Here is a 115343-nt window from a genome sequence, read left to right as displayed (position 1 = left end):
CATTCATTATTAAAAATAAAGTTGATTTTCCTGAGCCATTTTCCCCAAGAAATAATGTTTTTTTACCTTTTTCTATTTTTAAAGTCACATCTTTTAGAGCCTCTGTTTCTTCGTCGTATGAAAAAGTTATATTTTCAAGTCTAAGCATTGTATTTTACCACCAAATATAAATTTATTATAACTATTATTATTACGAATATTATTTCAAACCCAATTTTTTTATATTTTCTATGAGAAAAAATGAACTCCTTTCCCATTCTTGATTCCACAGCCTTTATAGAATTCAGATTATAGTAGTATGTTTTTTTTAGTATAGCAACTACTAACATCGGAAATGACTTCATCCCATTTTTAAAACTGCTATATCCTAGCCTTACTTCCTGTGCATTATGTAATTTTTCCTTATTTTCAAATAATAAAAATATATATCTATAAATTAATAAAAACATTTCCCTAAATATTTTAGGAAACTTCAGCTTTGCAAATATATAGTCCAAATCTATAATTGGAGTAGAACAAATAAGGAAATAAACTACAGCTATTGAGGAAAATGAACGTAGTAAAAATGTCCATATATCCGCTTTTATAAACAGTAAGGAAATTACAGTCGTTAAAATAAATAAAGCCGGAATAAAGTTCAGCTTTAACAAGTCACCTATTTTCACTTTTACGACAAACAAAAGAAGTAAATTAAACAGTATAAAATTAAAAACAAATACTATTTTACTTCCAGTATAAAGTAAAAATACTAATGTCGTCATTGACAATATAAACTTTACTCCGGGGTTTATATTTTTTATGGGATTTGTGTAAGATACCTTATCTATTAGCATTTTTTCTTTCACCTTTGAAATAGCCTAATACATACCCTACAATTCCTGCACCTAATGCCGCCTGTAATGCAAACAGCAGACTTTCAGTTTCATCTCCTGGTAATTCTATTAAATTTTTAGCCCATGGCTCATAATCAGGTTTTATAGTTTTTATTACTTCTTCTCCCTTGTCATCAGATCCTCCAAATTCAGATTTTACGAGAAGCAAAGGAATAACACCTATTAAAATTATTGCAATTATTAAAATAATATTCTTTTTAAATACACTTTTGTTTTTATTTTCCGACATTAAGCTTCCACCTCTTTTACGCTATATTTTTCAAGTATATTCATCACCACGTTTGTAAGTAGCCCTTCGATAACTGCAAGAGGAACCTGAGTTACTGCAAATACCGCTCCAAATTTGATAAATGAAGCAACTACTCCACCTTGTGGAGATGGATATGCAAGTGCAAGCTGAATTGATGTTACCACATAAGTCGCAAGATCTCCTAACGCTGCTGCCAAAAATACCGCTAACGCCTTATTCTTTTTCTCAAATCCTTTATACACTAAATATGATACAATTGGTCCTGCAATTGCCATTGAAACAGCGTTTGCTCCCAAAGTTGTAAATCCTCCGTGTGCAAGCAATCCTGCTTGAAATATTAATACGATTGTTCCAAGAATGGAAGTTACAAAAGGTCCGTATAATATAGCAGATAGCCCTACTCCTGTAGGATGTGACGAACTTCCTGTAACTGATGGAATTTTTAGTGCAGACAATACAAATATAAATGCACCTGCTAATGCAAGCGTCATTTTTTCCCGCACGCTCCCTTTAGAAACAGATTGAAGCTTCTTTATTCCTATTATCCAAAACGGAATACACACTGCAAACCATACTATAACCCAATTTAAAGGTAAAAAACCTTCCATAATGTGCATTGAGTAACCATTTACACCTATTAACAGCATGCTGGTTAAAACCAAAAACAATAATGTTCTCTTTTTCATTTTCTCTCCTCCTCCAAATTTAATTTAACCTTCGGCAAGTTCCAAAAAAAAATCAGCCAAAGCTGAAGCCAATACACGTCAAAACTTCCACAACAATAACTATATCATCATCGCATAGTATATTTATGGAACAAATCACCGTTGATTTATTTTTACATTGATGTATATTAAATCTTCCCTTCCCAGAAAATTTTATATAAAAAATTATTAGGCAAGTCTCCTGACTAACTTCATCCTACTCATACCCTTCCCAAAATATCCAAAATATTTCAGTGGTTTTGTGTACTTTCGTCAGCTTCACAGTAGTGGGGGCTGTATCGGATTCTAACCGATTTCCTTATTAAGTTTGTAAAACACCTATAATTCTTTACTATTAGTATACTCTCTTTTTTATATTTGTCAACCCTGTATAAAAAATTTTATTTTAATAATTTTTCCTGTATATTAAGTATCTAAATATTCGTGTTTCAATATTATCTATTGATATATCTCGTTTATATTCCAAACATTGAAATTTATCAAACTTTATATTTTTAGAAATTAATAAATCTATTATTTTTCTATTGAACCGTATAATTTTATTCCTTTGGATTTGTATTTCATACTTCTACTTTTTCTGAAAAATTTTTTGTTACTATGTATTCACTTCCATTGGAAAATTACCCTCTCTTTTTTATTAATTCTTGCTTTCAGTCGTCTTCACAGTTTTTTCAATTTGCTCCTTCGCTTTCAAAAGCCTTACTGTATTTTCTTTGCTATAAAAATAACTATTACTATCTGACTTAATTTTAATTGGTTCTCCACGTACAGGAAAAATTGCGCTCAATAACGACTTTGTATATGGATGTTTTGCTTTTTCAGAAATTTGTCCGCCTTCTATTACTTCCACCACATCTCCATGATACATTACTACGATTTCGTGTGCAAAAGATTCTATTAATGCTATGTCGTGACATATAAAAATCATTGTTATGTTTTTTTCTTTTTGTAGCCTTACAAGAAGTTCCACTATGTTTTTTTGAATGGAAACATCAAGTGCGGAAGTTGCCTCGTCGCATATAAGTATCTCTGGCTCAAGCGAAATTGCTCTTGCGATTCCAAGCCTTTGTCTTTGCCCACCGCTCATATTTTGTGGATACTTTGTTACAAATTCTTCGTGCAAGTCAACCATTTTAAGAAGTTCTATAGCTTTTTGCTTTCTTTCTGATCTTTTTAATCTCCCGTAGTTCATTAATGGCTCTGTGAGGATTTGCATAACATTCATTTTTGGATTAAAAGCTGACCATGGATCTTGAAAGACTATCTGAATATTTTGTCGATTTTCCCAAACTTCCTGTTTTGTAAACTTGCTTATATCCCTTCCGTGATACAAAATCTCTCCAGAGGTTGGCTTTTCCAAGTCCATAAGCATATTTACAAGTGTTGTTTTTCCTGATCCTGATTCCCCAACAATTCCCAAAGTTTTTCCTTTATGAATTTTTAAATTCACTTTATTACAAGCCACTACTTTTTTATCATTTGATTTTTCATAAATTTTTGTAAGATTTTTTGTTTCAAGAATTACATCATTAATATTAGACAAGCCTTTCACCTCCAATTTCAGGCACAGCTTCAAGCAATTTTTTAGTATATTCACTTTTTGGATTTTCTATAACTTCGTTTTTATTACCTGCATCAACAATTTTTCCATTCTGCATAACAATTATTTTATCTGAAATATATGCCGCAACTCCCAGATTGTGAGTTACCATTATGATAGAAGTGTCAAATTTTTTTCTAAGATCCATTATTTCTTTAACTATTTGAGCCTGCGTTATTACATCTAGCGCACTTGTAGGCTCATCTCCCAAAATAATTTTTGGATGGAAAGTTAGTGCCATTGCTATTCCTACACGCTGTTTCATTCCACCTGACAGTTGGTGCGGATAGCTTTTCATAATGATTTCAGGATCTGGCAAGTTTACTTTGGAAAACATATCTTTTGCTTTTTCTTCAGCTTCTTTTGCTGACATTTTGGAATGTGTCTGAATGTATTCGACAAACTGTTTTCCTATTTTTCTTATTGGATTAAGAGTTCCTCCTGAATCCTGTGAAATCATAGTTATTTCAGTTCCTCGCAGTTCCCTCCATTGATTAAGGCTTTTACTGAGCATTGATTCCCCATTATAAATTATATCGCCTGAAATTATTTTCCCTCCATTTGGCAACAGTCCTAAGATAGAAGAAAGAACGGTAGATTTTCCACTACCGCTTTCCCCCACAATTGTTATTATTTCACCTTTTTTCAATGAAAGAGAAAAATTTTCAACTACTGGAGGCTTATCTCCATACTGAATTGTCAAATCTTTTATCTCCAACATAAATTCTCCTTAATTAGCTTTTGCTACATCTTTTGTTATCCAGTAGTAATCCATTGGATACATTTTAAGCCCTGTTACCACTTTGTTGCTGTAAAGGAATGTAGTTTCATATCCAAAGAATAATGTAGCCGCATCGTTCATTATTAGCTGCTGTATTTTTACAACAAGATCTTTTCTCTTAGCTTTGTCAAATTCTTTTGATAATTCATCAAGCATTTTATCAACTTCAGGGTTTGAATAACCTGTTTTGTTTGTTTCTGCTTTGCTGTACCAGTTTTCATGCAAGTATTTTTCAGGATCTCCAGTGTTTGCAGCAAGTACGTTCCAAATTAGCATATCAAAGTTTGAATCGTCTCTCATGCTCAAAACTGTTTCATAGCTTACTGGTTTTAACGTAACTTTTATACCAATTTCCTTCATATCAGTTTGTAATGCTTGAGCATAAATTTGTAATTCTTCTCTACTTGTATAAATTACAAAGTTCAAGTCAATTTTTGATCCATCAGGACGTTCTACAAACCCATCTCCATCCACATCTTTATATCCTGCATCTGCTAATATTTTCTTAGCACTTTCACGGTTATAGGCATTTTCATCTTTTAATTCATTAAATCCGTAGTCCAATGTTGGAGGTATTGGTGCTTTTCCTGGAGTTGCTCCGCCTTGTAATAAGTTTTGTGTATAGTTTTCTCTATTTGCACCTCTTATTATTGCTTCTCTTAATACTTTGTCCTTCAATCCTTTTGTTTGATTCATAAACGCATAAGTTGATCTTAATGATTTCAGTTCGTTTATTACAATATTTTTATCTCCTTCAAAATCAGCCTTATTAGTAACTTTCAAGTTGTATGCTACATCAATTTCTCCTGATTTTAACGATAATGCTCTTGTATTTTGATCATTTATATCTTTAAATGTTACTTTTGCCAATTTTGCTTTTCCATTCCAGTAATTTTCATTTCTTACAACAACTGTCTGTTCACCAGGCTTAAATTCTTGAACAACAAACGGTCCTGTTGATATTGGTCCTTTTTGAGCAAATTCATCTGTATTAACTGATGTGTCAACTATTAAGAACAACGGATCTGCCAATGATTCAGGCAATATTGCTACAGGCTCTTTTGTTTTTATTTTCAATTCTTGTCCACTAGCTTCTATTGAAGCATATTTAAAGAATGATTCTGCTCTTTTATTTTTAGCAAATACTCTTTCTATTGATTTTTTTACTGCCTCTGCTGTCAATGGATGTCCATTTGAGAAAGTTACTCCATCTCTTATCTTGAAAGTCCATTCTAATTTATCATTACTTAATTTCCAGTTTTCAGCAAGCAATGGTTTCAAGTTACCTTTTTCATCAAAAATTGTCAAGTTCTCTCCAACACCATAACGAGTTACAACCCAGCTAAAATACTGATCTGTAGGCTCAAGCGTATCTGCAAACGAAGTTACTCCAACTACAAGTTCATCTGGATTAGTTTTACTTTTTCCAGAACCACCTTTTCCACCACATGCTACAAGCAGCATCAACACTGCCAAAATTAAAATTAAAAATTTACTTTTACGATTTTTCAACATTCTTTTCTCCCTATTATATTTTATTTTTTGTTATTTTTTTATTTTTTTAAATTATTCACTTTTTACATCAACCAAATCTCTTACTGAATCTCCCAGCATATTGAATATAATTACAACAATTACTATTGCTAGCCCTGGATACATCATCATCCAAGGAGCTCTGCTAAGTGTTGTTCTACCTTCGTTAAGCATTGCTCCCCACTCTGGTGTTGGAGGCTGTGCTCCAAATCCTAAAAATGAAAGTGCTGCTATTTCCAGCATTAATGTTCCCATATCTGAAACTGCTGTTACTATCATCGTTGTAATCATATTTGGAATTATATATTTAAATATTATTGAGTAATCCCTGCTTCCTGTTATTTTTGCTGCTTCTACATACAGTTCCTGCTTTATCTTAAGAACCATGCTCCTTGCAAGCCTTGCGTATTTTGTCCAAGTAACTGCCGCTATTGCTATAATTGAATTTTTTACGCTCGGATTTAAAAGTCCTGCTATCGCTATAGCAAGAATTAATCCTGGAAATGCAATCATCATATCTCCAAGTCTCATTATCACCGTATCAACAATTCCTCCAAAATATCCTGCAAGTACTCCCAGTATCGTTCCTACAACAAAAATTATGAACATCAAAGTCAAAGTCATGAATATCGAGTATCTTGAACCATATATAACTCTTGAGAACAAATCTCTCCCAAGCTGATCCGTTCCAAAAATATACTGTTTTGATGGACGTTGCAAACTTGGCGCTAATTGTTTAAAAGGATCGTTTGGCACTATAAATGGTGCAAAAATTGCAATTAGTACCACAATAATCGCAAGTGCCAGAAATATTTTCAGTTGTGTATTTTTTCCCATAAATTTCAATTTGTTCAAGTTTAAATTACCTCCTCAACTCTTGCATCCAGATATTTATACGAAATATCAACTGCGATATTTACTATCAGGTACAAGAACGCGATTATTAGCACATAAGACTGAATTAGCGGATAATCCTGAGCTGATATTGCTTTTACTGCCATTCTTCCCATTCCCGGCCAGTTATAAACTATCTCTACAACTGCAGTTCCTCCCAGAAGACTTCCTAATGAAAGTCCTAGAAGCGTTATTATAGGCAGCATCGCATTAGGCAGTACATGTTTCCACAAAATATCACGTTCTTTTATTCCCCTCATTCTAGCTCCTGTCACATAACTTTTTCCAAGTTCTTCGAGGAATATGTGTCTTATTTGACGTATATACTTAGCAGACATTGCTATCGCTATTGTTAATGCAGGTAAGATCATTGAGCCAAAATCAGCATTTCCGCCTGAAACTGATACAAGTCCCAGCTGTACTCCAAATATGCTCAAAAATACTAGTCCTAACCAAAAACTTGGCACAGACATTCCCATGAATGTCAACATTCTTATTAAATAATCCTGCCATTTATTTTCTTTTACAGCCGCAAGTATTCCAGTCGGTATTGAAATTACACACATTAAAAACAGTGCCATAAATGAAAGGGACAATGTTGGAATAAATGCCTGTGCTATCTTTTGAATTACTGGAATTCTTAACGAATAGGACTTCCCAAAATTACCTTGCAGAACTCCAAACAGCCATTTCCAGTATTGGATATAAAAAGGCTTATCAAGTCCAAGTTCAGCTCTTGTCTGTGCTAAAAGCTCCGGTGTAGGAAGATGTCCGCATTCTGTAAGCATAACTTGGGCAGGATCTCCTGGCGAAATATACATTAGACAGAATGTAAAAAAACTTATTCCAAAAAGTACAACTAATATCTGTATAACGTATTTTATTATTTTTTTATTCTTTGCCATTATTTTATAAAATTTCCTCCTTTACAAAATTTATATTTTGTACAAATTAAAAAATCCAACTCAGAAAGTTGAATCAAATTTTATATATTAAAACAGATGAAAAGTATCTATGTAAATTTCCAGCAGTCTTTATATATTAAATTTTTCCCTTCCCGAAAAATATAACTTTATTATATAGGCAAGTCTCCTGACTAACTTCATCCTACTCGTACCCTTCCCAAAATATAATGATATTTCAGTGGTTTTTCAATACTTTCGTCAGTATCACAGTAGAGGTGGCTGTACCAGATTCCAACTGATTTCCTTATTAAGTTTATGCAACACCTATAAAACTATAAATTTAAAATTATTCTTTTGTTATCTTAATAAACTTCTTCTAATTTATCCATAAACATTTTACGTATAAACTCGTATTCGCCCATTCCTTTTAATAAAGGCGTTACTTCATATCCTTCATTTTGAAGAATTGTTTTCCACGAATCTTCCTCATCAGAAGCCATATCATTTTTAGCGTGATCTCCAGCTACTATCATAAATGGCTTTAACAATATTTTTTTAAATCCTCTTCCTTTTAATTTTTGAATAACATCTTCAATTGTCACTTGCCCTTCAACAGTAGCTATGAAAATATTATCTTTCCCAGCTTTTACATATTCCTCTTGAAGTCTTTGATATGTGTTGTCTGCAGCACTTTCAGATCCGTGTCCCATAAACACAATGGCATCATTTCCTTCAGTACTGTTAAACTCTTCGTCGTTTACAACTTTTTCAAAATCTTCATCATTTACTAAAAGTGGCTTTGAGATTTTTCCATATTTATCATTAAGTTTTGCATACTCTATTCCATCCAGAATATGCAGTGACATTGTTACAATCTCATCATAACCTTTATTTTTCAAAGCTTCCAGTCCTTCATTCTGATCAAATATGTGAATTCCTTCCTTTCTTTCCACTATTCGTCTTATAACTCCCGATGTATAGGCTCTTTCCACTCTTTCACTTCCATATTTGGCTTTTACCTTATTTTCAATCGAATCAAGGCATTTTTCTCTCGTATCCTTGTGCGATGTTCCAAAACTCGTTACTAAAACTGCTTTTCCCATAGACACTTCCTTTCATTCTTAAAGTTATAGATTTTTTACCTTCAATTTTCCATTTTATCTAAAACTAAATTTTTACCTCCTTTCTACAATATTATAACAATCCTACTAACCTACCAATTGCTTCAATCTCTCAATTATTTTGAACCCCATTAAGATTGACTAAATCCTAAAACTAATATAGTTGTATTAGTTTAAGTTTAGCAATCAAACTATTTCATCTTCATACCTACATTATAATAATTATTTGCTTTTTTTGCAACTGTTTTTTTACAGTCTTTTAATATTTTTAGATTTAGATATATAAATATAAATTTTTTAAATATCCCCTATTTATCAACAATATTCCTTTTTAATCTTTGTTTTTCATATTTTTATAATAAATTTATAATTAATAATTTTAAAATAACAATTATAAACACTATCTTGTAAATAATCTAATAACAAAGTATAATGTAAATATTATTGTATTTCTTAATCTGAAGGGAGAAAAATGGAGAAAAAATATGTGATTTTTTTGAATGGGGAATATAAATATTCACAGGAATTTATGGATAAACTGGTTTCGGAAAATGCAGTTTGCTTTTGTGCGGATGGTGGAGCAAATTTTGCTTTTAAATATGGGAAAATACCAGAAATGATTATTGGGGATCTGGATTCGATTGAGAAAAAAGTTTTGGAATATTATAAAAGTAAAAATATTTTGATAAAAAAATTCCCAAAAGACAAGGATTTTACAGATTTTGAGCTGATTTTGAAAGAAATTAATAAAATTTCGGAAAATAAGAATTTTGTTGAGAAAATATTTGTTGTTGGTGGGCTTGGGAAAAGAATTGACATGACTTTGAGCAACCTATTCATAATGGAAAAATATAAAAATCTCGTTTTTTTGCAGGAAAATGAAGAAATTTTTTATACAGAAAAATCTTTTATCCTAAAAAATAAAAAAGAATATGAATTTTCAATCATTCCAATTAGTGAAAAAGTTGAAAAATTAACCTTAAAGGGCTTTAAATTTGAAACAGATAAAATTGATGTGAAAAGGGAAAGTTCCAGACTTGTGAGCAATGTTATTCTTGAAAATGAGGCTAGTGTGGAATTTGAAAACGGGAAACTGATAATTATTTTGAAAAATAATAATAAAAATATTTTATACTAACCCCCTCATTTAAAAAATTAAATCTAATTTTTAAGTATCCATATAAGGGATTTTATTTAGAGTTATGAAAAACTACTTATTGTTAATAAATGTTTTTTCATAATTCTATGTTTTTTCTTTTTATAAAGCAAGGGAAATCAATCGCCATTTCCCCTCATTTCGCAATAATAGTTATTTTAACATCTTTAACCGACTGCTACTTAAAGATAATGGCGAAAGTGCTACGCACTAACCCTGGCTTGTCTAAGTATTTTTTTGAAATATTCCCAAATTTTATTTGGGAAAGTAGTCAAAACATTTATTATTTGGATAAACCTGAATTACTACGAAAACGAAACTCGCTGAAGCTCACTTTCGCAAACGAAGATTAGAACAACTTTACAAAATTTATTTGCTATGAAGGTTCTAGCGAAAGAAACACATAAATGTGTTTAGTCGTTTTCATTCCAAAAAATCACGACATTCTATATTAAATTATAAAAATTATTGTATTTAAATTTTAGGTTTTAACATTTTGAGAATATTAAATAAGCAAAATTTCGTTAAAGGAAAAATAACTAAATACGAATGTATTTCTTTCGCCATAATTTTTATAATGATAGTAACTTATTTATGTTAAAGTAACTCTTGTTTGCGAAAGTGAGCGTAGTTTTTACGAAGCGAGTTTTATTTTTTCTTTATAAGAAAGTTTTGCGTAAAGCGGGGTAGTTCGTAGAACGTTTCGCCATTATCTTTAAGTAGCAGTCGGTTAAAGATGTTAAAATAACTGCTATTACAAAAAAGGGCATGGCGTCTGATGCCCTTACGTTAAAAAAACATATAAATGAAATAAGAAAAAGCATTTATTAATCATAATATTTATAAATAAAATTACAAAAGTCTTTAAGATGGATACTTAATGATTAACTTTAATTAAAGGACATTCTATAAGTACATAGATTATAAATAGTACAATTTTGTAAAAAAGGTTTTAATTCCGTTAATTTTCTGATTTTTATTATTTAAATGGCAAGAGGATATAATAATAGATTTGTTTAGCAACTTATTTTTAAAACTAAAAGTTTATTAAAAAAACAGATTATCAAATAATAATAAAAAATAAAAAAGGATGTGTATAAATAATGAAAAAATTTAGGATTGAAAAGGAACATCAGAGGATGAAAATCTCCCAGTATTTGCGGGAAGTGCAGAATTATTCGGGGAGAAGTTTGAGAAATGTAGAAGTTTTTTTGAATGGAAAGCAGGTAAGATTAACTAAGAAATTGCCGTCACACGGAAATTTGAGAGTTGTTGAGAAGAAAAAAGGGACCGATATTAAGCCAATTAAACTGCCACTTGATATTATTTTTGAAGATGAAGATATTTTGGTTGTGAATAAAGAGCCATTTTTACTGACACATCCGACACAGAAAAAAGCTGATTTTACACTTGCAAACGGAATTGTAAATCATTTTTTAGAAAAATATGGTGAAGTTCGAGTGCCACGATTTTACAACAGGCTCGATATGAATACATCTGGGCTGATTATTATTGCGAAAAATAGCTTTGCACAGGCATTTTTACAAAATTTTTCGATTTTTGAGAAAAAATATCTGGCGATTGTGAATGGAATTATTGATGATAAGGAAATTGCTAGAATCAACGAAGAACTTGCAAAAGATGGGGAAAAACATAAGATTCAGGATTTGGAAAAGGAAAATTTGAAACCTGAAATTGAAAAAGTTAATTTTGGAGAAATGAAAAAATATGATGAAATGGAGAAAATAGAAAACAATTTAACTCTTGAAAATAAAGATAATAAAATTGGAGAAAATACAGGTTTTAACAGTAAAAAAGAAAATAATAATTTAAATCTGAAAAGTAAAAGTAATTTTGAAAATATAAATTTTAAAATAAATGAAAATATGGATTTTAACAGCAAAAATACAAAAGATAATTTAAATTTGAAAAATAAAAATGATTTTAATAATGAAATTTTGGAAAAAAATGGAATAAATAAAATAGTTATTGAAAGACGGATTTTTCGAGATGGGGATAATTTGGAAAGAATAATTGATGAACGGGGGCAATACGCAAAAACAGCTGTAAAAGTCTTAAAAACTTACCCTGAAAAAAATGTAACATTAGTAGAATGTGAACTTTTTACAGGACGGACTCATCAAATTCGAGTTCACCTGAAATCCATCGGACACACAATCGTAGGAGACGAACTTTACGGAAATGGCTTAAACAAAGAACTTGGAATAAATAGACAATTTTTGCACGCTTATAAGGTAAAATTTACACATCCTGCAAGCAAAAAGGAAGTTGAACTGGAAATACCAATGTTTATGGATATGAAGGAATTTTTGGAAAAATAGAAAAATTATATTTTTTCCAAAAAACTATTTTTAAAATAAGAATAAAAAACTTATGATTTAAAAAGCAAAAAGAAAGGATAAAAAATGAAAAAATTTAATTTTTCGGTTGATTTGATAAATGATAATATTTTGAAGTCGCTTCTAATTTTTTCGATACCCATACTTGTGTCGAATATTTTTCAGCAGCTTTACAATATGGCGGATATTGCTATTGTGGGGCATACTTTGGGAGATAACTCGCTTGCGGCTATTGGGGCTTCGGCGGCTATTTTTGAACTGATTTTTGGATTTGCGTTAGGAATTGGAAATGGGCTTAGTATGGTTACGGCTAGAAATTATGGGGCAAATAACAAGAATCTTTTGAAAAAGTCTGTGGCTGGCTCGATTGTTATTGGAATTTGGATTACTGTGGGAGTAATGATTTTATCACGATTTATTCTTATGCCACTGCTAAAAATCTTGCATACACCTGAAAATATTATAAATGAAGCATTTGAATATATAAACATAATAACAATGTTTATTGGCGTAACTTTTTCCTATAACTTGTCATCAGGACTTTTACGTGCAATTGGAAACAGCTTTATGTCGCTCGTATTTTTGGTAATTGCCTCAATTTTAAACATTTTCCTTGATATTTATTTCATAACTTCCCTTAAAATGGGAATTGGCGGAGCTGCAATTGCAACAGTTATTGCACAGGCAATTTCGGTTATCTTGAGTATTATCTACATTTATGTAAAAGAGCCGATTTTAATTCCTAGAAAAAAACATTTCAGATTTGATAAAAAATTGTACAAAGAATTGCTTGGACAAGGTCTTTCTATGGGATTTATGATTGCGATTGTACTTATGGGAACGTTGATTTTACAGTATGCGATAAATGGATTTGGATACTTGATTATCGCTGGGCATACTTCAGCACGAAAACTCATGGGATTTTGTAACATTCCGCTAACTACAATAGCACTCGCACTTGCAACTTTCGTTTCCCAAAATAAAGGTGCAAACAAAGTAGATAGAATCCGAAAAGGCGTATTTTACGCAAATATGATGGATATAATTTTCGCAATCGGAATCACAATTTTTGTATATTTATTTTCCAAAAATATGATTCACCTGATGTCAGGCTCCGAATCTGAAATCGTCCTGCACAACGGCTCAACCTACCAAAAATAGCCTCCCCATTTTTCACAATACTGGGAATTCTTTTTAACTTGCGATACGCTTTACAGGCTCTCGGAGAGAAATTAATCCCTCTTGTTTCCAGCGTAATAGAATTTTTTGGAAAAATAATCTTCGTAATTTTTGTTGTGCCGAAATTGGGCTATTTTGGTGTAATGATTTGCGAGCCACTGATTTGGATTGTAATGGTGGGGCAACTGGGAATTGCGTTTTATGGGAATGGATATATTAAAAATAGTAAAAAAGGGAAGGAGTAAGTAATGAAAGAAAATTTAATAAAAATTTTACTAACGGTCTTATTTACAGTAATTTATTTTTTTCTTCAACAAAAATTATCAATAATATTTTTATTACTTTGGGTTGAAATTTTAGTATCTTTTGGTAAAAGTATTGTAGTGGCATTAATTTCAATGTTAATAATTATTATGTTTTTTTTCTATTTTGGATATCTGAGTAGAAATTTTTTGGTAAAATTAAATAAAATTTTATTAGGTGTATTAATGTCCATAATTTTAATTTATTTCTTATATAATATTTTTTATCAAGAAAATCAGTTTATTCCAGGAATAGAAGCGTTTAACATAACTTATATAATCTTACATATTTCATATACAATTGGACTATTTTGGGATAAAAAAATTATAATAAAATTAAAAAAATCTAAATAATAGGGAATCTAAAATTAAAGCTGAAATCAAAAAAAGAAAGATTTTAGAAGTGCAAATTCAAAAGATAATGGAGTTTTTTGAAACTAATGATGAACTTACACGTTCGGAATTAGAAAAACTTTTGAATATAAAAGAAAGCCGTGCGAGAGATTTGTTAAGATATTTGGTGAAAAATAATATGTTATAAAAAAGAGGAACAACTAGAAATATCAGATATATAAAAACCGTCGGAAAAAAATCAAGCAACGAAAATTACTAAGAAATCGTTGCTTAAAAATTATTAATTATCTTTTATATTTTGATAATTTAATTTGTTATAAGATTGCAAAGTTTTTTGTTATCTGAAATACGATATAAATCCATTTTAGGTCTATTTTTTTTATCAAACGAATAAGACAATTTGTAATTGGAAAAAACTTGTGTTTTATCATTCAAGTTTGTAAAATAAATGGAATTTTCGTCTTCTTTTACTTCATAATCTAATTGTGAAAGTTCAAGGACAACTTTTCCTGTTTTTAGTGCTGCACGATTGTCTAATATACTAATTGAAATAGAAGGTTTACCATCTTCATTTAAAAATTTTACATAAGTAAGTCCTTTAAAGGTTTTATCGATGGAATGAGTACATCTCCAAAGTTCTTTAGATATTATGTCAATATCAGAATTAGAAAAACTTAAACTAAAAGTCAGTAAAAACAATGCAAATATAATTTTTTTCATAAAATCACTCCTAAATAACAATTTTTGTATATTTTATAATATTTTTTTAGGAAAATCAATAATAAAAACTAATATTTAAAATTTTACATTATTTTTAGAACCAAATGCATTTTGAAAAAATCCATCAGATAAGTCAAATTCAAAAGTTTCACGGCTGATGTAACCGATAGTTTTGTCGCTTTCGTAAAGTTGAATGAGAAAATCTGCCATTTCTTCGGATGTATGATAGTTTGGATAAGATTTATCATAATCAAAATCAGTCTTATCAGTTGCGATATTTCCAAAGTTAGTTTTGGTTGCAGCGGGTGCTAGGACTTTTGCTTTTAATTGTGCGTTGTTTTGCTTTAATTCTAGTGCGAGTCCTTCTGTGAAGGCGTTTACGTAGAATTTTGTGGCACAGTAGACAATTGCGTTTGGGACGATTGTGTAGCCTCCTGCTGAGGAAATATTGATTAATTGGGAGTCTTTTTCGTTGTGGTAATCTTGGACGTATAAGGAAGATAGCAAAGTTAATGCTTCTACATTGAGATGAAGCATATCTGAAATTTTATTTAAAGGCTGCTCTTTTACATCGCCATACATCCCAAAACCTGCATTGTTTATCAATGTTTCAATGTGATAATTGTTTAATTTTGAATATAGTTCAGGGATTTTACTGACATCTGTTAAGTCAAAATCTATTACAAGAATATCCAAATTAGGATTTTTCTTCAAAATTTCGCTTTTTAAGTCTTCTAGTAAATTCTTTCTTCGTGCAATCAGAATAAGATTTTTATTTCTTTCTGCAAATTTTAGAGCTACAGCTCTACCTATTCCCGAACTTGCTCCTGTTATAACAGTATATTTTGTTTTCATAGTTATTACCTCCATAAATTTGATAAATAAAGGATAGCAGTTAGAGTATAGTATAAGTCAAGAGTTTTTTGAAAGGAGAAAATAAAATGAAAAAGAATGAACAAAAAATAATGCAAATAAAGGAATTTTCAGAAAAAACAGGCTTAACTCCATACACAATAAGGTTTTATGAAAAAAAGGAGCTGTTTCGTGTAAAAAGAGATGAGAAAAATAGAAGAATATACGATGAAACTGACATTGAATGGATAAAAATGTTAAAAAGATTAAAAGACATGGGAATGAAATTGAGTGAAATTAAGAAATATTCAGATTTACGATATGAGGGGAACGGAACGATAAAAGAAAGAATGAAAATTTTGACAAATCATAAAAAATATGTAAATATAGAAATTGAAAAGTGGCAAAAATATTTACAAAATCTTGATGATAAACTTGAGATTTATGAGAGTTTTTTAAAAAGTAATAAAGATTAGAAGGAGAAAAAAGGATGGAAAAAAATGAAAATAAATTTATGTCAAAAGCAAAAAGTTTTTTAGTATTAGTTTTATTTACAATAATTTATATTTTTCTTCAAAAAATTATATCAGCAGCTTTTTTTCTATTTTTAATGGCTTTTATGATTTCTTATGGAAATACAATTGAAATATTGATGATTCCCTTGATAATAGCGCTTGCATTTGTGTATTATTTTGGATATTTGAGTAAAGATTTTTTTCAAAAAATAAATAAATTATTTATAAGTGGTGTGATGATTATAATTTTACTTTACTTTATATATAAAATTTTTAATAATAATGAATTTGAGGCGGGACAGACAACAGTATATATTTTTTGTACAGTCTCACATATCTCATATACAATTGGAGCATTTCATAGCGATAAAGTCAAGAAAGTATTAGACAGAATAAAATTTAAAAGAAAAAAATAAAAGAAGGAGAAGAAAAATGAAAAAAAATACAGACAAACTTATGACGAAACAGAATAATCCTTTAGGATTAATTTTATTTACAATAATTTATTTTTTAGTTCAGTCAGCAATATATCCAGTGTTGGCATATTTGTTTTGGTTTATTTTTACATTATTTTCTACTGGGGTTTTGTTGGAAGCTCCAGAGCAGATTTTGAAGATTTTTATAATTGTGTTTTCGTTGTTTTGCTTGATAATAATATTGGGAATTATGTACTTCTTAGGATATTTGTGCAAAAGATTTCTAAAAAAAATGAATAAAAAAGCATTAATTTTGGTAATGATTGTAATATTTATTTATTTTGTGTTTAGGGCTATTTTTGAAGATGAACATAGTTCGATAATGTCTAGTTTGACAAATGGGAGAAAATATATATTTTGTATATTATCGCATGTTTCATTTATAATTGGAGCATTTCATAGTGATAAAGTCAAAAAAGTATTAGACAGAATAAAATTCAAAAGAAAATAAATTTTTTACAAATCCAATTTGCTTATGGCATTTTTATCTGTTATAATTATTTTAATGGGAATAAATAAATTTTTTAGATAAATTTAAAATAGGAGCAGTATTTATGGAAAGAAAACACAAAAATATAATGTTGCTGGGGACAGGTTCTAATGTGGGAAAAAGCATAATCAATGCAGGATTTTGCAGAATATTTTATCAAGACGGATATAGCGTTGTGCCGTTTAAGTCGCAGAATATGGCTTTAAATTCGTTTATTACGAAGGATGGAAAAGAGATGGGGAGAGCTCAGGTGGTGCAGGCTGAAGCGGCTAATATCGAGCCTCAGGCATTTATGAATCCGATTTTGCTAAAGCCTACAACAGACAGAAAATCGCAGGTTATTGTGAATGGAAAAGTTTACAAAAATATGGATGCGAGGGAATATTTTGCCTATAAGCATAATTTAAAAAAGGATATAATGGCAGCGTACAATCACATAAGGGATAACTTTGATATTTGTGTGCTGGAAGGTGCAGGAAGCCCTGCGGAAATTAACTTGAAGGAAGACGACATTGTAAATACAGGGATGGCGGAAATGGCTGATTCGCCTGTTATTTTGGTTGCTGATATTGACAGAGGCGGTGTTTTTGCGGCAATTTACGGGACAATTATGCTGCTTGAAGAAAGCGAGAAAAAACGTATAAAAGGTGTAATTATAAACAAATTTAGAGGGGACAAAAGCCTTTTGACTCCTGGAATTGAAATGATTGAAGAATTGACAAATGTGCCTGTTTTGGGAGTAGTGCCGTTTGTACCGCTTGGAATCGAGGAAGAGGACAGTTTAGGGATTGATAAGTATAATGTGAAAAAAGAAGGGAAAATTCGGATTTCAGTTATTAAACTAAAACATATATCGAATTTTACAGATATTGACGCACTTAGCCATTATAACGATGTTTCCTTGAAATACGTTACAAAAAGCTCTGAACTTGGAGATGAGGATATTATTATTATTCCTGGCTCTAAAAATACTGTGGAAGACATGAAGGACTTGATTGATAAAAATATAAGCAGGGAAATTATTAGGCTTGCAAAAAGAGGAACGATAGTATTTGGAATTTGTGGCGGTTTTCAAATAATGGGACAAAAAATAATGGATCCTCAAAATATTGAGTCTAATCTAAAAGAAATTTCAGGCTTAGATTTATTAGACATAGAAACAGTTATGGAAACGGCAAAAACAACAACACAGTATGAAAATAAAATAAAAAATGCAGACGGAATACTCGCTGGAATGGACGGCATTGAAATAAAAGGCTATGAAATACATCAAGGCTACAGCTATCCTGTAAACGAGAAAAAAACTGAAATAAAGTGTATCTTTGACGATAAAAAGTTAAAAGGTGCTGTAAAAGGTAATGTTGTGGGAACTTACATTCACGGAATATTTGACAATTCTGAATTTACAAATCATTTTCTGAACGAAGTAAGAAAACTTAAAGGACTAGACAAAGTCGATGAAGACTTCAGTTTCAAAGAATATAAAAACAGGGAATACGATAAATTGGCACAAATTTTGCGAGAAAATGTGAATATTGAGAAAGTTTATGAAATAATGGGGATAGGACAAGAAACCAAATAGATTAAAATGAAAACGTAATTTAACATTTATAGGAAAAGTTTGTAATGAATTCATTATCAAAATAGGGTTTAGTATAAATTCTCTTAATAAAAAAACTGCACCTCTTATATTATATACAATTTTTGGGGTGCAGTCTAGTCAATCTATGAATTAAATAATATCTTTTTTTATCTTAATTACGATAATATCCTTCTCCATCATATCCCATTACATCTGGCGATGAACAACTGATTAAAGTCAATCCTAGTAAGCCTATAATTAATATTTTAAATATTTTGTTCATAAAAATCTCTCCTAACTATTATTTATTTGAGGTAATTGTTTAATAATCTTCATACGTACAGATTCTTCCAGTTCCAAGCATACCTGTATTTGATCCGCTACAACCTGTAAATCTTTTGTTTTCATAAGGTGTTTTACGGCACTCTTTCTTACGTCCATTTCTATCTAAAAGACAATGAGGTCTCTCAATTGTGGTTTCTCCTGTTCTGGTATCGTAATATCTACCTGTCAGAGTGTCGTCTTTTTTTACTTCTGCCCATAATTTTGGATCAAACAATTCGCAGCTTGTAACTGTTAATGCCAGTAAAATTAAAGCTAAAATTTTAAATACTACTTTCATAGACATTCAACTCCTTTAATTTATTTTATTTTCTTATTCTTATTATACTCTATGTTCTAAATATTGTGATTTAATTCTCATTTGTTTTATCTTTTTTTTTTTTTTTTGAGTATAGTTTAATCATAAATTGATTGGATAGAGTTAGAGTCTATAATTGAACACTTTATATTTGTACTATTGCTTTTTAAATGGCAAATATTTTATAATGGGATTTAATATTAGTTTTTACAATTTTTGCTATGTGTGTTCTTTTTTGTAAGATTATTTATTGAAATACATTTTTATTTTGGAATAGAGGTTAAAGTTATAGCACGCAATACTTATAATTAATTCACACTTTTATTTGGCTAACACGAACTCCTTACTTACAGCCATCAAGCAGTTGAAGTTAAATTTGGTAAAATATCGCAATCAATATTGCAATTTATGGAAATAAAAAAATATTTTAATTGTTTTGAACTGCTGAGTTTTTATACTTTGTTGGATAAGCTTGTAATAAATTCCTTATTTAAATGAAGTTTAGAAAAATTGTCTTAATAAAAAAACTGCACCTCTTATATTATGCATAATTTTTGGGGTGCAGTCTAGTTAATCTATGAATTAAATAATATCTTTTTTAATCTGAATAACGATAATATTCACAATCATTCTTTTTGTTACTATTACATTCTTCTGTATATCCAACCGTAGTAGGAAAAAGGAAACAACTAGATAAACTTGCTCCGATTAATCCTATAATTAACATTTTAAATATTCTGTTCATAGAAACAACTCCTAACTTATATTTTTAATAATTTCTTAGTAATCTGCATATTTACAAACTTTTCCTTCTGAACTATACTTTGAGGAACAATTAATAAGCCTTCTATTTTCATAAGGATATGATCTGCATTCCTTCATACGTCCATGTTCATCTACAAGACAATATGGTCTTGAGTTTTCTGACCTATTACCATTATATTCACGACCCAACATATCGTTTTCTCTATGAACTTCGTTCCATAATTTTGGATCAAACAATTCACAACTTGTAACTGTTAATGCTAGTAAAATTAAAGCTAAAATTTTAAATACTACTTTCATAGACATTCAACTCCTTTAATTTATTTTCTTTATTCTTATTATACTCTATGTTCTAAATATTGTGATTTAATTCTCATTTGTTTTATCTTTTTTTTTTTTTTTTGAGTGTAGTTTAATTATAAATTGAGCGAATAGAGTTAGAGTCTATAATTGAACACTTTATATCTTGCTTATTTAAAAAGTAAAATGACAATAACTTTTTATATTATTCAAATTTACTTTATACATTATAATCTATAAAATAAAAAAATAATAATAGTAAAAAATATTTAAAAATAAACAAAAAAATTATAAATATTCAAATATATGTTTGATTTTAAAAGATTTTTAATGTAAAATAAGATGAGAGATTGTATAAAAACAATTTTCATAAAATGGAGGAAAAAATGGATTTTCATGGTGGTAATATTTATAAAATATTCAGGGAAAAAAATATAACAGAAATACTGGATTACAGTTCAAATATCAATCCTTACGGAGTGCCAGAGAGTTTAAAGCAGAAGATTATCGAAAATATTGGGATTCTTGAGAGGTATCCTGATCCTGACTATGTGGAATTGCGTGAAAAATTGGCTCATCTGAATAAAGTTGAACTGGAAAATATTGTGCTGGGGAATGGTGCAACAGAAGCTATATTTTTGTTCATAAAAGTAATAAAGCCCGAAAAAGTGCTGATTGTATCGCCTACTTTTGGGGAATATGAAAGGGCAGTAAGAGCGTGTAAAAATTCTGAAAGTCAGAAAATTGAAATTGAATATTTTGAATTAGAAGAAAAAGATGAGTTTAGGCTTAACATTGGGAAATTAAAAAAAGAACTTGAGAAAAAATATGATTTGGTAATAATTTGCAATCCGAATAATCCGACTGGAAAATTTTTGAAAATGGCTGAAACAGAGGAAATTTTGAGAGAATGCAATAGATATGAGACAAAGTTATTTATTGATGAGGCATTTATCGAATTTTTAGAGGATGGACTAAAGGAAAGCATTGTAAATAGTGGGGAAAATAAGAAAAATTTGTTTGTAACTCGTGCATTTACAAAATTTTTTGCTATTCCAGGATTACGATTGGGATATGGAATTTATTTTGACAAAAATTTGGAAAAGAAAATCGCTGAAAAAAAAGAGCCGTGGAGCGTGAACAATATCGCTGAAATGGCTGGAATAACAGTGCTTAATGATATAGAATATATAGAAAAAACATTAAACTGGATAACAGAAGAAAAAAGATACATGTATGAAAGACTGAATGAAATTTCAGGAATAAAGCCTTATAAGACTGAAGTAAACTTTATTTGCGTAAAAATAAAAGATGAGCTGATTTCTAAAGGACTGAATGTGAAAAAATTGCGGGAAAAGATGATGGAAGAAGGAATTTTGATAAGAGATGCGTCCAATTTTAAATTTTTGGATGAAAGATTTTTTAGGCTGGCAATTAAGGACAGAAAGAGTAATGATAGAGTTATTGAGACTTTGAGAGAAATTTTAGAATAAAAAACTCGAACTTATTGGATTTGATAATAATTCATATATGAGAAATTCTGGCAATCAAGAGGAATTTAGCATTATTTTTTCTACTAATAAAGTAAAAATCACTACCGGTGGAAATATGTTTGATGAAAAGGCAAATAAGCCTAAGGAAGAATGGAAAACTGTTAATATTAAGAAAAAATATGTGTTAGACGAAATGACAGACGATATAGTCGATGAGATTGCGAAATATGTTTATTAGTATTTTAAATGGGGATTCTTATGATTTATAAGATATTCCCTATTATTTTATAGTAAAACTGCTTTAAAACTAAACTCAAAAATTATGACTATTTTACTCAAACCCTAAATTTATATAATTTTTAGTAGTTTAATTTTAAATAGGTTTGAATATATTTGTTATAAATTTACGATTAGAATGTTTGAGTATCTTATTATTAAATTGAATTGACAAAAAATGGAAAAATTAATAAAATGTAGGTATATAATAATTTATGGAGCATAAGGAGTGAAAAATTTCTGTGAATAATTTATTTAATCAGAAAATACTGGCTAAAAAGGCTAAAGAAGAAGTCGATTTAAGTAAACATAATTTTTCTGAAAGAAGAAAAGCGCTAAATAAATGGATAAAAAATCTTGAAAATGGTGTTCTGGATAAATCGAAAGAAGAAGAGTTTCAAGGAGAATTTTTATACGATATTTTTACAACTGTGTTGAGAGCTGTGAATAAATCGGATGGAAAAAATGAATGGAATTTGGAAAGAGAAACTAAAACAAAGTTAGATGGACAGAAGGCTGATGGAGTTTTGGGATTTTTTGATGCAGATGGAAAAAAAGATGTCAGGGCTGTAATTGAACTGAAAGGTGCGAAAGTTTCGCTAGATGTAAGGCAGAAAAGAACCGGTGATACAAGAACGCCTGTAGAACAGGCTTTTAATTATGCTCCAAAATACGGAAAAAACTGTCAATGGGTTATAGTTTCAAACTATAAGGAAATACGGCTTTACAGGTCAAATGATATGACAGAATATCAAGTATTTTTTCTTGAAAAATTAAAAGATGATTTGGAATTTAAGAAATTTATTTACATTCTTTCATTTTATGCTTTGGTAGGAACTGAAAAGAAAAAGGCAAAAACAATAGAACTTTCTGAAGAATATCAAAAAAATCAAGCTGAGATTGAGAAGAAATTTTATAACGAGTATAAAAATATTAGATTACATATTTTTGAAAATATGCGAAAAAATAATCCTACAGTAAATGAAAATACGATAATTGAAAAAGTTCAAAAATTATTAGATAGATTTCTGTTTATCTGCTTTTGTGAAGATAAAGGCTTGCTTCCGAATGAGATTTTTTACAAGACTTTAGAAAAAGGTAAAAACTTTGGAGATGTTTTTGAAGTTTTTAAAATGCTTTGCAATTGGATAAATTTAGGAAATTCGAGGGAAAATATTTCTCATTTTAACGGAGGCTTATTTAAAAATGACGATGTTTTAGAGAGCCTTTATGTGGATAATGAAGTTTTTGAAGAAATGAAAAAAATATCTGAATATGATTTTGACTCTGAACTGAACGAAAATATCTTGGGGCATATTTTTGAGCAATCTATAAGCGATATAGAGGATTTAAAAAAAGAATTAAATGGGGAAGAATTTGACAAGAAAAAAGGGAAACGTAAAAAAGACGGTATTTTTTACACACCAAAATATATAACAAAATACATTGTAGAAAATTCGATAAAAAACTGGCTTGATGACAAACGAAAAGAGCTGGGCGAGGATAAACTTCCTGAACTTTCCGAAGCAGATTTTGAAATAAAATATAGCAGTAAAAAAAGTAATGAAAGAATTTACAGCAAAAATTATAAAAAGCATATAGAATTTTGGACAAAATACAGAGAAGCTGTAAAAAATATAAAAATTGTAGATCCAGCTTGCGGAAGCGGAGCATTTTTAATCACAGCCTTTGAATATTTATTAAATTACAACAATTATTTAAACGATAAAATTTTTGATTTGACAGGAACAAAAGATCTATTTTCCGATACGACAAAGGAAATCTTGCAAAATAATATTTTTGGAGTAGATTTGAACAAGGAAAGTGTAGAAATCACGAAATTATCATTGTGGCTAAAAACTGCTGATAAAAATAAAACATTGGCTACACTTGAAAATAATATAAAATGTGGAAATTCATTAATTGATGATGTTGAAATTGTTGGAGAATTAGCATTTAATTGGGAAAAAGAGTTTCCGCAAGTATTTGAAAATGGTGGATTTGATGTTGTGGTGGGGAATCCACCGTATGTACTGTGTCAACCTTCAAATACAGAAGAAAAAATATTAAAATTTTATAATAGCTTTGAAGTTGCAAATTATAAAATTGATTTATATCATTTATTTTTTGAAAAAGGGATAAAAATATTAAATCCAAAAGGTTATCTAGGATTTATAACACCTAATACATATTTAACTAATAAATATACAGTTAATTTAAGAAAATTAATTTTAGAAAAAACTTCAATAAATACTATAATAAAATATAATGAAATTGTTTTTGCAGAAGCAGGTGTTGATGTTGTAACTATTTTATTAAGTAATTTTAAGATAAAAAATAATAAAATTAATATATTAAGTTCTAAAAATAAGACTTTAACAGTTATAGATAAAAAAGAGCAAGAAATTTGGGAAAATGATGAGTTGAAGGTATTCAATTTAAATAAAGAATTAAGTATTAAACTTGAAAATACAATATTACTAGACAAAATTTATTCAGTAACTTTTGGACTTCAAACAAAAGATAAATCAAAATATGTGTCTGAAATAAAAAGTCCAGAATGGGAAGAATGTTATACTGGAAAAAATATTAGTAGATATTTTTTAAGCAAAGCTAACTTATATTTTTATAATAATCCAATTGAAGTAAAAGCTGGTGGTTCCTGGAACATGAAATTACATAAAAGTAAAAAAATAGTTGTAAGACAAGTAGGAAATCCAGAGCCTGTTTTTGCATATGATGATAAAAAGATTCCATCATTAAATACAATGTACAATATTGTAAATATAGATAAAAATTTCGATGATTTTTATATTTTATCTATTTTAAACTCTAAATTAATGAAAAAATATTGGCTATCTAAATATAATGATAATAAAGATTTATTTCCTAAAATAAAAGGCTATCAATTAAAAGAACTTCCAATAAAAAAAATTTCACTTGAAGCACAACAGCCTTTTATAGAAAAAGTTGATAAAATGTTATTTTTAAACAAAAATCTTCAAGAATTATCTCAAAAATTCCAAAGATTATTAACTAGAAAATTTGAATTAGAAAAACTTACAACAAAATTACAAGATTGGTATTTACTTAAATTTTCTGAATTTGTAAAAGAATTGAAAAAATTGAAAATAAAATTATCTTTAAAAGAAGAGATAGAATGGGAAGAAATATTTTTAGAGAAGAAAGAAGAAGCTGAAAAAGTAAAAAACGAAATTGAAATGACAGATAAAGAGATTGATGGGATGGTTTATGAGCTGTATGGGTTGAGTGAGGAGGAGGTTAGGGTTGTTGAAGCAAATTAATTGGTTAAAAGAGGTAAAAAATGGTTAATAATATAAATATAGATGAAATAAAAAAGGTTTTGGATTATTTACGAATTAAAGATAACGAGTGCACCTGGATAGAAGTGAAAGAAGAACAGATTAATGAAGATAAATTAGGAGAAACAATATCTGCTATAGCAAACAGCTGTTTATTGGAAGGAAAAGAATGTGGATATATATTAATCGGAGTAAAAGATAAAGTTTGGGAAGTAGTTGGGACAAGTAAGAAATTTTCAAATTTTCACGTAAAAGGTGGACAAGATGTTGAACTATACTTAAAAACAATGCTAACTCCAGAAATAAATTTTTATTTTTTTGATGAAATAAGTATTGAAAACAAAAATATCAGTGTCGTAAAAATCGAAAGTGCTAGCCATACGCCAATAGCGTATAAGAAAGAAATATATATTAGAATTGGTTCAAACAACAAAAAATTAAAAGAATTTTCGGAAACTGCTAAAAAATTATGGATTAAAGTAAGTGGATTTAATTATGAAGACACTATTATCAAAAAAGACATTGTAGCAGAAGAAATATTAAAATTTTTAGATTACAGGGAATATTATAGATTGCTAAAGAAAGAGATTCCTTTAGAAAAAGAAGCTATTATAAATGAATTTGTTAAGGAAAAATATATTATAAAAGATAATCAAAAATACAATATAACTGCTCTAGGCGGATTATTATTAGCAAATAATTTAAATGAATTTGATTTAACCAGAAAGGGAATAAGAGTAATTTTCTACAAAGGTGTAACAAAAACTGAAATTTTAGAGCAGAGATGGGGAAACAAAGGATATGCTAACGGTTTCACTAATTTAATGAGATATATAAAAACTAAAATACTTAAAGAAGAAAAAATAAATAATTTAGGATTTAGAGACTCCTATTATCAATATTCTAATTTAGTAATAAGAGAACTAATTGCTAATGCAATAATACATCAAGATTTAAGTATATTAGGAAATCAAATAAAAATAGAATTTTATGAAAATAGAATAGAAATATCTAATCCAGGAACACCAATAATAGATATTTGGAGATTTTATGACACTAATAGGACAAGAAATTTGAAATTAGCTAGTAATATGAATAAATTTGGAATATGCGAAGAATTAGGAAGTGGAGTTGATAAAATTGTTGAAATTTCTGAAATTGAAAAAAGATTTACTCCTCAATACATAATTTATGATGGGCAATACACCACTGTAAAATTATTTAAAAACAGGGAATTTGAAAATATGAGTGAAGATGAAAAATTGAATATTCTATATTATCATTGCTGTTATAACTATACTTTAGAAAAATACATGACGAATTCTAGTCTTAGAGAGAGATTTATGCTTAATAATACAAATGCTGATAGTAAAAAAATAACAAGATTAATAAAAAAAGCATTAGAAACTAATTTAATTAAACAAGGAGCAAATAAAACATATATTCCATTTTGGGGTTTTTGTTAAAAGTTCAGTCGCAGAAAGTCGTTTGCTAGAAAAAAAACTTTAAAAATGCAGTATTCATGCGTAAAAAATTCAGTCGCAGAAAGTCGTTTTTCTTATAAAAGCATTAGAAGTAAAATAATTTTGAGAAGAAATTAAGTAAAAATATCTAAATTAATAAATATAAAATAAAAAAACGGAGAGAGAAAAAAATGAATGAAAATTTAGTAAAAAATTTTTATATTCTAAGTTTTAGTTATAAAAATTTGAGTTTGGAAGAAAGGGAAAAGTTTGTAAAAGAGGGGTATAGACATGTTTTGAGGGAGTATTTGGAAAAAAGGATTATAAGGGGGTATGTGGCTGTTGAAACTTGCCTTAGGATAGAGCTTTATTTAGATGTTAGCAAGGAATTTGAAATTGAGAGGTTAAAGAGAGATTTTAGGATTGAGAAGATGAAGGACTATAAAGGGGCTGAAGCCGTGAATTATTTGTTGCGGGTGATTTGTGGGCTGGATTCGATAATAAAGGGAGAAGATCAGATTCTTGTACAGCTTAAAAAGGCATATTTTGATGCTCTTGACAAAAATGTTACATCTTCATTTTTGAATATAATGTTTAATCAGGCGATAGAAACTGGGAAAAGATTTAGGGCGGAAAGCAAGATAAATGAAAAAAATATTTCACTTGATTCGATAGCTGTAAAATTTATAAGAACAAAATTTGAGAGCCTTGAAAATAAAAAAATATTTGTAATTGGAGTGGGAGATTTGAGCCAGTCGATTCTTGCACTTCTTCACAAAATGAACAATTGCCATTTGACAATGACAAATAGAAGTTTACGACGATCAATTGAATTGCAGAAAGTGTATCCAGACGTTCAGACAGCAGAATTTAACGAGAAATATAATGTTATAAAAAATATGGACATTGTAATAAGTGCCACTTCTGCACCACATTTGATTCTTGAAACAGCGAAAATTCAAAATATTTTGAATGATGGAAAAAAACGTTTTTTCCTTGATTTAGCCGTTCCGAGAGATATTGAAACAAGTATTGGGGAGTTTGAAAATGCTTCGCTTTATCATTTGGAGGATATTTGGGATGAATATAATAAAAATGTGGAAAAACGGGATGAAATTGTAGAAAAATATTCTTACATTATTGAGGAGCAGTTAAAAAAAATAGCGCAAAAACTTGAAAAAAGAAGAAAATATACAAATCAGAAAAATATTGAGATAGGTGAAAATAGATGAAATCGAATAAAATAATTATTGGAACGAGAGGAAGCATCTTGGCACTTGCACAAGCAGAAAAAGTGAAGGAAATGCTTATTAAAAAATATGATGAATTAAGAGAAAATGAGAGTTTTTGCGAAATTGAAGGGTTTGAGAAAAAAAGTCCACTGGAAATAGAACTGAAAGTTATAGTTACAAAGGGAGATAAAGATTTAAGGGACTTTACAAAAATAAAAGGAACTACGCAAAAGGACTTGTTTGTGAAGGAAATTGAAAAGGAAATGCTGGAAAATAAAATAGATTTGGCGGTACATTCGTTAAAGGATATGCCACAGAACACTCCAGAAGGGCTTTTGAATGCGTGTTTTCCAATGAGGGAAGACAACCGTGATGTGCTTGTTTCAAAAAATGGAAAAAAATTAAAAGAACTTGATGAAAATTCTGTAATTGGGACAGGGAGCATAAGACGGGAAAAGGAGCTTCTAAATTTGCGAAATGATGTAAAGATAAAAGCAATTCGAGGTAATATTCACACAAGGCTGAAAAAACTTGATGATGGGGAATATGATGCGATTGTGCTGGCTGCGGCTGGATTAAAAAGAGTTGGGCTGGAAAACAGAATTACTGAATATTTTGATAAAGATTCATTTATGCCAGCACCAGGACAAGGGATTTTGTGTATTCAATGCAGGGAAAATGATAATAAAATACTAAATCTTCTGAAAATTATAAATGATGATGAAGTTACGATAATGTGTAAAGCTGAAAGAGAATTTTCAAAAATTTTTGATGGAGGATGCCATACTCCGATAGGCTGTTCATCAGTTATTGAAGGAAATACATTAAAATTAAAGGGAATGTTTAATGATAACGGAATCAGAATATTTAAAGAAGTTGAAGGAAATAGGGAAAATCCAAAGGAAACTGCACAAAAATTGGCTGAAGAAATAAAGGAAGAGGAGATGAAAAATGAGAAAAGGTAAAGTTTATATCGCAGGAGCAGGCTGTGGAGATGAGGGGCTTATAACTTTAAAATTGAAAAACGTGATAGAAAAAGCTGATTGCATTGTTTATGACAGGCTTGTAAATGAAAATATCTTACAGTATGCAAAGTCTGATGTAGAATTAATTTATATGGGAAAAGAAAATACTGCTGGGGGAAAATTGCAGGCAGAAATAGATAATAAATTAGTGGAAAAAGGTAAAGAAGGACTTGAGGTTCTAAGACTAAAAGGAGGAGATCCTTTTGTATTTGGACGAGGGGGAGAAGAAATAGAGGCTTTGGTTGCTGAAAATATAGATTTTGAAGTAATTCCAGGGATAACTTCTTCAATTGCTGTGCCAGCTTATGCTGGAATTCCTGTAACTCACAGAGGAATTAATACTTCCTTTCATGTATTTACTGGACATACGCAATTTAATGGAATAGAGCTTGATTTTCCAGTTATTGCAAAATTGAAAGGAACTTTGGTCTTTTTAATGGGATTAAGCAATCTTGAAAAAATAGCAGAAAACTTAATAAATAACGGAAAAAATCCAAAAACACCTGTTGCAATAATAAAAGAGGGAACAACGACAAGACAGAAAACTTACACAGGAACATTGGAAACAATAGTAAATACAGTAAAAGAGCATAATGTAAAATCGCCTGCCATTATTTTGATTGGAGAAGTAGTAAATTTACGGGAAAAAATGAAATGGTTTGAGAATAAGCCGTTATTTGGAAAAAACATTCTTGTTACAAGAAATAGGGAAAAACAAGGAAATATATCAAATAAAATAAATGAACTTGGCGGACAGGCTTTGAGCCTTCCATTTATTAATATAGAATATGTCGATTTTGAAATGCCTGATTTGAAGGAATACAGTACCCTTTTATTTAACAGCATAAATTCTGTTATTGGATTTATGAGAAAAGTAAAGGATATTCGTTCTTTGGGAAATGTTAAAATAGGCGTAGTGGGAGAAAAAACTGCTGAAGAAATTGAAAAATATAAAATAATTCCAGATTTTTATCCAGAAGAATACACGGTAGAAAGACTGGCTAGAGAAAGTGTGAATTTTACTAAGGAAGGAGAAAAAATACTGTTTATAGTATCTGATATTTCTCCAGTAGATGAAAAAAAATATTCAGATTTATACAACCGAAATTATGAAAAACTTGTAGTTTATAAAACTCAGAAAGTTGAAGTGGAAAAGGAAAAAGCAGAAAAATACATAAAAGAAAGTGACATTTTAATGTTTTTAAGCTCTTCAACCTTTAAAGCCTTTGCTGATAGCATAAACTTGAGTGAAAATGAGGAAATAAAAGAAATTCTGAAAAATAAAATTATAGCCTCAATCGGTCCTGTTACTACAAAAACTATTGAAAAATATGGATTAAAAGTAGGAATAGAGCCTAAAAAATACACTGAAGACGGATTATTTGATGAAATTTTGAAACAAACAACAAAAGGATAAGGAACACCTTTTTATACTAGACAAAAGAAATATAAAGATGAAATTTGTCAGGCAATGAAAGAGCTGTGAAATGTTATAAGTATCCTAGTGGAAATGTCTATTGTGAGGATAAGTACGAAAATTGAGTTCATTAATTTGTAAATTTAGTGAAATGAATTGCTGTGTTTGGAAGTGGAATTTTTGAGATTCTGCTTCTTTTTTTTAAATTTTATTCAATGCCTATTTTCATTTTGGGAAATTTAAACTTTTTAATATATTTAAAGTGTGATATAATAAAAACATAAATTTTATGGTAAAAATAAAGAAAAGTGAAGCAAACAGGAGGAAAAATGTTAGACAAATTGGCACACTTGAAAGAAGAAGTGTTAGCAAAACTTAAAGAGGTGGAAAATCTTGAGAAGCTGAATGACCTGAGAGTTAAGATATTGGGGAAAAAAGGGGAATTTACAGCTATTATGAAGGGAATGGCTGATATTGCGGCTGAAAAGCGGGCTGAATTTGGAAAAGTTACGAATGAAATAAAAAATGTACTGCAAAATAGATTTGAAGAAGTAAATACTGACTTAAAGGAAATTGCAAAACAGCAAAGACTGAAAAATGAAACTATAGATGTGACTTTGCCAGGAAGAAAGGCTAACGTGGGTTCGCTTCATCCGCTTACAAAGACAGTTATGGAAATAAAGGACATTGTTTCTACAATGGGATTTGACATTGTGGATGGACCAGAAGTGGAATATGTGAAATACAATTTTGATGCATTAAACATTCCAAAAACACATCCTTCACGTGAAATTTCAGATACATTTTACATCGAAGAAGAAAATGTTGTGCTAAGAACACAAACTTCTGGTATGCAAATTAGATATATGGAAGATAGAAAACCACCATTTAGAATGATTTCGATTGGAAAAGTTTATCGTCCAGACTATGATGTGTCACATACTCCAATGTTTCATCAGATGGAAGGGCTTATGGTTGGAGAAGATGTTTCTTTTGCTAATTTTAAGGCGATTTTGGAAAATATCGTGAAAAAAATATTTGGAGAAGACAGAAAAGTAAGATTCCGTCCGCATTTTTTCCCGTTCACAGAACCATCGGCTGAAATGGATGTAGAATGTGGAGTTTGTAAAGGAGCTGGATGTAGAGTTTGTAAAGGGACTGGATGGCTTGAAATTTTGGGAAGCGGAATGGTAAATCCAAAAGTTCTGGAAGGTGTTGGAATTGATCCGAAAAAATATCAAGGTTTTGCATTCGGGCTAGGGCTTGAGAGAATTACAATGCTTAAATATGGAATTGATGATTTGAGGGCATTTTTTGAAAATGATGAGAGGTTTTTGAATCAATTTTAATTAGTATTGGGGGAGAAAAAATGATATATAAGGTTGATGTTAATTCAAATTTGATAAATGAATTTAAAAAAGAAGTCAAAAAAATTGGAAAAAATGAAAATGAAGTATTGTCTGCTTTGTTACAGGAATATCTGGAAGATTTGAAAGATTCCGAAGATTTGGATAAGGCAATTGAGGAAAGTGATGGAGAATTTTATTCTAGTGATGAATTTTGGGATTTAGTAGGTGTATAATGGCTTATATTGTAAAATATGATAAAAAAGCATTAAAGAGTATATTAAAATTAGACAAAAAATCCCAAAAACAAATAAAAACTTATATCAAGGAAATAATTGAAAAACTTGAAAATCCACGTAGTCAGGGAAAAGCACTACAAGGTAAATATAAGGGAAAATGGCGATATAGAGTTGGAAATTACAGAATCTTAGCTACAATTATTGATGAAAAAATAACAATTTATATTTTTGATATTGGGCATAGGAAAGAGATTTATAAATAAATTTAAAAAGCGGAGAAAAATATGAAAATACGCAGATTTGAAGAAAAAGACGCTAAAAAAGTATCTGAATTGATTGTGGAAACATTGCGAAAAACAAATATAAAAGATTATTCTGCTGATTTAATAGAAAATTATGTAAATAATTTCCAGCCTAAAAATGTTCTTAAAAGAGCTTCGTGGACACATTTTTATGTTGCTGAAGAAAAGGATAATATTATTGGATGTGGAGCAATTGCACCATATTGGGATAAAATTGATGAAAGTTCTTTATTTACTATTTTTATCTCGCCTGAATATCAAGGAAAAGGAATAGGACGAAAAATTATTGAAACATTGGAAAAAGATGAATATTTTTTAAGAGCCAAAAGAATCGAGATACCTGCATCTATTACAGCTGTACAATTTTACAAAAAAATGGGATATAGTTGCAAAAATGGAGTAAACAGAGCAGATGATGAAGGAATTGTAAGAATGGAAAAATTTAGATAATAAGTTACTAATTTAATTGGAAGGTTAAAAATGGAAAATGAATTAGAAATAAAAATTGATGATGAATTTGCAAAAAAAGTTTATGATGAAATTTGGGCTGAATATAAAAAAACTGCACAAACAAAGGCTTTTGCAAAAATTACATTGACGGAAGATGAACTAAAATAACAGATAGCAAAGTTATGGGATTGCCTTATATTCCTAAAGGAGCAGAAATCCCCCAAACAGCTAATGGCGATAAAATGATGATGATTGCACAGATTAACTGTGACGATTTACAAGGGCTTGCAGATTTTCCAGAAAAAGGGATTTTACAATTTTTCGTTCTAAATGATGAGGATGGATTGTTAGGGCTTGATTTTGATAATCAGACTGTTCAAGATAGTTTTCGTGTGATTTATCATGAAAAAATCGAAGAGTTTTATGATGAAAATGAGTTAAAAAGTATTTATAATCCCTATAATTTTGAAGAAAGCTACATTACAAATGATAACGAAAGTTATAAAATGAACTTTGAATTGACAAGTGAAAAAGAAAGATTTGAAGATATGTTTTATCATGTATTCACAAAAATCTGCAAGGAAAAAGGATTAAAACAAACACAAGAAGACTGGCTTTATAGAAAATTATTGAACTTTATGCAATATTCAGAAAATTATTATTCACAATGCGATGGATTTGCCTTTTTTACTCAAGATGATCCTAGAGAATATAACGAAGAGTATAAAAAATTTGATACAGTATTATTTCAACTTAATAGCGAATTTGACGAAAATACTCGAAATTGGAAAGTTTGTATCGGAGATGCTGGCGTAATAAACTTTTTTATAAATCGTGAAAATTTGAAAAATAAAGATTTTTCAGAAATTCTTTATAACTGGGATTGCAGTTAAAAACAAAAATAGGATAATTTGAAAGATGAAGGAAAAAATATTAGGCAAAACAGTTGGAAAAGCTGGAATTTCACAAGTTCTAATTATAAAAACTACATTTATTATGGCAATTTGTATTATTTTGGGATTTTTCCTTATAATTTCGTCGCTTGTAAACTGGGGAAAAAATTATTTTGAGTATTTGTTCTGGATTGGAATATTCATTATATCACTTGCACCAATTCAGTTTTTATGGCTGAAAATGGAAGAAAGTTCGGTTGGAAAATATATTTTTTATGAAACTGGCTTTGAAGATGTCTTGAAAAAGAAAAAAATATTTTTTGAAGATGTGAAAAATTATTTTTATTTAAATTTAAAAAATGGTTCTGATAATGTTGAATTTCTCGTTATTGAAACGGAAAATAAAGAAAATTTAGAAAAAATTACAATAAATTTGAAATTAAACAGGATGGCTTCAAAATTGTTTGTAAAAAATTATGTTGAATTTGTTTTGAAAAATGAATTTGATAAAAAAGTTAAAAATCAAGATGATTTTGAATTTAAGTTTGGAATTATTGAAGAAATTGATTCTGCGAAAGATAAGATTTTTAGCTTGAATATGGATAAAAATTTGGAAAAAGTCAAAATTTCTGAATATATTTTTTTAGATAAAAATGGAATTAGAGTGGAAAATCAAAAAGGCAAGATTTTGGAAAATTATTTTTGGAAAGAGATTGTAAAAATTTCGGTTTTAGAAAAAGAGAAAAATGAAGAGATACAAATTGAAAGTGAAAATGGAGAAGTAATTTTTTCAAAAAATATGAAGTATATAGAAAAACCCGAATTATTTATAAAAATAATAAAAAATATTTTTATTTAATTTTATAGTATGAATATTGATTAATATATATCTTTTTATAAATTCTATGTTTTTTCTTTTTTTAAACGCAAGGGAAATCAATCGCCATTTCCCTTTATTTCGCAATAATAGTTATTTTAACATATTTAAATAATAGCATATTAAAGAGAATGTCGAAAGTGCTACGCACTATCCCTGGCTCGTCTAAGAATTTTTTGAAAACAAAATTGAAACTCGCTTTTTAATAAAAGTTATTACCACCTCTTTAAACTAATTAAAATTTGAAGAGTTTGAAAAAGCTCAGACAGTCAATTTTATTTCCAAAAAATCACGACATTTTAATCTAATTAAAAAAATAACAACATATAACAAGCAAAATTTCGTTAGAAAAAAATAGCTGTTTGAGCTTTTGGAATAAATTTTAAATTATACAAAGTTATTCATATCAGAGTAATATAAATTCAAAAGCGAGTTCTATTTTTTTCTATAAGAAAGTTTTGCGTCAAGCGGGAGTGCAGAGGTATGGCGTCTGATACCTCTGCGTTAAAAAAACTAATATAAATAATAGAAAACAATTATTAATAAAATTAATCTAAAATAAAAATTGAAAAAACATAATTACAACTAAAAAATTTTAAATAAGGAGAAAAAAAGAATGCTGATTTCATTGAACTGGTTAAAGCAGTATATAGATTTAGATGGAATAGAAATAAATGAAATGGAGAATGCCCTTACTATGATTGGGCAGGAAGTGGAAAAAATCGAGGTGCTGGGGGAAAACTTGGAAAATGTTGTAACGGCACATATTGTTGAAAAGGAGATGCATCCTGATTCAGATCATTTGACGATTTGTAAAGTGGATAATGGGAAAGAAATTTTGCAGGTTGTATGTGGTGCGTCTAATCATAAGGCTGGGGATAAGGTTGTTTTAGCACAGGTTGGAGCAAAACTGGCTGAAGACTTTGTTATTAAAAAAGGGAAGATAAGAGGTGTAGAATCAAATGGAATGCTTTGTTCAGAAGAAGAGCTGAATATTGGCAAGGCTTCTGACGGGATTATGATTTTACCTCAAGATACACCTGCTGGAATACCAATGAAGGAATATTTGGGAATTAATGATACTGTGTTTGAGCTGGAAATTACGCCAAATCGTCCTGATTGTCTGTCGCATATCGGGATTGCAAGAGAACTAGGGGCTTATTACGGGAAGGAGGTTAAATATCCTAGTTTTGTGATAAATACTGAAAGTAGCGAAAAAACTTCTGACAATATTTCAGTTGAAATTGCAGACAGCAATTTGGCAAAAAGATATGTGGCTAGAATTATTAAAAATGTGACGGTTAAGGAAAGTCCAAAATGGCTTAAGGAAAGAGTGGAATCTATTGGAATTAGAAGTATTAACAATATTGTAGATGCTTCAAATTTTGTTATGATGGAACTTAATCAGCCTAATCATGCTTTTGACCTTGATAAAATTGAAGGTGGAAAGATTGTTGTGAGAGCAGGGCTTGAAAATGAAAAACTGGTTACGCTTGATGAACAGGAAAGAGAATTAAATAGTGATGATATCGTAATTTCGGATGGGGTGAAAGCTGTGGCACTTGGTGGTGTAATGGGCGGAGAAAATTCACAAATTACTGAAAATACAAAAAATATCCTTCTGGAAGTAGCAAACTTTAACTCGCAAAATATCAGAAAAACTTCAAGAAGATTGACTTTATCAAGTGATTCTTCATATAGATTTGAAAGAAGAGTGGATGAGGAAAATGCGATTAATGTGATAAATAGGCTTGCAAATTTGATTCAGGAAGTAGCAGGTGGAGAAATATTGGCTGGAGCTGTTGACAATTATCCTATCCCTTATGAGAAAAAATCTGCTGAACTTAATTTCGAAAGACTAAATCGTTTTGTTGGGAAAGTAATTCCTCGTGAAACTGTTATTGGAATTTTAACTAGACTTGAAATCGAAGTTGTGGATAATGGGGAAACTTTGAGATTAACTGCACCAAGTTACCGTGACGATTTGGAAAATGAGCAGGACTACTTTGAAGAAATCATCAGAATGTATGGTTTTGACAATATCGAAAACATTTTACCAAAACTGGATATTAGCGAACAGCCAGTTATTGACACAACAAAACTTTCTACACAGGTGAAACTTATTGCAGCAAATGCAGGACTTAAAGAAGTTATCAACTACAGCTTTGTTCCAAAAGATGCAATGGAAAAAATAAAATACACAGTTGCACAGGAAAAACTGATTGACGTGCTAAAACCAATTACAGAGGATTTTGTAACATTGCGTCTGACATTGCTTTACAGCCTTATCAAAAACGCAAAGGACAACATTAACAGAAATGTTTCAAATATCAGATTCTTTGAAGTAAGCAGAACTTTTGAAAAAGCCGAAGAATTGACAAAAGAAGAAGTTAAATTGGGAATGATTCTGGCTGGAGAAAACGACAAGACATTGTGGAATTCAAAACCTGTTCCTTACGATTTTTACGATTTGAAGGGAATTGTAGAAGAAATCTTTACACAGCTTAAATTCAATAACTATATGATAAAACGTTCTGAACAAAGCCAGTTCCACCCTGGACGTTCAGTTGACGTGTTTGTGGGACGTGAATTAATTGGAAGTTTTGGAGAAATTCATCCAGATGTGCTGGAAAACTTTGACTTAGGGAAAACATCAGTTCTAGTTGGAGAATTTAACATTGACTTGATTCAGAAATATATCGGTAAAAAGATAAATTATCAAGGAATTGTAAAATATCCGGCAGTTCCAAGAGATTTTGCGTTCGTTATGAAGGAAGAAATCCTAGTTGGAGATGTATTAAAAACAATTCAGAAAGTTGACAAGAAAATTGAAAAAGTGGAACTTTTTGACATTTATCAAGGTGCAGGAGTGGTTCCAGGAATGAAGAGTGTGGCAATCAGCGTGGTGTTAAGAGATAAGAGCAAAACACTGGAAGAGAAGGAAATTGTGGATATTTCCAACAAAATTGTGGTTAAAGTTGAGAAGGATTATGGGGCGGTTTTAAGACAATAAAAATTATCATGAATTTATGAGGTGATTGCTATGAAAAATAAAAAATTAAAAATAATAGTTTTATTAATTGTATGTGTTATTTTTACAGCATGTGGTAAATCACAAAATTCTAATAAAAATATTTATGACTATAAAACAAAATACGTGGGCGACAATTCTAAAGTAATAAATATTTTATCAAATTTAAAATATCCCAAAGAAGCAAGTTATAATTCGGTACAAATTCTTTCAGAAAAAGAGCCTTATGGAATACTTGTGAAATTAAATATAAATTCTGGAAAAATTCCTGAAAAAAATGAGTTTCTTAAAAATTCGGCTGTGTTATTTGCTTTGATTGAAAATTTATCATTTGTGAAATATGAAGATGTTTCAAATAATAAAATTATAGCCGAATTTACTAGAGATGAAATTGATAATTACTTGAAGGCTGAAGTGAATAAAAATACTAAAGAAATTGGAAGTAATAAAAAAGAATTTGTAAAATATTTGAACAAATAAAACTTATAAAGTTTAGTAAATAGGGGGGAAATTGAGGTGTTAAAAATAGTAACATTGCCATTTGATGATAAAGTGAAGGAATTTGAACAGGAAAAACTGGAAAAAGTGTTAAAAGATGTTCAAATCGTGAAATATCAAGCTGAATTGGTAAAAATTGAGGGGAAATATTACTGGACAGTTTTTGTTGAATGTGAAAAAGCAGATAAATTTAATAAAAATTCTGGAAAAGATAATTTTACACAAGATGTAAAAGAATTTAAAGATGCTAACAAAAATTATATGGAATATTTGACAGAAGATGAAATGGAACTGTACAAGATATTAAAGGAATGGCGGGCAGGAGAAGCACAACTTTTGGGCTATCCACCGTATATTATCGCTTCAAACCAGCTTTTGGCAAATATTGCAAAAACCAATCCTAAAAATATGGAAGAACTTTCGCAGTTAAAGGGAATGGGGAAACGAAAAATCAGGGATTATGGAGAAGAAATTTTGCTGATTTTGGAAAATTTTTATGATATGCTTAAACCACTTTGATGATATTTAATAAAATCTTTTTAATAACAAGGGGGGTTACCCCCTTGCTAAAAACTTTTAATTTAAAATTTATAATGAATCTGCTATTTAAACAGAAATAATATTAAACACTGTGCTAATTACAAGTTCCATTATGTAAACATGCGACATATCTCTCTTCTTTACTTTCAATGTTTAAGTTTTTATCTAAAATTACTAAAGTTTTATATTTTGTGTCCCATCCGAAATATACAAGACCTTCTGCAAAATCAGAACCAAGATTTGTATAGTCAATAACTAAAGCACCATTTTTGTAAGGCTTAATTTGTAATAATGGAGTATCTATATCCATTGCTGGATTCAGATCCTCTACATACCATTCATTTTTCTTTTTAACAATTTCCCAAAATCTACTATCCCAAGTACCTTTCAACTTTTCTAAATTTGAATTGCCATCACTATGGAACTTTTCTCCAAATACAAAAATGTTCAACAATAACATAATCATAATAACTAGTTTTTTCATTATTTTCTCCTTCTTCTAACTATAATTTAAATTAATTATAACAGTTTTTTTATATTATTTGAATATAAAAATTTAAGAAATTCAAATAAATTCTATTTTATACTCGAACCCGTTTAAAATTAAACTATAAAAAATTATATAAACTCAAGGTTTGAGTAAATAGTCATAGTTTTTGAGTTCTGTTTTAAAGCGGTTTTACTATAGACTTAATTTTACATATTTTTTCTTGCTTTCAAAAGTTCATTTTTCAAAGCTTCCAATTTTTCTGATAATTTCACTCTCCCAGATTTTAACTTCTCACCATATACTTTTTTTACAAACCTCAAATTACTGTCGTAATACTCTTTTGCCTTTTTCAAGTCTAGCAATTCATAATTTTCTAAAAGTTTTTCACCCTCTGAAATATAATCAATTGTTAATTTTTTAATATTACCTGTATTTTCAAGCTTTTCGTCTTCTAGTGCTACAACATCGTAAAAATCATTATTTTCATAAACCCTATATAAATCCTTATTTCCTGGCAATGATGTTTTGCTACTTTCATCAGAAATTTTCATTACAGCGTTTTCATTTATTTTAGCCATTTTATAAACGGTACTTATTTCCTTTTTGGGTAATGCTATGGCATCTCCTACTCCAAATGTATCGACTTTTGCCTTATTTTTTATTAATGTTTCTATTTTTTCCTCATCAAGTCCGCTGGTTAATATGATTTTTGCCTTATAAAACCCATTTTTATCCAATATTTTCCTGCATTTTTGGGACAAATCTTCCAAATTGCCTGAATCTATCCTAATCCCATAACTTCCTTCATACTCATCATCTATTTTATTCGCCTTAAATGCTTTAACTGCACTATCTATACCGCTATTAAGCGTATCATAAGTATCTATTAGCATTATTAGAGCCTGCTTTTTATCTCTATAAGTCTTTATAAACATATCAAACGCCTTATATTCGGCATCTTTTTCCATGCCAAAACTTTGAATAAACCCATGCGTCATAGTTCCTACACTTTTCAAATTATAAAGATATTCCCCCATTAAATTGGAATGGGCTACACAGCCACCTAAATAAGCGGCTTTCGTTATTGACATTACTGCTTCAAAGCCTGCTGTTCTCCTGCTTCCAAAAAATAAGACATCCTTATCCTTTGCTGCCTGTACAATTTTAGAAGTGACAGTTGCTGCAAGTGTCTGATAATGCAAAATATTTAAAATAGGAGTTTCAAGAATTTTTCCTTGTATAAGTGGGGCTGTAATTGTAAGAACTGGTTCATTTGAAAAAACGATTTCTCCATCTCTTAATCCCTTTATTGAGCCTGTAAATTTCATATTGGCAATATATTCAATCAAATCTAAATTATCCAAAACTTTTGACAAATATTTTTTCTTTTCCTCATAAGAAGTATTAGAAAGGGCATCTACGAGTTCCAGCACATCCGCTATCCCATATATAATCGCATAATCATTTTCCTTTTCTGTACGTAAAAATACATCAAAAGTCGCTATTTGATTTTCCATATTATTTTTTAAATACACTTCGCTTTCTGCATACTGGTATCTATCTGAATTTAAAAATTTAAAAAATTTCTCCATAATGAACCTCTTCTTTTCTATAATTTCTAATTTATTTTACAATAAAATCGCTTTAAAATCAAATTTATAATTATTCAAATCCTCATATTTATTTAATTTTATTAGTTAAAATTTAAACATATTTGAGTATATTATTCAATTCAATAAACACAAATACATTATCTCATATTTTTAATTTATTTAAAAGAATTTATTATATAAATTTTTAAAAATAAAAAATAAATATGTTGAAAAAATATATGAAATATGTTAAAATTATAATAAACTTATAATTATTATTTTTACAATGAAACATTAAACTTAATTTATTATGACTGATTTTAAAAATCGAAAGGTAGGAAAGTAAGTGAAATTCTTACACTGTCCCGCAACCGTGAAAAACCTCTATTTTTGATGTTCCAAGTCGGATAACTATCCATAATAATTATTCATTAATTAACTACGGCAGATGGTTAGATGAATTTTAAAACCCTGAAATTTTTTAAGTTAATCGTATTCTTTCAAAATTGAACTAAAAACTTTAAACATAATTAGAAGACTAACAAAGTAGTCTTGACTTTTAATTTCAGTTTAAAATACATTACTGTAATTAGAATTTTAACCGTTTGCTTTATAAACGGTTTTTTTTATGAGAAAAAGTTTAATTTGTTATTTTAAACATTTTGTAAAATAATAAAATTCAAATAAAATTAAGGAGAGAAAAGATGAGAAATTCATTCAAAACGATTATCATCATGTTGATGATGGGACTTATTTTTGCTTGCCAGCCAAAGCAAAAAGATGCAGACAAAGGAAAAACAGAAAAATCTGGTAAAATTACATTGGCATTTAATCAGGATCCTACTGGGAACTTAAATCCTCACGAATACTTACCAAGCCAGTTTATTACACAGGATATGGTTTACGACGGACTTGTATCTTATGGGGAAAATGGAGAAATTAAGCCAATGTTGGCAGAATCTTGGGATATTTCCAAAGATGGAAAAACTTATACTTTTAAATTAAGAAAAAATGTAAAATTTTCAGATGGTTCAGATTTTAATGCAAAAAATGTTGTAAAAAACTTTGATACTGTCTTTTCTAAAGAAAATAAATCAAATCACTCATGGTTTGCATTTACTAATCATTTGAAATCATACAGAGCAGTTGACGACTATACATTTGAAATAGTTTTAGATACAGCTTATACTGCAACATTATATGACTTGGCAATGATCCGTCCTATACGTTTTCTTGGAGATGCTGGATTTCCTGACAATGGAGATACTTCAAAAGGAATCAAAAAACCTATAGGAACAGGAGCTTGGGTATTAAAAGAACACAAAAACAATGAATATTCAGTTTTTGTAAGAAATGAACATTACTGGGGAGAAAAACCTGCCGCTTCAGAAGTTGTAATAAAAGCTATTCCTGATAGTGAAACACTTGCACTTCAATTTGAATCAGGTGATATTGACTTGATCTATGGAAATGGTTTAATCAGCCTAGATAGATTTGAAACATACAGACAAGATAAAAAATACACTACTGCCACTTCTAAACCAATGTCTACAAGAATGATTCTTTTAAATACTACTAGTCCTATTTTAAAAGATCTTAAAGTAAGACACGCTTTAAGTCATGCTGTAGACAAACAAAGTATTGCAAAAAATATATTTGGTGGTATCGAAAAACCTGCTGATACGATTTTTGCTCCAAATGTACCTCATACAAATATAGAACTTGCAAAATATAATTTTGACTTGGCAAAAGCAGAGGCATTGCTTGATGAAGCAGGATGGAAAAAAGGTGCTGACGGCATGAGAGAAAAAGATGGTAAAAAAATGATTCTATCTTTCCCTTACATCAGTTCTAAAGTTACAGATAAAAATGTAGGGGAATACATTCAAGGAGAATGGAAAAAAATTGGTATACAAGTTGACTTAAAGGCAATGGAAGAAAAAGCATACTGGGAAAATGCAACTGCAAAAAATTATGACTTAATGTCTGACTATTCATGGGGTGCCCCTTGGGATCCGCACGCTTATCTGACTGCAATGGCTGATGATTCAGTTAACGGAACAAACCCTGCCTACGCTGCACAACTAGGTTTACCTATGAAAGCTGAGCTAGACAAAACTATCAGAGCTTTATTAATTGAACCTGATGAAACTAAATTAAACGAAATGTACAAATATGTATTAACTACTTTACAAGAGCAAGCTGTATATATTCCAATCAGTTATCAAGCTTTAGTAAGCGTTTATAGAACTGGAGAGCTAGAAGGCGTGAAATTTATGCCAGAAGAAAATAGAATTCCTGTATGGACAACTGTAAAAGTAAAATAAATTACAAATATTGAAATAATAAAACCTCTTTAAAGCTGAACTCAGAAATTACAACTGCTTTAGCCATGCTAAACTACATTTTAAAAATAGAATAATTGGTTTGTTTGATAATAAGGGGTCTTGACCCCTTACTAAAAAGAATTTATAACAAAACCATTATTTTAACAAGAAATGGTTCGATTTTAAAGAGGTTGACTATATATTCAATTTTAAGGGATGATTTTGTGATAAAAAAATTAATATCATTATTTTCGATTTTTCTGGCAATATCAGTTATCACATTTTTTCTTGTAAAACTGTCGCCAGGAGATCCTGCCCAAAATTATTTAAGGGCATCTCATGTAAGCATAACTGCTGAAACATTAACAGCAGCCAGAAAAAATCTGGGACTAGACAAACCTTTGCACATTCAGTATTTTAACTGGCTCACAGACATATTAAAAGGTGATTTTGGAACATCGTATACAAAAAAAGCTCCTGTTACAGAACTTGTAAATGAAGCTATTGTTCCAACTTTTCAGCTTGGAATTTTTTCATTTATAATTTTAATTATATTGTCTCCTTTATTAGGAGTCTTAAGTGCAATTAAGAGAAATACAATTTTTGACTATACAGTTCAAGCTTTATCATACGTAGGAGTATCTCTTCCCACTTTTTGGCTAGGCTATATACTAATTATTTTCTTTTCAGTTTCATTAAAAATCCTGCCTGTTTCAGGAAGAGGAGACTGGAAAAATTTTATATTGCCTTGCATGACGCTTGTACTGCCTTTAATAGCACAGACAACTTTTTTTATAAGAAAAAATATACTTGAAGAAATGGAAAAAGCTCACGTTGAGAATGCGATTATTCGAGGTGTTTCCAAAAAAAGAATAATTCTCAACCACTTACTAAGAAATACATCTATTCCAATTATTACAGTTCTAAGTTCAAATATTATGTATTTACTGACAGGAAGTGTGTTAATTGAAGAAATTTTCGCTTGGCCAGGTATTGGAAAACTGTTTACAACGGCTGTAAAAACGGGAGATTTTCCACTAATTCAGATACTGCTCTTATTTTTTGGAGTAATGTCTGTTATTGTAAATGAATTTACTCAAGTACTTGTAAAATATATGGATCCAAGATTAAGAATAAAAGAAAAATCCAAAGCTGGAGGTGTATTATAATTATGAAAAAAAGAAAATTATTTTATTTTTCAGTATCATTACTTGCTGTATTGATCTTCATTGCTATTTTTGCACCTTTACTTGCTCCTTATGATCCACAGTTTACTGATATTTCACAAAAACTTCAACTTCCAAGCAAAATTCATAAGCTGGGAACAGATCATATGGGAAGGGATGTTCTTTCAAGACTAATATATGGAACAAGGCTGTCACTTATGATTTCAGCACTAATTACAGTTGTTACATTATGCATAAGCTTTCCTGTAGGAATTTTGGCAGGCTGGTTTGGAGGGAAGCTGGATAAAATATTTTTATGGATTGTAAATGTCTTTATGGCTTTCCCGAGTTTTCTTTTATCAATGGCATTTGTCGGTATTTTAGGACAAGGAATAGGGAATATTGTAATTGCTGTAAGTGCTATTGAATGGATTTACTATGCAAGAATTTTAAGAAATACAGTCTCTAGCGTCAAACAGCAGGAGTATGTTCAGACAGCACAGGCAATCGGAGCTTCGCCCTTTTTCATAATAAGAAAGCATATTCTTCCTTTTGTTTTCAAGCCTGTCTTAATTGCAGCCCTAATGAATATTGGAAATATAATTTTAATGATTTCAGGATTTTCCTTTTTAGGAATAGGAGTACAGCCAAACATATCCGAATGGGGAATGATGCTAAACGACGCAAAACCTTATTTCAGACGAATTCCAGGGCTGGTGCTGTATCCAGGACTTGCTATCTTCATAACAGTTTTAACATTTAACCTGTTAGGTGAAACTTTTGATAATAAAGGAATTAAAAAATTATGGAAAAATTAAATATAAATGGACTAAAAGTCAGTATTAATAACAAAACGATACTAAACGACATTTCATTCACATTACCAAAAGGGGAAACTCTCATTATTATTGGTGAAAGTGGTTCAGGAAAAACAATGCTTTCAAGATTATTAATAGGAATAAAGCCTGATAATGCAAGTATAAATGGAAATATATTTTTTGATGAAAAAGATTTATTAAAAATATCAGAAAAGGAATGGAATGAATACAGAGGTAAAAAAATTTCATACATTTCCCAAAATCCTATGGCTGTATTTAATCCTTTTCAAAATGTGGAATCTCATGCTGTAGAACTGTTTCAAAGCAGGCTTGGTTTATCAAAAAAAGAATGTATAGACAAAATGATTGAAGAAATGAAAAAATTAAATCTTCCAAATCCAGAAGCACTAATGAAAAAATATCCATTCCAATTAAGTGGGGGAATGTTACAAAGAATAATGTTTTCAATGATGATTCAACTGGAACCTGAGCTCCTGATAGCTGACGAGCCTACTTCAGCCCTTGATTACTATAATACTGAAAAAGTTACTGAATTACTTAAAAATCTGCAATCCCAAAACACTTCACTTATAGTAATTACTCACGATTATAATCTTGCAAAAGAACTTGACGGAAAAATAATTATTATGAAAGACGGAAACTTAATTGAAAAAGGTAATACTTTTGATATGTTAAAAAATCCTCAAAGTGACTACGGCAAATCATTAATATTAAGAAAACGCTACACAAGATACAAAAAAGAAGGAATTTAATATGAAAAAATTAGTAATTGAAAATGTAAGCAAACACTATGATAAAAAAGCCATTTTGTCCAAAATAAATTTATCTGTTTCACAAAATGAATGTCTTGGTATTATGGGAGAAAGCGGATCAGGAAAAAGTACATTAGCAAAACTGCTTGTAGGATTGGAATCTTTTGATGAAGGAAATATCATATTTAATGAAATATCATACAAAAATATCAATAAAAAGCAACTATCCTTAATTCATCGTAAAATTCAGTTAGTTTTTCAAAATGCTTTTGGTGCAGTAAATCCAAAATATACAGTCGAAGAAGTCTTGACTGAACCTCTAAAAATACACTATAAAAAAGAAATTTCATACGAGGAAATGAAAAAACGTGCAGAAAATTTTTTAGAAAAAGTAGGACTTCACCCTGAATTTATGTCACAAAAGGCTATTCAACTAAGCGGAGGACAGCTACAAAGGGTATGTATTGCAAGAGCATTAATACTGGAACCTGAAATAATCATATTTGATGAATCTGTCAGCGGTCTTGATCCTATCATTCAGGAACAAATACTCGAACTTCTTGGCTCACTAAAGGAAACTATGAATTTAACATACATTTTTGTTTCCCATGATTTTGAAGCCTGCTATTATATATGCGACAAAATAGCTATAATAGAAAATGGAGAAATAGCCGATATTATTGAAAATCTTGATTCTCCTATCATAGTAAAAAATGAACGAATAAAACGTATTTTGGGAAAGGCAGTGGATTTTATTGAAACTATTCAATAAACTTATCCTTATTTTCCATTCAAATAACACAAAAGGCTGTTATCACTTTTATATGTTTAGTGATTAAAACAGCCTCTATTTTTTTATGCTCATTCTATTTTTTTATAGTTTCTTCCCAATTTGCAGGATAAATTACATATAAAAATCTCGCAAAGTTAGGAGCACTAAATTTTATTTTTGAACCTTTAGGAATTAAAATAGCATCTCCTCTATTTCCTGTAACTTTATTTCCATCAACTATGATTTCTAATGTTCCATCTATTACATAATCTATCTCATCATAGTTCAGTTCCCAATCAAATGCAGATTCTTCCATTTCCATAACTCCGCAGCTTAATCTTCCACTTTCCTCAATTGAAAATACGTCTGTTAGGAATACTTTGTCATTTGGATTTCCTGTATCAAATTTTTCTGGTTTTACAGTAGGAATTTTAACAACCCCAACTCCACTTTTATCGATATGTTTTTCAAATCCTCCAACTTTTCTCTTTAGTTCTTCTTGTACTACTTTTCTAAGTATTTTTTCCAATGTTTCTCTGTCTAAATTTTTTAAATCCATTGTTCTTCCTCCAAATTATTATATTAATTTTCAGGAACGAATAATCCTGTTTGTTCGCTTCTTATTTGAATTAATGCTCTTGGATCTTTTGCTAAGTCGTCAAGTTTTCCTTTTCTTTTCATAAGAAGTAAAATTTTTGTACCTTTATATTCAGAAAGCATATTAGCATCTCCTATACTGTCACCTGCAACTAAAATAGGATCTTTTCCACCATGTTTTGATTTTATGTATTTATTTATTACTTCAACTTTTCCTTTAGTTTGTGTTTGTGGATAACCATGTTTGTACTCAGCTCTATATTTATTTCCATTCATCTCAAGACGCATTCCGTAAACACTGTCAGCACTCAAATTATACCCATAAGATTTATCATTTGCGAAAACTTTTACTATATCTTCAAGAGACGCTGAAACTATATACACTTTTATACCATTTTTCTCAAATTCATGAAATAAGTTAGCTGTTTCAGGCTGAGTTCTTAATCCACTCTTATATTCATATCTAACTTTTCCAGCTTCACCTGTCAACTTATCACTTGATTCAAGAACATATTTTCCAAGTTTATTTCCTATTCCAAAATCATTAGCTTCTTTTGCCAATTTTTGCACTTCTTCTACAGTCATATTGTCAAACAAGTAAAGAACCCATGGATAAGCAATATCATGAGAAAAACTTCCACCTATTGCTTCATAAAGAAATGCCAATTTCCCTCTAAAGTCTTTAAATTCTTCTGTCGCTTTTATTTTTTCCAAAGACATTTTTTTATCTTTTATATAATTATTATAAAGGAAAGTATATCTTTTATCTAAATCATTTGCTATTTTTGTAATATTAATAGCTTGCCCATTCACATTTGAATATTCCTTGTCAAAATTATCTAATGGAATATCTTTTCTAATTGCCTTTGAAAAGGCAGCAGGTGTCATTTCAAATTTCAAATTATCTATTTGGTATCTAAACAGATTTTCTTGAGTATCTTGATAAATTGATGTATAATCCCAGTCAAAAACTACATAATTTCCTTGATTTTTATTTTCATCAATAAGTTTTGATAAGGCTGCCCTATTTTTGGGAACCCATCTTAATTCATCTAAATTGGCAGCTGATAACGCCAATGCCATAACTAAAAATGCCAATAATCCAATTAATTTTTTCACATTAAATTTCATCTTTCATCTCCTTGGGTATATTTTTTATTTTTTATTTTGAAGATTCTTTTTTACAGAATAATATTTTTGCAACTAATATTGCTGTTACTCCTGCCACTAATTTTCCAACTATCATTGGGAAAATCATTTGAGTGTATTTTCCACCGTCAAATCCAGCTGTAAATCCTAAGTGATCTCCGAAAACGAACGCAGCACTTACTGCAAAGGCAATATTCATAACTTTTCCATTTGCGTCCATATCTTTTAAAATTCCAAACATAGGAATATTGTTAGCTAAAGTTGCAACTAATCCAGCAGCCCCAGCTTCGTTCATTCCAAGCCCTTTTCCTAATAATTCAAGTGGTTTTCCAAATACTTTTGTAATAAAATGCACTAATGGGTATGCTCCAGCAAGCACTATTGCAATTGCTCCAACTGTTCCTAATCCATCTGTTATCGGAGCCATTCCAGGAATTACTACAAAACCTGTCAATGCTTCAATAATTGAAGCTACTAACCCTATTGTAATTATAATTACTACTGCTTGTCCAAAAACTGCAAACCCTTTTGTCATTTTTTCAGGTATAAAAATTAATCCTAAAATAATTAACGTCGCAACAATTATTATTGGTATCAAATTCACTAAAATTAGCCCTATTGGGAACCCAGCCGCTATTCCACCTGCAAGTACTCCTAATGGTATTGTAGTGATTCCAGCCAAAATTCCTTTTGCTAAGAACGGTTTATCATCTTTTTCAATTATTCCCAATGCTACAGGTATCGTAAACACAATAGTTGGTCCCATCATTGCACCTAAGATAAATGCTGCTAATCTCCCAGCTTCAGGATTTTTAGCCATTCCTAATGCAAGTGGAGCTCCTCCCATATCATTTGCAAGAAGTGTTGTTGCAAACATAGCTGGGTCTGCTCCTAATGCTGAATAAATTGGTCCCACTATTGGTGTCAACAGATTTCCTAAAACTGGTGCTAAAGAAATAATCCCAACCATGGCAACCGCAAGTGAACCCATAGCCATTATTCCTTCTTCAAATTTTTCACCATACCCCAGTTTATTTCCAAATATTTTATCTATTCCACCTATTGCCATAAAAATAGTCATAATAATAATTATTATTTTATCTATTCCCATTTTATATTCCTCCCAAATTTCACTCAAATCTTCTATTTTAAGTGAAAATACTCAAAATTATATTATATTTTTGTTACTTCTTATAAAATATTTTTTATTTGATTTTAAAAACTACAAATAAAATTTATATTTTTCTATAAGGTTTTTCTCAAATATTTTAGAAAAATATAGAATTGCCTAATCAAAATAATTATTTATTTAATGGAAATAATGTTAAAAATTTACAAGGCAATTCTATTTTATAATAATGATTTACTCATTAATAATTTAATGGATTATCTGCCACAGATTTTACTGCTTCAGCGAAAGCATCGCACGCAGCTTTACATGCTGACTGACTTCCTGTTAAAAGTGCTCCACCAAAGTTTGTTTCTGAAGGCGGTCCAAAGAATGCAACTAAACTTACATCTGCTGCTTTTAATGCAACATCTAAAGCGTACATTGCTTCAAGTGGAGGTGCTATTAGGTATGCTAATGATTCCCCTTCTGCAATTCCTGCTGTTTTTGATAAATAACTTCCTGTTCTTGATACACAATGTGCATAATATGCAATGCTATCATCATCATTTGCACTTATGAATGCTCCTTCGTTTTCAATAAAGTCAACTGCTGCAGCTAGTCCACTTTTTACTTCTGCAGGAGTAGGCCCTGACAATATTCCTATTACTTCTCCTGCAAGTTTTGTATTCGCATTTGCAGCTCCACCATAGAATGATTTTCCGTAAACTACATCAACTACAGCTTTTTTTGTAGCTTCATCAAGTGCAGTATATGTAACATCATCACAATCTGCTGTTATAATTCCTATACTTCTATGTCCTTCAGGTAATTCCAGCTCTTTAGCCATATCATTATCTACATTTGGAATTAATCTTACAGCTAGTACATTTGCTTTTAATCTATCGCCTTTCATTGTTCCTCCTAAAGTTTTTAATTTTTATTTTTTATTAAGTTAATTTATAATTTTAAATCTTGTCCACTTGCTTTTGCATCAATTACTTTCTTAATTAATGTAGCAACGTGAGCTCCTGCTTCTGAAGAAGGAGTTCCATCCTTATGAATATTTGACACAACTGTTCTTTTTGCTTCAGAAATTCCAGGACGAGCCTTGTAAGTAATATAGGCACTCATACTTTCTGCAGTTGTAAGTCCTGGACGTTCTCCTATTAATATACAAACTACATCAGCATTTAAAATTTCTCCAACGTGATCTCCTGCTCCAACTCTTCCATATTTGATAAAAAATGGTGTTCCTGTCTCAATTCCATATCCTTTAAGTCCATTTAACAATGCAGGTATTATATTTTTTGCATTTGCTTCAACTGCAGTTGAACTTAATCCATCTGACAATAATATTTGAACTGTTGGATTTTTTTTACATTTTTCTTCTATTGTCTTTATTCCTTCTTCAGAAATTCTTCTTCCTAAATCAGGACGTGTGATATATTGGTCTCTGCTTTCACATTCAGTAGTAACTTCAAACAATCCAAGTTCATCAAGAAATTCTGTAGGCACATCATTGAACACGGCATCTTGCGCTGCAGCGTGGTCTGCTCTTAATCTTAACAAAACTTCTGTTCTCATTCTTGTTCCAGCTCTTCCAATTCCAAGTCTTGCAGATGTTTTTTGTTTTAACTTCATATATTCTTCTCTGTCTTCAGGATTATCCACAAGCATTTGATCTTTTATGTTTATTTGTCCAATATCTCTTACTTCTCCGTTTACAATATGAGGATTTTCACGTGGCTCATCTCCACTTTCAATATAAACTGAGCTTGTACTGACAACTGGCGCTTTTTCTTCCACAGCTGTTACTGGTTCATTTACTTTTATTTCACCTATTATTTTTTCGATTACATCTTTTAGTTCTCTTTCTGATAACATTGATTTTTCCTCCCTATTTTAAGAAAATTGAAGCATCTCCGGCTCTATCTGTAAGTTTTCCATCTTTCATTATTCCCATTTTTTCTAACCATTGTTCAAAAGGTTTTATAGGTCTTCTGTTACATAAATCTCTTAATGTAGCATCATCGTGATAAGAAGATGTTTGATAGTTAAGCATGATGTCGTCTCCCGCAGGAATAGCCATAAAGTAGTTACATCCAGCAACTGTTAATAATACTTTCAAGTTTTCGATATCGTTTTGATCCGCTTTCATGTGGTTAGTGTAGCAAGCGTCAACTCCCATTGAGATTCCAGTAAGTTTACCCATGAAATGATCTTCAAGTCCAGCTCTTATTACTTGTTTACTGTTATACAAATATTCTGGTCCAATAAATCCAACAACCGTATTTACAATAAATGGATCAAATTTTTTCGCAAATCCGTAACATCTTGCTTCCATTGTAACCTGATCGCAACCATGGTGAGCATCTGATGACAATTCTGAACCTTGCCCTGTTTCAAAGTACATTACGTTAGGTCCTGTAGCTGTTCCGTGTTTTAATGCCAAATCTCTTGCTTCCTGAATCATTGTTCCATTTATTCCAAATGCTTCATTTCCTTTTTCAGATCCTGCAATACTTTGGAAAACTAAGTCTGTAGGGGCTCCTCTTCTAATTGCTTCCATTTGTGTAGTTACGTGAGCTAATACACATATTTGTGTAGGAATTTGCCATTTAGTCTTTATTTCGTGGAATCTGTGCAACACTCTCATAACACTGTCAACACTGTCATCAACTGGGTTTAATCCTAAAAGAGCATCTCCTTGCCCAAAGCTAAGCCCTTCATAAGTTGAAAGCATAATTCCATCTGGATCATCTGTTGTATGGTTAGGCTGCAATCTTGTTGCAAGTATTCCTTCTCCACCTATTTCAGTATTACAGAATTTTTTAATTCTTATTTTGCTTGCTCCTTGAATAAGGTCCATATTACTCATAAGTTTAGCAACTGCTGCTACCATTTCACTTGTAAGACCTTTACTGATTCTCTTTATGTCGTCACCGCTTGTATGAGAGTCCAAAATCCATTCTCTTAATTCACTTACAGTCCAGTTTTTTATTTCTCCATAAATTTTTTCATTTACAGCATCCTGTATGATTCTTGTAACTTCATCTTCTTCATAAGGTACTGCAGGATTGTTTCTTAAATCTGCCAATGTCAATTCAGCCAATACAGCTTTAGCAGCCACTCTTTCTTCTGCTGTGCTTGCACTTACTCCTGCAAGTTCGTCTCCTGATCTAAATTCGCTCGCTTTGTTCTGTACATCTTTTACAGATTTAAATTCATAAGTATGTCCAAATAATTTAGTTTTTAATACCATTGTTACATGCCACCTCTCTAAATTTTTTATTTAATAACTGAATACCAATGTTTTTATTACAACAGGTAATACATTTCCATTTCCTAGTGGCGCTCCTATATCAATATAATCTCCATCTCTCACTTTTACACTGTCTATGCAAATTATATCGTAATCATCAAGCTCCAATTTCATACATTGTCCCAATACTTTTGCCATATCATTTTCAACTATAACGATTACAGGGTGAGTCTTGTCATGTTTCCTTTTTATAACATCTGAAATCACTGAAGATAGCTCCATTATGTCAGTATATGCCATATTGTGTTTACCTTTAAAGGCAAGTGCCACATTTTCAATTTCACTTTCAGAGTTAAACCAGTTTAGTTTACTTTCAATAATATTTCCTAGCTCAGTAATTGGCAGCTGCTCGTCTGCCTCAGACATTTTCAGTACAGGAATATTTTTTATTGGAAAAATTCCTTCAGTATAAGTTATTGTACTTCCACTTATTTCTGTCGTATGGCTTCCTGCACCAACTACTGTCGCTCCAATTGTTTCACTTAATTTTAGAGGCTCTATATTTAACTCTTTTAGAACTTTTACCAGTTCTTCTCCAAGCACTACCCCTATATCGTTATATTTGTACAAGTCTTTTTCAGTTTTTCCATAAACGAAATCTGCAACTCCTCCAGTAAATGAATAATGTTCAATGCTGCCATTACGTTTTCTGAAATCTTTATATGTTACTATTTTATGGTACAAATCTGTTTTTGGCAAAAGTTCAATACTTTCAAGAATAAGCTGTGCCATTCTTCTCGTTATTTTTCTCAAATCCTGTTCGTTTATTTTTCTGCCTAATTCCAATTTTACATTTACATCAGCAGCAATATCATACATTTTTTTGAAAATATAACGTGTATTTCCATTTTCATCAAATTTTACAAGTCGTCCTCCAATGTCAAGACAAGTAGTATCTTCCACTTCTCCTCTGTTGAAAACTACAATGTTTGTAGTTCCTCCCCCAATATCAAAGTTTACGATACTTGTATTTTTCTCATCAGAATATCCGTAAGCTCCCGAACCTTTTCCAGCAATAATGCTTTCCAAATCAGGTCCTGCTGTCGCAACAACGAAATCTCCTGCCATTCCACTAAGAATTTGCAGTACTTCCTTGGCATTTTCCTTTCTTGCCGTATCTCCTGTTATTATTACAGCCCCTGTCGAAACATCTTTGTATTGAATATTGGCTTTTTTGTATTCAGATTCTATTATTTCCTTAACCTTTTTTGCATCTATTTTTGTTTCAGTTTCCAGCGGAGTAATATAAATGTCACTTCTATATATAACTTCTTTTCCTATTATTTTAAGCTGAGGCGCTGTAAATGCAGTTCCTCTGTTTTCTATATAAATTTTTGAGAAAATAAGCTGAGTAGTAGAAGTTCCAATGTCTATTCCTACACTTAATATTTCTTCTATCATTATACAAGACTCCTTTGTCTTCATTTATTTAATATAAAGATAAATCAATTTTCAAACCCAAAACTGATTTCAGTTCCCTTACTACCAGTCTTTATATCCAGATTCCCATAAAGTTTTTCCTTTACAAGACTTTTCACTATCTGCAATCCGATACTCCCTTTTTCAAAGTCCTTTTCGTCCATTCCAATCCCATCATCACTTATGAAAATACGGGATTTCATCTCTCCACTTTTTACTCTAATTGTTATATGTCCTCTGCTACGCCCCTTAAAAGCGTGCTTTATACAATTTTCCACAAGTTCATTTACTATAAGTGCAATTGTTGTTGCCTTGTCCGAATTGATTTCAAAATTATCTCCGATTACATCTATTTTTAGTTTTAAATGTCCTTCCAAATTTTCTCTTACCGAATTTTTCAGAATTTTATTTATAACTTCCTTTATTTCCAATTCATCTAGTCCATTCTGAGCAAGTAATTCATGAGTAACTGATATGCTTAATATTCTGTTTATACTATCACTAAATGCCGCTTTTACAGCTTTATCGTCTGTTTTTCTTGCCTGTATCCGAAGCAAACTTGCAATGGTTTGTAAATTATTTTTTACTCTGTGATGAATTTCTTTAATTGCAACTGATTTTAAAATCAGTTCCTTTTCCTTGATTTTAATTTCTGTAATATCTTTTATAAATAAAACTACATTTTTAACATCTTTCGTTTCCTTTACCAGGATATATTCCAAACTCAAAACCATATTTGATATGTTTACATCTGATTTTTCACTTACTTTTCCACTTAGCACATCCTCAAATTCAACATCATCAATTACTATATTATCAAATTTTTCTCCAAGGAAAAAATCCTTATAGCCAATCTTCCTGTATACATATTTAGCTCTGGAATTAGCGTATATGCACAGACCTTCTTCATTAAAAATTATAATTCCATCATTGATGTAGTCGATTATTTTACGTTCCCGCAACATTCCAACAGAGCTCATAAGAATATCATCAGTCGCATTATTAAGAAAACTCAGTTCCTTGTTAATATTTTCCTCATTCATGCCCTCTTCGACTATAAGAACAGCTATTATTTCTCCAGATTCCTCATCACTTCTTATAGGCACTACATTCTGTGTTACGCTTTTATTTTCCTGTGTCAATGCCTTATAATCACGTGATGGATGTCCAGTTTCCAGCGTTCTTAACACCGCAGGCTCATTTTTTCTATAGGCAAATTTCCCTACAACGCTCTGAGTGTAGCTCGAACCTCGCCTTGGATTTGCCTCGGCAACTACAATCGCTGTATCCCTATTTTCGGTCATACAATCAATAAATACGTCTGCTTTTAATAACTTGCTCATAACTGGAAGCCCTTCACATATTTTCTCCAGCTTTTCAATATCTTTATTTGAAAGCTCCGTATATTGTTTACATATCGTTCTAAGCATCTTCATCTCCAGATAAAATTATAATATCGGCTATTTTTCCCATATCGCACCTTTTGTTCATACTAAGTGTTCTTATGTACTCGTATGCTTCATTCTCAGTAAAATTCCTTGTTTTCATCAAAATACTTTTGGCTATATCAATTTTTTTTCTATCCTCCAGCTTTTGACTTGTTTTCAAATATTTTTTCTCCAGTTTTTCAAATTCTTCCTGTTTGTTAAATATAATCTCCAGGTTAGGAATAAAGGATTTTTCGTCAATGGGTTTCACTATATATCCTATTATTCCTATATTTTTTGCTTCCTCTATAAATTCTTTATTGGAATATGCTGTAAGTAAAACAATACCTCTAGACAATTTTTGATCCGTTATTACTTTCGCTGCCTTCAATCCGTCCAGTATTGGCATTTTGACATCCATTATTACAAAATCAGGATTATATTTTTTGCTCTGTTCTATTGCATCAAATCCATCACCTGCCTCCGCAACTACATCATAATTGGCTTCTCTAAGTATTTCACAAATATCCATCCTTGTTATCGGCTCATCATCTACAACTATTATTTTTCTCATTTTTTTTCCTTTTCCTCGAATTTAATATAAATCTTTCAATAACTGCTTCATTTCAACTCTGTTAAATCGTCTAGGATTTTCCCCTGTACACAAATCATTTTCTATCTGATCAATGATATTCTCCATTTCAGAAAAATATTGTTCCTCTGGGATTCCTAGTTCTCTTAAATTATTTGGTATTCCCATTTTAGCCGCCCTCATTTTGATGGCTTTTGCTAGCATTTCCACACCTTCTGCATCTTCTTTAGGTGTAAATCCCAACGCTTCAGCAATTTCACGGTAATATCTTGCCGCATTCTTATTTTGTGCATTAAACTTTATAACTTTTGGCATTATTACTGCATTAAGCCGTCCATGCGGCTTATGAAATCTTGCCCCTAGCGAATGTGCTATGCTGTGGTTTATTCCTAATCCTGCATTGCTGAATGCTACTCCTGCCATGCACGAAGCAATCTGTAAATCAATTCTTTCCCTTTCAAGCCCAGGATTTTCAAAATTGCTTACCAAATCAGCAAAAACAGTTTTTATTGCTCCTAGTGCAAGTGTATTTGTAAACAGATTTCTAGATCTTGAAACATATGCTTCTATGGCGTGTGTCAAAACATCCATTCCAGTGTCTGCAATTATTGATGGTGGAAGAGTTTTTATAAATTCTGGATTTAAGATCGCTATATCTGGCAGCATTTCGCTGTCACTTAGTGGTATTTTTTTATCTTTTGTTGTAACAACTGCATAAGATGTTACTTCTGACCCTGTTCCGCTCGTTGTAGGGATTGCAATAAATTTTGGCTTTTTATTTTGTCCAATTGCCTTTTTTATCTGATTTGTAAAATAAATCATTGATTTGCAGGCATCTATTGGGGAACCTCCTCCAAGTGCTATTATGCAGTCAGGATTATACGCACTTAATTCCAGCATTCCGTTTATAATTTCCTCATCAGTGGGATCAGGCTTTACATCCGAATATATTTTAGTTTCTATTTCCCGTGATTTTAAAATATTAACAACTTTATTTGTAACTTTTAGTTTTACCATATTTTCATCTGTAACTAAAAATACTTTTTCCATTTCCAGCGTTCTTAATATATCCAAAGAATTAGCACCATAATGAATATCCGGTTTTATTTGAAATAACCCCATTGAATCCACTTCCTTTCTTATCGTAATTCTTTTAATTTGGATAATATTTTTTGGACTGTTTCAAAATCTGTTATTTTATAATCTTTTACAAGTATTTCAATAACTTTTCTTTCTAAATCCTCACAGTCTTTTTTTATTTCATTTTTTACTTTGTTTTCTGATTCACAGTTTGATTCACAGAAAGATTTTTCATATCTTATTTCGACTCCCTGTTCCCTAATTATGTCCTTTGCCCCGGGAGTAATAATCATATCAGCCTGAACCACTAATTCCTTGTTTTGAACAAATTCAGAAAGATTTTTTACCGTAATCAATCTTTTTTTCATTTTTTTACTCCTTTTCCGACTCCAAACTGTCTATTATTCCTACAATAGTTGCATCCACAGGAGTTTCAGCGTCAAATATATGTCTTGCAGAACTTCCTGTAACAATTATTACCTTGTCACCTTGTCCAGATCCGATGTAATCTGCCGCTACCATTTTTCTGCTTCCATGCCCTTCACCAGTTCCTTCTACTTCAACTACCATAAGTTTTAATCCTTTTAGTTTTTCATCCTTCCTTGTTGCCCAGACATTATCCACAACTTTTCCAATTAACATATTATTGTCCTCTTTCATAGTATAATTCAATACTATTTTCTTTTATATAATCCATTGCAAGGGAAGTTACTTTAGATTTTGCATCAACTTCAAGCATCTGATTTTTTAATCCTAGCTTTCTAAGTCTACTTTCTGTTATCAATCCCTTCAAATAAACCTTTTCTTTTGCACAAAAAATATTTTTAACTTCTGTTCTTTTCACAACCTTTATTCCAAATTCCTTTACTTTCTCAAGATATTCGTCGTAAAGATTAATTAACGCAACAGGCTTAGTATATTTTTTATATTCCAAACCTTCTTCTACAAGAATAACTTGTGAATCATTAAAAAGAAACTCTGTCATAATACTTTTTCTACCTTGTGAAAGATCTATTAAATCATTTATTCCAAGAGTCGATACTACAAGTACTTTTTTATTTTCATTTTGTCTAACGTCTTCCCATGTGCTGTCTAGCTTTACATTATCCATAAATAATGTTTCATTTTTAAGTTCATCCTTCAAAACCTCATCATTTCCCAAAAAAGCTGTTACTACAGATTTTTTAGAAATTACCTTATTATTTTCAGATGACTTTTCATTTTCCCTTTTGGCAATTTCCTTTAACACTTCCCTTGCAAGCACTTCTATCAAATTTTGAGTATCCATTTTATCTCCTCACAATATTTTTTAGAGCTACTTTTCAATACTTCCAGTCACTCCTGAAATATATCCACAAGAATTGGCTTCATCAAAGTCTATATGCATGCTCAGTCTAAAGCTGTCCCTTACTCTTATCAAAACATCATCAAATATTAACGGTCTGTCGCTGTGAATTTTTACTTTTACAGTTTCACCGTCTTTTACAGAAAATCTTTCTGCATCTTCTCTTGTCATATGAATATGTCTTTTGGCAACAATAACACCTTTATCCAGATGCACATATTTATCTCCTACACCTAGTAATATTCCGGGTGTTCCTTCGATTTTTCCACTTTCTCTTATTACTCCCTTGACTCCAATTTCACGGCAGTCAGTAAGTGATAATTCCACTTGAGAAAAATTTCTGCATGGTCCTAATATTGCAACATTGGAAAATTCGCCTTTTGGTCCGATTACCCTAACTCTTTCCTTAGCTGCAAATTGTCCTGGCTGTGACAAATCCTTTACAGGAGTCAATTCATAACCTTCTCCAAAAAGTGCTTCTACGTGTTCCTTTGTAAGATGTACATGTCGTCCCGAAGCCTCAACCATAAAGGTATCATCTTTTTCTGTACCCATTATTTCCTGTAATTTTTCTCTTATTATTCTCTCCAATTCATTTCTATCCATAATATCTCCCAATTCGGAGCTTATGATTTATAATCTCCGTTATTCGCTTTTAACATCATCAAGTACAATATACTGCTCAGACGGTTTAGTGCCTTTAGCATGTCTACTCTTTCCGTCTTCCCTTCCTTATAAAAAGCATCTACTGCAGCAACTTCACACTCTCTTGACAAAGCTCTAAGACAATTTATATCAATGACTGCTTCATCAAAGTCAGCATTTATTTCAAAGAGATGTCCTGTTTTGTAATATTTAATTGTATTATGAGTTATATCTTTTAATGTATCAATGTCATATCCAAGAACATCTCTTTCCTGAAACGGTGTATCGGTCATCTCACTTATAAACAAGTCTCTTACAAATCTGTATGCCTGTGCAAAGTCACTTTCTAATTTTTTATTCTTTTCATATTTTTTCCAGTATCTTATTACCTCAGCCTGCAAAATATCAAACTTACCTCGCAAAACAATTCTCTTATGATTTTTTACAACAAGTTCATTTCCAAACAGTTGAGTCATAAATTCAGGCTTTTTATCATAAGTTGCTCCTGTAATATAGTCTTTATACTGTCTTTTGGGAGAGGCTTTTTCTTCGGAAGTATTTGCTTGAGAGTCTTTAACTCTGTTTGCATTGGCTGATTCGTTATTCACAACTTGATCCTGTGATTTTTTTATTCTAAAATCAATTTTTTTTACATTTAAAAACTCTCTTGCTGACGGTGTAAGGATGTCTTTTTCAGTTATTCGTACTTTTTCAAGCTGCCCTTCCTTATCTAATTTTCTAAGCATTCCTTCTGTTATAACAGGCATTTTTTATCACACCCTATCTATTTTTTATAATTCCGTCCAATACTTTTCTTATGATATCTTCAATTTCATTTTCGTTCACTCGTGAATTATCAACTGAACATGTATTTACACATGAACCTTCTTCTTTCAATTCTTCCAGTTCCTTTGTACCATAAGCTACTCTTCTAATATTTATAAGGTTTAATGGTCCTATATTGTCAGAAGTTGCACTTCCTCCAACTGTTCCACATCCTAATGTGAATGCAGGTATAAGGTTAGTTGTTGCTCCAACTCCTCCAAGTGCCGCAGGTGTATTTACAAGTAATCTTGAAACTGGTTTTTTCAATGAAAATTCTCTTACGATATTTTCATTATTTGTGTGCATTGACATTGTATGTCCAATTCCTTCATTTTCAAGAATTTCTATACATTTTTCACATGCTTTTTCCCAAGTTTCTTCTGTATAAAATCCTAATACAGGACATAATTTTTCTCTTGAATATGGATTTAAATGAGAAACTTCTGTTTCTTCAGAAACAAGTACTTTTGTAGTTGTAGGAACTGTTATTCCTGCCATTGCAGCTATATATAAAGCTGTTTTCCCAACTATTTTTGGATTCATTGTGTTGTTTGCACGCATAAGGATGCTTCCAACTTTATTTCTTTCATCTTTGTTAAGGAAGTATGCTCCTTGTCTTTTTAGTTCATCTACTACTTGATTTTTAATTACTTCTTCTGTAACTATTGATTGTTCTGAAGCACAAATTACTCCATTATCAAAAGTTTTACTGTCGATAATTCTTTTAACGGCTTTTCTTATATCAGCACTTCTTTCAATAAACGCAGGTCCATTTCCAGGTCCTACTCCTATTGCAGGTGTTCCTGAACTGTAAGCAGCTTTTACCATCGCTTCTCCACCTGTTGCAAGAATTAATGAAGTCTTTTTATGTTTCATAAGTTCTTGCGTAGCTTGTAACGTAGGGGTTTTTATAACTCCAATCAAGCCTTTTGGAGCTCCTTTTCTTTCCGCAGCTCTTATTAAGTATTCCGCAGTCTTAATTATACAGTCCTTTGCATTTGGGTGAGGGCTTACAATTACTGCGTTTCCTGCCTTTAATGCTATCATTATTTTATAAATTGTTGACGAAGTAGGATTTGTTGATGGAATCAAGGCTGCAATTATACCCATTGGAACTCCTATTTCAGTTATCCCTTTTTCCTTGTCATCAAGAATTATTCCTTTTGTCTTCTGATCTTTTATAGTTTCATATACTCCTACTGAAGCAAGTCTATTTTTTAAAACTTTATCTTCCCAACGTCCAAATCCTGTTTCTTCATTAGCAAGTTTTGCTAGCTCAACTTCATGTTTTTGGGCTTCTTCACAGATTTCCCTTACTATTTCATCAATTTGAGCTTGCGAAAACTGACTATATTCTTCAAACGCTTTACTTGCGCTATTTAATAAATCTCTTACTTCTTGTATTGATTGTAAATCTTTGTCCATAGTTTGTCCTTTCTATAAATAATCACTGTTGTCTGATTACTTTAAGTTCTCTTATTCACCCTCAACTATTCTTGCTTTTGGCAATATAGCCTCAATTTCAGTATGAGGACGTGGAATTACATGAATTGAAATTAATTCTCCAACTCTTTCTGCTGCTGCAGCTCCTGCATCTGTCGCAGCCTTAACAGCTCCTACATCTCCTCTTACCAATACTGTTACTAATCCTCCACCTACGTGTTCTTTTCCAATCAATGTAACATTTGCAGCTTTTACCATTGCATCTGCAGCTTCTACTGCCGCTACCAATCCTTTAGTTTCAATCATTCCTAATGCATTTAATGTTGCCATCTCTATTCCTCCTGATTATTTTTTATCAAAATTTCTATCAATTTTTTCTTTGGCATTGTCTTTATCTGATTCCAAGTATAGCCAAGTTTAAGACTATTTACTTTTGTCTTTAAATCTGCCACCTTCATGTCCTGATAATGTTTTTTTGCCTTTTTTATTTCTTCTTTTGTTTCTTCATCTTTTTTTTTTAAAGTTTCTATTACTGAAACTTCTTCATTTTCCTGAATAATATCGTTTTGTTGTTCTGCTTCTTCATTTTCTGTTATTTCCTGAATTACTTCTTCTGGTTTTTCTTCTGTTTCAATTTTTTCTGTAATATCTTCAGATTGCTCTTCAGTCACTTGATTTTCATTTTGAATATCTGAATTTTCATCTACTGCCTGCTCAACCACTTCTTCTGGAACTGTTTCAACTTCGATTTTTTCATTTTCATTGTCTAATTCTTCAATAATTTTTTGATTATCTTGCACAGTGTCAGTTTTTTCATCAGATTTTTTTCCAATATCACTTATCAGAATTTTCTTTGTTTCAGAAGCCACTCTTGCAATAACGTTACTGCTCAGGAAATTTCCAAGCCTTTTGGCACTTTCACTTGCGGCATCCACAGCGGCATTTACAGCAGCTACATCTCCCATGACCTCAATAGTTACAATTCCACCTTTTACATAATAGCAGTTTGTAAGTGTTACATTTGCTGCCTTCAAGGCGGCATCTGCAGCTTCTATTGCCGTTACAAGCCCCCGCGTTTCCACATATCCGTATGAATCCATCTATCTATCACCTTCTTGTCTACTCGGAAGCATCTTCCAAATATTTTACAAGCTCCTCAATTCCTTCGTTTTCATAAGAACTTACAACAAAAACTTGTTCAGCTCCTGCATTTTCCAATATTTCACAAGCCTTTTTCACATCTCCGCCCAAATCAGATTTAGTTACAATTCCAATTACAGGCTTTGTAAAAGCTGTCGAAAATCCTGGCGGAAACACATTATGCTCTTCGTTACACGCTTGTACCATCCCGATAACATCACAATCATACGAGCTTACAATCAGCGCTTTGTAAAGCATTCTATTTTCCATATATTCGCCTGGAGTGTCAAGTATGTCGTTAGAATACGTTAACATCTGTGTTTTTTCATATTTTATATCCAGTCCATGTATTCTCTGAGTTAATGTTGTTTTACCGCACATGGATTTCCCTATTAAAAGTATTCTTTTCAATTTTATGACCTCGTTATTTGAGTTATGCTAAATTTTAATATATTTGCAAAGTAGGAAACTACCTCATTTACAGCAGCATCTACGCTACCTACATCTCCGCTTATTACAACGGATCCTGTAAATCTGTCAACAAATCCTATTTCAACTCCAGCACTTTTCGTAGCTAGATCTGCGGCAATTATTGCTGCTTCTCCTGGAGTTATTGTCAAAATTCCGATAGCATTTACCTTGTTTTCATGAAGTCCTATTTTTTTTGATAAATCTCTTTGGGGATTTGCAATTATATGAGCCAATGTTAGTTGCCTACCAGGCACATATTCCTGTATCATTCTCTGTTTTTTTTCTTCTTCCATTTAACAAATCCTTTCTAAAACTTATTTTATCTAGGCAAAATAGTTTCTACTTCCGCATGTGGACGTGGAATTACATGAATTGAAATCAATTCTCCAACTCTTTCTGCAGCAGCAGCTCCTGCATCTGTCGCAGCCTTAACAGCTCCCACATCTCCTCTTACAAGAACTGTTACTAATCCTCCACCTACATGTTCTTTACCAATTAATGTTACGTTTGCCGCTTTTACCATTGCATCCGCAGCTTCTATCGCAGCCACTAATCCTTTTGTTTCTATCATTCCTAGTGCGTTTAATGTTGCCATAGTTATTACCTCCTAAATTTTTTTATAAATAGTTTTATTTTTTTATAAAATTATTTATACTATTCTCTTCCTTTTGGCAAAATAGTTTCCACTTCGATATGTGGACGTGGAATTACATGAATTGAAATCAATTCTCCAACTCTCTCTGCAGCAGCAGCTCCTGCATCTGTCGCAGCCTTAACAGCTCCTACATCTCCTCTTACAAGAACTGTCACTAATCCTCCACCTACATGCTCTTTACCGATCAATGTAACATTTGCTGCTTTTACCATTGCATCTGCAGCTTCTATTGCAGCTACTAATCCTTTTGTTTCTATCATTCCTAATGCATTTAATGTTGCCATATCTTTCCTCCTAAAATTATTTTTTATTTGACAAATAATTTAATTTTGATTTCACCTCCTTACTCTAAAATTATATAATAAATTATTAAATTAGCAAAAATAAAAAAGGAACTAAAAAATCAAATAATTTTTCAAGCTCCTTTGCTCCAAAATATTATTGTACTCCATATTTTAATTTATAATTGCAATTTTGTTATTGTTACTATTTTGTTTATATTACTTCGTTGTAATATAAGCTCTATATTGAGTATACTATGATTTTTCATTTTGTCAATACTTTATAACAAAAAAAAATTTAAAATTATATTTAAGTTTATATAATTAGATTTAAAAACGGCGTATAATGCAAGGTAAAAGCATTGTAAAAAAGTTACAAAAAAAGACATAACGTTGATTTTTAATCAATAATTATGTCTTTTTTGCATTCCATTTAAAGCCAATAACAACTCGTATTATTTTAATGTTTTTTGCTCAAACTTTTTACCACCATAATAAACCATATATTTTTTATCTTGTAATGCTCCTGGATTTACAAATATTATTCCACCTTTTTCTGCCATAAATTCTTTATGTGTATGTCCAAAAACGCAAATCTCAGCTTTTTCTAAATGAGCTTTTTTTTCTAATTCTTCAAGTGTCGTTTTTACACTGTATAGATGTCCGTGTGTTAATAGCACCTTTTTTCCCATCAAATCAAATATTTTAGTTTCTCTAGACTCATAATCATCCATATCAGTATTACCTTTTACAATGGCAAAAAGTACATCTCTGTAGACCAACGACATATCAATTGCATCTGTACTGTGATCTCCTCCAAAAATTACAATTTCTGGTTGCTCCAGATCGATTACTTGTTGAAAATAATCAAGCCTTCCGTGACTATCGGAACAAATCAATACTTTCATTAAATCTCCTCTCTCCATATTCCTTTTTTGTTTATTTCTCCATTGAAAAAAACTTTTACATACTTAATTTTAAAATCAAACTTCGATAAACATACTCTAAAACGATAATATAAATATTTTAACATTACATTTTTGTCCTAAAATTTATTCATCTTTAGTCCAATTTGAAGGAGTTTTTAGTATACAAATTTAGCAAAATATCCTAAACTCCAAATATTTTTAGTAATTAATTTATTATTTATTATAACACACTTTTTAATTTATTCCTAATTTTCTATATTATATATAAGAAACAACATTTACGTTAATGCCAGTTCTATTATAATCCAAAAGATTTTATAAAGTATATTATTTTTATTATAATTTTCTTTATTTTTAAGAATTTCTAAAAAATCTGAATTATAATTACTACATAAAAATACTATTTTACCTTTTATTTAGGCGTGTTCTGCTTGTGAAATATAGCACTATTAATTATATTAATTTTATAACTATTTTAAATTACAACTTATTTTGTTCTAAAAATGAAATGATTATAGAAAATTTTTTGTTTAAAAAAAATAATATACTCAAATATTTTTTTATATGATTTTTTATCCCAAAATTTTTAACCAATATAGCTTTTTATATATTGTAACTATATTTTTATAATTAAAAAATAAGTTATGATGTTTTTGGTATAGTTTTTTTAAAAAAAATTGCAAAAACAAATACTTTACAAAGAAAATCGCAAAAATATATTAGTATAACTAATATATATTTACTCAAACAGAAATTATATTTAAAATTTATAAAAACTGTTTGAGTGATATAATCATAACTTTGAGTTTGGGTCTAAAATGGTTTTACTATACTATAAAAATCGGCTTTTGAAGATTTTCTAGTATTCTAACTCCTAGCTTACCAGTAATTCTTTCCACCATTACTGTGTATCTCAAATCCCCCATTAAGACTAGGTCATAATTTTGAGCTTCATTCATAATTGTCTTGAATGTATCTCCTTTTTTGTGAATAAGGTTGTAATTGTCCCCAAAACGTTCAGCTAGGCTATTTTCATCTTCTTCCTCCACATTTACACGTAATACATCCACTTTTTGTTCTCCAAATATATGGAAGAAAGTAAATAATGTTTTATTTGCATTATAAGCTCCATCATCAAGCAGCATTAAATTGTCCAATTTGAAATCTTCCACATTTGGTAAAATAATTAGTGGTTTGAAAATACTTCTTAAAATTTCCTTTAGCACTGAAGTTACTTTTTCATTTTTTACAAGAACGAGCAAATCATATTTTTTTAACTCTTCCAGTACAATTTCAGATGTCTCACCATCTTTTGTATAAAAATTTGAAATATCAGAAGTCATTTTTTCTTTTAATTTTTTTACAGTTTTTTCCTCAAGTTCCCTGTATTCCTTAAAAGCGTAATTTGCTCCAATATTTAGTCCCATTCCTTCTATGCTAACAGGAAATACCTCATATTTCAGGACATCCTTAATGTAAATAACATCAACATCAGCGTTATATTTTTGCTTGAAAACTTTTGCAAAATTAATCAATGGCTGTATTTCGTTTTCCGCCGTAACTAAAAATAATGCTTTTTTTTGTAACATTTTAACCACTTCCTTCTATATGATAATTTTTTGTTTATCCTATTTATTGTTTATCTTCACTCAATTCAGGCTCTTCTGTAATTTTTACCACTGAAGCAATTTTTTCATTATTTCTAACTTTCATTATTCGTACACCAGATGCCGAACGCCCTATTACTGACACATTATTAACGCTCGTTCTAATTAATGTTCCTTCTGACGTAATAAGCATAATTTCATCATTTTCTGTGACAATTTTTACATCTACGATTTTCCCAGTTTTATCATTAAGTTTTGCATTGATAATTCCTTTTCCTCCTCTAGATGTAAGTCTGTATTCTGATAACTTGGTACGTTTTCCATATCCTTCCTCAGTAATTGTAAGAATTCTAATTTCATCATTATTCATTTCTGAATTAATAATTGCGGCTCCTACAATTTTGTCCTTATCTCTAAGAGTTATGCCTTTTACTCCAGCCGCTCCAGTTCCCATGCTTCTTACATCTTTTTCAGAGAATCTAATCGCAATACCGTTTCTTGTAGCGGCAAATACTTCATCCTCGCCAGTTCCGCTTGTAAGCCCAATATACATAACTTCATCATCATCATTTAACTTAATTGCACGTTTTCCAGCTTTTTTAATGTTGTCAAACAATGTAAGTTCAGATTTTTTAACAACTCCGTTTCGTGTTACAAAGAATAAGTTTTTATTTTTTTCAAATTCCCGAACTCTTATTATTGTGCTGACTTTTTCATCAGTATCTAGATTTATAATGTTTCCAATCAGTTTTCCACGTGCCTGTTTTCCAGTTTCAGGAATTTCGTACACTTTTATGCTGAATACTTTTCCTTTCGTTGTGAAAATAAGCAATGTATCAAGAGTTTTTGCTATGTACATATCTTTTACAACATCATCTTCTATTGTATTTGTAGCATTTACTCCGATTCCGCCACGTTTTTGTGAACGGTAAGTGTCGATTGCTACACGTTTTACATAACCTTTTTCTGTAAGTGTTACAACAACTTCTTCGTCCTTAATTAAGTCTTCTATGCTAATTTCGGCTCTTGCATTTCTGATTTCAGTTCTACGTTCATCACCAAAATCTTCTTTTAATTTAAGTGCCTCCTCTTTAATTATACCATATATTTTTGAATCATCAGATAAAATTCCAGTTAATTCTTCAATTAATAGCATAAGTTCGTTATATTCCTGATTAATTTTATCTCTTTCAAGTCCAGTAAGCCTTTGCAATCTCATATCCAGAATAGCTTTTGCCTGAATTTCTGAGAATCCAAATTTTGCAATTAATTCAGTCCGTGCAACATTTGCATCCTTTGAAGCACGTATAATTCTAATTACTTCCTCAATGTTATCAAGCGCAATTTTGAATCCTTCTAAAATATGAGCTCTATTTTTAGCCTTTTTCAACTCAAATTCAGTTCTTCTTGTAATTACTTCAAACCTATGTTCCAGATATTTCTGAAGAACCTGCTTTAAATTCAACACTCTTGGTGCATTATCCACAAGTGCAAGCATAATTACACCAAATGTATTTTGTAAATCAGTAAATTTATAAAGGCTGTTCAGAATTAATTCACTTTCCTCACCTTTTTTCAGTTCGATTACAATTCTGATACCATCCCTGTCAGTTTCATCCCGCAAGTCAGATATTCCAGTAATTTTCTTCTGTCTTACCAAATCAGCAATTTTTTCAATAAGTCTGGCTTTATTTACCTGATATGGCAATTCTGTAACAATAATCGACTCTTTTCCAGTTTTTGAAGTTTCAACTTCCACACGCCCTGCAACTCTTAGCTTTCCACGTCCAGTTCTATACGCATCATAAATTCCCTGTTTTCCGTTAATTATACCTCCAGTTGGAAAATCTGGACCTTTTATATACGTAATCAGTTCATCAATTGAAATTTCAGGATTATCAATCAATGCAATAATTCCATCAACTACTTCTCCTAAATTATGTGGAGGAATATTTGTAGCCATTCCAACTGCAATTCCATTTGCCCCATTTAGCAGCAAATTAGGAAGTTTAGCAGGCAGTACAACTGGCTCATCCAAACTTTCATCAAAGTTCTTTCTGTAATCAATCGTATCTTTTCCAATATCCGCAAGCAGCTCTTCAGTAATTTTAGCCATTCTAGCTTCTGTATACCGCATTGCCGCCGCTTCATCACCATCAATCGAACCGAAGTTCCCATGTCCGTCGATAAGTTCATATCTCATATTAAAGTCCTGTGCCATTCTAACCATTGCACCATAAACTGAAGAATCTCCGTGTGGATGGTATTTCCCCAGTACATCCCCGACAATCCTTGCTGATTTTTTAAACGGAGTCTTATGGCTCATTCCCATTTCACTCATGGAAAACAAAATTCTTCTATGCACAGGCTTTAATCCATCACGCACATCAGGCAACGCACGGCTAACAATTACACTCATTGAATAATCCAAATAAGCCGCCTTTATCTCATCTTCAATATAAACATTAGATTCATTTGATAAATCCGTAGCCTTAGGCAATCCTTCCACAATGATTTCCCTATCATCGTTCTCATCCATTTCCGTTATCTCTTCTTCTCTTTCATCGTCATCTCTAAAATCGTCTGACATCCTGCACCTCTTTTCTTCTCTTTCTTTACAACAAGTGAACTATTTTGAAATGTTCTATTAAGCTATTTCCTAAATTTTTATTACAAGTTATCTTAATTAGTAATTGTTTTTCCTTTTTTATATTAACTCTTTTAACATACCTATTTATAATTAAACTAAAAATGTCGTGATTTTTTTGGAATGAAATTGACTGTTTGAGCTTTTTCATTTTCTTTAAATTGTGATTAATTTAAAGAGTTGATAATAACTTTTGTTAAAAAGCGAGTTTCAATTTTATTTCAAAAAAATGCTTAGACAAGCTGGGATTGCAAAGGGGATGGTGATTGTTCCCCTTTGCTTTTAAAAAAAGAAAAAACATAAATATCATAGAAAAATATCTATTAATAAAAATAACTTTTCACAATTTTAATCAAAAATTATATATCCAAATTCCTTACGTAATTTGCATTATCCTCGATAAACTTTCTTCTCGGCTCAACTTTATCCCCCATCAGAATATTAAACATCTTATCGGCATAGGAAGCGTCTTCCATTGATACTTTTAACAATGTTCTTACTTCTGGATCAAGAGTTGTTTCCCAAAGTTGTTCTGGGTTCATTTCTCCTAGCCCTTTGTAACGCTGGATTGTATATTTTCGTCCTTCTCCTTCTAGCACTCTTGTCACTTGTTTCATCTGATCGTCTGAATAGGCGTATCTGATTGCTTTTCCAGCCTGAATTTTATATAAAGGCGGCTGTGCGATATAGATGTAGCCTTCGTTAATTAATTCTCTCAGATGTCTATAGAAGAATGTCAGCATTAATGTTCTGATGTGAGCTCCATCAACATCGGCATCTGTCATAATTACGATTTTATGGTATCTTAATTTTTTCAAATCCATTTCTTCGCCAAATCCAGCTCCAAAGGCTGTAATCATTGCTCTAATTTCTGCATTTTCAAGAGCCTTGTGCACTCCTGATTTTTCTACATTCAAGATTTTTCCACGAAGAGGCAATATTGCCTGAAATCTTCTATCTCTTCCTTGTTTTGCAGAACCTCCTGCTGAGTTTCCTTCGACTATGAAAATTTCTGATTCAGCTGGATCTTTTGAAGAGCAGTCTGCCAACTTTCCAGGCAATGATCCTACTTCCAATGTATTTTTTCTAAGTACAAGTTCTCTCGCTTTTTTCGCGGCTTCTCTTGCCCTTTTTGACATTGCCATTTTCTCAATAACTCTTTCAGCATCTTTGGGATGATCTTCTAAATAAAATTTCAGGTTGTTTCCAACAATATTTGAGACAATTCCTGTAACTTCACTATTTCCAAGTTTTGTTTTTGTCTGCCCTTCAAATTGAGGCTCAGGTATCTTTACACTTATTACACAGACAAGCCCTTCTCTTACATCCGTTCCTTGAAACGTACCATTTTTATCTTTGATTAAGTTCATCTGTTTTGCAATATCATTAATTGTTCTTGTAAGTGCAGTTCTAAATCCGCTAACATGAGTTCCACCTTCGTGAGTATTTATATTATTTACAAATGAATAAACTGTTTCTCTTTGTGAAGTTGTGTAATTCATCGCAATTTCCACTTCCACAAATTTTGCACCTCGCTGTTTTATCACCGTATTTCCGTTTTCGTCCTCAGCTTCCACTTCCTTAGCTTCCTCAATTTGCATCGTATCAGCCATATAAATTACATCATCAATTATTTTTTCCTCATCTATAATTTCATTTAAAAAATCCTTTATTCCACCCTCAAATAAAAATTCCTCAGCTTTTACATTTTCAGCATTTCTTTCATCAGCCAGTTCAATTTTTAAGCCTTTATTCAAGTATGCCAATTCTTTTAGACGTGATTCCAATACAGAATAATCGTAAACTGTTGTTTCAAATATTTCGTCATCAGCTTTAAATCTTACTACAGTTCCATGTGCACCATCGTCTGCCACGCCAATTTCCTCCACAGGCGAAGTTGGCACACCACGTTCATAAGTTTGCCTAAAAATTTTCCCATCACGTGTTACAGTTGCCTCAAGCCATTCTGACAAAGCATTTACAACAGATACCCCAACTCCGTGAAGTCCACCCGACACCTTATAATTGTCATTGTCAAATTTTCCTCCAGCGTGAAGTACAGTAAGTACAACTTCTAAAGTTGATTTTCCAGTTTTGTGCATTCCCACGGGGATTCCACGTCCGTTGTCAGATACTTCGATAATATTCCCTTCAAGTATCTTTACAGTAATTTTATCGCAAATTCCAGCAAGTGCCTCATCCACACTGTTATCTACAATTTCCCATACTAGATGGTGAAGCCCACGTGCTGAAGTTGATCCAATATACATTCCTGGACGTTTTCTAACTGCTTCCAGCCCTTCCAGAACCGTAATCGCCTCTGCTCCATAATTATTATCCATTATTTATTTCCTCCATTTTATCCAAAACTTTTCATATTTTTTATAAAATATGATAAAATCTATTTTCCAACACAAAAATTCCCAAATACATGATCTAAAATATCCTCAGACGATATTTCCCCAGTAATTTCCGAAAGCGAGTCTAACGCTTCTTTCAAATCCACAGAAATCAAGTCCATCGGAAGTCCCATATCTATTGTTTCAAAAATATTTCTTATTGCGTCTTTTGTTTTTTCAAGTGCTGTTTTATGCCGAATATTTGTAATTATTAGTTTTTCTGATGAGTTTTCCACATCTTCTTCCATAATGTATGAATAGATTTTTTCCTGCATATCTTCAATTCCAATATTGTCTTTTGCAGAAATTTCAACAATATTTTCCAAGTTATGCCCTTCAAGATTAATTTTTTTATTTAAATCAATCTTATTCAATAATACTATAACTTTCTTTTTATTTTCTTTTATCTGATTTATAACTTCTATATCCTCATTTTCCAGTTCTTTTGAGGCATCCAGTACAAGAAGCACCAAATCAGCCTTTTCAATAAACTGTTTAGACTTTTCCACACCAATATTTTCCACAATGTCATCAGTTTTTCTAATTCCTGCTGTATCCACCAGAACCAATGGAATTCCTTTTATATTGATTATTTCCTCAATAACATCTCTTGTAGTTCCAGCAATATGCGTTACAATAGCACGTTCTTCACGAAGCAAAGCATTTAGCAATGTAGATTTTCCGACATTTGGTTTTCCCACAATAACTGTCTTTATTCCCTCTTTTATTTTTTTTCCTGTGTCATACGAGTCAATTAACTGATTTGCTTCTTCATATACTTTTTCCAGATTATCTCTAAGTTCTACCGGTAACGGATCGTCAATTCCTTCTTCAGGATAATCCAGCACCACATTTACATGTGCTGTAATATCTAGCAATGCCTTTTTAAATTCATTTACTTTGTCACGCAAGTCCCCTCTTAACTGATCAAGCGACAGTGATACGCTCTTTTCTGTTTTTCCCTGAATAATATCCATAACCGCCTCAGCCTGCGATAAGTCTATACGTCCATTCATAAATGCTCGCTTCGTAAATTCTCCACTTTCAGCATGTCTTGCTCCATTTCTTAGCACAAGTTCAAGCACTTTTTCTGAAACAAGCGTTCCGCCGTGGCAATTTATTTCCACAATATCTTCACAAGTATAGCTTTTTGGAGCTTTTAGCCTTACAGCCATTACTTCATCTACTATTTTTTCTCCATCCTTGATAAATCCGTAATTTAATTTATAAAAACCCAAATCAGCATTTGGGTTTTTTTTAATAAATATTTTGTCCAGTATTTCAAATGATTTATCGCCGGATATTCTTATTATGGCAATCCCGCCTTCACCTTTTGGAGTGGAAATCGCCGCAATTGTATCAAACAACATTTTATCCCTCTATTTTCTAAAATCATTTTATTTTATATTTCACTAAACTGTTTAAAAAAAATCTTTTTTCAAACAATCTAACTCAATTTTTAAAATTTTTCATCTAATTTTTTAATAACTAAATATCTTTTTGGCTCTTCCCCAACACTTTCAGTTTGTAATCCCTTCATAAAGGAAACTTCCTCATGAATGATTTTACGTTCACGTGCTGACATTGGATTTAATTTTATGGCGTTTCCTGTTGAAAGAACTGCTTTTCCTTTTTTTCTTGCCAAATCTCTTAATGATTTTTCACGTTTTTCCTTATAGTTATTAGAATCCACAACTATTTTTATATTTTTAAACTGTCTTGTTGTGCTTAACAAGTATTCAAAGCTGTTTAATGTGTTTCCTTTTTCCCCAATTAAAAATCTCATATCTTTTCCATCAAGAATAACTAAGTATTTATTATTGTTTTCTTTTTTTATATTTACGATTCTTACATCTATTTTTGCATTTACAATAAATTCTTTGAAAAATCCTCTTATTTTATCTATATTTGTATCATCCTGACTATTTTGACTAGCTTTTTCTTCATTTTCAGAATTTTCTTTTCTGTAATTTTTTCTATTGCTATTTTTTCTAGAATCAATATTACTTTGATTTTTTGTATCTTTTTTTACAAATTTCTCTTCATTTTGTATTCTTGATTTTTCTGATTTCACATCACTTGATTTCAAATCAGATTTTTTAACAATTTCAATTTCATATTCACCTTTTATATTGATAAACAATATTTTTTTAGGATGTTTCAAAACTTTTACCTGATAAGTTTCATCTTCTTTTAAAGTCAATGAACGGCTTACCATATTTTTAAGTTCTTCCTCATTTTGTGCCTTTAATACTATCTTTTCCATCATCACTTCTTCCTTTCAAAATGAAATACTGCTGAACCAGTGACAAAGCTCCTGAAACTAAGTAATACAATGTTACCCCAGATGGCATATTGTAAAATATGAATAACATCATAATTGGCATCATGTATAACATCGTCTGCATCTGCTGATTACTTTCTTGTCCACTAGTTGCACTTGCCATGATTTTTTGCTGAATATATGTAACTCCCACATTTAAAATAGGTAGTAAATTAAATGCGAAATTTCCCATCATAAATAATCTGTCAGGCTGTTTTAGTGTAAACCATAAAAATTTAGCATCTGCTGGAATTGCATTTCCACTAAAAGCCCAATATAGTGCCACAAATATTGGCATTTGAATTAATAGTGGCAAACATCCTCCTAATGGATTTACCCCATTTTCTCTGTACAGTTCAGCCGTTTTTTGTTGATATTCTTGTGGACTATCTTTGTATTTTTCTTTTATTTTATCAAGTTCTGGTTGTAAATCTCTCATTTTTTTCATTGACTTTTCTTGCTTTAATGTCAATGGAAACACAATTATTCTCATTAAAATTGTAACAATAATTATTGCTACACCATAATTTCCTACAACACCATATATTGCGTTTAGTACATGTACGACAAAATCAACAAGTGCCTGTATTTTAAACATATATTATTTCCTCCACTTTTTTATTTTAACGGATCATATCCTCCCTTATGAAAAGGATGACATTTTAATATTCTTTTGATTCCCAGATAACTCCCTTTTACTGCTCCATATTTTATTATTGCCTGTTTTGAGTATTCTGAGCATGTTGGGTAAAATCTGCATCGTCTTCCTAAATATGGAGAAATACCCTTTTGATAAATTTTTATTAAAAATAATAATATTTTTTTCATTATTTTATTACCTTGTTTATATCTTTTTCAATATCTTTATATTTTAATTTTTTTATTTTTTCTTTTAAGACAGATTTGCCTACAAATATATAATCTGTATTTTTTTTAAATTTATCTTTATGTATTTTTACAAATTCTTTAAATATTCTTTTGATTCTATTTCGTTGAACTGCATTTCCAGTTTTTTTACTTGCTACAAAACCAAATCGTTGTTCGTTATTTATATTTTCCTTTATAAAAATAATAGCATACTTTGTATGCATTTTTTGTGATTTGTTATATATTAATGAAAAATCCTTTGATTTTTTTATTTTATTAATAGACATATTTCTCTTCTTTTAGTTAAAATGAGTGAGAGCTTAATATATTAACCTTCTTTAAAATTAGACAAAAAAATCAACTAAACATGTATTTATGGATAGTTTTAACTTTTGTGTCCAGTTTTAAAGAGGTTTTAGGTATAAGAAAGCTCTCTTAATATTTAGATTAATGCTTTTAAAAACCCAGTGTTGAATTTAACACCGGGTTATGCTGATAATTTAGCTCTTCCTTTAGCTCTTCTTCTTTTCAAAACATTTCTTCCGCTTTTATTTTGCATTCTTTTTCTAAATCCATGATCTTTTTTTCTTTTTCTTTTATTTGGTTGATATGTTCTTTTTGTCATTCTTTTTCCTTTCTATCTTAGTTTTAAAAAATTATTGTCTTTTATAGACATTATATACAATATTCAAAAAAAAGTCAAGTTCAATGCTCTATTCAAAAAGTAAATTTTATTTAATTTATTTGTTATAAAATTTTATACAGAATTTTTTATCCACAACTCTATAATATATAATAGTATATATATAATTAAATATATTATTATTATACATTGTGGAAATGTGGGAACATTTATAAATAAAGGGATTGACAGATAAAAGTCTGTGGAAAACTTTTGCCAAATTTGTGGAAAAATATTATCAACAAAATTGTAAACATAATTACCAACAGAGTTTGTGGATAAATTAAAAGTATGTGGATAATGTGTGGAAAGATGCTGAAAATGGATGTAATTAATTTTTGTGGATAAAAATTTAAAAAGTAAAATTTTTTGATAAACAGCAGAAAAATATTATATTTTTTATGTGGAAAAACCTGTGGAAAACTTTTGTTTAAAATCTTGATTATTTATTTTATTTATGTTATAGTAAAATCAAATAAAAGTACAAATTTAAAGGGAAAATCAATAAACGAGTTTACTAGGCAAAATGCGAGAAAATTAAAAATTTTTATTCATAATTAAAATTAACTAAAAAGGAGAGAAAAGTAAATGGATATTGAGAAATTGTGGAAAAAAATAAAGAAAATAATGAAAAAAAGGGTAAATGAAGCAGAATTTGAGGCATTTTTTAATAATGTGGAAGTAGGAAAGCTGGAAGATGGAAAACTTACACTTGTATGCAATTCAAAGCTGATACAGCAGAATATGGAAAAGCATAAAAGCCAGATGGAAGATATTGTGGAAATTGTAACAGATGAGGAAGTTACTATAAACTTTGAAGTAAAACAGCAGGATGTAATGACATATAAGCCTGAAACACATAGTTTTTCTAAAGATACAAAGGAAAAAATCCAAGTTTTCCACACAGGTTTAAACCCTAAACATAGACTAGACAACTTTGTTGTAGGGGAAAACAGTAAACTCGCGTATAACGCCTGTCTTGCAGTTGTCAACAATCCAACGCCAGTTTATAACCCGCTTTTTATCTATGGAAGTTCAGGACTTGGTAAAACCCATTTAATGCAGGCTGTGGGAAACGCAATATTGGAAAATAACCCAAGCAAGCGTGTATATTATTCTACTTCAGAAGAATTTTCAAATGAATTTTTTAAAGTTTTGAACAGTGGACGGATTCAGCATTTCCGTGATACATTCCGTGCTTTGGACGTACTTCTTTTAGACGATATACAGTTTTTTGAGAAGGTATTTGGACGTGGAGAAGGAACTGTGGAGGAAGAGTTTTTCCACACATTTAACAAGTTGCAAGAACTAGGCAAACAGATAATAATGATAAGTGACAAATCGCCAAAGGAAATAAAAAATCTGTCAAAACGTCTGGAATCAAGATTCTTGTCAGGTTTAACGGTGGAAATTCAAAGCCCGGGCTACGAAACCCGTATGATGATTTTGAAAAATATGGCAAAGACACAAGGAATTGAAATAGACGACAGCATTCTTGAATACATATCAGATTCTCTTGATACAAATGTAAGGGAATTGGAAGGAACATTAACAAACTTAAACGCACGTGCAAAACTTTTAAACGAACAGATAACAATGCAGCTGGTACAAGAAATGCTTATGCACAACGTAAAACGTGAACAGTCTAAAGTAACAGCCAAAAAAGTAATAGAAATGATTTCTGCACAATATGGTGTCAGCGTAACTGACATGAAATCTAAAAAACGTCAGAAAAAAATAGTAGAAACAAGACAAATTGCAATGTATCTTTTAAAGAATAACGATGAACTGGATCTAAGCTTAACAGCAATTGGTGGACTTTTTGGCGGAAAAGATCACAGTACAGTTATAAGCAGTATCAGAAAAATTGATAAAAAAATGAAGGAAGATGTTGTGTTCAAAAAAGAAATTGAGGCTTTAAACAAGAAAATTTTTAGAGCTTAGATGTTTTTTCAAACAAAAACTCTTATTTTAATTTTAGGAAGTGAAATTAAGTGTGTGATAAATGTTCAGAAATAATTCTAGTTTTTGAAAAATATAAAGCAAAAAAAGAATATGAAAATATGATTCAGGAAGTTTGTAAACTCATTGTGTCGAAAATAGAACAAAATGAAATGGAAATATATGCCGCTGATTGTCCGATAGAAAAAATAATGGAAACTGTGGAAAAAGAAGAACATTATACTATTTGCACATATCTGAAATGTTTAAAGTGTAAAAATTATTACTTTTTTGGTATTTGTATAAGAGGAGAGCCAGTTTATAAAAAGATAGAAAATATTAATAGGGAAAAAATAGATAGTCTGATATCGGGAAAATACGGAAGTTATTTTGAAAGAAATGTAAATTTTTAGGATTATGGAAAGTGTTGAAAAGATGTGGAAAAATTTGTGGAAAAATAAAGGAGCCGCTTTAAAAGTTATCCACAGGTAGAAAAAGTTTTCTACATAAATAATTTTTATAAAAAACTTTATCAAAATAATTAAATTTTATTTAATAAAATAAAGTAGAAATTTTTGATGTGGAAAAATAAAAATTAATTTCCACTATATGTTGAAAATTTATCCACAGAAATTGTGGAAAAAAACAATTAAAAATATTGTATTAAAATCAGTTTTGTGGAAAAATAAAATTTTATTGTGTAAAACTAAAATTAGAATATCCACAATTATAAACAAAGTTTCCCACATTTGTAGATAACATAAAGAATATTAATTTATAATTAAATATAAATTGTGATAAAATAATAGAAATAAAAATAGATAAAATTTATCCACATAAGAAAAAATGAAATCCACAATGTGATGTGGAAAAAAATAACTAAAAGAAATTACTAAAAAAGCGAAGAAATTATAATTGTGGAAAAAATGTGGAAATAGTTGTGGGAAAAGTTTTCCACGTAAAAATTGAATTTTCCACAGGGAAATTAATGATTAGTTTGGTTAATGTTTGATTGGAGTAACAGTGAGAATTTACAAAGAATATGAAAATAAATTATGGAGGGAAATTAATGAAAAATATAAATAATGAAATTGAAGAAGTTGTTATAAATACTGAATTTATAAAATTGGATCAGCTTTTGAAGTGGGCAAATTTTACAGGTTCTGGAGTGGAAGCGAAAATGTTTATTTTGAATGGAGAAGTGAAAGTGAATGACGCTGTGGAAACTAGACGTGGGAAAAAAATTTATGATGGGGATGTCGTGGAGTTCGCTGGAGAAAAAGTTCTTATAAGGGCAAAACATTAAATAGTTTGCTGATTTACTAAAAAGATAAATAATAGTGAAAGCAGGCTGTGGAGAATTTAAGGGGAGATTTTTATGAAAAAAGGTATAGGAATTGGAATAGAAGATTTTAGTGAGGTAATAAAAGAGAATTGTTACTACATTGATAAAACAAAATGGATAGGAGAAATTTTAGAGGATAAATCAAAAATAAAGCTATTCACACGTCCAAGAAGATTTGGGAAAACGCTTAATATGTCGATGTTAAAATATTTTTTTAATGTTGAAAATAAAGAAGAAAATAGAAAGTTATTTAATGGACTTGATATTGAAAAATCTGAATATATGTCTGAACAAGGGCAATATCCAGTGATTTTTATTTCACTGAAAAGCATAAAGGCGAAAACTTGGGAGGAAGCGATACAGGAAATTAGACTGCTAGTTTTAGAATTGTTTTCTGAGTACAAGTATCTTTTAGAGGACTTGGATGAGTATGATTTGCCTAGATTTAAGAAGTATTTGATGGGTAATACAGATTTTTCTGAGTTAAAAAATGCCTTGCTGTTTTTGACAAGAATATTATTTCAGAAATATAAAAAAGAAGTTATCTTATTAATTGATGAATACGACAGTCCTTTGATTTCTGCTTATGAACATCATTATTATAGCGATGCCATCGCATTTTTTAAAGTATTTTACGGAGAAGCGCTGAAAACTAACCAGTATTTAAAAATGGGAGTTATGACTGGGATTATAAGAGTTATTAAGGCTGGAATATTTTCTGACTTAAATAATTTACGAGTTTATTCTATTTTAAATAGACAGTATCCTGATTTTTTTGGATTTAATGGAGAGGAAATTGAAAAGGCACTTAAAGATTTTGATATTGAATACAAACTTTCTGATGTCAAGTTATGGTATAATGGCTATAAATTTGGAAATTCCGAAGTATATAACCCTTGGAGCATTTTAAATTTCTTAAAAGATGGGAAGTTAGCTCCTTACTGGATTGATACTTCTGGGAATTTCTTGATTAATCAGATTTTGAAAAATACAGATTCTGAAATTATGGAAACTTTGGAAGCTCTTTTTAATGGAGAAACTGTTGAAGAAAATATCAGTGGTAATTCCGATTTATCCAGTTTGTTGGGTCAAGAGGAAATTTGGGAACTTCTTTTATTTAGCGGATATTTAACTATTGATGAAAAAATTGGGGAAGACTATGAGGATGTGTATTCCTTGAGATTGCCTAATAGGGAGGTAAGGGAGTTTTTTAGGAAGAAATTTATTGATGTAAATTTTGGGGAAAGTATGTTTAGAAAGGCTATGGAGGGGCTTAAAAACCTTAAATTCAATATTTTTCAAAAATATTTACAAAATATTTTATTAAAATCAACAAGTTTTATGGATACTAAAAATGAGGACTTTTATCACGGATTAGTCTTAGGAATGATGTTTTATCTGGATAATCATTATTATGTAAAATCTAATGAAGAAAGTGGCCTTGGAAGATATGATGTTATAATTGAGCCAAAGAATAAGAACAATAGAGGGTTTATTCTAGAGTTTAAAGTTGTTAAAAATGAAGATAATCTGGAGAAAGTCTCGGAAGAGGCGATAGAGCAGATAATGGAGAAGAAGTATGATGTTGGGTTAAAAGATAGAGGTGTTAAGGATGTTACTTTTGTTGGGGTTGCTTTTTGTGGGAAAGTGATAAAAGTTAGTTCATAGATAGTTATAGTGTGAAAGGGAAGAAATAGCGATGTATTTGGATCAGATTAGTTTTAATAACTTTCGGTGCCTTGTGGATGGGAAGTTGAAGTTTGACAGGTATTTTAATTTAATATACGGAAAGAATGGACAGGGGAAGACATCGCTTATTGAGGCTGTCTATTTTTTGGCTACGGGGAAAAGTTTTAGGACTAAGAAGGTTAAGGAGATTCGCAAATATAACTTGAACAGGTTGATTGTGTTTGGGAAGTACAGACATAAGGATTTGTCGGAAAATGCTATTGCTATTGATGTTAATGAGGATAAGAAGGACTTTTATATTGACAGGGAAAAGAATAAATATATAAATTATGTGGGGCTACTTAACATTATTTCATTTATTCCTGAGGATATTGAGCTGATTATTGGGAATCCTGGCGTTAGGAGAAATTTTTTTAATTATGAAATTTCGCAGGCAAAAAAGGAGTATTTACAGTCGATTGTGAATTTTGAGAAAATATTGAAGGTGCGGAACAAACTTATAAAGGAAAAAAAGACTGGCGAGGAAATTTATAAAATCTATAATGAAAAATTTATTGAGGAAGGGCTGAATATCGTTTTAAACAGACGGGAATTTATAAAAAAACTTTCAATTCTTCTAAACTTGAATTACCGAAAATTATTTGATGAAAATTCAGAGCTGAAATTAAAATATGACTGTTTTCTTGGGGATGTGGAAAAGAAGACTAGAGAAGAGCTGAAGGAAAAATTTGAAGTGCTATGTAAAAGGAAAAGTGAAAGGGAAAAATTTCTTGGATACAGCCTGCTCGGTCCTCAAAAAGATGACTTTATCTTTGAGCTGAATGGAAAAAATGCAAAGGCATATTCTTCACAAGGGGAGAAGAAATCTATAATATTCTCGCTAAAAATTTCAGAAATTGATATTTTAATAAAGGAAAAAAAGGAGTATCCAATATTTATAATGGACGACATCGCTTCGTATTTTGATGAAGTCAGAAAAAAAAGCATTTTAAGTTATTTTGTAAATAAAAAAATTCAATGTTTTATAACTTCAACAGAAGATCTGGGCATAGAAGGAAAAAAATTTATTGTGGAAAAGGGGAAGATTATTAATGAGTAAAAAGGGGTTGAAAAATGGACGAAATTAAGGATTTAAAAAACTTGGCACTAAAAGCGATTGAGAAAAGAAGCTCACTTTTAAAGAATGAAAAATATATTTTGTGGAAAATTAAGAAAAACTGGACACAGATTGTGAACGGTCCTATTGGCGAAAAAACTTATCCAAAGAGCTTGTTTAACGGAAATCTAGTTGTAGTGATTAATGATGGAATTATTTATCACACGACGATAATGTATGCGGAAAATATAAAGGAAAAAATAAACACATTTTTGAATGGTAATTTTTTGGAAAGTATTGAATTTGTAAAGGTAAATTATAAAATAAAGCGAGATTTGCTGGATGAACTTATTGAAAATGAGGAAAAGAGAGAGACAATTCGGATTGGGGAAATTCCTAGAGGAAATGTTAGGGAAAGTAGGATAGATGTTGAGTCTGAAAATAAAATCACAGAAAAAGTGAAGGATATTGTGCTTTCTACCGAAGAAATTAAAGAAATTCACGAGAATATTGATAAAATTGATAAAAAGTATGAAGATATTGCCAGAAGGCTGGAAAAAATTGCGATAAAGCTGAAAAAGAGGGAAAAATATTTAAAAAATAATGGATATATTGAATGTGAAAACTGTAAAATTTTATTCTTGCAGGAAAGTAACGAGAAAATGTGCTTTGAATGCAGAATGAATGAAAAAAATCGGAAATTTCAGAAAATGACTGATTTGATAAGGAATAAGCCGTATATATCTGAAAAACAGGCAGTTAGAATAACGAGTACTGACAAAGCTACCTATTACAAAGCACGGGACATTTTAGCACAGCAGACTTACAACGATATGCTTTATTATTGTCTTGAAAAAACTAGAGAAATTTCTTTAAATGAAGATTATGAATTTGAAATTCGGAGTGAGTCAAGGGAAGATGTGGAAAAATTTATAAAAAATTATGTGGATTACAAAATTGGGAGCGATAATGAGGAAGTTTTTAAGGTTGAGAGAAAGTGGGCTTTGAGAAGGTTAAGAAAGGATATGAAATTTAGAATTGAGAATAATAGGAGGTATTGAAAATATCTGAGTTTGCATATCACAATTTTAAGTAAAAAATTTTATTTATGGTTTTGGTTCAAAATATGGTAAAATAATATTTATAAAATTTGAGATAAACTTCAAATATCTCTAATATATAGTAATTTTTTAAATAATTTAAACTTAAAAAGTATAATTATTTTATTTAGATTAAAAATTTTGATAGTTTTATGAGTTGATTTAAAAAGAGTTGGAATATAAATGGAGAAAAAATGTATATAGAAGAATTATTAAAAGAAGCGGATAAATCAATGGAAAATTACAAGTATGAAGATGCGCTTGTATATTTGAAGTCGGTACTTGAAATTGATGAGAGTAACTATTCGGCACTTATGACACTTTCTAAGATTTATTCAGACTTTGGAATGTTTGAACAAGCGAAGGAATATGCAGAAAAATTGCAGAAAAAGTATCCTGACAGCAAGGATACGCTTTTTACATTGGGATTTGTCTATCAGTCGCTTGGAAGATTGAAAAAGGCGATTTCGCTTTATAAAAAATTTTTGGAAATGGAAAAAAATTATTTTGTGTATTTGAATATGGGAATGTCTTATGCTTTGTTAAAGTATTATAGAAAGGCGATAGAAAATATTGATAAAGCAATAGAAATGGAGCCTGAAAGTTCAGAAGCGTATGTTGAGAAAGGCGACTGCCTTACAATGATGGGTAAATACGATGAGGCAATTTGTGAATATACAAGACTTTTAAATGCAAAATTTAACGAGGTGGAGGAATTTTCACTTTACGCACGGATGGGCGACACAATGGCTTATTCAAGCAATATAAAAGAAGTTGTGAAATATTATAATATCGCCATAAATTGTGAAAATGTGGAAGATTATGTATTTGAGGATTATTTTGAAATATTGTTCAGAGCAGAGGAGTTTGAGGAAATAAAACTTCTGCTTTTAAATTATGAAAATGCAACGAATGAGAATAAAGGACTTTCGAGAATAAAAATGTTGAATTTGCAAGGAAGGTTTTTTGTGAAAACCAAAGATTATGAAAATGCACAGAAGGTTTGCGATAAAATGATTATTTTAGAACCTGAAAATATTCGCCATTATGTGAATTTGGTATATGTGCTGGAATTACAGCATAAATATGACAAAGCGCTTGAATATGTGGCTAAAATGGCTAAATTTACAGAAGATAAGGACTTTTTGAAGGAACTGAAAAAGAGATTGAGAAAAAATAAGAGAAAATTTGAAAAGGAAAATGAGAAAAGTTTAGAAAATAAAGAAAAGTAAAAAAATTAGAAATTATGAGGATTTTAAATGGAAGAAAAAAATTATGAAGTTAATAAGAAATATGATGAAAAAATATTGATAAATGTACTGAAAAATTTTGATAAAACTGGGGAATATGTTGTAGAGCCGGGAAGAAATGAAATAAAAAAGTTTGAGATAGATATTGAAAATAATTTGAAAAAAGGGAATGAAAAAAAGAAAAAAAATAATAACATTGAAAATACTGCAACAAAAAAAATGGTAAATGTAAAAAAATTTAAACAAAAAGATTTCATTACAAACTTTTTCTACAAATTTAAAGGCTCAAAAGCAAAACGTTCTTATGAATATGCAAAAAAATTATTAGAATATAAAATAAAAACTCCAGAACCAATTGCATATTTTGATGATTTTTTAAACGAAAATAATAAAAAAAACAGTTATTATATAAGCGAGGAATTAAAATATGATTTTACCTGCCGTGAAGTTTTCTGGCCTGAGGATATCGAGCGGGACAAGGCTGAACAGGGGGAAAATTACAAGATAAGCGAAGAAACGGAAAGAATGCTTGCAAAAGTGGAAAAGAATCGTGAAAAAATCATAAGACAGTTTGCAAAATTTTCATTTGATTTGCACGAAAATGGTGTGGAATTTGAAGACTATTCACCAGGAAATGTGCTGATTAAGGATAAAAGTGGGAATTATGAGTTTTATCTAGTTGACTTAAATAGAATGAAATTTGGAGTGAAACTGAATCTAGATAAAAGAATGAAAAATGTTTCAAGAATGATGGAAGATGAAAAACTAGCCGGAATTTTTGCAAACGAATATGCGAAGTACTGCAAACAGAGGGAAGAGTTGGTTTTTAGATATTTGAGGTATTATATTAGAAAACACAAAAGTTATGTGTATTTTAAGGATATTACTCGTCCAGTAAGGAATGTTTTTAAAAAGAAGAAGTAAATTTGTTTAATAATTTTAAAATTTATCTAAAGTATCCCTTTTTAAAATTTTTTATGAGTTAATTTTTATTAATTTAATTATGACTAATAATAGTTTTTTTATTCTTTTTTATTTATTTTTTTGTAACGTAAGGGCATCAAACGCCATGCCCTTACAACCCCGCTTACGCAAAACTTTCTTATAAAGAAAAAATAAAACTCGATTTTGAATTAAGGTTATTTCAACACAAATAATTGAATATAGTTTAAAATTTACTTCAAAATCTCAAACAGTTATTTTTTCTTTAACGAAATTTTGCTTAATATTTGTTTTTGTTAAACAATTTATTATAATTAAATTAAAATTGTCGTGATTTTTTGAAAATAAAATTGACTGTTTGAGCTTTTTCAAACTTTTTAAATTTTGATTAGTTTAAAGAGTTGATAATAATTTTTATTAAAAAGCGAGTTTCAATTTTATTTCAAAAAAATGCTTAGACGAGCCGGGATTGTAAAGGGGATGGCGACTGATCCCCTTTACGTTTAGAAAAAATAAAAGTATTGAGATAAACAAAAAAATAAATATTAATAAAAATAATCTTTGTCAATTTTAAATACAATTATTAAGATAAATATTTAGAGTTTAAATTTAATTTTTTGATAATATTATTAAATAGGAATGGTAAAAAAATAGATTAAATTGAAAGGAAAATTTAAAAAATGAAAAATTATGACATAATTGTTGTTGGAGCGGGGCATGCTGGGGTGGAAGCTGCACTTGCGGCGGCAAGACATGGACTGAAAACAGCGTTATTTACAATATATCTTGACAATATTGCAATGATGTCGTGCAATCCGTCGGTTGGAGGTCCTGGAAAAAGCCATCTGGTGTCGGAACTTGGAATGCTTGGCGGAGAAATGGCAAGGCATATTGACAATTATAACTTGCAGTTAAAGAACTTGAATCATACAAAGGGGCTGGCTTCACGGATTACAAGGGCTCAAGCCGATAAATACTGGTACAGGGTTAAAATGAGGGAAATTATTGAAAAGCAGGAAAATCTAGATTTGGTGCAAGGAATTGTTGTGGATTTGATTGTGGAAAATAAGAAAGTTATGGGAGTTGAAGACAATCTTGGGATAAAATATGGAGCAAAGGCTGTTGTTTTATGTACTGGAACTTTTTTAGGCGGAGAATATGTGATGGGAGATGTAAAATATTCATCAGGGCGGCAAGGAGAACCTGCGAGTGTAGATTTGCCTGATAGGCTTGTGGAATATGGCTTTGAGCTGGATAGATACCAGACTGCCACTCCTCCGAGAATTGCTAAATCTTCAATTGATTTTTCAAAAACAGAGGAATTAAAGGGGGAAGACAAGCCACGATATTTTTCTTACGAAACAAAAAAAGAATATAATTCGACTTTACCAACTTGGCTTACCTTCACAACACCTGAAACAATTAGAGTGGGGCAGGAAATGCTTCAATATTCGCCAATTGTTACAGGAATTGTGAGTACGAAAGGTCCACGACACTGCCCTTCTCTTGATAGAAAGATTATGAATTTTCCAGAAAAGACAAATCATCAGATATTTCTGGAGCAGGAATCTGTGGAATCAGACGAAATCTATATAAACGGATTTACAACAGCAATGCCGCCATTTGCACAAGAAGCAATGTTAAAGACGATTAGTGGACTTGAAAATGCTAAAATTGTACGTTACGGGTATGCGGTCGAATATAACTTTGTACCTGCATACCAGTTAAAATTAACTCTTGAAACAAAAGTTCTGGATGGACTTTATACAGCGGGAACGATTAATGGAACGAGTGGATATGAAGAGGCTGCCTGTCAAGGATTTATGGCGGGAGTGAATGCTGCGAGAAAAATTTTAGGGAAAAAGGAAATTGTGATTGACAGAAGTGAGGGATATATCGGGGTTTTGATAGACGATATAATAAATAAAAAAACGCCAGAGCCGTATCGTGTACTGCCTTCAAGAGCTGAATACAGACTGACTTTGCGTCAAGACAATATTTTTATAAGACTTTTGGAAAAAGCGAAGGAAATTGGGTTATTAAATGCTAAAAAATTAGCAGAACTTGAAAATGTGTGTCAGGAAATTGAAAATGAAACTGAAAGATTGAAGGGAATTACTGTTTATCCGACTAAGGAAAATAATGAAAAATTACTTGAAATTGTAGAAAAACAAAATCAATCTGAAAGTGCGGAAATTGAAAAAACTAGTAAAAATAGCATGAACAGCCCTGTTTCAGCTTTTGAATTTCTTGCGAGAAAAGAAATTAACTATGATAATTTAAGTGAATTTGTGGAAACTGTGGAATTATCCGATTTAGCGAAGGAACAAGTAGAAATAAATGCAAAATATAGTGTGTTTATTCAAAGGGAAAAGGCACAGATTGAGAAGTTTAAGAAACTGGAAAAAATGGTAATTCCAAAAAGATTTGACTATGAAAGTGTAAAAGGACTTAGCAATATCGCTATTTCTGGGCTTATGTACGGACAGCCTGAAACGATTGGGCAGGCTAGCAGAATCAGCGGAGTTACTTATAATGATATTTCGCTTTTAATTGCGATTTTGAAGAATTGATAAAATTAGATCGTACTAGAATTTGAGCAGAATAGTTTTATTCTTAAATTCAGTTCTGATTAATTTTATTGTGATGTTTGAAAATTTAGGAAGGAAAAAGAATGGAAGAAAGTATAAAGATAAAAAACAGCTTGGTAGATAACAAAAAAATGAGATTTGGGACGGAATCAATTCCAAAATTGCTAGTTTCACTTGCAGTACCAGCAATTATTGCTAATCTTGTAAATGCACTTTATAATATTGTGGATCAGATTTTTATTGGACAGAAAATTGGATTTCTAGGAAATGCAGCTACGAATGTGGCTTTTCCACTTACGACAATTTGTCTTGCGATTGGGCTTATGACGGGAGTGGGGGCTGCGACGAACTTTAATCTGGAATTAGGTAGAAAGCGTCCAAAAAGAGCAAAAAGTGTGGCTGGAACGGCAGTAACGATGCTTCTTTTAGGTGGAATTATATTATGCATATTGATTAATATATTTTTAAAGCCTATGTTAACAGCATTCGGTGCGACAAATCAGATTTTTGACTATGCTATTGAATATACTCGGATTACATCTTTAGGGATACCATTTTTATTATTTTCAATAGGGGCAAACCCTTTGGTAAGAGCTGATGGAAATGCCTTTTATTCGATGCTTGCGATAGTTGTTGGATCGCTTGTAAATACTATATTAGATCCGTTATTTATGTTTGGATTTAATATGGGGATGGATGGTGCGGCTTGGGCAACTGTAATTGGGCAGTTTGTATCAGCAATTATGCTAGCTTTGTACTTTTTTAGATTTAAAAGCGTGAAATTTGAGTTGAGGGATTTTAAGATAAGAATACGGGAAATAGGGATTTTATTTGCATTGGGAACATCGCCTTTTATTTTTCAATGTTCTGCTTTAATTATTCAAATTGTAACAAATAATCTGCTAAAGATATACGGGGCAAAATCCATTTATGGAAGCGAAATTCCAATTGCTGTTGCTGGAATTGTTATGAAAATAAATGTTATATTTATAGCGATTGTATTGGGACTGACACAGGGGGCACAGCCTATTGCAGGATACAACTATGGAGCAAGGAAATATACGAGAGTCCGTGAAATATTAAAATTGACATTAAAAGCCGCTTTTGTTATTTCAATAGTAGCATTTGCGATATTCCAAATTTTCCCGGTACAGATAATTTCTGTATTTGGAAGTGGGAGTGAACTTTATTTTAAATATGGAACAAAATATATGAGAGTATTTTTATTTTTCATATTTTTAAATGGTATTCAAGGTGCTATTACACTGTTTTTAACCTCAATTGGAAGAGCATTTCAAGGGGCTTTTTTGTCGCTCGTAAGACAAATTATATCACTATTGCCGCTGCTTATAATTTTACCGTACTTTATGGGAGTTGATGGAATTATGTTCGCTTTTCCAATAGCGGATCTGGTAGCATTTATTGTATCGGTAATCATTTTGAAAAAGGAAATGAAAAAAATTCCTAAATTGGATGAAGACAATTAAAAAGATTGAAAAAAGGAGAAAAAATTTAATGAAATTAATAGTGGGACTGGGAAATCCTGGAGAACAGTATAAATTAACAAGACATAATATCGGTTTTATATTTATTGACGAATATTTGAAGGAAAATAATATAAACGATGTGAGAGAAAAGTTTAAGTCACTGTTTGTACAGACTAGTTATAAAGGGGATAAAGTTTTTTACCAAAAGCCAACTACATTTATGAATTTGAGCGGGGAAGCAATTGGAGAAGCTGTCAGATTTTTTAAGATTGATCCGAAAACGGAGCTTTTTGTAATTTATGACGATATGGATATGCAGTTTGGAAAGCTGAAAATTAAGCAAAATGGGAGTGCAGGCGGACACAATGGAATAAAATCCATTATTTCTCACGTTGGAAATGAATTTGTGCGAATAAAATTTGGAATTGGAAAACCAAAGACGAAGGAAGAGACATTGGGATTTGTACTAGGAAAATTTTCGCCTGAGGAAAAGGAAGTTGTGAAAGATTCAAGAGAGAAAATATTTAATTTGATTGACGATATAAAAGACGATATGACGATTTCAAAATTAATGAATAAATATAACACTAAATAAAAATGGAAAGGAATGGTTTAATGGGTAACGTTATTTTAAAATGTACTAATCTATCCAAAACTTATGATTTTGATAATGCATTAAATAATGTAAACTTATCAATAGAAAGTGGTAAAATTATTGGATTGTTAGGACCAAATGGAAGTGGGAAAACAACTTTTATAAAGCTGTTAAATGGACTATTAAAACCAACAGAAGGTGAAATTCTTATAAATGGACAAAATCCAGGTGTTGAAACAAAAAAAATTGTCTCATATTTGCCTGATAAGAATTATTTGGATAATTCTAAGACTGTAAACGCAATTTTGCAATTATTTGCTGATTTTTATGATGATTTTGACCGTGAAAAAGCACAAAATATGTTAAAGGATTTAGGAATTGATACAACAAGAAGATTTAAGCTGCTTTCAAAGGGAATGAAGGAAAAAGTTCAGTTAATACTAGTTATGTGCAGACGTGCCAAGTTATATCTACTGGACGAGCCGATAGCAGGAGTTGATCCTGCGGCAAGAGATTATATATTAAATACTGTTATAAAAAATTACAACAGGGAAGCAACAGTTATTATTTCTACACATTTAATAGCGGATGTGGAAAAAGTACTGGATGAGGCAATTTTCATAAGTAAAGGTGAAATTTTGCTTTATCAGGATGTGAAAAGTATAATAAATGAGCATAATAAAACAGTTGATGAATACTTTAGGGAGGTGTTTAAATATTGAAAAATTTAGGGAAATTAATCAAATATGATTTTATGGATGTAAGTAAATTGATGCTTCCATTTTATATTGGAATGGGAGTAATGGGAATTGTTATAAGATTATTCTGGTTTGTTTTATTAAATGAAAAACTTGATGAAAGTGTAAGAATTTCTACGGGTGTTTTTCAGTTTATGTCTTATTTTGGCTATGTAATCGCAATTATTGGACTAATTTTGATGACTTATTATGCGGTAATAATCCGTTATTATCGGTCTATTTATGGGAATGAGGGATATTTGACAAATACTTTGCCTATTGAAACATATGAAATAATTTTAGCAAAATTAATAACATTTTTCGGCTGGTTTGTTGTAAATGGAATTATAATATTTTTTACTTTTTGGTTTGTTATTCCTTTGGAAGAAGTAATTAAAGCAAATATATTTAGACCTGAAGTTTTTCGTGAAATAGAGATGTTTTTACGGCACTCTGTAAGTACTACTTTAATAATCAGTATTATTTCTATGTTAGTTATGACGATTGAAAAAATATTATTTTTATTTTTGTGCATAAGTATTGCAAATATGGTAAAATCTTACAGAGTTTTGACTGGAGTCGGTACATATATGATTCTTGGGACAGTTATAAACTTGATAAAAAGGTTTATATTAACTATGACGTATTTTTTGGACTTTAAGAATTACAGTAATAGCTATAATGATTCAGATGTGGAAGCCTTGAAAACATTTGAGTACCTTTTTAATACCAATTTGGGACTACTTTTTACAAGTATAATATTTTCGGTTATAATATTTTTTGTAGTAAATTATTTATTAAAAAATAAATTGAATTTGGAATAATTTAAGTAAGATAGATTTTATAATAAAATGCAACAAATTTAAAATAAAACTCTAAAGAAAACTAATGTGTAGTTCAATTTAGAGTTTTTCTATTTTTTTTATAGTGTACTCAGAAATTATCTGTTTAAAATTTTTTCAGTTTGTCTTAAATCTTTTTCTCTGGAAACAACACCATACTTTTTCTTAATTTCTTCCAATTTATCAATAACCTTCTGATTTTCTTCCTTTGAAAAGTTTTTTACTGATAAAAAGAATTTCATTGAACCTTCAAAACTTCTAATAGATTTTGTTAAAAAAAGACGTTTTCTAAAAAAAGGTGGCTTTCTCACAATGTCATCAAAATCAATAAAAGCAATTTTTTCACTATTTTTATCTATAAAAAAGTTTCCAAGACTGAAATCCATATGATAATATTCTTTTTCAAAAAATTTTGTTTCAAAATCAAGCCACAAATCAAGTGTTTTATAAGTAAGCTCAAAATCATTTTTTTCAACTAAATAATTATAATATGATATAAAATTTCCAGTAAATGTTTGGTTTATATTTTCTGAAACAGTTTCTATTTTTATATGAAAAGGAGTATATTTTATAACCTTGTATTCTATAATTTTCATGAAATTTAGTTCTGGAAAATCTTTTTCCAGATGTTTCGCAATCTCAAAAGAATTTCTTCCTTTTTCCCTTGTAAACCCCAAAAATATTTTTAGTGCTTTCAAATTTCGATATTCATAAGTTTTATAAAAAAGTTTTTTTTCTTTATCTATATTCAAATTTTTATTTTCTTGCATTTTTATCATTTTTCCTTTATTTTCATTCTTGTTAAATTTTAACATATTCTATTTTTTATTTCAATAAATAAAAATTAAAGCAGCAGAATAAAAAAAATTCTATCCAAAATCTATTGACTTTTTACACTTAATAGGCGTAAAATATTAAAATAAAGCGATAAGAATGGAGAAAACTAAAATGAAGAAAAATATAAAATTATATAAATTTAACGAAATTGATTCAACGAATGAATATTTGCGAAAAAATCATAAAAGTTATGAGGAATTTGATGTTATTTCTGCTAGAGTTCAGACGCATGGAAAGGCACGTAGGCAGAATGACTGGATTTCGTTGGATGGGATGGCACTTTTTAGTTTCTTTTTAAAGGAAAGAGATAACTGGGAAATTGAGGATTATTTGAAATTGCCATTGATTGCTGGAATTGCAGTTATAAAGGGACTTAGAAAAATTGAAAATTTAGAATATAAATTCAAATGGACTAATGATGTTTATGTGGAAAATATGAAATTATGTGGTATTCTAATAGAAAAAACTGAAGATGTTTATATTACGGGAATTGGGATAAATGTAAATAATATGTTGCCAGAAAACTTAAAAAGTAAAGCCATTTCATTGACTCAAATAAGAAATAAAAAATATGAAATTGATGAAGTTATAAAAAATATTGTTTTAGAATTTCAAACATTGTGTGAAAATTTAGAAAATGGATTCTGGAAGGATATTTTAAAGGAAATTAATCAGATAAATTATTTGAAAGGTAAAAAAATTGAATTAAAATTTGGCAATGAAGTTATTTCAGGAGTTGCTCAGAATATTGATGAAAATGGGGAGCTTCAGATTTTGATGGAAAAAACAGATAATCGAAATCCTGAAGTTAGGAGTTTTTCAGTTGGGGAAGTTTTTGAAAAGATAGTTTATTCTTCATAATTTTTTTTAGATTTTTGTTAAAAAATTGTAAAATCAATATAGTTTAAAAGTAGTCTAAATTTTGGGATATTAGTAAATTAAAAAAGAGGCATAGACCTCTTTTATTATTGTTTTTTTCTTAACTCTTCATTATCTTTTTTAGCATCTTTAATTGTACCACCTTTTCCACCATGTCCGTTCCAATATTTGCTCATAGGATTTTTTCTGCTTGTTGTTGGAATATATGCCACTGTTGCTCCTTTTCTAGCCTTAATCTGTGCTATATATTCTTCTGACTGTTTTGTGATTTTTTCAAATTCATCTTTATATATTGCTTCTATTTTATTTTTTCTTTCTTCGCTAAGCGCTTTAAGTTTTTTAGACACTCTTCCGTTACTTTCATACAGTCCGGCATATTTAGGATCATTTGAAAGACTTTTTGCTCCGTACATTATAAGAGAACTCATATTATTTTTTTCTCCCAGAGATCTTTTTATAAGAAATTTGTTCATTGTCAGTGTCAAATTATGAGATGCTACTATTCTATTTATCATGTAATCATTTAAAGGTTCCCATTTATAGTCGGAAAAAGCTATTTCATGTATTCTCTGCAGTTCTTCTGTTAATTTAGCGGCATCATTTGCTGAAGAATAATAACCGTTTGCGGCATTTGCAATTTCTTTCAGAACTTTATTCTGGTGAGCATCTACATTAAACCCTATTATTCCTAGAACAATATCTGTATTTTCATTTTTAAATTTTTTTGCAGTTTCAACAGGATTGCCGTCGCATGTTTCGATTCCGTCAGTAATTATATACAGGATATTCAATGTCTTTTCGCCTTTTAATGCTTTTAAGTCATTTGTTCCGTTTTCAATCGATTTTGCTATGGAAGTCCATCCTGTAGGCTGAATAGGAGCTAAAGAGCTTTTCAGCTTATCTTTATTTAAAGTTTCAATCGGTGAAATCAGTTCGTTGGCGGAACATGATTCCTGTTTTTTACTTACCGTATTATCTCCCTTATGGCCAAAAACCCTCAGTCCTACTTTTGTGTTTGCAGGCATTTCGGAAATAACTTTCTCTATAGATTCCTTTGCAATTTCCATCATTGTTTTATCGCCTATTTTCTGTTTCATTGAACCGCTGGCATCTAAAATGATTTCCAGATTGACATTCATATTTTCTTCAATTTTTTGTTTTGTAAAAGGATTTACCATGTCATCCTTGAAGATGACATATGAAAATCTGTCAAGAGTTTCAATCGGCTCGTAATCATAGCCTGCTATGTATAAAAATTTCCTGAAGAGACGCTCAACTTCTTCATCAGAAGCATCTTCACCTAAGGCAGGTTTAATTTTTTTAAGTTCATTCTGAACATTTTCTCTCCAGATATCTGATTTTTTCACTATATTTTCTTCATAAGTATCAGGAAACTGGTAGATTCCAGGTGCCACATCTACTATTCCTTCATACGTATACACAATATCAGGCAAATCCCCATTAACGCCTTTCCCTTTTTGGAATTCTTCTTCTGAAAGCTGTTTTTCTGATTTCTTTTTGTCTATATCTTCTTTTTTATTGAAAAGGCTGTCAAGACTAAAAGTGCAATACTTAAAATTAATAATGTTTTCCAGTTATTCTTTTTCATGAAAACCTCCTAAAAATTATAGTTTTTTAATTTATTTATTATAAGTATACCACAAAAAAGACAGAGTAAAAAATATAGGGGCAAATAAATTTAATTAAATTTCAAATTAACAAAAAAGAGGAAACCAGTTACAATATAATCGCCAAATCCTATTGAAAGGCGGTTTCCTCTATGATCAGAATATCAAATTTTTCTTCACTTGTAAAGACTTTTTTTAAAAATATTTTTTCCTTCAAACTTCCGTTTGAGCAGCAGTTTAAGCTGTTTGTCTCAAAGGCCTTTGAAACGCTGTTTAGAGTTTATGTCAAAAGAGTTGACGATGCCTTTTTTCATTCCGATGAAAGAAATGATAAGTTTAAAAGCAAAGGATTTGTTAAAAGAACTGTTACCACTGCCTTCGGGGATGTAACTTTTGAACGTCGAAAATATGTAAACAAAAAAACAGGCATTCACTATTACATTGATGAAAAAATTGGACTTAAGCGGTATAGACGGCTTTCTGAGGAGATGATTTTTACTATACTTTTTCAATATCAGCATACTACAGCTTCATTTCTTGCAAAAACTTACGGTGTTTCAAGGGCTACCGTGTATAATCTTGTCAATTCTTTTCAAATGCCGAAACTTGATATTGAAAGATTTGAAAGAGATGACAGTTCGCCAGTATATATGGAGATTGATGAAGATCATATGAAGTGCAGAAGAAGTAGAAATACATATATGAGGATGATTGTAATACATCGTGGAATTGAAGAAATCTGCACAGGCAGGAACAAACTCATTGACAAGCACACAATAATGTTTCCTGCATCCGTATCGCTTGAGGAAGTGTCGGAGTATGTGCTTAACTATCTTGAAAAAAGATACAATATGGACAAAAAGAAACTAATTGTGAACTCTGATGGAGGAACATGGACAGACAGCTTTGTAAGAGAACTTGGAATTTACAAGCCAATACACATCTATGACAAGTTCCATTTAGTAAAAGCCATAGCTGAAATTTCTAAAAGGGACAAGGAAATATCAAAAAAACTTTACAAATGGCTAAAGGGAGATAGTTTTAAAGAACTTGAAAACTTTTATGAAAATTTCAAGGAAAAGGAGAATGTGAGCCAGAGAAGAAAGGAGCAGATGAAGATGCTGCTTAACCAGCATGAGAAGATAAGGAGGATATATACTGAAGAGGATTACATAGGCTCAAGGACGGAAGCCCTTGTGTCCCACGAATGCTCAAGATTTTTGTCAAGCAGGCCGAAAGCGTTTTCAAGAAGGAAGATAATGGCAAGAGCGTTATATTGTATAGATGTCAAACATTTGTTACAAAAATATATTAAAAAAAATATTTCTTTCCTAATGTATCTTTAACCTACTGATTTCCCTTGTACTCTTTTAATACTTCATTTGGACTCTTAAAGCCCAGTACTTTTCTTGATATGTTGTTGTATCTTGTATTGTATTTCCTTATTGACCTTAACAGTTCTTCCTTGCTTTTAAATTTCTTGTCTCCATAGTACTTGCTGTCAAGCCTGTGGCTTCTTTCCACTTTTCCATTCTCCCATGGCGAATATGGACGGGTTGTCACGTACTTTATCCCCTTCTCCTCCAGTTTCAGCTCAAACAGCGTTTTCTTATCACTTTCAGAATTTGTGAACTCTTTCCCGTTGTCTGTCTGAACTTTCTTTACGTCAAATCCCAGCTCCCTTTCCAAGTTCTCTAGAAACTTTGCGGTCTGATAGGTACTTTTTTCATCTGCTATCCTTAACACTCTTTTTCTTGTATATTCATCTAATGCCGTTATTTGATAATACTTCTGGTCACGTGTGCCAAACTGTATGCATTCTTCCGTAACATATTTTATGTCTATCTGCACTCTTTCCCCAGGGTACTTCGCCTGTTCAGCCTTCTTTTTTCTTTTATGCGGCTTTTTAGGCTTTTCTTTGGCATTGCCCTTCATTTTCCTTATTATCTTGCACATTGAATCGTATGTACGGCTGTAGCCTTCTTTTCCTGCTTTGACATAAACTTCTGCCAGCCCTTCATAGCCAAACTTCCTGTATTTTCTCATAACAATCTCTATTTCTTCTTGCGTGTGCTGGTTCAGGTGGCTTTCAGATCTTCTGCTTTTTGGCAGGAGAGACTGGACTGTGCCGTCGTATCTGTCTCTCCAACGTTTTATCTGCTGACGTGATGTCTTATACTTCACTGCTGCCTTTGAATTATTATTATGTTTTATTGCATGCTCAATTGCCCATTGACGGACACGGTATATTTCTGATATACTACTCATATGAAAGGTTTCTCCTTAATGTGGTTTGGTAGATTTACATTATATCAGAAACCTTTCTTTTTTTGTATATTCTTGTCACATATGTATTATCTCACAACAGATGGAATGCTTGCCAGAAATTGTTAATGAAACAGGAAAAAGCACAAATATGCCATATTTGAGAGGAGGAGAATGTCCGCTTAGGGAAGTTTTGAAAGAAATATCACAAAGTAAAATATTTTAAAAAAAGCAGTTAAAAAAGATTTATTGTGGTATTTAATGACTGCCCCTATATTTTTTACTCTGTCCCACAAAAAATATAGAATTGACTATGCAAATAACAAATGCTATAATAAGGCAGATTTATTTATACTATTTAGGAGGTATTATGAGAAAAAATATTTTAAGAAGTTTGTTATTGCTGGCAATTTTGTTATTTGCAGTTAGTTGTGGTAAAAAGAATGATACAATTAAAATTGTATTTTTACCTAATGAAACTAATGATTCGTTGAAAAAGTCAAGAGAAGAATTTGCACGGGTTGTACAAGAAGCAACTGGGAAAAAGGTTGAAATTGTAACAACTACAGATTACAATATTACGGTTGAAAATATTATTTCTGGTCAGTCACAAATAGCTTATATTGGAGCTGAAGCGTATTTGAATGCTAGACAGAGAACTAAGGATATTGAGGCAGTGCTTACAAATGCAGGAGAAAGTGGAACATTGGAAGATGCACGTTATTACAGCTTTATTGCAGTAAGAGAAGAAGATGCTAATCAATACCGTTCTGGAGATGGATTTGACTTGAAAAAATTAAAAGGTAAGTCTATGGGATTTGTTACAAACAGCTCTACATCAGGATTTAAAATACCTGCTAATTACATTGTAAAAGAGTTTGGGCTAAAAAATACAGATGAAGTGCTTGGAAATAAAGTATTTTCAAAAGTTATGTTTGGAAATTCACATCCAGGAGCACAAGTTTTATTATTTAAAGGAGATGTTGATGTTGCGACATTTGCTATTCCAAAATCATTTACAATTTATGAGCTGACTGCTGGAAAAGACTTTAATTCAGGAGCTACATATAAAGTAAAAAAAGGAGCAGTTGCACCATTTGGGGATTATGCTGGAAAAAGTTTTACAGTTATAAAATCAATACCTGTTTACAATGGGCCAATCGTATTTAATACAAAAACTTTAGCAAAAGAAGATCAAGAAAAAATCAAAAAGGCACTTTTAGCTAAATCAACAACTGACAATCCACACATTTTCAGTGATAAGAAAAGTAAAATAAGAGGACTTTTCTTAAAAGAAAACCCAAATGTTGGATTTGTGGAAACAAATACAGCTTGGTATGAAGGAATGAAAGATATAAAATAATAAAAATCGAGGGAAAAAATGCGTTTAGATAAATTTTTAAAAGTAACAAGAATTATAAAAAGAAGAACAGTGGCAAAGGAGCTGGCAGACAATGGAAATATCGTTGTAAATGGAGATATAAAAAAATCTTCATACGATGTGAAAAAAGGCGATATTTTTGAAATAAAGTATTTTAACAAGAACATAAAAGTAAAAGTACTGGATCTACCTCCTGAAAGTCTAAAAAAGGAATTTATTGATGAATATATCCAAATAATTGACTAATTATTTTTCTTGTTTGTAATAAAATAATAGTAATTTTTGCATTAGATATTTAAATTAAACTTAAAGATTTTAATTATTTTACTTAAATTTTAAACAATTTTATTGTCAAAAAGTTTGATTATGAATTAGCTTTATAAGCTACATAAAAATACAGTAAATATTGTATTTTTATTGAGGTTTTCACTTGTTTTTTTTAACAAATGAGGTATAATTATAATGGAAAATATAAAATATAAATTACAAAACAAGGAGAAGACTTATGAAAGTTACTGATATTCGTATTAGAATTGGAAAACAAACGGAAAACAATGAAAGGTTACGGGCGTATGCTGACATCACATTTGATGAAAGTTTTGTCATTCATGGATTAAAGATAATTGAAGGTCAAAATGGGCTTTTTGTAGCAATGCCTTCAAGAAGAATGCCAAATGGAGAATTTAAGGATATTGTTCATCCTATAAAACCTGAATTAAGAGCCGAAATAACACAAGTTATTTTAGAAAAATTTGAAGAGGAAAGTGCTGCTCAACCTGACGCAGAATAAAAAATTGAAAAAATTAAAAGTACACCTAAAAATACTAAAATTATATATACATTAATACTAATATCAGTGGTGTACTTTTTTCTTGTCTATTTATTTTTTTAAAACGATTCTATTATTTAACATTTCTACCGCAATTTTATCTTTTATTTCTTTGCATAACTGGCAAATACAGCAAAAATTGTAAAAATATCATTGTAAGAATAAGAACAATATCATATAGCCAAATTGGATTTATAAACTTTACTTGTGGGATAATGTGGCTTTTTAAAAACATTGCATTTATCTCTTTAAATATCCAGTTATAAATGAATGCGTAAAGGAATATTAGCAACAGTGTAATTACTGACTGAAAAAATCCTTTTTTTGTAGGCTTGTCATTTAGATATCTATAACCAAAAAAAGCTGTAAAAACAATAAGAGCGTGCATTATCATAAAAAGATAAACATAATAATTATCGTGATAGTATATTATTCCTGGTAAAATTAATGCCAATATTGGTCCAAAAGTTAAATAGTATACGGCATTATACAAAAATTTTGTTTTAAAAATCAAATATAGCCCTGCAAAAATTGCTGCAAAATTACAAAGATGTACAGGTGTTACATTAGTTATTGGCTCATTTTGATACATTAACCTGTAAATCGAGTCAACTAACTTAAATATTAATAAGAAGTATCCTAAAAAAGTTGAGTACTTATTTATATCCAAATTTTTGAAAAATTTAGGAATATAAAATAAAAATATACAAAATAAAATAGATACAATAAAAGTTTCTATATGAATAGGACTAAAATAACTAAAAGTCAAAAGTTTCTCCTTTCTAAATTTCCATTTGTGAAATTAATTATTGGTTATTTTCTACATTTAAGAAAATTATACTTGCCAGAATTTTTTTATAAATTTCAAATATTCCAACTAAAATTCTAGAGATAATAAGAATAATTATTACTGTCATAGCTGCATTTGGTGATTTTAATACAGTTACTGAAGCAGATGCCATCAAAAAAGATGATATGATAGCTGAAATTATATTTATTAAAAATAAAGGAAGAATGATTGTTAGTCTATTGTTTTCTAGCAGTTTTAGATTTCTTTCAAATGCAGTTGTCAGGTTTATATTTCTTGATAAATATATTTGTCTAAAAAATGCTGCAAAGTATGCAATTAAAAATATAACTGCTATACCTATCGGTCCTAAAGATTTTGTAAGATTACCTATAAATGTCATTGCTATAGCTAAAATTATAGACCTTAGTAATATATCCTTTCTTGTCAATTCATTTTTTTTATCAATTCTATTAATAACGTCATTTTGGAATAAATTCAAAGCATATTCTATTATTATTAGAATTAAAAGGTTCATCAACACCTCCATTGTTGGTAATTTAGGAACTTGTTGAGTATGTACAGCTTTTACCATGGTAACAAATGAATTATGCATTATATAACCGTTAAGTGTAAATAATGCTATAATTGAAGGTAGATATTTTTTATCTGTACTTAACAATTTCTTAAAAACTTCAAAAGATTTAAGATAATAATCTTTTTGTGTTAAATCTTTATTTTTTAATGATTCATTTATTTCTTTCATTTTAACCTCATTTCTATTTTTATAATGATCTTTTAACCAAACTTAATTATGTAAGAGCCTTTACCAATTATTAGGTTAATAAAATTAGTTATTTTTTAATATATCTCTTAACTAGTTCAGTTTTTATTTCCTACGTTCAAAGTTTTATTTAAAACCTTGTAATGTTGATTATTGCTTTGCTTGTGAAAATATCCAGTCTTTTATCCCAGAAATACTGTAAGCAATTTTCCAAGTTCCTGAATGTTCTGATCCAGAATTAGCATCTTTTAGCAAATATGGGTTTGTTCCTTTTTCAAGTGTTGTATATTTGATATTTGATTTTTGGGCAATAACTTTTCTTGCACCTTCTAAAAATTGTTCATTTGTGTAGTCGGCCTTCCAAGTATCTCTTGCCACAGTTGCTCCTCTTTTAATAAGTTCACTTGTAATAGTATTCATACCTGGATAAGCCTTTTCATCTCCAGTTGAAACCATTATCCAAAGATTATTTTTTGCCATAGGGGTTACTTCCTTTTCATTCCATTGGCAAGCTACCAAATATGAAGCAGCAAATAAATCAGGGTATTTAAAGTTCATAACAATTGCCATCATTCCACCCATTGATTGTCCTGTTGCATATAATTTTTTTTCATCAATACTATATTTTGAAAGCAAATGATCTTTTACAAGATTGACAGTTGCGTCTAAATCACTTGTAATATCGCCATTATCATTCACAACTTGTCTTGAATATTGTGGAGCCAGTACAAATGCCTCGTGTTTTGCTTGTTCCTCAGGAGTAGCAAATGAAATAGCACCATTTCCTTGTAATAAAGTAGCTTTTGTATCTTCACTTAGAACACCCATATCATGCATAAACAGTACAAGCGGATATTTTTTATTTTTGTTATAATTTTTTGGAATGTACAAATTATATTTTACTAATGTTCCTGTTTTTGGATCTTTGTATTCAAATTGTTTAAAATTTTCTACAACTAAATTTTTTGTTTTATTATTTTCAAGTATTGCAATGCTTTTTTCCAATTTTTTACTATTTGTAAATAAAATATCTTCCTTTTGTGTAATACTCGATGTTGCTTTTTTCATTTGAAATGTAGTTCCTGGTCCTCCTTCAATACGAAGAGAAGCTCCTGCATCCTTAGGATTTAATTCAATAATTACATATTTTCCGTCTTTTACGATATTAGTTCTTTCAGGACGTGTGTTTGAATATACATTTTCCACATTTCGCCCAGCTACTGTGAAAGTATTTTTAGTCAATTGAGAATTTACGACTTTTTCGTTAAATTCTACAATAATATGTGTAACTTGTTGTCCTGTTCCAAATACTTCTGTTACAGATGTTACATTTCTAATACCTTTAGGATATTTTATTTTTTCCATTTTAAATGTTGTAGTTTCTGCCGAAAAGCTCACCATAGATAATAACATCCCAAATATTGTCAAAAATAATAATATTCTTTTCATAGATACTCTCCTTTTCTGTTTTTTATTATTTTATGCTGCTTAAAAATTAAAACCTTTTATAAATTTTACCACACTTTTTTGTATTTTTCTACTGTCCGAAATGTTGCTTTTTAAATAATGCTATTTCACAATATTTAAAAAATCTTTCTTGTTTACTTTCATTACAACAAGATTATCAGCAGTATCTTTCTCGTTATTTTTCCCTTTCGGACTTACTGTATCAATAGTTATTACTACTTTTTTCATTTCAATTTTTTCATTTAATTCTGCCTGTTCTTTCTGTGTATTTTCCAAAAAGTACAGCTCAAAATGATTTCTTGTTTCGAGAATTCTCTGAATTTTATATTTTTCAGCAAATAATTTTAATTTAATGCTTAAAATAAATTTTTTCATCTGCTCTGGAATTTTCCCAAACCTATCTCTAATTTCATCAAGCAAATCAGTTAATTCGCTATCTGTTTCCAGCATTGCAAAACGTTTATAGATATTTAGCCTTTCATCTTTTTCAATATATGTTTCAGGAATGAAGCCTCTTTCATCCAGAATAATTTCTACATTTTCAATTTTTTCAACAAACTCGCCCTTTTGCTTACGAATTTCCTCATTTAGCATTTTTATGTATAAATCATATCCAAAAGTTTCAATCGTTCCGTGCTGCTTATCTCCCAAAATTTCCCCAGCACCACGTATTTTCAAGTCTTCCATCGAAATTTGAAAACCTCCTGATTTTATCCCTTCCACTTTTAGCATGCTTTCTTCCTTTTGCCGTCCCTGCTTTGTAATATTTCTCGTTTTTAATAAATAACAGTATCCTTGCCTGTTGCTACGTCCTACACGCCCTTTCAGCTGATACACCTGCGATAATCCTAGACCAGTAAAGTTTTCAATCAGAATGGTATTGGCATTTCCCACATCAATTCCATTTTCAATGATTGTTGAAGCAATTAGAATATCAAACTGCCCATTTTCAAAACGTAGTAATTTATCCTTAATTTCCTTTGGCGGAAGCTGTCCGTTTATAAATTCGATTTTTACAAACTCTGGAAGCATTTCCTTCAGTTCCTTCAATTTTTCCTTCATATTTTTTACATCGTTATAAATATAGAAAACTTGCCCATCACGTGACAGTTCACGCAGTATTGCCATTTTTATTGTTTTCTCATCCCAATCGAGAATTTCTGTTATAATGGGAAGTCTATTTGTTGGCGGAGTGTCAATTATGGAAATCTCTCTGATTCCAAGCATCGCAAGATTTAATGTACGTGGAATCGGAGTTGCAGTTAATGTCAGCACATCCAGTTTTTCTCTTTGAGACTTTAACTTTTCTTTAGCCTTAACGCCAAATTTTTGCTCTTCATCAATAATTAAAAGCCCTAAGTTCTTAAATTGCACATCATCACTTAGAAGCCTGTGAGTTCCAATAACTAAGTCAATAATTCCACTTTTCAGATTTTTTAAAATATCCTTTGATTTATTTTTTGTAAGCCGTGATAAATTCTCAATTGTAATCGGATAATTTTCAAATCTTCTTTTAAACCGTTCAAAATGCTGTTCCGCAAGCACCGTAGTCGGAGCCACCATAACAACCTGCTTTCCATTGTCAATCGCTTTGAATGCCGCTCTCATCGCGACTTCCGTTTTCCCATATCCAACATCTCCACACACAATTCTGTCCATTATTTGTGGACTTTCCATATCCCTTTTCACATCATTTATGGCATTTCTCTGATCTTCCGTTTCCTCAAATGGAAAATTCGCCTCAAATTCCTCCTGCCACACAGTATCCTTCTGATACACAAAACCATTCTGGCTTTGCCGTCGTGCTTGTATTTTGATAAGTTCTGTCGCAAATTTCTGAATATCTTCTTCGAGTTTTTTCCTTTTTCGCTTAAATCCTCGTGTTCCTAGCCTGAATAACTGAGGTTCCGTATCATTTGACACATATTTTTCAAGTCTGTCCAGTTTTTCCACAGGAATATACAAAATATCTTCGTCAGCATACTTGATTTTCAAATAATCCCGCTCTTCCATTGTCTGAATTCCCTTATAAATTCCAACACCATATTGAACATGAATTACGTAATCGCCTTCGATTATCTGATTGATTTTTTTATATTTTATAGCTTTTGTTGTTTTTTTCTTTCGCTCGTAAATATATCCGTCAAGCTCCCTGTCTGTCAGCACAATAAAATTATTTTTTCTATTTTTATTATCTGGATTTTCTGAAGTATCACTAAACATAAATCCTTCAAACAGCTCATATTTTTCAATTTCCAGATTGTTTTCTTTTTTAGTTAGAATTTGCCCAAATTCAGCCATTTTCTTCTCATAACTATTTGTAAAAATATAAACATCTTCAATTTTTGACAATTTTTCAAGCCTATTTTTATCCCTAAAAGTCTCAATCTGCTCCTGTGAGAAATTTTTAGTCTGCACAAAAATACTTTTTTTCTTCAGATTTTCATACCTCTTTCGATAAGTTTCCTCACGGCTTCTATCAAGCAAAATAAACTCTTCCATTTTATAGTCCAGCAATTCTTCATTTTCAATAACAATCGTTACATCTTCCGCCCTCAATTCATCGATAAGCTCAATCAATTCATAATTATTTCCAGAAAGCAAATTTCCAAAAATCTTTATTTCTTCCATTTTTTCCACAGAAATCTGGCTATCAATATCAAAAACTCTTATACTTTCCAGTTCATCACCAAAAAACTCGAGTCTAACAGGATGTTCCAAGTCTGGTGGGAAAATATCAAGAATATCTCCACGTCTGCTATATTGCCCTTTTTTTTCAATCAAATATGAATTTTCATACCCATTTTCCACAAGAAATTCCACAATTTTTGAAAAACTGTATTCTTTCCCAGTTTCAAAGGAAAAAAACTTAACCTTTTCAAAAAATATATCCAAAGTAATCTGTAAATTTACAAATAAAATAAATTTTTCCTGATTTTTTAAAATATCCAGCAGTCTTATATTTATTCCTGTAATATCTTCCTTATTTTGTGAGATATTTTCAAAAATATCAATTATTTTTTTATTTTCTAACTTATTTTTAGTTTCTTTACTATTTTTTTTACTACTTTTAGATTTTTTTGTTAAAATATTCTTTTGTTTTTCTAATATTTCATAATAATTTTCAAGCATTGCATGATAATTTTCCAAATTTCTGTTAGATGTGGAAATATAAATTACCTTTTTCTTTTCTGAACATAATAAAAACCACGGAATTGCACCGCGGTAAAAATTATTTTCAGATTGTAAAATATCTATTTTTTTATCTTTTAATTTTTCTATTTTATCTAAAAAACTTAAGTTAAAGTTCATAAAAAGCCTTCCCTATTTTTATCTGTTGTTGTACAATCGCCATATTCCATAAACTACATAAATATAAACAATATATGGCACAAATCCAAACTTATGTAAGTATGAAACAGCGAAAGCAAGTAAAACTATAATAATCGCAAAACCAAGCCCCTGTATAATTTCTGCAAACGAAACTGCTTCATCACCAAAAACATTTGGTTTGAATATAGTGTTTATTGGTCTTGTGAAAGGATTTAAAATTAATACGGAATAAATAATTGCTTCAGTTTGAATTCCTAAAAACCAGAATATGATTGTAGAAAGCCCAGCTAAAAATCCAAAAAATACTTTTCCAAGTCCATGTCTAGGAGTAGTGAAAGTATCTGTCAGAACGAAAATACCCATAAAGATAATTTCTCCCAAAGTAGTTACAACATTAACATTATTGCTTGAAGTAATATAATATCCAAAGAAAATAGTAACAAAAAATGATACTGGTATATGCCAAGTCATTTTTGTTCGATAGATTAAATAAATCGCTCCAATAACCATTGCAGCTATTGAAAGTTCTCCTATTATTCCTCTATTTATCAATACTAATGAAGCTAATCCTGAAACGTTATCGCTGGCGATTCTCATACCTTCTGCATCAGTCCAGGCTGGAGAATTTGGTGCAAGAACAGCTGGAAAGAATGTAAATACAAATAATTTTCCTAAAATCACCGGATTAAAAATCTTTTTATCAGTTCCTCTATATATAATTTTTCCAAATATTGTTGCCATTGCTCCTGCAAATGCTGCCACATAAAGTGGTGTAAATGGTGCAAGCACAAACCCTGTCAAGGCTCCTATTGTAATTCCAGAAAGTTCTTTCAAAGAATCTCTATTTTTTTGTATGAAAAATGAAAATATTACTTCTGCTAGTTCAGCTGTAATCACAGATGACAAAATCACTAAAATAGGGGTTATTTCATAGACAAAAAATGCTACAAGTAACATTGGAATTAGAGATATTAAAATATCTATATTTATTTTTGTCATATTTTCTTGTAACTCTTTTTTCTTACTTCTAAACATATTAAATTTTCACTACCTTTCTTATCTGTATTATATGTTTTACCTAGTTTTGTAAATGTATACTTAACTTTTTAGATTAATTATTAATTCAAATTATATTGAGATACTTATTCCGATGAACTTGAATCTCCTCCACCTGACGAAGATGATCCTGAACTGCTGCTTCCACTACTACTTCCAGTAGAACTTCCACTTCCTGATGATTTTGGAGCAGAATCTTGAGATTTAGATGTTTTTTCTTGTCCAGCAGATGAAGAAGAAGTATCTTTTAGACGGCTGTGTTTTGGTGCTTTAGCTATATTTTTGTTATTTCTTCTGTTTTTTCTATTTTCTTTTTTACCATTTTCTTTACCACCATCATTAAGTGCAAATGCTGGATTTGTTGTATCCGAAGAAGCTACTTGTGTAGGTTGTGTTGGTGTATTAGGTGTAGGTTGTACAACAGTTGGCTGAGTTTGAGTCGGATTTGCTGCAACTGGTGGTTGTTGTGAAGTTGGTTGCTGTACTGCTTGTTTTTGTTCATTCTTTTTGGTTTCAATTTTTGCAGTTTTTTCTTCTTTTATGTCTTTTATTCTATCGCCAACTTTTTTTGTTTCGTCTTCAATCTGTTTTACCAAATTTTTAGAATTTTTTGAATCTTGGCTTCCAAATGCTACTAATACTATTGACATTAAAAATAAAATAATTCCTTTTATCTGTTTCATTTTTGTTCTCCTTTTTTTAATTTTTTAGCAAAATATAATTTTAAATCTACTAGTAACCCAATTTTATTAATTTTTTTTAGATATATCAAAGTTTTTATTATATAATGCTTTGTAAATTCCATTTTTGCTTAATAATTCATTATGGTTTCCTATTTCTTTTATTTCACCTTTTTGTATTACTACTATTTTATTACTATTTTCGATTGTTGTCAACCTATGAGCTATAACAAATGTAGTTTTTCCTTTCATAAGTTTTTCAAGTGCATCTTGAACCAGTTTTTCAGATTCATTATCAAGTGCTGATGTAGCTTCATCTAAAATTAAGATTTGAGGATTTTCCAAAATTGCACGTGCAATCGCAATTCTTTGTTTTTGTCCACCAGATAATTTGACACCACGTTCTCCAATTTCAGTATCATATCCCTCAGAGAGATTTTCAATAAATTCATGTGCGTTAGCTTGTTTAGCAGCTTCCACAACTTCCTCAAAAGTAGCATCTTGACGGCTATATTTTATGTTACTAAGTATAGTTCCTGAAAAAAGGAAAGTTTCCTGTGGTACAATCCCTATTGCCTTTCGTAAACTTTTAACATCATAGTCTCTAATATCAGTTCCATCAATTTTTAAAGAACCACGAGATACATCAAAAAATCTTGGAATCAAATTGACAAGTGTAGATTTTCCACCACCAGAATTTCCCACAAAGGCAACTGTTTCACCTTTTTTGACAGTTAAGTTAACGTCCTTTAATATTTTTTCAGGATTGTCTTTATATTTAAAATCAACATTTTCAAAATTTATATCATTTGAAAAGTTTTCAAATTTTATACAATTTGGATTATTCACAATAGATGGCATTTCTTCAAGAATTTCTGAAACTCTTGTAATTGAAGACAAGTTTACACTTATTGCGTTAAATCGAGTTATAGCACGTCTTGCAGGTGTGTACATTGATGAAATTGCACCTACTATTGTGATAAAATCTCCTGCAGTAAAGTTATGAGCCCTTAAAACACGATAACCTCCAAATAATAACAGTAATGCTACAATTATATAATTCAAGGCTTCCATTATTGAATTGGCTTTTGCATTATATCGGGCGGTTCTGATAGCAATTCTCTTTAGATTTATATTTTTTTTGTTAAAATCCTTTATTTCAGACTTTTCTGTTGCAAATGCCCTTATAATCCGTATTCCAGCCAATGTTTCCTGTAATTTTGAATTTAAGCTGTCGATTGCTTCCTGTCTGTCCTTACCGGAACGTTTCAGTTTTTTTGCATATCTTCTGACGGTTACTATTAAAATGGGAGTTACAATCATTACCCCAAGTGTCAAGTCAAAATCTACGTAAAATGCTATACTCATACAGACTATTACTTTTATAACTTCGGGTATCATATTGAAAACTTCCAGTATAATGGAATTTATATTACTGGGATCTGTCATTACCCGTGTCATCATATCCCCTATTTTTTTCCCTGCAAAATATTCCATATCCAAAGTTTGTATTTTATTGTAAATATCAGTAACAATATCTTTATAAATAGATGACGATATTACCGTTGAGAAAATAGTATTCCAGTACATCAGTATCGCACCAATTATAGCGAGCATTATCATTGCTCCAGCCGCATAAAGAATATCCTTTTCATTTTTTCCTGCAATCCCCTTGTCAAACAGCCTTTGTATAAGCATTATTGGAGCGGATGAAACAAGAGATGACATTGTTGCCAACAGAATATTCAGTATAATTAATATATAGTATTTTTTTATATATTTTTTCAGTTTTTGAATTCCTCCAAAATCTAATTTTATATTTTTCATATGTTTAATTTGCCTTTCGTTCTTTACTTGTATGTAAAATTATTTTAAAAGTGAACTTACATTTTACGTCAAGTTATGATTTATTATTCTTTAAGTTAGTTCAATCTTTTTAGACTTGAATAAATTTTAAATCATTTTTTATTTATTTTCAGATTAATGTTTTTTTACAAAAATATTTCGTAATTTTCTGTAATATGCACCGCTACCATCAGTCAATTCCCTTTTAAACTCATCAAAACTCTCAAAGTCATCTCCGCTTACACGGTAAATCCAATTTTTATTAAGTTTTAAGGAATTTACGCCTTTTCTAGTAGTAATAAACACATCGACACCTAGTTTTCTTATATCTTCACGGTTTCCTTTGTATCGGTGTCCCCAAGGATAAGCCAGACAATCTGGAGTTTTTCCAAGTTTTTCTTGAATAATCCTTTTATTTTCCAGAATTTCAAATTCTACATTTTTTCTAAATTCTTCTTCACTAATTTTGTCAAAAAATTCATTTTGCTTTTCTTTAAACAATTTATTCAAAAATTTCTTTTTTTCGTTTTCAGATTTATTATTTTCCTGAAGTTGTGCAATATTTCGATATTTTTGTACAAAATCCTTCTTTGGTCTGTATCCAGGAATTGAAATTTTACTTCTTAATTTGAATACAGGAAGTCCATTTAACTTTTCCATATCTTTTTTTTCATCATAATTTCCTTCAAAAAATAAACTATGACTTTCTCTTTTAAAATATGGTGAACTTTCATTGCTGTAAAAAGCAAGTACTTCAATATCCTTTATTGTTAATTGATGCGAATGTGTATGAAGCTGAAAATCAATCAATCCGCTTTGATACATTTCCTTAATCTCGTCCCAATTGAGATAAGCCTCATCTTTTCCAATAAATTTTGTATTTAAAAATATTGTCGCTTTCATATTGTATTTTTTTAAAATCGGAAAAGCCAAAGTGTAATTATTTTTATATCCATCATCAAAAGTTATTAATATTGAATTTTGTGGCAATGTATAATTTAAATTCTTTAATTCTTCCATTTTAAAAGTTTTTTTATCTTTTATCCATTTTATATGTTCTTGAAATTCATCTACAAAAATTCCACCTTTCCCTTTTTCACTGTCAACACTGTGATACATAAGGCACAAAACGAAATTTTTTCTAGTTTTGTTGTAAATAATAAATACTAAAAATATTAGACCTATTATTAAAAATAAATATATATATAACATTTTTTCCTTCCTTTTCTATTAGGAATTATGATTATTTTACTAAAAATTATCTTGATTTAACAAAAATTATAAAAAAACCATTTGATTTAACCATTATAAAAATTAAATTATAAATAAAACTAAAATGTTAGAAGTTTAAATAAAATAATCTTAACTTTATATTTAATTTATTACAATTTTTTTCACCTATATTTTATACGAAATATAAAAAAATAACAACTAAAAATTGAAAAAATATTTGTTGAAAAATGATTAAATTTTTCCTTTGAATTTCAAAATTTTAGCTCGTATTTTTTTTATTAGCCTATCAATTTTAAAGCTAAGTACAGTATTTTTTCTATTTTTACTAAAATGGACATGCCTTTTATTTCCAATATGAGTTACATATGGCTCTTTAAAAAATATTGCCTTAAATCCATGCTCCTTATAAAAATTTGATAAAACTTCTTCGTATCTCTGGTTTTCTAATTTTTCATGTAGTCCAAATAAATCCATATCTTTTTTTCTTCTCAAAGCTGGATTATAAGTAAAAATTTCTCCTTTTACATTGTAATATGTTTCACCAGTTTTTGAAATATAATCTTCATTATAGAAAAAATCCTTTGCGAAATCTGCTTTATCCCGTAATCCTATAACTAAAATTTTTTCATCTTCTTCCAAAAGATCGATTGATTTTTCAATAAATCCCTTTTTTAAGAATCTCCAGTCATCTTCACAGTGAAAGATGTATTCGGTATCAATTTCACGGTAAGCTTTGTCAATGGACTTTAACTGTCCCAGTCGTGCTTCATTTACTATTAACTTAAAATTTTGATTTTTATTATTGTATTTGGAAATTAGCTTTTCTAGCTTTTTACCTTCTGTGCTGTCCTCAGTTATTATAATTTTTTTGATTGGATAAGTATTGTATTCAAAAAAACTATCAAGTGTTTCCTCCAGCAAGTCGAATCTTCCGCAGCTAGTTATTACTAGCGTTACTTCCTTCATATCTATCAAGCCCTTTCTTAGCTTTCGTTTTTTTACTTTTTATTGCATTTGCCAAGTATTCGTCATTTTTTTTGAGTCTACTTCTATCATTTTCATTATGATATAAATGGCAAGTCAAAGCCTCAAATTTTAGTTTTTTCTTTCTACATCCTATATTAAATAGCCTTACAGCAAGTTCACTATCCTCTCTTCCCCATCCTTCGATTTCTTCTTCAAAGCCATTTACTCGAATTAAGTCTTCTTTAAAGAAAGACATATTGCAAGAACGGATTCCTCGTAAGTTTTTATCTACCTTTGTAAAAATTTTAGAAAGAAATTTGCTTCTCACCATATTCATATTGTTTTTTAGACCTTTAGTAAAAAGGTTTATTTTTTTGCCTTCCATCATTTGTTTTGCAACAGTTGGCGAAGTTATAACTCTTGAACCTTGAATAAAGCATTCTTTTTGCATATTTTTTATATGATCTTCAACAAAATGTCTATTCAATACCAAGTCTCCATCTATTATTATTATATAATTTCCTGTTGCCTTGTTTATTGCTCTATTTCTTGACATTCCAGCTCGGAATCCCTTATCTTCTTGCCAAGAATGAATAATATTATTTTTCGGATAGCTTTGCTGAAATCTTTTTACCAAATCGATAGTTTCCTGTTTTGAACCATCATCGGCAATGATTATTTCTTTCGGAGAAACAGTTTGGTTTAATGCACTGTTTAGGCACATTTCTAGAGCCTTTGGCCAGTTGTATGTAGTAATAACAAGGGATGTGTCATTTCCTAAATGATTATAATATTCTTCGCGTAATTTAGTATATTTTGTCATTGTATAAATTGAACTGTATTTAGCGAGTAAATACCCTTCATAACCATCTAGAAAGCCCAGTTGTAAAATATACATCTTTATAAATCTAAAGAGCATTTTAGAATATATTTTTATAAAACTTGGATTTTTTCCTTTTTTTATATATTCTTTTGCACTTTGTGAAGTATATCGATTCAATTTTTCCAAAAATTCTTCGATGCTGTCGTATGTATAATGTATTATCATTTCGTGTATTTTTCCTACTTTACTGTCAGTTTGGTACTGTTCATGAACTTCTCTATCACTTATTTTAACTTTACCATTTTTCCACAACCTGATTACATAATCATCCCAACCCCCAAATCTTATTTCTTTCTTGAATGCAATGTTTCGTAATTTTATTTTGTAAACATTGTTTGATGGATTGTCACTATTTATAATAGATTTTATCTTTTCTTTTAATTGTTGTGAAATTACTTCATCAGCATCTATTAACAAAATCCATTCGCCTTTGCATTTTTCAAGTACAGAATTTTTTTGAGATCCATAACCTTTCCATTTTTCAGAAAATACTTTTGCACCTTTTGAAAGAGCAATTTCTACGGTTTTATCAGTACTTTCACTATCAACAACTATTATTTCATCAGCTATTTCCCTTACAGAATCTAGAGTTTTTCCAATTCTATTTTCTTCATTAAAAGTTATTATTCCTACCGATAATTTCATCAGCATTTCTCCTATTTCGTATTTTTTATTCTTTAAATAACAGGCAAGCTAATCTGATTATATAAATCATCAAACAGTTTTTCAAAATTCACATCATTAATTCGATTTTCAGGATAATCAATTAATATATTATTTTCTTCTTTTATACGCCATTTATTTTTATTGATTTTAGGTCCGTAAAAAGCCATTATTTTTTTATCTAGCCCTTCAGCAATATGTAAAATTGAAGTATCTAGTGAAACTACCCAATCACATTTTTTAATTATTGATATTGAATCAAGAATTGTTTTTGATTTTTCAAAAAATAATACATTTTTATTATCAGTTCTTGCAAGTATATTATAAATTGTTTCTCTGTCGTTTGGAGAGTCGAGTATTATAATTTTATACCCTTTGTACATTTTAGTTAATCTTTTTATTATAATGAGAGCATTTTCAACGTTTATTTTTCTGCCTCTTGAAGCCCCAAAAAAGTTTAAAGCAATTAATTTTTCCTTTGAATCATTTTCTTTTAAAAAGGTTTCGACATTTTTTTCAGATTCTTCAGAAATCGGTATATCATAGTTTGTATTTTTTATCTCAATATTTATACTTTTTACCATTTGTTTATAGATTTCTATCATTTTTAAAGTATTGTTTTGCTTTATGTTTTTGTTGTATATTTTATAGCCATTCTTATTGTACCCGACATTAACAGTTGCGTTTACCCTATTCAAAAGATAAACTTGCTTATATTTAAGTCCCTCTGTTGAATCAAATAGAACATCATATTTGTTTTTTCTTAATATTTTTACAACATCTCTCCATTCATGCATTTTTTTTCTATCAAGAATGTAATATTTGTCTATATTTTTATTTAATTTCAACAAATTTTCCAAAGATTTATCAGCAACAACATCAATTTTTATATTAGGATACTGCTTTTTAATTTCTCTAAAAATAAATGAACTTATTATATAATCACCAATTTTTCCATCTGTTCTTAAAAATAAAATTCGATTTATTTTTTCAGGCACTAAATTGATATCTTTTTTGTTTTTATCAAATATATGACTTAACATTTCATTTTTTTTATCAATCAGTTTATCTCTATAAGGCCTATAAAATTTCCAGTTTATTTTTTTCATTATATTATTATTCCTTGTATTGATACGTTTATTTACGTTAGTTTGAGGATAACGTATAATCCTTTGTTATAGTTAGTTTTTTAATATTTCTTCTATTTTATTATTTAACCATTTTATTGGTTCAGACAGTGAAAAATTATATGTCTGATTGTGGTTTCCAATGGTTTTTGAGATTACTTGTAGGCTATCAGCCGTTGTTTTAGGAGACCATCTGCATAAATTGTATTTATTGTTTGCGTAAAAGCTCAAAAGAGGTTTATTTAGTGAAGAAGCTATGTGGACTGCCCCTCCATCCACTCCTATTACTAAGTCAGCTGTCGCCATAAACAAAACATATTCTTTAATGTTAAATTTGTTGGATAAGGAAATGTCCAAATCTTTATTTATATAACTTATTAGTTTTTTATAATATTCTTTGCTTCCATCAGTTTTACCCATAATAATTTTCACATTTTTTATTTTATCATTTTCAATATTATTTAATAGCTCAGCAATTTCTTCTGGTTTCATTTCTCTGTCGCTTCCTTGTGGAACTAATAAAATTTTTACTTTTTTATTATTATCTTCAACTTTTTGAGAATCATATTTCCAAAATTTTTCCATTTTTACAATATCTTTTTCCAAAAGTTTAATATGCGGTTTTTGTTTTTCTATTTCAAAATATTTAGAAAATTCAGAATTTATCAAATAATCTATAATATGTGTTTCAACAAGTGGAGTACAGTCAAAATCATAATTTTTTACATTTTTTCTGTTATAATAATGTCCTTCGTCACTTTCTCCAAAAATCATTGTAATTTTGGGACTTAATACTTTTTTCCAAATCATACGCTTTGTATTTTCCTTGCTTAAAAAGTCTAGTAATACATCCCACTTTTTATGATTTTTAAGTACATCGTTCCGTTTCACAGCAATATCTATTATTTTTTCATTTTCATTGCATAATTTAGTAAATTCCAGATTTCTATTTGTTACTACTATTCCTAGCTTTATATCAGGATACATTTTTTTTAACTGCCTTGCATAGCAAAAAGACATTAAAGTATCGCCAATAGAGTCTTTAGGATTTAAAAGTATTGATTTTATATTTTTCAAATCAATATCGCTGTGCTTTTTTTTAGTACCAAACAGCCATATTATTACTTTGGATTTTATTCCATTTACTATACTCATATGTAACCTTTCTTTACATTTTTCTAAATAGCTATTTATTTTTAGGAATTTATATTTTCAATTAATTCCTTTAGTTTTGCTTTATTGTTTTCCATTGAAAAATCATTCGCTCTCACAAGTGACAGCTTTCTATAATTTTCATATTTTTCATTTTTATTCATCAGTTCATAAACTTTTTCAACAAACGTATCTTTATCATTTAATGGAATTAGCTTTCCATATTCACTATTTTGTCCCA

113 protein-coding genes, 1 pseudogene and 3 riboswitches (2 of these 117 cut by a window edge) are annotated in these 115343 nt (G+C 30.2%); of the genes and pseudogenes, 49 read left to right on the top strand and 65 right to left on the bottom strand.

Annotated elements, in window-relative coordinates:
• The 10 genes from ACZ5B9_RS00840 to ACZ5B9_RS00795 all read right to left on the bottom strand — a co-directional run.
• Positions 1-148, bottom strand: partial view of an energy-coupling factor ABC transporter ATP-binding protein gene (locus tag ACZ5B9_RS00840; RefSeq protein ID WP_464422981.1) — the 5' end (the start) only. It extends 659 nt beyond the left edge of the window; the window shows 148 of its 807 coding nt (coding positions 1-148); the start codon lies at positions 146-148; its stop codon lies off the left edge, out of view.
• The gene (locus tag ACZ5B9_RS00835) at positions 141-833 is read right to left on the bottom strand and encodes a CbiQ family ECF transporter T component (RefSeq protein WP_012806218.1); all 693 of its coding nucleotides are present in this window, start codon (positions 831-833) and stop codon (positions 141-143) included. The genes ACZ5B9_RS00840 and ACZ5B9_RS00835 overlap by 8 nt, the downstream gene beginning before the upstream one ends.
• Positions 820-1122, bottom strand: a complete 303-nt coding sequence (locus ACZ5B9_RS00830) for an energy-coupling factor ABC transporter substrate-binding protein (RefSeq protein WP_006805277.1) — start codon at positions 1120-1122, stop codon at positions 820-822. Before ACZ5B9_RS00830 ends, ACZ5B9_RS00835 begins: the two co-directional genes overlap by 14 nt.
• Positions 1122-1829, bottom strand: a complete 708-nt coding sequence (locus tag ACZ5B9_RS00825) for an energy-coupling factor ABC transporter permease (RefSeq protein ID WP_071124234.1) — start codon at positions 1827-1829, stop codon at positions 1122-1124. The genes ACZ5B9_RS00830 and ACZ5B9_RS00825 overlap by 1 nt, the downstream gene beginning before the upstream one ends.
• A gap of 193 nt (positions 1830-2022) precedes the next feature.
• A riboswitch (cobalamin riboswitch) is annotated at positions 2023-2205 on the bottom strand.
• Between the two features lie 300 nt (positions 2206-2505).
• Positions 2506-3411 (bottom strand): ABC transporter ATP-binding protein, encoded by a 906-nt coding sequence (locus ACZ5B9_RS00820; RefSeq protein ID WP_464422980.1) that lies wholly within the window; start codon positions 3409-3411, stop codon positions 2506-2508.
• Positions 3404-4189 carry an ABC transporter ATP-binding protein gene (locus ACZ5B9_RS00815; RefSeq protein WP_464422978.1) on the bottom strand — a complete coding sequence of 262 codons (786 nt, stop codon included), beginning with the start codon at positions 4187-4189 and terminating at the stop codon, positions 3404-3406. Before ACZ5B9_RS00815 ends, ACZ5B9_RS00820 begins: the two co-directional genes overlap by 8 nt.
• A 9-nt stretch (positions 4190-4198) precedes the next feature.
• Positions 4199-5764: an ABC transporter substrate-binding protein gene (locus ACZ5B9_RS00810; protein ID WP_464422977.1), complete on the bottom strand. Its 1566-nt coding sequence runs from the start codon at positions 5762-5764 to the stop codon at positions 4199-4201.
• 51 nt (positions 5765-5815) lie between these two features.
• On the bottom strand, positions 5816-6637 hold the full coding sequence (nikC, locus tag ACZ5B9_RS00805; RefSeq protein ID WP_464422976.1) for a nickel transporter permease: 822 nt from the start codon (positions 6635-6637) through the stop codon (positions 5816-5818).
• Positions 6638-6639: 2 nt separating this feature from the next.
• Positions 6640-7581: a nickel ABC transporter permease gene (gene nikB, locus ACZ5B9_RS00800; protein ID WP_026745896.1), complete on the bottom strand. Its 942-nt coding sequence runs from the start codon at positions 7579-7581 to the stop codon at positions 6640-6642.
• Positions 7582-7741: 160 nt separating this feature from the next.
• A riboswitch (cobalamin riboswitch) is annotated at positions 7742-7924 on the bottom strand.
• Positions 7925-7943: 19 nt separating this feature from the next.
• Positions 7944-8684 carry a sirohydrochlorin cobaltochelatase gene (locus ACZ5B9_RS00795; RefSeq protein ID WP_464422974.1) on the bottom strand — a complete coding sequence of 247 codons (741 nt, stop codon included), beginning with the start codon at positions 8682-8684 and terminating at the stop codon, positions 7944-7946.
• A 490-nt stretch (positions 8685-9174) separates the two neighbouring features.
• Here ACZ5B9_RS00795 and ACZ5B9_RS00790 point away from each other — a divergent pair, with 490 nt between their 5' ends.
• From ACZ5B9_RS00790 to ACZ5B9_RS00770, 5 genes are all read left to right on the top strand, one after another.
• Positions 9175-9840 (top strand): thiamine diphosphokinase, encoded by a 666-nt coding sequence (locus ACZ5B9_RS00790; RefSeq protein WP_464422972.1) that lies wholly within the window; start codon positions 9175-9177, stop codon positions 9838-9840.
• Positions 9841-10961: 1121 nt separating this feature from the next.
• On the top strand, positions 10962-12200 hold the full coding sequence (locus ACZ5B9_RS00785; protein ID WP_464422971.1) for an RluA family pseudouridine synthase: 1239 nt from the start codon (positions 10962-10964) through the stop codon (positions 12198-12200).
• Positions 12201-12284: 84 nt separating this feature from the next.
• Positions 12285-13379 (top strand): MATE family efflux transporter, encoded by a 1095-nt coding sequence (locus ACZ5B9_RS00780; protein WP_464422970.1) that lies wholly within the window; start codon positions 12285-12287, stop codon positions 13377-13379.
• Positions 13380-13417: 38 nt separating this feature from the next.
• Positions 13418-13642, top strand: coding sequence for a hypothetical protein (locus tag ACZ5B9_RS00775; RefSeq protein WP_464422968.1), 225 nt, complete (start codon positions 13418-13420; stop codon positions 13640-13642).
• 460 nt (positions 13643-14102) lie between these two features.
• Positions 14103-14240: a hypothetical protein gene (locus ACZ5B9_RS00770; RefSeq protein ID WP_464422966.1), complete on the top strand. Its 138-nt coding sequence runs from the start codon at positions 14103-14105 to the stop codon at positions 14238-14240.
• 119 nt (positions 14241-14359) lie between these two features.
• Here the strand turns inward: ACZ5B9_RS00770 and ACZ5B9_RS00765 are convergent, their stop codons facing one another.
• Together ACZ5B9_RS00765 and ACZ5B9_RS00760 are read right to left on the bottom strand one after the other, a co-directional pair.
• A complete protein-coding gene (locus ACZ5B9_RS00765; RefSeq protein WP_464422964.1) occupies positions 14360-14773 on the bottom strand; it encodes a hypothetical protein in 414 nt (137 codons plus the stop codon).
• Between the two features lie 75 nt (positions 14774-14848).
• Positions 14849-15628 carry an SDR family NAD(P)-dependent oxidoreductase gene (locus tag ACZ5B9_RS00760; RefSeq protein WP_464422962.1) on the bottom strand — a complete coding sequence of 260 codons (780 nt, stop codon included), beginning with the start codon at positions 15626-15628 and terminating at the stop codon, positions 14849-14851.
• Between the two features lie 86 nt (positions 15629-15714).
• On the opposite strand from ACZ5B9_RS00760, the gene ACZ5B9_RS00755 reads away from it, so the two are divergent.
• The 4 genes from ACZ5B9_RS00755 (at position 15715) to ACZ5B9_RS00740 (ending at position 18688) form a co-directional block, all read left to right on the top strand.
• Positions 15715-16101, top strand: a complete 387-nt coding sequence (locus ACZ5B9_RS00755; RefSeq protein ID WP_314292673.1) for a MerR family transcriptional regulator — start codon at positions 15715-15717, stop codon at positions 16099-16101.
• 14 nt (positions 16102-16115) lie between these two features.
• A complete protein-coding gene (locus tag ACZ5B9_RS00750) occupies positions 16116-16556 on the top strand; it encodes a MerT protein (protein WP_464422961.1) in 441 nt (146 codons plus the stop codon).
• A 16-nt stretch (positions 16557-16572) separates the two neighbouring features.
• Entirely contained in the window at positions 16573-17067 is a 495-nt protein-coding gene (locus tag ACZ5B9_RS00745) for a DUF3810 domain-containing protein (RefSeq protein ID WP_147006396.1), read from the top strand.
• 103 nt (positions 17068-17170) lie between these two features.
• Positions 17171-18688: a cobyric acid synthase gene (locus ACZ5B9_RS00740; protein ID WP_464422959.1), complete on the top strand. Its 1518-nt coding sequence runs from the start codon at positions 17171-17173 to the stop codon at positions 18686-18688.
• Positions 18689-19010: 322 nt separating this feature from the next.
• On the opposite strand, the gene ACZ5B9_RS00735 is transcribed toward ACZ5B9_RS00740, so the two are convergent.
• From ACZ5B9_RS00735 to ACZ5B9_RS00725, 3 genes are all read right to left on the bottom strand, one after another.
• Positions 19011-19310 (bottom strand): hypothetical protein, encoded by a 300-nt coding sequence (locus tag ACZ5B9_RS00735; protein ID WP_464422958.1) that lies wholly within the window; start codon positions 19308-19310, stop codon positions 19011-19013.
• A gap of 616 nt (positions 19311-19926) precedes the next feature.
• Positions 19927-20073, bottom strand: a complete 147-nt coding sequence (locus tag ACZ5B9_RS00730; protein WP_374122483.1) for a hypothetical protein — start codon at positions 20071-20073, stop codon at positions 19927-19929.
• Between the two features lie 35 nt (positions 20074-20108).
• Positions 20109-20393, bottom strand: a complete 285-nt coding sequence (locus ACZ5B9_RS00725) for a hypothetical protein (protein ID WP_374124519.1) — start codon at positions 20391-20393, stop codon at positions 20109-20111.
• Positions 20394-20779: 386 nt separating this feature from the next.
• On the opposite strand from ACZ5B9_RS00725, the gene ACZ5B9_RS00720 reads away from it, so the two are divergent.
• The 17 genes from ACZ5B9_RS00720 to ACZ5B9_RS00640 all read left to right on the top strand — a co-directional run bounded on the left by ACZ5B9_RS00720 (position 20780) and on the right by ACZ5B9_RS00640 (position 38777).
• The gene (locus ACZ5B9_RS00720) at positions 20780-21886 is read left to right on the top strand and encodes a pyridoxal phosphate-dependent aminotransferase (RefSeq protein ID WP_464422956.1); all 1107 of its coding nucleotides are present in this window, start codon (positions 20780-20782) and stop codon (positions 21884-21886) included.
• A gap of 115 nt (positions 21887-22001) precedes the next feature.
• Positions 22002-22124, top strand: coding sequence for a hypothetical protein (locus ACZ5B9_RS00715; RefSeq protein WP_464422955.1), 123 nt, complete (start codon positions 22002-22004; stop codon positions 22122-22124).
• A gap of 280 nt (positions 22125-22404) precedes the next feature.
• Positions 22405-25467 carry an Eco57I restriction-modification methylase domain-containing protein gene (locus ACZ5B9_RS00710; RefSeq protein ID WP_464422954.1) on the top strand — a complete coding sequence of 1021 codons (3063 nt, stop codon included), beginning with the start codon at positions 22405-22407 and terminating at the stop codon, positions 25465-25467.
• A gap of 20 nt (positions 25468-25487) precedes the next feature.
• Complete coding sequence (locus tag ACZ5B9_RS00705; RefSeq protein ID WP_464422953.1) at positions 25488-26951, top strand: RNA-binding domain-containing protein; 1464 nt, start codon at positions 25488-25490, stop codon at positions 26949-26951.
• Between the two features lie 188 nt (positions 26952-27139).
• On the top strand, positions 27140-28180 hold the full coding sequence (hemA, locus tag ACZ5B9_RS00700; protein ID WP_464422952.1) for a glutamyl-tRNA reductase: 1041 nt from the start codon (positions 27140-27142) through the stop codon (positions 28178-28180).
• Entirely contained in the window at positions 28177-29145 is a 969-nt protein-coding gene (gene hemC, locus ACZ5B9_RS00695) for a hydroxymethylbilane synthase (protein ID WP_464422951.1), read from the top strand. Before hemA ends, hemC begins: the two co-directional genes overlap by 4 nt.
• Positions 29132-30622 (top strand): uroporphyrinogen-III C-methyltransferase, encoded by a 1491-nt coding sequence (gene cobA / locus ACZ5B9_RS00690; RefSeq protein ID WP_464422950.1) that lies wholly within the window; start codon positions 29132-29134, stop codon positions 30620-30622. Before hemC ends, cobA begins: the two co-directional genes overlap by 14 nt.
• A gap of 329 nt (positions 30623-30951) precedes the next feature.
• On the top strand, positions 30952-31971 hold the full coding sequence (gene pheS / locus ACZ5B9_RS00685) for a phenylalanine--tRNA ligase subunit alpha (RefSeq protein ID WP_464422949.1): 1020 nt from the start codon (positions 30952-30954) through the stop codon (positions 31969-31971).
• 20 nt (positions 31972-31991) lie between these two features.
• A complete protein-coding gene (locus tag ACZ5B9_RS00680) occupies positions 31992-32204 on the top strand; it encodes a hypothetical protein (RefSeq protein ID WP_006805360.1) in 213 nt (70 codons plus the stop codon).
• Entirely contained in the window at positions 32204-32470 is a 267-nt protein-coding gene (locus ACZ5B9_RS00675; RefSeq protein WP_464422948.1) for a type II toxin-antitoxin system RelE family toxin, read from the top strand. The genes ACZ5B9_RS00680 and ACZ5B9_RS00675 overlap by 1 nt, the downstream gene beginning before the upstream one ends.
• Positions 32471-32491: 21 nt before the next feature.
• A complete protein-coding gene (locus tag ACZ5B9_RS00670) occupies positions 32492-32959 on the top strand; it encodes a GNAT family N-acetyltransferase (protein WP_464422947.1) in 468 nt (155 codons plus the stop codon).
• A 30-nt stretch (positions 32960-32989) separates the two neighbouring features.
• Complete coding sequence (locus ACZ5B9_RS00665; RefSeq protein ID WP_464422946.1) at positions 32990-33127, top strand: hypothetical protein; 138 nt, start codon at positions 32990-32992, stop codon at positions 33125-33127.
• Positions 33128-33141: 14 nt separating this feature from the next.
• A complete protein-coding gene (locus tag ACZ5B9_RS00660; protein WP_464422945.1) occupies positions 33142-33852 on the top strand; it encodes a YwqG family protein in 711 nt (236 codons plus the stop codon).
• 25 nt (positions 33853-33877) lie between these two features.
• Positions 33878-34711: a hypothetical protein gene (locus ACZ5B9_RS00655; RefSeq protein ID WP_464422944.1), complete on the top strand. Its 834-nt coding sequence runs from the start codon at positions 33878-33880 to the stop codon at positions 34709-34711.
• 634 nt (positions 34712-35345) lie between these two features.
• Positions 35346-37742 carry a phenylalanine--tRNA ligase subunit beta gene (pheT, locus tag ACZ5B9_RS00650; protein ID WP_464422943.1) on the top strand — a complete coding sequence of 799 codons (2397 nt, stop codon included), beginning with the start codon at positions 35346-35348 and terminating at the stop codon, positions 37740-37742.
• Between the two features lie 30 nt (positions 37743-37772).
• A complete protein-coding gene (locus ACZ5B9_RS00645; RefSeq protein WP_464422942.1) occupies positions 37773-38240 on the top strand; it encodes a DUF4825 domain-containing protein in 468 nt (155 codons plus the stop codon).
• A gap of 36 nt (positions 38241-38276) precedes the next feature.
• Positions 38277-38777, top strand: a complete 501-nt coding sequence (locus ACZ5B9_RS00640; RefSeq protein ID WP_464422941.1) for an HRDC domain-containing protein — start codon at positions 38277-38279, stop codon at positions 38775-38777.
• A gap of 115 nt (positions 38778-38892) precedes the next feature.
• Here ACZ5B9_RS00640 and ACZ5B9_RS00635 read toward each other — a convergent pair whose 3' ends face one another.
• The gene (locus ACZ5B9_RS00635) at positions 38893-39282 is read right to left on the bottom strand and encodes a hypothetical protein (protein WP_464422940.1); all 390 of its coding nucleotides are present in this window, start codon (positions 39280-39282) and stop codon (positions 38893-38895) included.
• Between the two features lie 212 nt (positions 39283-39494).
• On the bottom strand, positions 39495-40880 hold the full coding sequence (gene pncB, locus ACZ5B9_RS00630; RefSeq protein ID WP_464422939.1) for a nicotinate phosphoribosyltransferase: 1386 nt from the start codon (positions 40878-40880) through the stop codon (positions 39495-39497).
• A gap of 317 nt (positions 40881-41197) precedes the next feature.
• A riboswitch (adenosylcobalamin-variant (AdoCbl-variant) riboswitch) is annotated at positions 41198-41302 on the top strand.
• Between the two features lie 282 nt (positions 41303-41584).
• Here pncB and nikA point away from each other — a divergent pair.
• The 5 genes from nikA to ACZ5B9_RS00605 all read left to right on the top strand — a co-directional run bounded on the left by nikA (position 41585) and on the right by ACZ5B9_RS00605 (position 46736).
• A complete protein-coding gene (gene nikA / locus ACZ5B9_RS00625) occupies positions 41585-43207 on the top strand; it encodes a nickel ABC transporter substrate-binding protein (RefSeq protein ID WP_464422938.1) in 1623 nt (540 codons plus the stop codon).
• A 224-nt stretch (positions 43208-43431) separates the two neighbouring features.
• On the top strand, positions 43432-44376 hold the full coding sequence (locus ACZ5B9_RS00620; RefSeq protein WP_464422937.1) for an ABC transporter permease: 945 nt from the start codon (positions 43432-43434) through the stop codon (positions 44374-44376).
• 2 nt (positions 44377-44378) lie between these two features.
• Entirely contained in the window at positions 44379-45191 is an 813-nt protein-coding gene (locus ACZ5B9_RS00615; protein WP_464422936.1) for an ABC transporter permease, read from the top strand.
• Complete coding sequence (locus ACZ5B9_RS00610; protein ID WP_464422935.1) at positions 45179-45964, top strand: ATP-binding cassette domain-containing protein; 786 nt, start codon at positions 45179-45181, stop codon at positions 45962-45964. Before ACZ5B9_RS00615 ends, ACZ5B9_RS00610 begins: the two co-directional genes overlap by 13 nt.
• Before the next feature lies 1 nt (position 45965).
• A complete protein-coding gene (locus ACZ5B9_RS00605) occupies positions 45966-46736 on the top strand; it encodes an ABC transporter ATP-binding protein (RefSeq protein ID WP_464422934.1) in 771 nt (256 codons plus the stop codon).
• A 94-nt stretch (positions 46737-46830) separates the two neighbouring features.
• Here ACZ5B9_RS00605 and ACZ5B9_RS00600 read toward each other — a convergent pair whose 3' ends face one another.
• From ACZ5B9_RS00600 to rpmH, 32 genes are all read right to left on the bottom strand, one after another.
• The gene (locus ACZ5B9_RS00600; protein WP_464422933.1) at positions 46831-47295 is read right to left on the bottom strand and encodes a cupin domain-containing protein; all 465 of its coding nucleotides are present in this window, start codon (positions 47293-47295) and stop codon (positions 46831-46833) included.
• A 23-nt stretch (positions 47296-47318) separates the two neighbouring features.
• Positions 47319-48416, bottom strand: a complete 1098-nt coding sequence (locus ACZ5B9_RS00595) for a haloacid dehalogenase-like hydrolase (protein ID WP_464423981.1) — start codon at positions 48414-48416, stop codon at positions 47319-47321.
• A gap of 79 nt (positions 48417-48495) precedes the next feature.
• Positions 48496-49593, bottom strand: a complete 1098-nt coding sequence (gene eutH / locus ACZ5B9_RS00590; RefSeq protein ID WP_464422932.1) for an ethanolamine utilization protein EutH — start codon at positions 49591-49593, stop codon at positions 48496-48498.
• A 259-nt stretch (positions 49594-49852) separates the two neighbouring features.
• Entirely contained in the window at positions 49853-50506 is a 654-nt protein-coding gene (eutL, locus tag ACZ5B9_RS00585; protein ID WP_006805299.1) for an ethanolamine utilization microcompartment protein EutL, read from the bottom strand.
• Positions 50507-50550: 44 nt separating this feature from the next.
• Positions 50551-51477: an ethanolamine ammonia-lyase subunit EutC gene (eutC, locus tag ACZ5B9_RS00580; RefSeq protein WP_021768563.1), complete on the bottom strand. Its 927-nt coding sequence runs from the start codon at positions 51475-51477 to the stop codon at positions 50551-50553.
• A gap of 13 nt (positions 51478-51490) precedes the next feature.
• Entirely contained in the window at positions 51491-52855 is a 1365-nt protein-coding gene (locus tag ACZ5B9_RS00575; protein ID WP_464422931.1) for an ethanolamine ammonia-lyase subunit EutB, read from the bottom strand.
• A 30-nt stretch (positions 52856-52885) separates the two neighbouring features.
• Positions 52886-54316 (bottom strand): ethanolamine ammonia-lyase reactivating factor EutA, encoded by a 1431-nt coding sequence (eutA, locus tag ACZ5B9_RS00570; RefSeq protein ID WP_464422930.1) that lies wholly within the window; start codon positions 54314-54316, stop codon positions 52886-52888.
• 44 nt (positions 54317-54360) lie between these two features.
• The gene (locus tag ACZ5B9_RS00565; RefSeq protein ID WP_464422929.1) at positions 54361-55764 is read right to left on the bottom strand and encodes a sensor histidine kinase; all 1404 of its coding nucleotides are present in this window, start codon (positions 55762-55764) and stop codon (positions 54361-54363) included.
• The gene (locus ACZ5B9_RS00560; protein WP_464422928.1) at positions 55757-56335 is read right to left on the bottom strand and encodes an ANTAR domain-containing response regulator; all 579 of its coding nucleotides are present in this window, start codon (positions 56333-56335) and stop codon (positions 55757-55759) included. The genes ACZ5B9_RS00565 and ACZ5B9_RS00560 overlap by 8 nt, the downstream gene beginning before the upstream one ends.
• Before the next feature lie 21 nt (positions 56336-56356).
• A complete protein-coding gene (locus tag ACZ5B9_RS00555) occupies positions 56357-57475 on the bottom strand; it encodes a 1-propanol dehydrogenase PduQ (protein ID WP_464422927.1) in 1119 nt (372 codons plus the stop codon).
• Positions 57476-57492: 17 nt separating this feature from the next.
• Complete coding sequence (locus ACZ5B9_RS00550) at positions 57493-57801, bottom strand: hypothetical protein (protein ID WP_464422926.1); 309 nt, start codon at positions 57799-57801, stop codon at positions 57493-57495.
• Positions 57802-57805: 4 nt separating this feature from the next.
• Positions 57806-58075, bottom strand: a complete 270-nt coding sequence (locus ACZ5B9_RS00545) for a EutN/CcmL family microcompartment protein (RefSeq protein ID WP_026745886.1) — start codon at positions 58073-58075, stop codon at positions 57806-57808.
• A gap of 1 nt (position 58076) precedes the next feature.
• Positions 58077-58721: an ethanolamine utilization protein gene (locus tag ACZ5B9_RS00540; protein ID WP_464422925.1), complete on the bottom strand. Its 645-nt coding sequence runs from the start codon at positions 58719-58721 to the stop codon at positions 58077-58079.
• A gap of 27 nt (positions 58722-58748) precedes the next feature.
• Complete coding sequence (gene eutD / locus ACZ5B9_RS00535) at positions 58749-59384, bottom strand: ethanolamine utilization phosphate acetyltransferase EutD (protein ID WP_464422924.1); 636 nt, start codon at positions 59382-59384, stop codon at positions 58749-58751.
• Between the two features lie 20 nt (positions 59385-59404).
• Entirely contained in the window at positions 59405-60190 is a 786-nt protein-coding gene (locus tag ACZ5B9_RS00530; RefSeq protein ID WP_464422923.1) for a cobalamin adenosyltransferase, read from the bottom strand.
• Positions 60191-60203: 13 nt separating this feature from the next.
• Positions 60204-61673: an acetaldehyde dehydrogenase (acetylating) gene (locus ACZ5B9_RS00525; RefSeq protein WP_464422922.1), complete on the bottom strand. Its 1470-nt coding sequence runs from the start codon at positions 61671-61673 to the stop codon at positions 60204-60206.
• A 51-nt stretch (positions 61674-61724) separates the two neighbouring features.
• On the bottom strand, positions 61725-62021 hold the full coding sequence (locus tag ACZ5B9_RS00520) for a BMC domain-containing protein (protein ID WP_006805312.1): 297 nt from the start codon (positions 62019-62021) through the stop codon (positions 61725-61727).
• A 2-nt stretch (positions 62022-62023) separates the two neighbouring features.
• On the bottom strand, positions 62024-62791 hold the full coding sequence (locus ACZ5B9_RS00515; RefSeq protein WP_464422921.1) for a BMC domain-containing protein: 768 nt from the start codon (positions 62789-62791) through the stop codon (positions 62024-62026).
• 19 nt (positions 62792-62810) lie between these two features.
• Positions 62811-63242, bottom strand: coding sequence for a EutP/PduV family microcompartment system protein (locus ACZ5B9_RS00510; RefSeq protein WP_464422920.1), 432 nt, complete (start codon positions 63240-63242; stop codon positions 62811-62813).
• Between the two features lie 2 nt (positions 63243-63244).
• A complete protein-coding gene (gene eutS, locus ACZ5B9_RS00505) occupies positions 63245-63595 on the bottom strand; it encodes an ethanolamine utilization microcompartment protein EutS (protein WP_021768725.1) in 351 nt (116 codons plus the stop codon).
• Positions 63596-63621: 26 nt separating this feature from the next.
• Entirely contained in the window at positions 63622-63897 is a 276-nt protein-coding gene (locus ACZ5B9_RS00500; protein WP_006805317.1) for a BMC domain-containing protein, read from the bottom strand.
• Between the two features lie 59 nt (positions 63898-63956).
• Positions 63957-64241, bottom strand: coding sequence for a BMC domain-containing protein (locus ACZ5B9_RS00495; protein WP_006805318.1), 285 nt, complete (start codon positions 64239-64241; stop codon positions 63957-63959).
• Between the two features lie 452 nt (positions 64242-64693).
• Positions 64694-65146, bottom strand: coding sequence for a YfcE family phosphodiesterase (locus ACZ5B9_RS00490; protein WP_464422919.1), 453 nt, complete (start codon positions 65144-65146; stop codon positions 64694-64696).
• Between the two features lie 848 nt (positions 65147-65994).
• Positions 65995-66756 carry a GntR family transcriptional regulator gene (locus ACZ5B9_RS00485; RefSeq protein ID WP_314294644.1) on the bottom strand — a complete coding sequence of 254 codons (762 nt, stop codon included), beginning with the start codon at positions 66754-66756 and terminating at the stop codon, positions 65995-65997.
• Positions 66757-66799: 43 nt separating this feature from the next.
• On the bottom strand, positions 66800-69364 hold the full coding sequence (gene gyrA / locus ACZ5B9_RS00480) for a DNA gyrase subunit A (protein ID WP_464422918.1): 2565 nt from the start codon (positions 69362-69364) through the stop codon (positions 66800-66802).
• Positions 69365-69780: 416 nt separating this feature from the next.
• Positions 69781-71763, bottom strand: coding sequence for a DNA topoisomerase (ATP-hydrolyzing) subunit B (gyrB, locus tag ACZ5B9_RS00475; RefSeq protein WP_464422917.1), 1983 nt, complete (start codon positions 71761-71763; stop codon positions 69781-69783).
• Between the two features lie 59 nt (positions 71764-71822).
• On the bottom strand, positions 71823-73190 hold the full coding sequence (gene mnmE, locus ACZ5B9_RS00470) for a tRNA uridine-5-carboxymethylaminomethyl(34) synthesis GTPase MnmE (RefSeq protein WP_464422916.1): 1368 nt from the start codon (positions 73188-73190) through the stop codon (positions 71823-71825).
• An 89-nt stretch (positions 73191-73279) separates the two neighbouring features.
• Positions 73280-74086, bottom strand: a complete 807-nt coding sequence (locus ACZ5B9_RS00465; RefSeq protein ID WP_464422915.1) for a Jag family protein — start codon at positions 74084-74086, stop codon at positions 73280-73282.
• On the bottom strand, positions 74055-74741 hold the full coding sequence (locus tag ACZ5B9_RS00460; RefSeq protein WP_021769812.1) for a YidC/Oxa1 family membrane protein insertase: 687 nt from the start codon (positions 74739-74741) through the stop codon (positions 74055-74057). The genes ACZ5B9_RS00465 and ACZ5B9_RS00460 overlap by 32 nt, the downstream gene beginning before the upstream one ends.
• Before the next feature lie 20 nt (positions 74742-74761).
• Complete coding sequence (gene yidD / locus ACZ5B9_RS00455) at positions 74762-74971, bottom strand: membrane protein insertion efficiency factor YidD (protein ID WP_464422914.1); 210 nt, start codon at positions 74969-74971, stop codon at positions 74762-74764.
• Positions 74971-75297 carry a ribonuclease P protein component gene (gene rnpA / locus ACZ5B9_RS00450; RefSeq protein ID WP_464422913.1) on the bottom strand — a complete coding sequence of 109 codons (327 nt, stop codon included), beginning with the start codon at positions 75295-75297 and terminating at the stop codon, positions 74971-74973. Before rnpA ends, yidD begins: the two co-directional genes overlap by 1 nt.
• A 200-nt stretch (positions 75298-75497) precedes the next feature.
• Positions 75498-75635 (bottom strand): 50S ribosomal protein L34, encoded by a 138-nt coding sequence (gene rpmH / locus ACZ5B9_RS00445; RefSeq protein ID WP_006805377.1) that lies wholly within the window; start codon positions 75633-75635, stop codon positions 75498-75500.
• Between the two features lie 645 nt (positions 75636-76280).
• Between rpmH and dnaA the strand changes: the two genes are divergently transcribed.
• The 13 genes from dnaA to ACZ5B9_RS00380 all read left to right on the top strand — a co-directional run bounded on the left by dnaA (position 76281) and on the right by ACZ5B9_RS00380 (position 91289).
• On the top strand, positions 76281-77636 hold the full coding sequence (dnaA, locus tag ACZ5B9_RS00440; protein WP_464422912.1) for a chromosomal replication initiator protein DnaA: 1356 nt from the start codon (positions 76281-76283) through the stop codon (positions 77634-77636).
• Positions 77637-77686: 50 nt separating this feature from the next.
• On the top strand, positions 77687-78046 hold the full coding sequence (locus tag ACZ5B9_RS00435; RefSeq protein ID WP_464422911.1) for a hypothetical protein: 360 nt from the start codon (positions 77687-77689) through the stop codon (positions 78044-78046).
• A gap of 656 nt (positions 78047-78702) precedes the next feature.
• Complete coding sequence (gene yaaA, locus ACZ5B9_RS00430) at positions 78703-78939, top strand: S4 domain-containing protein YaaA (protein ID WP_464422910.1); 237 nt, start codon at positions 78703-78705, stop codon at positions 78937-78939.
• A gap of 72 nt (positions 78940-79011) precedes the next feature.
• The gene (locus ACZ5B9_RS00425; protein WP_464422909.1) at positions 79012-80646 is read left to right on the top strand and encodes an AAA family ATPase; all 1635 of its coding nucleotides are present in this window, start codon (positions 79012-79014) and stop codon (positions 80644-80646) included.
• A gap of 31 nt (positions 80647-80677) precedes the next feature.
• Positions 80678-81766 carry a DNA replication/repair protein RecF gene (gene recF / locus ACZ5B9_RS00420; protein WP_464422908.1) on the top strand — a complete coding sequence of 363 codons (1089 nt, stop codon included), beginning with the start codon at positions 80678-80680 and terminating at the stop codon, positions 81764-81766.
• Between the two features lie 14 nt (positions 81767-81780).
• Positions 81781-82824 carry a DciA family protein gene (locus tag ACZ5B9_RS00415; RefSeq protein ID WP_464422907.1) on the top strand — a complete coding sequence of 348 codons (1044 nt, stop codon included), beginning with the start codon at positions 81781-81783 and terminating at the stop codon, positions 82822-82824.
• Positions 82825-83057: 233 nt separating this feature from the next.
• Positions 83058-84095: a tetratricopeptide repeat protein gene (locus ACZ5B9_RS00410; protein WP_464422906.1), complete on the top strand. Its 1038-nt coding sequence runs from the start codon at positions 83058-83060 to the stop codon at positions 84093-84095.
• 27 nt (positions 84096-84122) lie between these two features.
• Positions 84123-85037 (top strand): hypothetical protein, encoded by a 915-nt coding sequence (locus ACZ5B9_RS00405; protein ID WP_464422905.1) that lies wholly within the window; start codon positions 84123-84125, stop codon positions 85035-85037.
• 698 nt (positions 85038-85735) lie between these two features.
• Positions 85736-87628: a tRNA uridine-5-carboxymethylaminomethyl(34) synthesis enzyme MnmG gene (gene mnmG, locus ACZ5B9_RS00400; protein ID WP_464422904.1), complete on the top strand. Its 1893-nt coding sequence runs from the start codon at positions 85736-85738 to the stop codon at positions 87626-87628.
• A 101-nt stretch (positions 87629-87729) separates the two neighbouring features.
• The gene (locus ACZ5B9_RS00395) at positions 87730-89133 is read left to right on the top strand and encodes an MATE family efflux transporter (protein WP_464422903.1); all 1404 of its coding nucleotides are present in this window, start codon (positions 87730-87732) and stop codon (positions 89131-89133) included.
• A 28-nt stretch (positions 89134-89161) separates the two neighbouring features.
• A complete protein-coding gene (pth, locus tag ACZ5B9_RS00390) occupies positions 89162-89728 on the top strand; it encodes an aminoacyl-tRNA hydrolase (RefSeq protein WP_464422902.1) in 567 nt (188 codons plus the stop codon).
• Positions 89729-89748: 20 nt separating this feature from the next.
• Positions 89749-90450 (top strand): ABC transporter ATP-binding protein, encoded by a 702-nt coding sequence (locus tag ACZ5B9_RS00385; protein WP_464422901.1) that lies wholly within the window; start codon positions 89749-89751, stop codon positions 90448-90450.
• Positions 90447-91289, top strand: a complete 843-nt coding sequence (locus ACZ5B9_RS00380) for a hypothetical protein (RefSeq protein ID WP_455036005.1) — start codon at positions 90447-90449, stop codon at positions 91287-91289. Before ACZ5B9_RS00385 ends, ACZ5B9_RS00380 begins: the two co-directional genes overlap by 4 nt.
• 116 nt (positions 91290-91405) lie before the next feature.
• Here the strand turns inward: ACZ5B9_RS00380 and ACZ5B9_RS00375 are convergent, their stop codons facing one another.
• Positions 91406-92077, bottom strand: a complete 672-nt coding sequence (locus ACZ5B9_RS00375) for a hypothetical protein (RefSeq protein ID WP_314294565.1) — start codon at positions 92075-92077, stop codon at positions 91406-91408.
• Positions 92078-92255: 178 nt separating this feature from the next.
• On the opposite strand from ACZ5B9_RS00375, the gene ACZ5B9_RS00370 reads away from it, so the two are divergent.
• Positions 92256-93005, top strand: coding sequence for a biotin--[acetyl-CoA-carboxylase] ligase (locus tag ACZ5B9_RS00370; RefSeq protein WP_464422900.1), 750 nt, complete (start codon positions 92256-92258; stop codon positions 93003-93005).
• A 104-nt stretch (positions 93006-93109) separates the two neighbouring features.
• On the opposite strand, the gene ACZ5B9_RS00365 is transcribed toward ACZ5B9_RS00370, so the two are convergent.
• On the bottom strand, positions 93110-94477 hold the full coding sequence (locus ACZ5B9_RS00365) for a VWA domain-containing protein (protein ID WP_464422899.1): 1368 nt from the start codon (positions 94475-94477) through the stop codon (positions 93110-93112).
• 326 nt (positions 94478-94803) lie between these two features.
• Between ACZ5B9_RS00365 and ACZ5B9_RS00360 the strand changes: the two are divergent.
• Positions 94804-95928, top strand: a pseudogene (locus ACZ5B9_RS00360) (ISLre2 family transposase); the annotation flags it as partial.
• Positions 95929-95998: 70 nt separating this feature from the next.
• On the opposite strand, the gene ACZ5B9_RS00355 reads toward ACZ5B9_RS00360, so the two are convergent.
• A complete protein-coding gene (locus ACZ5B9_RS00355) occupies positions 95999-96919 on the bottom strand; it encodes a DDE-type integrase/transposase/recombinase (RefSeq protein ID WP_464422898.1) in 921 nt (306 codons plus the stop codon).
• Positions 96920-97286: 367 nt separating this feature from the next.
• Between ACZ5B9_RS00355 and ACZ5B9_RS00350 the strand changes: the two genes are divergently transcribed.
• From ACZ5B9_RS00350 to spoVG, 3 genes are all read left to right on the top strand, one after another.
• Complete coding sequence (locus ACZ5B9_RS00350; protein ID WP_036071521.1) at positions 97287-98279, top strand: phosphate/phosphite/phosphonate ABC transporter substrate-binding protein; 993 nt, start codon at positions 97287-97289, stop codon at positions 98277-98279.
• 18 nt (positions 98280-98297) lie between these two features.
• Positions 98298-98543 carry an RNA-binding S4 domain-containing protein gene (locus ACZ5B9_RS00345; protein WP_006805422.1) on the top strand — a complete coding sequence of 82 codons (246 nt, stop codon included), beginning with the start codon at positions 98298-98300 and terminating at the stop codon, positions 98541-98543.
• Positions 98544-98802: 259 nt separating this feature from the next.
• Positions 98803-99087: a septation regulator SpoVG gene (gene spoVG, locus ACZ5B9_RS00340; protein WP_071124165.1), complete on the top strand. Its 285-nt coding sequence runs from the start codon at positions 98803-98805 to the stop codon at positions 99085-99087.
• A 136-nt stretch (positions 99088-99223) separates the two neighbouring features.
• Here the strand turns inward: spoVG and ACZ5B9_RS00335 are convergent, their stop codons facing one another.
• The 13 genes from ACZ5B9_RS00335 to ACZ5B9_RS00275 all read right to left on the bottom strand — a co-directional run.
• Complete coding sequence (locus ACZ5B9_RS00335) at positions 99224-99895, bottom strand: TMEM164-related integral membrane acyltransferase (RefSeq protein WP_464422897.1); 672 nt, start codon at positions 99893-99895, stop codon at positions 99224-99226.
• A gap of 37 nt (positions 99896-99932) precedes the next feature.
• A complete protein-coding gene (locus ACZ5B9_RS00330; protein ID WP_464422896.1) occupies positions 99933-100679 on the bottom strand; it encodes a hypothetical protein in 747 nt (248 codons plus the stop codon).
• A gap of 168 nt (positions 100680-100847) precedes the next feature.
• Positions 100848-102146: an alpha/beta hydrolase-fold protein gene (locus ACZ5B9_RS00325; protein ID WP_464422895.1), complete on the bottom strand. Its 1299-nt coding sequence runs from the start codon at positions 102144-102146 to the stop codon at positions 100848-100850.
• Between the two features lie 120 nt (positions 102147-102266).
• The gene (gene mfd, locus ACZ5B9_RS00320; RefSeq protein WP_464422894.1) at positions 102267-105476 is read right to left on the bottom strand and encodes a transcription-repair coupling factor; all 3210 of its coding nucleotides are present in this window, start codon (positions 105474-105476) and stop codon (positions 102267-102269) included.
• Between the two features lie 18 nt (positions 105477-105494).
• Positions 105495-106532 (bottom strand): RnfABCDGE type electron transport complex subunit D, encoded by a 1038-nt coding sequence (locus tag ACZ5B9_RS00315; RefSeq protein WP_464422893.1) that lies wholly within the window; start codon positions 106530-106532, stop codon positions 105495-105497.
• Positions 106533-106639: 107 nt separating this feature from the next.
• The gene (locus ACZ5B9_RS00310) at positions 106640-107236 is read right to left on the bottom strand and encodes a hypothetical protein (RefSeq protein ID WP_464422892.1); all 597 of its coding nucleotides are present in this window, start codon (positions 107234-107236) and stop codon (positions 106640-106642) included.
• 66 nt (positions 107237-107302) lie between these two features.
• The gene (locus tag ACZ5B9_RS00305; protein WP_464422891.1) at positions 107303-109060 is read right to left on the bottom strand and encodes an ABC transporter ATP-binding protein; all 1758 of its coding nucleotides are present in this window, start codon (positions 109058-109060) and stop codon (positions 107303-107305) included.
• Between the two features lie 153 nt (positions 109061-109213).
• Positions 109214-110290 carry a polysaccharide deacetylase family protein gene (locus ACZ5B9_RS00300; RefSeq protein WP_464422890.1) on the bottom strand — a complete coding sequence of 359 codons (1077 nt, stop codon included), beginning with the start codon at positions 110288-110290 and terminating at the stop codon, positions 109214-109216.
• A gap of 252 nt (positions 110291-110542) precedes the next feature.
• The gene (locus ACZ5B9_RS00295) at positions 110543-111277 is read right to left on the bottom strand and encodes a glycosyltransferase (RefSeq protein WP_464423979.1); all 735 of its coding nucleotides are present in this window, start codon (positions 111275-111277) and stop codon (positions 110543-110545) included.
• The gene (locus tag ACZ5B9_RS00290; protein WP_464422889.1) at positions 111249-112805 is read right to left on the bottom strand and encodes a glycosyltransferase family 2 protein; all 1557 of its coding nucleotides are present in this window, start codon (positions 112803-112805) and stop codon (positions 111249-111251) included. Before ACZ5B9_RS00290 ends, ACZ5B9_RS00295 begins: the two co-directional genes overlap by 29 nt.
• Positions 112806-112837: 32 nt before the next feature.
• A complete protein-coding gene (locus ACZ5B9_RS00285; protein WP_464422888.1) occupies positions 112838-113932 on the bottom strand; it encodes a glycosyltransferase family 9 protein in 1095 nt (364 codons plus the stop codon).
• Positions 113933-114004: 72 nt separating this feature from the next.
• A complete protein-coding gene (locus tag ACZ5B9_RS00280) occupies positions 114005-115105 on the bottom strand; it encodes a glycosyltransferase family 9 protein (protein ID WP_464422887.1) in 1101 nt (366 codons plus the stop codon).
• Positions 115106-115146: 41 nt separating this feature from the next.
• Positions 115147-115343 carry the end of a glycosyltransferase gene (locus tag ACZ5B9_RS00275; protein WP_464422886.1) on the bottom strand. 943 nt of this gene lie beyond the right edge of the window, so only the last 197 of its 1140 coding nucleotides appear in the window; its start codon lies off the right edge, out of view; the stop codon is at positions 115147-115149.

The organism is Leptotrichia sp. SK-5 (assembly GCF_055387215.1).
This window is presented reverse-complemented; position numbering and strand designations above follow the sequence as displayed.

Bases quoted from the DNA above. Each gene is read 5' to 3' on its own strand.
- ACZ5B9_RS00835 (WP_012806218.1), bottom strand. From the start codon at position 833: ATGCTAATAGATAAGGTATCTTACACAAATCCCATAAAAAATATAAAC.
- ACZ5B9_RS00830 (WP_006805277.1), bottom strand. From the start codon at position 1,122: ATGTCGGAAAATAAAAACAAAAGTGTATTTAAAAAGAATATTATTTTA.
- ACZ5B9_RS00825 (WP_071124234.1), bottom strand. From the start codon at position 1,829: ATGAAAAAGAGAACATTATTGTTTTTGGTTTTAACCAGCATGCTGTTA.
- ACZ5B9_RS00815 (WP_464422978.1), bottom strand. From the start codon at position 4,189: ATGTTGGAGATAAAAGATTTGACAATTCAGTATGGAGATAAGCCTCCA.
- ACZ5B9_RS00810 (WP_464422977.1), bottom strand. From the start codon at position 5,764: ATGTTGAAAAATCGTAAAAGTAAATTTTTAATTTTAATTTTGGCAGTG.
- nikB (WP_026745896.1), bottom strand. From the start codon at position 7,581: ATGGCAAAGAATAAAAAAATAATAAAATACGTTATACAGATATTAGTT.
- ACZ5B9_RS00795 (WP_464422974.1), bottom strand. From the start codon at position 8,684: ATGGGAAAAGCAGTTTTAGTAACGAGTTTTGGAACATCGCACAAGGAT.
- ACZ5B9_RS00790 (WP_464422972.1), top strand. From the start codon at position 9,175: ATGGAGAAAAAATATGTGATTTTTTTGAATGGGGAATATAAATATTCA.
- ACZ5B9_RS00785 (WP_464422971.1), top strand. From the start codon at position 10,962: ATGAAAAAATTTAGGATTGAAAAGGAACATCAGAGGATGAAAATCTCC.
- ACZ5B9_RS00780 (WP_464422970.1), top strand. From the start codon at position 12,285: ATGAAAAAATTTAATTTTTCGGTTGATTTGATAAATGATAATATTTTG.
- ACZ5B9_RS00765 (WP_464422964.1), bottom strand. From the start codon at position 14,773: ATGAAAAAAATTATATTTGCATTGTTTTTACTGACTTTTAGTTTAAGT.
- ACZ5B9_RS00760 (WP_464422962.1), bottom strand. From the start codon at position 15,628: ATGAAAACAAAATATACTGTTATAACAGGAGCAAGTTCGGGAATAGGT.
- ACZ5B9_RS00755 (WP_314292673.1), top strand. From the start codon at position 15,715: ATGAAAAAGAATGAACAAAAAATAATGCAAATAAAGGAATTTTCAGAA.
- ACZ5B9_RS00750 (WP_464422961.1), top strand. From the start codon at position 16,116: ATGGAAAAAAATGAAAATAAATTTATGTCAAAAGCAAAAAGTTTTTTA.
- ACZ5B9_RS00745 (WP_147006396.1), top strand. From the start codon at position 16,573: ATGAAAAAAAATACAGACAAACTTATGACGAAACAGAATAATCCTTTA.
- ACZ5B9_RS00740 (WP_464422959.1), top strand. From the start codon at position 17,171: ATGGAAAGAAAACACAAAAATATAATGTTGCTGGGGACAGGTTCTAAT.
- ACZ5B9_RS00735 (WP_464422958.1), bottom strand. From the start codon at position 19,310: ATGAAAGTAGTATTTAAAATTTTAGCTTTAATTTTACTGGCATTAACA.
- ACZ5B9_RS00730 (WP_374122483.1), bottom strand. From the start codon at position 20,073: ATGAACAGAATATTTAAAATGTTAATTATAGGATTAATCGGAGCAAGT.
- ACZ5B9_RS00725 (WP_374124519.1), bottom strand. From the start codon at position 20,393: ATGAAAGTAGTATTTAAAATTTTAGCTTTAATTTTACTAGCATTAACA.
- ACZ5B9_RS00720 (WP_464422956.1), top strand. From the start codon at position 20,780: ATGGATTTTCATGGTGGTAATATTTATAAAATATTCAGGGAAAAAAAT.
- ACZ5B9_RS00715 (WP_464422955.1), top strand. From the start codon at position 22,002: ATGTTTGATGAAAAGGCAAATAAGCCTAAGGAAGAATGGAAAACTGTT.
- ACZ5B9_RS00705 (WP_464422953.1), top strand. From the start codon at position 25,488: ATGGTTAATAATATAAATATAGATGAAATAAAAAAGGTTTTGGATTAT.
- hemA (WP_464422952.1), top strand. From the start codon at position 27,140: ATGAATGAAAATTTAGTAAAAAATTTTTATATTCTAAGTTTTAGTTAT.
- hemC (WP_464422951.1), top strand. From the start codon at position 28,177: ATGAAATCGAATAAAATAATTATTGGAACGAGAGGAAGCATCTTGGCA.
- cobA (WP_464422950.1), top strand. From the start codon at position 29,132: ATGAGAAAAGGTAAAGTTTATATCGCAGGAGCAGGCTGTGGAGATGAG.
- pheS (WP_464422949.1), top strand. From the start codon at position 30,952: ATGTTAGACAAATTGGCACACTTGAAAGAAGAAGTGTTAGCAAAACTT.
- ACZ5B9_RS00680 (WP_006805360.1), top strand. From the start codon at position 31,992: ATGATATATAAGGTTGATGTTAATTCAAATTTGATAAATGAATTTAAA.
- ACZ5B9_RS00675 (WP_464422948.1), top strand. From the start codon at position 32,204: ATGGCTTATATTGTAAAATATGATAAAAAAGCATTAAAGAGTATATTA.
- ACZ5B9_RS00670 (WP_464422947.1), top strand. From the start codon at position 32,492: ATGAAAATACGCAGATTTGAAGAAAAAGACGCTAAAAAAGTATCTGAA.
- ACZ5B9_RS00665 (WP_464422946.1), top strand. From the start codon at position 32,990: ATGGAAAATGAATTAGAAATAAAAATTGATGATGAATTTGCAAAAAAA.
- ACZ5B9_RS00660 (WP_464422945.1), top strand. From the start codon at position 33,142: ATGGGATTGCCTTATATTCCTAAAGGAGCAGAAATCCCCCAAACAGCT.
- ACZ5B9_RS00655 (WP_464422944.1), top strand. From the start codon at position 33,878: ATGAAGGAAAAAATATTAGGCAAAACAGTTGGAAAAGCTGGAATTTCA.
- pheT (WP_464422943.1), top strand. From the start codon at position 35,346: ATGCTGATTTCATTGAACTGGTTAAAGCAGTATATAGATTTAGATGGA.
- ACZ5B9_RS00645 (WP_464422942.1), top strand. From the start codon at position 37,773: ATGAAAAATAAAAAATTAAAAATAATAGTTTTATTAATTGTATGTGTT.
- ACZ5B9_RS00635 (WP_464422940.1), bottom strand. From the start codon at position 39,282: ATGAAAAAACTAGTTATTATGATTATGTTATTGTTGAACATTTTTGTA.
- pncB (WP_464422939.1), bottom strand. From the start codon at position 40,880: ATGGAGAAATTTTTTAAATTTTTAAATTCAGATAGATACCAGTATGCA.
- nikA (WP_464422938.1), top strand. From the start codon at position 41,585: ATGAGAAATTCATTCAAAACGATTATCATCATGTTGATGATGGGACTT.
- ACZ5B9_RS00615 (WP_464422936.1), top strand. From the start codon at position 44,379: ATGAAAAAAAGAAAATTATTTTATTTTTCAGTATCATTACTTGCTGTA.
- ACZ5B9_RS00610 (WP_464422935.1), top strand. From the start codon at position 45,179: ATGGAAAAATTAAATATAAATGGACTAAAAGTCAGTATTAATAACAAA.
- ACZ5B9_RS00605 (WP_464422934.1), top strand. From the start codon at position 45,966: ATGAAAAAATTAGTAATTGAAAATGTAAGCAAACACTATGATAAAAAA.
- ACZ5B9_RS00600 (WP_464422933.1), bottom strand. From the start codon at position 47,295: ATGGATTTAAAAAATTTAGACAGAGAAACATTGGAAAAAATACTTAGA.
- ACZ5B9_RS00595 (WP_464423981.1), bottom strand. From the start codon at position 48,416: ATGGCATTGGCGTTATCAGCTGCCAATTTAGATGAATTAAGATGGGTT.
- eutH (WP_464422932.1), bottom strand. From the start codon at position 49,593: ATGGGAATAGATAAAATAATAATTATTATTATGACTATTTTTATGGCA.
- eutL (WP_006805299.1), bottom strand. From the start codon at position 50,506: ATGAAAGGCGATAGATTAAAAGCAAATGTACTAGCTGTAAGATTAATT.
- eutC (WP_021768563.1), bottom strand. From the start codon at position 51,477: ATGTTATCAGAAAGAGAACTAAAAGATGTAATCGAAAAAATAATAGGT.
- ACZ5B9_RS00575 (WP_464422931.1), bottom strand. From the start codon at position 52,855: ATGGTATTAAAAACTAAATTATTTGGACATACTTATGAATTTAAATCT.
- eutA (WP_464422930.1), bottom strand. From the start codon at position 54,316: ATGATAGAAGAAATATTAAGTGTAGGAATAGACATTGGAACTTCTACT.
- ACZ5B9_RS00565 (WP_464422929.1), bottom strand. From the start codon at position 55,764: ATGCTTAGAACGATATGTAAACAATATACGGAGCTTTCAAATAAAGAT.
- ACZ5B9_RS00560 (WP_464422928.1), bottom strand. From the start codon at position 56,335: ATGAGAAAAATAATAGTTGTAGATGATGAGCCGATAACAAGGATGGAT.
- ACZ5B9_RS00555 (WP_464422927.1), bottom strand. From the start codon at position 57,475: ATGGGGTTATTTCAAATAAAACCGGATATTCATTATGGTGCTAATTCT.
- ACZ5B9_RS00550 (WP_464422926.1), bottom strand. From the start codon at position 57,801: ATGAAAAAAAGATTGATTACGGTAAAAAATCTTTCTGAATTTGTTCAA.
- ACZ5B9_RS00545 (WP_026745886.1), bottom strand. From the start codon at position 58,075: ATGTTAATTGGAAAAGTTGTGGATAATGTCTGGGCAACAAGGAAGGAT.
- ACZ5B9_RS00540 (WP_464422925.1), bottom strand. From the start codon at position 58,721: ATGGATACTCAAAATTTGATAGAAGTGCTTGCAAGGGAAGTGTTAAAG.
- eutD (WP_464422924.1), bottom strand. From the start codon at position 59,384: ATGGATAGAAATGAATTGGAGAGAATAATAAGAGAAAAATTACAGGAA.
- ACZ5B9_RS00530 (WP_464422923.1), bottom strand. From the start codon at position 60,190: ATGCCTGTTATAACAGAAGGAATGCTTAGAAAATTAGATAAGGAAGGG.
- ACZ5B9_RS00525 (WP_464422922.1), bottom strand. From the start codon at position 61,673: ATGGACAAAGATTTACAATCAATACAAGAAGTAAGAGATTTATTAAAT.
- ACZ5B9_RS00520 (WP_006805312.1), bottom strand. From the start codon at position 62,021: ATGGCAACATTAAATGCATTAGGAATGATTGAAACTAAAGGATTGGTA.
- ACZ5B9_RS00515 (WP_464422921.1), bottom strand. From the start codon at position 62,791: ATGGATTCATACGGATATGTGGAAACGCGGGGGCTTGTAACGGCAATA.
- eutS (WP_021768725.1), bottom strand. From the start codon at position 63,595: ATGGAAGAAGAAAAAAAACAGAGAATGATACAGGAATATGTGCCTGGT.
- ACZ5B9_RS00500 (WP_006805317.1), bottom strand. From the start codon at position 63,897: ATGGCAACATTAAACGCACTAGGAATGATAGAAACAAAAGGATTAGTG.
- ACZ5B9_RS00495 (WP_006805318.1), bottom strand. From the start codon at position 64,241: ATGGCAACATTAAATGCATTAGGAATGATAGAAACAAAAGGATTAGTA.
- ACZ5B9_RS00490 (WP_464422919.1), bottom strand. From the start codon at position 65,146: ATGAAAGTATTGATTTGTTCCGATAGTCACGGAAGGCTTGATTATTTT.
- ACZ5B9_RS00485 (WP_314294644.1), bottom strand. From the start codon at position 66,756: ATGTTACAAAAAAAAGCATTATTTTTAGTTACGGCGGAAAACGAAATA.
- gyrA (WP_464422918.1), bottom strand. From the start codon at position 69,364: ATGTCAGACGATTTTAGAGATGACGATGAAAGAGAAGAAGAGATAACG.
- gyrB (WP_464422917.1), bottom strand. From the start codon at position 71,763: ATGGATAATAATTATGGAGCAGAGGCGATTACGGTTCTGGAAGGGCTG.
- mnmE (WP_464422916.1), bottom strand. From the start codon at position 73,190: ATGTTGTTTGATACAATTGCGGCGATTTCCACTCCAAAAGGTGAAGGC.
- ACZ5B9_RS00465 (WP_464422915.1), bottom strand. From the start codon at position 74,086: ATGGAAAAGATAGTATTAAAGGCACAAAATGAGGAAGAACTTAAAAAT.
- ACZ5B9_RS00460 (WP_021769812.1), bottom strand. From the start codon at position 74,741: ATGTTTAAAATACAGGCACTTGTTGATTTTGTCGTACATGTACTAAAC.
- yidD (WP_464422914.1), bottom strand. From the start codon at position 74,971: ATGAAAAAAATATTATTATTTTTAATAAAAATTTATCAAAAGGGTATT.
- rnpA (WP_464422913.1), bottom strand. From the start codon at position 75,297: ATGTCTATTAATAAAATAAAAAAATCAAAGGATTTTTCATTAATATAT.
- rpmH (WP_006805377.1), bottom strand. From the start codon at position 75,635: ATGACAAAAAGAACATATCAACCAAATAAAAGAAAAAGAAAAAAAGAT.
- dnaA (WP_464422912.1), top strand. From the start codon at position 76,281: ATGGATATTGAGAAATTGTGGAAAAAAATAAAGAAAATAATGAAAAAA.
- yaaA (WP_464422910.1), top strand. From the start codon at position 78,703: ATGAAAAATATAAATAATGAAATTGAAGAAGTTGTTATAAATACTGAA.
- ACZ5B9_RS00425 (WP_464422909.1), top strand. From the start codon at position 79,012: ATGAAAAAAGGTATAGGAATTGGAATAGAAGATTTTAGTGAGGTAATA.
- recF (WP_464422908.1), top strand. From the start codon at position 80,678: ATGTATTTGGATCAGATTAGTTTTAATAACTTTCGGTGCCTTGTGGAT.
- ACZ5B9_RS00415 (WP_464422907.1), top strand. From the start codon at position 81,781: ATGGACGAAATTAAGGATTTAAAAAACTTGGCACTAAAAGCGATTGAG.
- ACZ5B9_RS00410 (WP_464422906.1), top strand. From the start codon at position 83,058: ATGTATATAGAAGAATTATTAAAAGAAGCGGATAAATCAATGGAAAAT.
- ACZ5B9_RS00405 (WP_464422905.1), top strand. From the start codon at position 84,123: ATGGAAGAAAAAAATTATGAAGTTAATAAGAAATATGATGAAAAAATA.
- mnmG (WP_464422904.1), top strand. From the start codon at position 85,736: ATGAAAAATTATGACATAATTGTTGTTGGAGCGGGGCATGCTGGGGTG.
- ACZ5B9_RS00395 (WP_464422903.1), top strand. From the start codon at position 87,730: ATGGAAGAAAGTATAAAGATAAAAAACAGCTTGGTAGATAACAAAAAA.
- pth (WP_464422902.1), top strand. From the start codon at position 89,162: ATGAAATTAATAGTGGGACTGGGAAATCCTGGAGAACAGTATAAATTA.
- ACZ5B9_RS00385 (WP_464422901.1), top strand. From the start codon at position 89,749: ATGGGTAACGTTATTTTAAAATGTACTAATCTATCCAAAACTTATGAT.
- ACZ5B9_RS00375 (WP_314294565.1), bottom strand. From the start codon at position 92,077: ATGCAAGAAAATAAAAATTTGAATATAGATAAAGAAAAAAAACTTTTT.
- ACZ5B9_RS00370 (WP_464422900.1), top strand. From the start codon at position 92,256: ATGAAGAAAAATATAAAATTATATAAATTTAACGAAATTGATTCAACG.
- ACZ5B9_RS00355 (WP_464422898.1), bottom strand. From the start codon at position 96,919: ATGAGTAGTATATCAGAAATATACCGTGTCCGTCAATGGGCAATTGAG.
- ACZ5B9_RS00350 (WP_036071521.1), top strand. From the start codon at position 97,287: ATGAGAAAAAATATTTTAAGAAGTTTGTTATTGCTGGCAATTTTGTTA.
- ACZ5B9_RS00345 (WP_006805422.1), top strand. From the start codon at position 98,298: ATGCGTTTAGATAAATTTTTAAAAGTAACAAGAATTATAAAAAGAAGA.
- spoVG (WP_071124165.1), top strand. From the start codon at position 98,803: ATGAAAGTTACTGATATTCGTATTAGAATTGGAAAACAAACGGAAAAC.
- ACZ5B9_RS00330 (WP_464422896.1), bottom strand. From the start codon at position 100,679: ATGAAAGAAATAAATGAATCATTAAAAAATAAAGATTTAACACAAAAA.
- ACZ5B9_RS00325 (WP_464422895.1), bottom strand. From the start codon at position 102,146: ATGAAAAGAATATTATTATTTTTGACAATATTTGGGATGTTATTATCT.
- mfd (WP_464422894.1), bottom strand. From the start codon at position 105,476: ATGAACTTTAACTTAAGTTTTTTAGATAAAATAGAAAAATTAAAAGAT.
- ACZ5B9_RS00315 (WP_464422893.1), bottom strand. From the start codon at position 106,532: ATGTTTAGAAGTAAGAAAAAAGAGTTACAAGAAAATATGACAAAAATA.
- ACZ5B9_RS00310 (WP_464422892.1), bottom strand. From the start codon at position 107,236: ATGAAACAGATAAAAGGAATTATTTTATTTTTAATGTCAATAGTATTA.
- ACZ5B9_RS00305 (WP_464422891.1), bottom strand. From the start codon at position 109,060: ATGAAAAATATAAAATTAGATTTTGGAGGAATTCAAAAACTGAAAAAA.
- ACZ5B9_RS00300 (WP_464422890.1), bottom strand. From the start codon at position 110,290: ATGTTATATATATATTTATTTTTAATAATAGGTCTAATATTTTTAGTA.
- ACZ5B9_RS00295 (WP_464423979.1), bottom strand. From the start codon at position 111,277: ATGAAGGAAGTAACGCTAGTAATAACTAGCTGCGGAAGATTCGACTTG.
- ACZ5B9_RS00290 (WP_464422889.1), bottom strand. From the start codon at position 112,805: ATGAAATTATCGGTAGGAATAATAACTTTTAATGAAGAAAATAGAATT.
- ACZ5B9_RS00285 (WP_464422888.1), bottom strand. From the start codon at position 113,932: ATGAAAAAAATAAACTGGAAATTTTATAGGCCTTATAGAGATAAACTG.
- ACZ5B9_RS00280 (WP_464422887.1), bottom strand. From the start codon at position 115,105: ATGAGTATAGTAAATGGAATAAAATCCAAAGTAATAATATGGCTGTTT.